The following is a 90,833-nucleotide window of genomic DNA, read 5'->3' on the forward strand; positions in this document are numbered from 1 at the left end:
GGCACACCGAGGTGCGCTCGCGGGTCCTGCTGCCGCTGCGCCTGACCCACACCTACTACCCGGGTGACCAGGCGACCCTGCCCCAGCCGCACGCCAACGGGTACCGGCAGTTCGTAGCGGGCGGGCCCATGGTCGACACCACAGTGTTCAATCCGACGGTGACGGCCTCGGCCGGCGGCCTGGTCAGCACCCCCAGCGACCTGGCCCGCTTCTGGCAGGCGGTCGGCCGCGGCGAGCTGCTGCGCCCCGCGCAACTGGGCGAACTGCGCGACACCGTGCTGGCCGACGGGTTCCAGGGGATCCGGGCGGGCATCCGTTACGGGCTCGGCATCATGTGGATACCCAACCGGTGCGGCGGCTCCTGGGCGCACGTCGGCTCCATGCCCGGGATGAGCACCCTCGCCGCGGTCAGCCCGGACGGGCGCCGATCGACTGTCCTGTACCTGGCCACCGAGCTGGCCGACCCGGGGCCGGCGGTGGCGGTCATCCAGCGGCAGATGACGCTGCTCGACGACCTGATCTGCGGCTGACCGTCCGCACGGGCGACAGCCGCATCTCGCCCGACTAAACTGCCGGCTCCAGTGAGTGGGTCGATGCCAGCGGGGGCGACGATGAACACCGACGACCGGATCGCACAAGCCAGAGCTGCCTGTCACCGGGCGGTGTTCGACGGCGATACCAGCGCGCTCGCTGACGCCGAACATGGCCTGGACGCTGTCGACGCCGACACGGCGATGGCGCGGGGGCTGATATTGCACGCACGGTTTCAGAGCGGGTCCAACGAGCCAGGCTCGTCGCCCGCGGAAGATCCCGCTCAACTGCCGTTGTTCGAGCGGGCGCTTGAGCTGTACCAGGCGCTGGGCGACACGCGTGGCGAGGCCGAGGCACTGTTCTGGATCGGTTGTCTGCACCAGTTCATTCGACGGGACAACGAGACGGCGGTTCCGTACCTGGAGCGCTCCTGCCGGCTCGCGGCCCAGGTCGGCGACAAACCGACCTGGGCCGAGGCCCTGCGGCACCTGGGTATCGTGGCGCACGCGGCTGGTCGGCTGGACGAGGCGCGCGACCTGCTGCAGGAGTCGTGCCAGCTGCGTCGGGAGATCGGGGCACCGGCCGGCGTGGCCTCCAACATGATCGGGCTGGCGTACATCGCGGCAGCCCAGGACCGCCGCGCGGACGCGCTCGCCACACTCGACGAGGCGTACGCCATCGCGAGCGCTCATGGTGCGAACGCCATAGTGGGCCACATCGAGCAGGCGAGAGCACGGATCTGACCGCACGCGCGGGGCACCCGCCCCGGCGGACGGCCGAGCCGGGGAGCCCAGCAGACGGCGCTGAGCAGCGGCGCGTCCACCGGCGCACGACGAATGTCGCCGGCAGGCCACCCGCGGTCCACCAGCAGCGGGCATACTGCGTCGCGTGTTGACCCGATTCGGCTACCTGGACGCGCCCGCGCCGCTGGCCTTCGCCCACCGCGGCGGTGCCGCCGAGGGAGATGAGAACACCACCGAGGCGTTCGCCCGCGCCGTCGGGCTCGGCTACCGGTACGTGGAGACCGACGTGCACGCCACCGCCGACGGCGTGCCGGTGATCTTCCACGACCCGACCCTGGCCCGGGTCACCGGCGAGGCGGGGCGCATCGCCGAGCTGAGCTGGGCCGACCTCGCCTCGGTACGCGTCGGCGGCGCGGCCGTCGTACCCCGGCTCGACGAGGTGCTGGACGCCTGGCCGCAGATTCGCTTCAACATCGACGTGAAGGCCGACGGCGGCGTCGAGCCGACGGTCGCCACAGTGACCCGGACCGGCGCCGCCGACCGGGTGCTGCTCGCCTCGTTCAGCGACGCCCGGCTGACCCGGCTGCGGGCGCTCACCGGCGGGCGGGTCGCCACCAGCCTCGGCATGCGCGGGGTCGCCCGGCTGCGGTTCGCCTCGCTGCACGGGCGGGCCCTGCGGCTGCCGCCGTCGGTGGTCGCCGCGCAGGTGCCACCGCGCTACGGGCGGGTGCCGGTGGTGGACCGCCGGTTCATCGACTACTGCCATCGGCTCGGCGTGCAGGTGCACGTCTGGACGATCGACGAACCCGCCCAGATGCACTACTTACTGGATCTCGGTGTGGATGGCATCATGACCGATCACGTCGGCGTGCTGCGCGACGTCTACCGCAGCCGCGGCCACTGGGCCGCCTGAGCGTCGAAGGACCCCGGATGGCCGAGACCGTGACCCCCACGGTGGACGACACCCCGCCCCCGGCGAGCACCCGCCGCGAGCGCCGAGGCTGGTACCTCTACGACTGGGCCAACTCCGCGTTCCAGACCACGGTGATCACCGTGTTCCTCGGTCCGTTCCTGACCACCGTCGCCGAGCTGGCCGCCGGCTGCGAGTTGGGCGCGGACACCTGCGACGGGTACGTGTACCCGCTGGGCATCAAGGTCGCCGCCGGGTCCTACTACCCGTACCTGATCTCACTGTCGGTGTTCCTCACCGTGTTCGTGCTGCCGGTCATCGGGGCGATCGCCGACCGGTCGGCGCACAAGAAGCGACTGCTCGGCGGGGCGGCGTTCACCGGCGCGGGCGCGACCATCGCGATGGCCTTCGTCACCGGCGACCGCTACCTGCTCGGCGGGGCGTTGTTCCTGGTCGCCAACATCTCGTTCGGCGCGGCGATCGTGGTCTACAACTCGTTCCTGCCGCAGCTCGGCGGCCCCGACGAACGCGACGGCATCTCCAGCCGCGGCTGGGCGTTGGGCTACCTCGGCGGCGGCCTGCTGCTGGCTATCAACCTGGTCGCGATCACCCTGCTCGACGAGGGCGACAACCCGCAACGCACCCTGGACCTGGCCCGCTGGTCGATCGTGTCCGCCGGGGTGTGGTGGGCGCTGTTCACGCTGGTGCCGCTGCGCTGGCTGCGCGAGCGCCCCAGCGCCGTTGCCCTGGCCGGTGGCGGCAACGTCGTCACCGACGGCTTCCGGCAACTCGGGCGCACCATCCGGGAGGTCAAGGCGTACCCGTTGACGTTGTTCTTCCTGCTCGCCTTCCTGGTCTACAACGACGGCATCCAGACCGCCATCACCCTGGCCAGCCAGTACGGCACCGAGGAGCTGCGGCTGGAGCAGAGCACCCTGATCATCACGATCCTGCTCGTGCAGTTCCTCGCCTTCGGCGGTGCGCTGAGCCTCGGCGCGCTGGCCAAGCGCATCGGCGCGCACAAGACCGTACTGCTCAGCCTGGTGCTCTGGACCGGTGTGATCATCGCCGCGTTCCGGTTGCCCGCCGAGGCGCCGGTGCCATTCATGATCCTCGGCGCGTGCATCGGCCTGGTCCTCGGCGGCAGCCAGGCGTTGAGCCGGTCGCTGTTCAGCCAGCTCATCCCGGCCGGCAAGGAAGGCGAGTACTACGGCTTCTACGAGATCAGCGACAAGGGCACCAGCTGGCTCGGCCCGCTCGCCTTCGGTCTGGTGTTCCAACTCACCGCCTCCTACCGGCTGGGCCTGGTCTCGATGCTGATCTTCTTCGTGGTCGGTTTCCTGCTCCTGGCGGCCGTGCCGATCCGCCGCGCCATCGTCGCCGCCGGTAACACCCCACCCCGGGTGCTCTGAGCACGCGTCCCGCGCGCGACAGATCAGCCTCGGCCGATCGGCTAGGCTGCCCGACCGTGACAGACGACGCCACCACCGCTCCGACCTGCCTGGCTCACCCGTTCCCCGGCCAACCGCACGCACCGGCCGGGTGCGCCGCCGCACGTGGGCTCGACGGGCGTCCGGTGCACGCCGCGGCGTTGAAGTTCTTCTGGGGGCCGATGGACTGCGGCAAGTCGACGATGGCGTTGCAGATGAACTACAACCACGCCCGGCAGGGCCGCCGCGGGCTGGTCACCACCCGCATCGACAGATCGTTGGGCCCGCAGGTCACCACCCGCATCGGCCTGGCCCACGAGGCCATCGAGGTCACCGACGACCTGGACCTGCGGGCCCTGGTGCGCGGCCGGTGGGCCGACGGGGTACGGGTGGACTACCTGATCTGCGACGAGGCGTGCTTCTACACCGTCGAGCACGTCGAGCAGATGGCCGAGCTGGTCGACAGCTACGACGTCGACGTGTTCGCGTTCGGCCTGGCCACCGACTTCCGGTCCTGCCTGTTCCCCGCCGCGCAACGCCTCTTCGAGTTGGCCGACGAGGTGGCCCGCATCCAGGTCGAGGTCCTCTGCTGGTGTGGGCGCGAGGGGCTGCTCAACGCCCGCGTCGTCGACGGGCGGGTGGTCCGCGAGGGCGCGCAGGTCGTCATCGGCGACACCGTCGACACCGCCGAGGTGCGCTACCAGGTGCTCTGCCGCCGGCACTACCGCAGCGGGGACCTCGGCCCCCGCGACTGAGCGGCCCGCCGCGCCGATCCGACGTGGTGGCCGGCCGCCCCCGCGCTGGAGACGGCCGGCCGTGGTACGGGTGGATCACCCCACACAGACCTGCTGCGCCCTGATGTTCCACGCCGTGGCGAACGCGACGATCTCCCGTCCGGTCGCCTCGGCGGTGTCCAGTGCCGGCTTGGGCACCAACGTCGCCACCGAGCCGGCCCCGGTGAGCCCGGTCAACACCGCGCCGACCCCTGCGGTCTGCGATCCGGCCGGGCAGGCCGGCGTCGTCACGGACTTCGGCGAGTTCGCGTTGAACACGCTCGTCGCCTCCGTCAACGCCATCGCCGGCAACGGGGTGGCGCAGAACGCCTGGGTCTGCAACGTGAAGTTGCCCGGAGCCCCGAACACGTACGCGGTGCTCGCCACCGAGCCGAGCGCCGAGGTGAACGCCAGCTCGTCGATCGCCACCGCGGCGTTGGCGTTGTCGATCCGGTACCCACCGCCGAAGGTCTTCTTGCCCGGCGGGCACACGGCGGTCACCGCCACCTTGTCCAGGGCGTTGTTCGCCGACGTGGTGGTGACCAGTTGCAGGCCGGACACCGCCCCGGCCGGGGCGCAGACCGCGAACGCGTCCACCGACCACGGCACGTTCGTGGCGTTGGCCTCCACCCCGAACACCGTCACCGTGCGCAGGGTCGCGTCGGCGTAGACCCGGGTCATCAGGACATCACCCTGACCGTCGTTGATCCGCCCGCCGGCGCCGACCACCTGGTCGACACCGTTGCACGAGATGGTCATCGTCTTGGCGTTCGTCGCGTCCAGAACGCTCGTCGCGGCGACCCGGTACAGGCCCACCGACGCCTGGGCCGGGGTCGCCGGTACGAGCAGCGTCGTGGCCGCCGCCATGCCGGTCAGCACTGCCAGACCAGCCAGTTTCCGCTTCATCGGATCTTCCCTCCGCACTGCCTCGTCGACTGTCGACGACGGCGTTGCGACCAGACTCCGCACCTCCGTCAGGAGGGCGTCAGCAGCGTGGGCGCGGACGGCGTACTGACGCCACGATGACGGGCGGCTGCGACAGTGCCGACGACGTCACCGCGGCGTCACCGGGCTCCGGAAGGGGCCCACGAACGGGAGGTCCCATCATGCGTATCCGAGCGGCGGCGCTGGCCGCCCTCCTGGTCAGCGGCACTCTGATCGGCGCTGGCGGTGGTACGGCGTACGCCAACCCGGACGTGAACCCGTGCGCCAGCACCAACGGCGACCCGATCATGGGCACCGAGGGCGACGACGTCATCTACGGCGGCGCCGGACCCGACGAGATCCACGGGCTCGGCGGCGACGACACCATCTACGGCGGCGGCGGTGTCGACACGATCTACGGCGGCGGCGGCAACGACATCCTGTTCGGTGAGGGCTGTGGTGACACCCTCGTCGGCGGGCCGAACGACGACGTGCTGGCCGGTCTCGACGGCAACGACCGTCTCAACGGGGCGCACGGCGATGACCTGCTGATCGGCAGGGCCGGCGTCATCATCTGGGGCGGTGCCACCAGCGGCGACATCTTCGACGGCGGGGGCGGGGAAGACACCTGCGCCGCGGACGACAACCCCGACGCCAGCGCGATCTTCTACTCGTACGTGGCCACCGACGCGGGCAACGAGAACCTCTACCCCTGCTGACCGGCCCTGGAGCGCAGCACGTCCGGGTGCGGGGGCGGTGCGTCGATGGCACGCATCGCCCCGACCCACCTGTCGAACGCCCGCCGGGCCTCCCCGTGCCGGCCGGCGCCGACAAGGGTCCCGACCAGCGCCCGGTGCGCCCACTCGTCGTAGGGGTCGGCGTCGAGCAACCGGACCAGGGTGGTCGCGGCCCGGTCGGAGTCACCGTCGCGCCGGTACTGCCGGGCCAGTTTCCGCAGCGCCCGCAACCACACCGAGCGGGCCTGTTCCCGCAACCCGTCGGCCCAGTCCTCGTAGGGCTCGTCGGTGAAGGCGTCCCCCCGGTAGGCGGCGTCCACGTCGGCGAGCACCGCGCGGGCCTGCGCCGGGTCACCCTCGCGGGCGAGCTGCTCGGCCCGGGGCACGTCGGCGAGGAGGTTCTCCGCGTCGACGACGACCCGCGTCAGGTCGAGGCGCACGCCGGTCAGGTCGGCGCGCACGTACCGGTCGACGGGCCACCGGCGGGGCGGATCGAGCACGGCACGCACGGCGGACAGCAGCACCGACAGGCGGTGCGCGGTGCGCCGCGGCTCGTCGTCGGGCCACAGCAGTTCGCACAGCTCGGCCCGTCCCACGGCACGGCCACGCCGGGCGACGAGGATCTTCAGCAGCGTGCGGGCCTGCCGCGACCGCCACGCCGACAGCGGGACCTCCCGCCCACCGACGATGACCTCGAACCGGCCGAGCACCCGCACCTCGACGATCCCACCGTCGACGGACAGCTCGGACAACTGTCGGCCGTCGACCGTCTCGACCCCGAGCGCCAGCAACCGGTTGGCGGCGGCCTGCGCCGCCGAGCGCTGCGCGCCGTCGGCGCCCGGAACCCGGCCCAGCAGGACGACTGTCTGCTCGGCGGCCGGTCCCGCGCCCGCCGCCCGCCAGATCGCGCCGGCCTCCAGCAGCGCCTCGCGACTCGCGGCCGGGTCGGCGGCGACCGCGGCGGTGAGTTCCAACGCCTCGGCCAACGCGTCGGCCTGCCGCCCGGTCCGGGCCGCCCGCACCGCTTCGGCCGCCCGTCGCCGGGCGACCTCCAGGTCACCTCCGGCGTACGCCACCCAGCCGGTCGCGGCCAGCGCGGAGGAACGCAGGAACGCCGGTGCCAGGCGATGTGCCTCGTCGGCGGCGGCTCGGGCGGCGCCGAGATCGGCGGCGGCGCCCACGCAACGCAGCCGGGCCAGGCCGGCCAGCGCCGGGATGCGTACCTGTAGGTCCCCCACGTCACGGGCCAGTTCGGCGGCCTCGGTGAAGGCCGCCAACGCCTCCTCGCGCCGCCCGAGACGGCGACTGACCTCGGCCAACCCGTACACCCCGGCGGCCGCCCGGTTCAGCCCCAAGCGTTGCGAGACCAGTTTGGACCGGGTGAAGTGCACTGTCGCCTCGTCGTAGCGGCCCAGCCGGACCAGCGCCTCACCGGCGTTGTGCAGGGCGGTCACCAGCACTCCCGGCGGGCCGGCGAGTTCCGCCGCGCGGACCGCCCGCACCGCGGTGGCCAGCGCCGACGGGTACCGGGCCTCCCGCAGTAGGCAGTGTGCCTGGTTGACCAGGACCCGCGCCTGCTGGACCAGGTCACCCGCGCGTTCCGCCGCTGCCAGCGCCTCGGCGAGGTGCTCGTCACGGCGGGTGCCGGACGAGGTCAGCGCGGCCGCGATGTGCGCCGCCGCCAACGGGGCGTCCTCGTTGAGCTGCTGCGCGGCGAGGAGCGCCCGGGCCCCGGTGGCGACCGCGTCGTCGACCCGGCCGAGCTGGGCGAGGGTGCTGGCGCGGCAGGCCAGCAGCAGGACGTCGTCGGGGCCGGGTGGGGTGAGCGTCGGTGCCGCGTCCACCCGGTCGAGCACCGCGAGGGCGCCGGCATAGTCGGCCCGCAGGTACGGCACCATCGCCGCCCGCCAGAGCAACCGGGCCGGCCAGCGACGGTCGCGGTCCGCCTGGGCCAGCAGCGGGGCGAAGACCCTCGATGCCCAGGTCACCGAGCCGGACATCCGCAACGCGTCGCCGAAGATCAGTTGGAGGTCGGGGTCCTGCGCGGCCTGCGGCAGCCCGCTGATCAGTTCGGTGACGTCCGGCGCCCCACCACCGGCGAGCATGTCCGCCCCGTGGCTGACGATCAGCTCCGCGCACCGGGTGGTGTCGTCCGCCGCACGCAGGGCTCGGGCGGCCGCCAGCGGGTACGCGTTGGTGAGATACCAGTCGGCGGCGGCGGACAGCCGCCGGCGGCCCGAGGCGTCCGGCCGACCGGCCTGCTGGGCCAGCACCGCCGCGAGCACGGGCACCAACTGCACTGTCGATGAGGTGGGGCCGGACCGTCGGCGGGGGTGGGCGAGCAGCAACCCGGTACGGGTCGCCCAGCGCAGCGCCTGCGCGGTGGCGTCGGCGGGCAGGTCGGGGTCGATGGCCACGCACAGGGGCGCGGTGATCGGGTCGAGGTGGTGGACGCGGCCGAGCAATTCCGCCACCGGCGGGGGCAGGTCGGCGAGGATCTCGTCGCGGGCGAAGTGCCCGCCGGCGGTGCCGGGCTCGGTCAGGGCCGCGAGCAGCTCCCGCCGGCCGACGCCCTGCCGGCCGAGGGCGTCGCCGGCGAGGTGCACCCACGCCGGCCAGCCGGCGGTCAGCTCGTACACCAGGTAGGCCAGGTCGCTGTCGGGCACCGCGTGTTCGTCGCGCAGGATCCGGGCAACCGCGTCCCGGCCGAGGGAGAGGGTTTCCGGCCCCCGGTGCACCACCGGCCCGGCACAGGCGCCGCGCACCGCGTCGGCGAGTGGTTGTCGAGCGGCCAGCGTCACCGCCGGCTGACCCGGCCACGCGCTCAACAGCCGTATCAGGGCCAGTTGGTCGTCCTCGGTGAGCGCGGACACCTCGTCCACGGCGACCCGGGCCAGCGGGTACGCGGCCGACGGGTTGGTGGGGTGCGACAGCGCGTCGATCAGGTCCGTCGCCAGGTGACAGGCGCTCGGACCGTCCCCGCCGATGGTTTCCAGGGCGGTGGTCTTGCCGTAACCGGCGGCGGCGACCAGCATCAGCCACCGCTGTGGGCGGGTCCGCCGCTCGGCTGTCATCGCGTCGCCTCCGCTCGTCCGAGCACCGCGGAAGGTCACCCGGAGGGCCGATGACCCACGCTAACCATGAGGCGGCCCACTCACGCTGGCGTTGTCCGGGAACCGACGCAGTGTCGTGGGACGGGTCAGGACGACCCGCGCGTGGCGCGCCGAGCCCGCAACCGGTCGGTCACGATCACGGCGACGGTCACCGCCAACGCCACCGTGGCGCACGCCGCGACGGGCACCTCCAGCGCCACACAGACCGGCATCAGCGCCAGCAGCACCACCACCGCCACGATCCGGCTGGTCGGTAGGATCCGCCACAACAGCGCCTTGTACGCGGCGTGGCCGGCCAGGAACAGCGCCGGACCACCGAGGGTGAACAGCGCGGCGACAGTGGTGGTCGGCGCGCCGGGCTCGCGCAGCAACCGCTCGTCGGCCGCCGAGGTGACGATCACGCCAGCGACGATCACCGGGTGCAGGTAGTTGAACGCCGCCCGACTCAACGCGCCGGTGCGCTCGCCGGCGCGGGCGATGACCTCCGTCGCGGCCGGCGCCGAGCGGGCGAAGTACACCCACCACAGCGCCACCGAGCCGGCGAACGCCAGCAGGAATGCCCCGGAGGTCACCAGGTCCACGTGCGAGGTGAGGGTGCTCCCGGTGACCAGGATCGACTCGCCCAACGCGATAAGGACGAACGCCGCGCACCGTTCGGCCAGGTGCCCACCCTCGACCATCCACCGTTCGGGGCGGCTGCGACCCCGCCCGGGCAGCGGGTAACCGATCGACAGGCCGACCACCTCGATCACGATCATCGCCGCCCACAACGCCTCCCGGGCAGCCCCGTCGGCCAGGCCGCCGAGCACCACCAGCACCGACGTCCCGGCGATCCAGGGCAGCGACTTCTGAAACCCGTCGACCAGCCACGGGTTGCCCCGCACCGCCCACAACCCGAAGATGGTGCGGCCTACCTGCACGATCACGTAGACCACAGCGAACAGCAGACCGGTCCGGCTGAACGCCTGCGGGATCGCCGCCGACAACCACAGGCTGCCCAGCGTCACCCCGATCAACATCACCCGTACCGGCCCCTGGTCGGGTTGCAGCCAGTTGGTCACCCAGGTGGTGTAGACCCAGACGAACCAGACGAGCGCCAGCAACAACGCGGTTCGCCCGGCGCCCTGCCAGTGCGGGTGGGCGATCAGGTAGTGCGACAACTGGGTGATGGTGAAGATGAAGACCAGGTCGAAGAAGAGTTCCGTCGACGTGGTCGGCTGCACCCCCTGACGGGGTCGCAGCAGCTGCGGACGCGCCGGGGTGACGACCGGTGGTTCAGAAGGGGTCACCGCACACCCGCCAGTCCCCGCCCTCACGGACCACCGGCAGCCGCCGTTCCTCGGTGTGCCCGCCGTCGCGGGTCACCTTCACCGTCACCGTGCCCTGCGGTCGTCCGCTGCGGGTGGCGACCGACACGTCGGTGATCTCGTAGTCGGTGACCATCGGCGGCGTGCGTACCCAACTGGTGAAGCCGATCGCGCTCCACCGGCTGCGCGCGTCCGCACAGAGCCGCTCGTACGCCTGGTCGCTGTCGCCCAGGGCCACCTCACTGAGGAAGTCGTCGGCGGTTTCCCGGATCGGGCCGGCGGCCTGCCGCACGGTCTGCAGGTTCCAGGCGGCCAACCCGGCCACGCCGACGCAGCACAGCGCCACACCGAACCCGGCGAACGCCAGCCCGGTGCGCATCGGGCGGCTGCGCCGGGCCGGTCGGCTCCACGGCTGGCCGGCACCCACGACTATCGACCGTAGAGAACGCGATCGCACTGAAGTGCGACAAGTCGGAAATCGGCGCGGCCGGGTCGGTGGGACTGCCCTGTTCGGACCGGCCACGCATCGTCTACCGTCGGCGCACACCCCCGAGCAGTGCCAGGAGTCGATCGATGAGCCGCTTCGTGCAGCCGGTGCCACCTCCCGTCGATCCGTACGCCGGCGACGGCCTGCTGCGCTCCTGGCTGGAGCGCCACCTGGGCCCGGGTGGGCACGCCGCCGCGAAGGGACGCCTGGCGGACCTGGCCGCCGACGTCACCGGGCCGCTGCGCGCGGCGCACGCCGACGCGGAGGCGCACCCGCCGACCCTGGTCCGCTACGACCCGTGGGGCGCGCGGATCGACCGGATCGACACCTCCGCCGGCTGGCAGGCGCAGCGCGCCGCCGCCGCCCGACACGCCGTGGTCGCGCTGCCCTACCTGACGGAGGCGCGCGGCACCTGGGGCGCCGCCGCGCGGGTCGTGCAACACGCCCTGCTGCACCTGTACGGTCCGGAGTCGGCGACCTTCTCCTGCCCGGTGGCGATGGCCGACGGGGCAGCGGCGCTGCTGAGCATGCCCGACGTGGACGTCGAGGTGCGCGCCGCGTGGCTGCCCCGGCTGATCTCCACGGACCCGGCCACCGCGATCACCAGCGGGCAGTGGATGACCGAGTCGCAGGGCGGCTCCGACCTGGGCCGCTCGAGCACGATCGGCCGGCCGGCGGCGGACGGGTCGTGGCGGCTGACCGGGGAGAAGTGGTTCTGCTCGGCCGCCGACGCGGCGATGGCGGTGGCGCTGGCCCGACCGGAGGGCGCCGGGCGCGGCAGTCGGGTGCTCGCACCGTTCCTGGTCCCCCGCTACGCGCTCGACTCGCCGTTGAGCATCGGCGGGGCGCCGGGCTCGCCCGCACCGGGTGTCACGGTGCACCGTCTCAAGGACAAGCTCGGCACCCGCGCGCTGCCCACCGCCGAGATCGGTCTGCACGACGCGTACGCGCTCCCGCTGGGTGACCCGGCGGTGCCCGGCCTGGTCCGGGCGATGACCCTGGTCGTGGTGACCCGGGTGCACAACGCCGCGGCGGCGGCCGGTGGGATGCGACGTGGGCTGGACTACGCCCGCGCGTACGCCGAGGTGCGGCACGTCGCCGGCGGGCCGCTGGTGTCCTCGCCGCTGCACCGGGCGACGCTGGGCACCCTCGCGGTCGACGCGGCGGGCGCGTTCGCCCTCGCCGGTCACGCGTTCGCCCTGCTGGGGCGGGTCGAGGTCGGTGCCGATCCGGCCGCCGCGGCGGAGCTGCGCATCGTGGCGCCGCTGGCGAAGCTGGCCACCGGCCGGCTCGCCGTCAGCTCCGCGAGCGAGTACGTGGAGAGTTTCGGTGGGGCCGGTTACGTGGAGGACACCGCCGTGCCCCGACTGCTGCGCGACGCGCAGGTGCTGCCGATCTGGGAGGGCACCACAAACGTGCTGGCCCTGGACGTGCTGCGCGCGTTGACCAGGGAGGACGCCGGGACGCCGGTGCTGGGCCGGCTCGCCGCCGCGGTGGACCTGGCCCGATCGCTCTCGCCGACGCTCGCCGACACCCTGGCCGCCGCCGCCACCCGGTTGAGCGACACCATCACCGCGGTGATCGCCGATCCGGACGCCGCTGCGGTGCAGGCCGGTGCCCGTGCCGTGGCGCTACGCCTGGCGTACGCGCTGACCACCGCGTTGCTCATCGAACACGCCGCGTGGGGTGACGAGCAGGCGGAACTGGCGGCCCGGTTGTGGGCGCGGCGCTGGCTGCGGCACGAGGAGATCGCCGAGGACGCCCACCTCCACCTGGAGTTGCTCTGCTGAGCGAGCGGGACGACGACGGCGGTCAACGGGTCGCCGCGTCACCCGGTGTCACCGCAGCGGCCCACGGGTGACGGCGGCGCGCATGGCCACCGGATCGCCGACCGGAACGAACTCCAACCACCAGGTCGCCCCGGCCGCCGCGAGCTGATCGAGGTACGCGCGTTCGGCGCGTTCGTCGGGTCGGCGTCGCCGGCCGCCGATCGCCACGTCGAACGGTTGGCCGTCGGCGCGGGTCGCCGGCAGGGCGCGCACCAACTCGTCGACCTCGTCGGGGGTGAAGTCGGACCACCCGTCGGTGTCGGTGAGTTTGTACGGCACGATGCCGTCGGCGCGGGCCGCGCGGCGACGCACCGCGCCGGCCTGGATGCTGCCGCCGACCCAGACCGGCACCCGGGGCGACTGCACCGGCGCAGGCCGTAGCGCCACCCCGTCGGCGCGGTAGTGGTGACCGTGGTGGTCGACCCGTTCGCCGCTGAGCAGCCCGGTCAGCAGGTCGAGACCCTCGTCGAGCATCGCGGCGCGCACCGACACCTCGGTCTGCTCGCCGAACGCGGCCAGCCCACGGTCAGCGGGGTCACCGACGCCGACCGCCACCGTGGCGCGGCCCGCGCTGAGGTGGTCGAGGGTGAGCACCTCCCGCGCCAGTTTCGCCGGCCGGCGTCGGGGCAGTGCGGTGACGGTGGTGCCCAGCCGCACCCGGTCGGTGCGGCAGGCGATAGCGGTGAGCACCAGCCAGGGGTCGTAGGTGAACGGCTCCTCGCCGGAGTAGTGGATCAGATAGTCCTCCAGGAACACGCCGTCCCACCCGGCGCGCTCGGCCAGCTCACCCAACTCCACCAGGACGGACGCCTCGATGGCGGCGCCACCGCAGGAGATCTCCAGGCCATATTTCATCGGTCGACAGTAGGGCGGGGGTGCGACACGTAGGTGCGCAGACATGTCGGACCCCGGCGGCATACTGCCGGCATGACAGCACCTGCCGACCTCGCCATGGTCAATCTGGACAGTTCCGATCCCGCCGGCCACGCCGCCTTCTACCACCAGGTGCTCGGCTGGGAGATCACCCACAGCCAACCCGAGTACGCGATGATCAATTCCGGTGGCGTTTCCATCGGTTTCGGTCTGGTCGAGGGCTACCAGCCGCCGGCCTGGCCCGATCCCGACGGCGACAAGCGCTACCACCTGGATCTGTATGTCGACGACCTCGCGACGGCGGAGGCCACGTTCGTCGCGGCGGGCGCGACCAAGCCGGATTTCCAGCCCGGCGGCGACAGGTGGGTGGTGCTTCTCGACCCGATCGGGCAACCGTTCTGCATCTGCCCCCGCCCCCAGAGCTGAGCAGGGGCTGGATCAGTTGCGGCGGCGGCCTCGGGCCGCCCACACCGCGTACGCCGGGTCGCGGTCGAGGTTGTGCCGGTCGCGGTCGTAGCGGCGGGTGGTGCGCGGATCGGCGTGGCCCATCGCGTCCTGCACGTCCTCCAGTGGCACGCCCTCGGAGCGGGCGGTGGTGGCGAAGGCGTGCCGCAGTGAGTGCGGTGACAGCTTCGCCCAGGCCGGGATGCCGGCGGCCCGGGCGAGCCGCCGGACCATCCGGAACACCGAGTGCCGGTCCAGTCGGGCGCCGCTGGCGGTGACCAGCAGCGGCCCGGTCAACTGCGCCACGGGCACGCCCGTGGCGGCGGCCCGCTGGGCCAGGTAGGCGTCCACTGCGTGCCCGCTGCCGGGGGTGAGGGCCCGGCGACGTTGCTTGCCGCCCTTGCCGACGAAGCGCACGCTGCGATGGCCACGTTCGGTGCCGAGGTCGGTCAGGTCCAGCGAGATCAGCTCGCCGACCCGCAGGCCCAGGTCGGCGAGGAGCGCGATCGCCGCCCGGTTGCGCAGGGCGGTCGGGCCGGTGTCCGCGTCGGCCGCGCCGAGCAGGGCGTCGACCTCCTCCGGGCTGAGCCCGAGGGTGGCGGAGTGGTCCCGGTCGACGCGGGGCCGGTCCGCGCCGGAGACCGGGTTGGCCGGCACCGCGCCCAGCTTCACCAAAAAGTCGTACCAACTGGACAGTGCGGAGAGCCGTCGCGCCACGGTGGCCGGGGTCAGCGGTCGGCCGCTGCGGGTGGCGACTGTGGACTCCAGCGCCCGGGCGTAGTCGTTGACGTGCAGGAACGTGGCCCGCAGCGGGTCGAGGTCGCGGCCGGCGCACCACCTGAGCCAGCCGGTGACGTCGCGCCGGTACGCGTCGCGGGTGTGCTCGGACAGCCGCCGGTTTCGCAGCCACGCCTCGGTGACCTCGACCGGTCCACTCGGCAGCGCGGGGGGCGCGGACGGGCGGGCCAGCACCGGAGCGTCGGAGAACACCATGTGAAAAAGGCTCTCAGCCCCGGGTGGGATCGGCGCGCAGGCGCGCCGATCCCACCCGACACCGTGATCATGCGTTGATCTGCCGCCGTCCTTCGCCGTTGGCGGTGATGGTCACACGGCGGGGCTTGGCGCGCTCGGCGACCGGGATGCGCAACGTCAGCACCCCGTGCTCGTACCCGGCTTCCAACTTGTCGGTGTCCAGGGTGTCACCCAGGAACAGCCGCCGGGTAAAGGTGCCCATCGGGCGTTCGGCGGCGACCAGCTCGACGCCGTCGCCGGTGGGTCGGCGACGCTCGGCACGGACGGTGAGCACGTTGCGCTCGACTGTGCAGTCGATGGTGTCCGGGTCGACGCCGGGCAGGTCGAACGCCGCGTAGAAGTGGTCGCCGTCGCGGTAGGCGTCCAGGTGCATCGTCGCCGGACGGGCTGCCGTACCGAAGAACTGCTCGGTGAGCCGGTCGATCTCACGGAACGGGTCGGTACGCATCAACATGGTCATGCCTCCTCGGTTCTCCTGGCCGAAGGTGATGAGTTGAGCCGGGGTGACTCAACTTCCTCTTCTTATTTAGCGCCTTCGGCGGCGTTCGTCAACTGCTTCTCGAACCAGTGCTCGGCGTAGCGGTCCGACGAGTACGGCGGGATCTCGACGTAGCCGTGCCGGGCGTACAGCGCGCGGGCCTCGACCAGGTCGTCGCGGGTGTCGAGCCGGATCCGGTCCTCCCCGGCGGTACGTGCCACCCGCTCGACGGCGGCCAGCAACGCGGCACCCCCTCCGACGGTCTTCGGCGTGGTCGTCGCCCCTCCTCCCGCGGGCCGTTCATTTCGCCGCGGTGGCCCATTCGGCCGCCACCGAGGGGCTGTAGTACCTGGTGAAACCGCAGCCCCACGCGATCGGGTCCGCGAGCGGCCCGCCACCCCAGCGGGGCATGCCGGACACGAGCAACCGGGTGCCGATCTGGTAGGCAGGGACATGCTCGGACGTGGCATCGCCCGTCCCGGGCCCCGCGGCGGGTGGCGACATGTCCACCATGGCGGTGCCCGCGGAGCCACCCCTGAACCAGGTGTGCACCTGGAAGGTCACCGATCGCAGGTCCTGGCGGGGATGCGTGCTGCGCTCGGTGCGTGCCGGTCCGATGCCGGTCACTGTGCCGTCGAAGGCGAAGGCCTGCTCGGCGAGGGTCTCCGGTGAATACGGCTTGACGCACTGCGCCGCGCCGAAGGTGAGCGGATCGCCCGGCGTGACCCCGGCCGGCAGATCGGCCGCCGGCGCCGAAGCGGCAGGTGCCAACGAGGCGGCGGCCGACGGCTGTGCCTGCGGCGTCGCGGCCGGCCGGTAGACGCCGTACCCGCCCGCTGCGGTGATCACCGCGGTCGTGGCCGCCGCCACCATCACGTTCCGGCGCCTGCGGTGGACCCTGCGCACCGCCGCGGCGGCCACGACCAGCTCGTCGGGGGCGTCGGCGGCGTCGGCGGCGAACAGCTCGCGCAGCTCGCGCTCGGTCGACTGGTTCATCGGGTCCCCCTCTGTACGCCGACGGCTGCGGGCCCGCGCAGGCTCGCCAGGGCACGCGAGGCGGTGGCCCGCACCGAGCTCACGCTGACCCCCATGGCCGCGGCGATCGCCGTGTCGTCCAGGTCGGCGTAGTACCGCAGGACGAGCACTGTGCGGGCGCGCGGGGCGAGCCTGCTCAACAGCACCCGCATCTGGTCCCGGGCGGCGACAGCGTCGGCCGGGTCGGCCACCGTGGCGCCGGCCTCCTGGCGCAGGTCGGCGGGCCGTTCCGTCGTCCAGCGCCGCCGACGCCAGCTCAGGTGCGCGTTCACCAGCATGCGGCGTACGTAAGCCTCGGGGTCTGCCGCCGCGCGCACCCGCTTCCAGTGCCGGTACGCATCGGCCAGCACGGTCTGGGCAAGATCCTCCGCCACCTGCCGGTCGCCGCTGAGGACGAACGCCAGGCGCACCAGCGAACGGCCGTACCCCGTCACGAAATCCTCGAACGACACGCCCGCTCCCGTCAGTGCTCCTCACTAGAGAGACGCATCGGCCGCCGCCCCGCGCTGCACACCCGCCCGTGTCGGCTCAAAGCCGGACTCCGCTGTCGGCAGTCGAAGCCAGTCGGCCTACGCGACGACGGCGGTGTCCGCGACGACTACCGGCGGGGTCGGGGCAGCAGGGCGATAAGCGCGGCCGCCACGGCCACGTGCGTGGCGCCGAGGACCAGCTTGGCGCCGCCGGTGGCCTCGACACCGAGCAGAGGGACGAAGGACAGCAGCGTCACCACGACGGCCAGCGAGACCCAGACCGGTCGGGCGACGCGTGCGGCGAACCGCTCCAGCAGGGCCAGGGTCGCCCAGCCGAGCAGTGCCGCCCCCAGGGAGACCATGACGATCGCGCCGGCCCCGATGACCGTGGCGGGCTGACCCGAGCTCTCCACAGTGAAGTCGACGCCGGCCAGCGCGCCGATCGCCCAGATGGCCAGGCTGGCCACGACGGCGACGCCGACGCCGAGGGCGCGGCGGCGCAGGTTCGAGGTGGTGGGGCTCGCGACGGTGGCAGCACTCATGACGGCTCCTCGTTCAGGGGAAACGAACGAGTACGACCGTAGCAGATAGTCTTGTTCGGAACTATCTTTCTCGGGATTAACAGCCGGAGCGGCTGCCCGGCGCGTACGGGGAGGTGTGGGCAAGGGGACCGCCGACGAGCGTCAGGAGTGCCCGCAGGAACGCCTCCCGGTCCGGCTCGGGCAGGGTCGCGAGCAGGTCGTCCTGGATCCGGCGGACCACCTGCTGTGCCTGCTGGATGACCTGCTCCCCCGCCGGTGTCACAACGATCAGCCGGGCCCGCCGATCCGTCGGCGCCGGGCGGCGCTCGGCCAGGCCGGCCCGCTCCAACTGGTCGAGCGTGACGACCATCGTGGTCTTGTCCACGCCGCACCGCTCGCCGATCTCCCGCTGGGTCAGCTCGCCGGTGCGCGCCTGCGCCAGCACGTAGTGCGCCCGCGGCGAGATGCCCAACTCGGCAAGCCCCGCGGCGTGCTCGGTCTGCAGCGCGTGACTCGCCCAGGAGAGCAGAAACAACAGGTCCGGTGGGCCGTCGGCGGGCGTGCAGGAGGTCATGCGCCGAGGCTAGCAAGATCCTCCGGGGATCAGAGCCGCTGGTAGATCCCGTGCTCGCGGGTGAGCAACAGCTCGTCGATCAGGTACCGGCGCAGCGTCGCGTGATCCGACCCGCCAGCGGCGCACCACGGCTTGAGCGCGTCGTCGACGGCGCGCTCCGGATAGCGGGTGCCTGGTTCGAACGAGCGCTCGGCGATGTGCGCGAGCAGGACGCGCCGCCGCTTCGGCTGCGCGGGCAGGCCCACCAGGACGTCACCGCGCAGGAAGGTCCGCAGCACCGGGTCGGCCGCCGGGTCGGCGTCGTCGACCGGGCGACTGTCGCGGGCGGTCGCCCGCAACGACGCCTCGTCGACAGTGAACGCGCCGTCCGCGCCGGTGACCAGGCCCGCGTCGGCGAGCCGGCGGACCCCGGTGAGCACCACCCGGGCCGGCAGGCCGGTGCGCTCGGCGACCTGCGCCGCGCCGGTCGCGCCGAGCACAATCGCCGCGAAGATCCGTCGTCGTCCGTCGTCGGCCAGGGCTCCGGCCAGTGCATGCGCAGTCATGCCGGTCACCCTCACATCAGCGGTACGCGGACCGCCAGGCGTTTTCCCTTCCGGTGCGGTGCGCGGAGCGCTCGGAACGAGATGAGCCGCAGCGTTCCGGCGTCGAGGGACCACTTTCCGTGCACCCGGGCCGTCCGCCAGGAAGGTGGGCCGTACCCGTGCTTGGCCGGGCATCACCCGCTTTCGGTCCTCGCCGCTGATGACCGGTCCGGTCGGCGTGGCCGAGCAGCGTGTGTGTCGCGGCCGTCGCCACCGACTGCCGAGCCGGACCTCGGCGGGAGCCGCGTTGCGTTCTGGAGCATCAGCCGATCGGATGACGAATGGCGATGATCGGCTATTTCCATGTGCGACAGACACCCTGCGACGCCTAGGAAGGGGGCATGACCAACGAGCGGACCGTTCCCCTGCTGCCGTGCGCGTCCATTGACGACATCGAAACCTTCTACGGAGTTCTCGGGTTCCGCACCACGTACAAGCAGCGCAAGCCCAACGCGTGTGTGGGGGTGCAACGCGAAGACCTGCATCTGCAGTTCTTCGAGATCGCCGGCTTTGACCCGGAGCAGTCCTACGGCTCCTGCCTCGTGATCACCGCCGACATCGAGGGACTGCATCGGGCATTCGCAGCCGGCATGCGCGCCGCGTACGGCAAGGTGCTGGTGTCCGGAACGCCGCGGATGACCCGGCCCAGGGCGCGGAAGAACGCGGACGGGTTGGGCGGGTTCAGCGTCATCGACCCGGGCGGCAACTGGGTCCGCGTCTTCCGGGACGCCGCCACCGCGCCCATGCCGGCCGCCGCGCCGGCCGGGCGGCTGGCCAAGGCCCTGGCGAATGCTGTCGTGCAGGCCGACTCCAGGGGAAGCGTCGGACAGGCCGTTCGGATCCTCGACAGCGCGTTGGCCCGCCCGCAGGCCGACGACGACCCGGTCGAGCAGGTAGAGGTCCTGGTCTACCGCGCCGAGCTCGCGATGGTGCTGCACGATCCGAAGACTGCCTCCGAGATGCTGGCCCGCGCCCACTCCGTCACGCTCACGCAAGACGAATCCGAAAGGGCCGCGCCCGCGTTCGACAACGCCGCCGAACTCGCAGCAGCACTGCGGTGACCCGCCGTACGAACGCCTCTCCTCTCGCGGCCGCGAACCCGTGCACGAGGCGTTGCTGTGGCTGGCCCACGGCCGGTGGCCACGCCGAGACGGCCGGTCGATGGTGACGTCCCCGGCAGGTTGTCAGGCTTCCAACCGCATGATCGCTGCCGCCGCTGTTTCCTGTACATCCGGGTAGTTACCGGTGGTGGCGCGTTCCCGGAGCCAGGTCAGGGTGTCCGGGTCGTCGGCCCAGCCAGCCGCGATCGCCTGCACCGCTGCCCGCCGCACGTTCGAGTTGTCATCGGTGGCGCGTTCCCGGAGCCAGGGCAGGGTGTCCGGGTCGTCGGCCCAGCCAGCCGCGATCGCCTGCACCGCCTCCCGCCGTACGTCCCAGTCATCGTCGGTGGTGGCGCATTCACTGAGCCAGGTCAGGACGTCTGGGTTGGCGGCCCAGCCGCCCGCGATCGCCCGCACCGCCGCCTGCCGCACGTTCGAGTTGTCATCAGTGGTGCGCTCGCGGAGCCAGGGCAGGGTGTCCGGGTCGTCGGCCCAGCCGGCCGCGATCGCCCGCACCGCAACCCGCCGCACCTCCCAGTTGCCGTCGGTGGTGGCGCGTTCGTGAAGCCAGGGCAGGACGGCCGGGTCGCCGGCCCAGCCGGTCCCAATCGCCTGCACCGCCATCGGGTGTGCGTAAAGGTTGTGCTTGGTCATGCTGTGTTCCCGGAGCCAGGCCAAGGTGTCCGGGTCGCCGGCCCAGCCGGCCGCGATCGCCTGCACCGCCGCGTCCCGCACGATGGAGTCTCCGTCGGTGGTGGCGCTTTCGCGGAGCAGGGGCAGGGTGTGCGGGTCGTCGGCCCAGCCGGCCGCGATCGCCTGCACCGCCGCCTGCCGCACGATGGAGTCTCCGTCGGTGGTGGCGCTTTCGCGGAGCAGGGGCAGGGTGTGCGGGTCGCCGGCCCAGCCGGCCGCGATCGCCTGCACCGCCGCCTGCCGCACGGCGGGGTCTCCGTCGGTGGCGGCGCGTTCCCGCAGCCAGGACAGGGTGTCCGGGTCGCCGGCCCAGCCGGCCGCGATCGCCTGCACCGCCACCCGCCGCACCCCCCAGTCATCGTCGGTGGTGGCGCGTTCTCGCAGCAGGGGCAGGGTGTGCGGGTCGTCGGCCCAGCCGGCCGCGATCGCCTGCACCGCCGCCCGCCGCACGATGAAGTCTCCGCCGGTGGCGGCGCGTTCCCGCAGCCAGGACAGGGTGTCCGGGTCGCCGGCCCAGCCGGCCGCGATCGCCTCCACCGCCACCCGCCGCACCTCCCAGTTGCCGTCGGCGGTGACGCGTTCCCGCAGCCATGGCAGGGTGTCTGGGTCGTCGGCCCAGCCGGCCGCGATCGCCCGCACGGCAGCCTGCTTCACCCCCCAGCCGCCGTCGACGACGGCACGGTGAAGGGCGGCAACATCGTGGCGGATGAGGGAGACCCTGAGGGTCGAGGCGATGTTCAGGTTGAGGCGCCATCCGGCCCGCTCGTACCAGCGCTGGTAGCGGGCAGCGGCAGGCCACGCCGGGCCGAAAGTGCTGGTCAGCTGTGGGGCCAGTCGTTCGATCGCGTCGGGCAGTGTCCGATCGTGGTGCTTCTCGCCGGCGGCTTCCTCCAGCAGGTTGATTACGGCTTTGGTCAGGGCGGATGCGTGCGGCGCCAGGGCGGCGGTCTTACGGATTTCGGTGGCGGCCTGCAACGCGAGCAGCAAATGCCGGGGCACGCTGGGTCGTAGCCGCCAGTGAGGGTCCGCGGTCAACAGCCGGGCGATGCCCTGCGCGGCGATGCGGTCGGGGATCATGCCGGTGAGCAGCAGTAGCACCTCGGTCCAGGCCGGGTCGGACCAGTGTTGGTCGTAGACGATCAGCACCTGATCGGGGGTGAGGTCGTAGTTGGCAAGGCGGTGGGTCAAGTCAGCGGCGGCCAGGTATTCCAGGAACGCCCGATGGACGAACCCGTACACCTCGGCACCGAAGCGGGCCAAGATGAAGTTGCGTTCCCGAAATTGGGCGAGCATCGCCCTCGCCGCGGGGACTGACCGCTCGGCGGGCAACCCGAAGCGCTCGTGCAGGTAGTCGCGGAACCAGTCGATCAGGCGGGGCCCGGGTACGTGGTTACCGGCCAACCCGGACGGGGCGTCCTGCATGCGCCGGGCCACCAGCTGTAGCAGCTCAAGCTTGTCCCGCGTATCGAGTAGGTCGACGCTGATCCGTTCGTCGCGCAGGTGCCTGTTGACGTCCCAGTGCTCGACCAGCACCGCGACCGCGTGCTCGTACACGCCGCGCCGGTCCCGCGGCAGTTCCTGGCGCCGGCCGATGATTGCCAGGATGGTCAGCAGCATCGGGTTGCCGGCCAACTCACCGATCGCAGTCGAGGCGGTGATCGCGGCCAGCAGCCGGTCCCGCAAGCGGGCCGCCGGGGCTGGCTCGTCTGGGTAGGTCCTGGTGTACCAGCCGGTGGCGAAGGCACGGATTTGGTCACCGTCGAGGTCTTGCAGCATCCAGTGACCGAACCCTGCCGCGTCCAGCGTCGCCCGCCGGTAGCCGATCACCCGGGAGGTGACCACGACCCGGACCTGGGGATAGCGGGCGGCGAACCCTTCGATCTGAGCTGTCACCTGCGCCCTCAGCCGGGGATCGAAAACCTCGTCCAACCCGTCGAAGATGATCAAAGCCGGGCCGCCGGTCTCCAGGTACGGCTCCAGTACCGAACGAGGCAGCCCCATGTCCTCGGTGCTGGACAGGTGATCGATCAGATCGAGAAACGACGCACCAGGCACGCCACGCCATTGCGGCTCGGCGTAGGTGCGTAATTCCACCAACAGCGGTAGACATCCCCGTAGTGTCACCGGCACCGATCTTCCCTGGCCCGCCCCACCGGACGAGGCGGCCAGATTGCCGGCACCGGTAGCCGACTCGTCGGCACCTGCCAGCGCCAGCAGCAGGTATCGAGCCAGGGTTGACTTGCCGGCTCCGGGGTCCCCGAGAAGGACCAACTTGCGGCCGGCGGGATCAGCGAGCACGTCCAGCACTGGTCGGCGGGGGCGGTCCTGGTAGGCGCGCACGGCGGCCGTCAGCATCTCCCGGTCGATCTGCTCGGGTAGTTGAGCGTCATCGCTCTGCCCGGACTCGGCAAGCCGCTGCCACACCTCCCGCGGCACCTCCACCGGTGGTGGGTCCGCACGCGCGTGTTGCGGCACGAATACCTGGTCCAGCAGCATTGCCGGATGCTCACCCTGATCGGTCAACGGCGTCAGGATTTCCAGATCCACTCGCCGGTACCGGTCCTGCAACCGCGCCAGGTATCGGTCACGTGCCGCCACGAACTGTGCTGACGGTCCCTTGCCTGTCTCGCTGTCGAACAGCACGCGCAACGGCCCGGATCTACTGCGATCGAACCTGCCTGCCCGGATCATCGCCTGATGCATGTCACGGCCGCCGTGGACGTGGTGATACGCCTCGCACGCCTGCACCACAGCGGAGATCGTCGTCCACCGTGGTTGCTGCGGCCGATGAGGCGGGCCGGTCAGCAACGCGTACACGGTTGAGCGGGCCGCCATCTTCTCGTCATGCTCGTTGACGGGCACGTAATCCATGAGCTTGTCGCCCGTAGCGCCGACGTCACCGACCAGGCGGTTGATCGCGTCACGCGTGAGAGGAATCGGATCACCCGCCGTCATAGCCACCACCGCCCGCTCGCCGGCCACCGCAAGTGTCCGAAGCGTATCCACAGCCGCCACAGGGCGTCCGGTATCCAGTTGCGGCCGCCGGACGGAACCGGACGCCCGCTGGCCGACGCTCATCGTATGAGCCTCTTCCACAGCACTCCACCGGCATCGACGACCACCCCGGAGGGCCGCCACGAGGACCGCAGCGTGGCACCCGAACGCCGTGGCCGCGGCACCCTTCGGGTCATCACCTACGGCATCCTCACCGGCGCGGCCACCGCCGCCGGTAAGGCCATCGTGGACGCGGTGATCTGGCTGATCCAGCACTGATGAGCCAGGCCGTTCACGCCGACGCGAAAGGGCCCCCGACCAGCGCCGGGAGCCCGCGTGCGAGGTGGTCGGTCAGCCGGCGTCGCGGGTCATCGCGACGAAGCCACGCCACGACTCCGGGCTGAAGGTCAACGTGCCGCCGTCGCGATCCTTCGTGTCACGCACGAGGACCACCCCGGGGAGATTGTCGGCGACCTCGACACAGTTGCCGCCGTTGCCGCCGCTCTTCGTGCTCTTACGCCACCGCGCACCGCTCATGTCCATGATGCTGCCGCTTCTCTCAGAAGGTCCAAGGAACGCCCCCGGGGCAGTGCCTCTCCGCGAATACGCTCCCACCGTCGTTCCAGGTTAACAAGCTCCGATGCCTGATCGAGGATCTGAGCCTGGGCCGGGCCGTCGACGTGCGCGACCCGCGACCCGTCCGGCATGTCGGCGATGGTGAACGGCCCGTCCAGGCCGGGATAGCTGGGCGCGTCCGCCGGAACGATGTGGAGTTGGACGCTGTCCGTCTCGGCGTGCCCGAGCAGGCGGACGAGTTGCGCCGCCATCAGGGCGCGGTCGTCGCCGACGCGTCGCCGGAGCACCGCCTCGTCCAGCACAGCGATCAGCAGTGGTCCACTGTCCCGGGTGAGGATCGCCTGCCGGCCGATTCGAGCCTCGGCGAACTCGTCTACCGCGTCCGGCCTCAGCACCCCACCCGCCAGGGTCGCCCGCGCGTACGCCTCGGTCTGCAACAACCCGGGCACCCAGGCCAGTTCGAACGATCGCAGCGTCACCGCCTCGCGTTCGATATCCACCCACGGCCGAAACCACACCGGTTCGCGTCGACGGACGACGTCCGGCCAAAGCGCATCGGTGTCCTTTGCCAGCAAATCCGCGACTGTCGAGCGGTGGCGACTCTGCGGAATGTGGCCCGGGTTTGCCCATCTCGCGACGGTCTTCGGGTGCACACCGATGCGACCTGCGAGGCTCTCGGCGGTGTGACCCGCCTCGGCGAGCGCCGCAACAAAGGCGTGGTTCATGCCGCCCCTCCCCTGGAACAAACCAACCGTCTGAAGGAGATTACACAACGCTGTGTGATTGTCCAGCGACCCACGGCAAGGTGCTCCTGTAGACAGCGCGGCCGGCAGGGACCCGAACCCGGCGGACGCGTTCGCAGCGGGGCCGCCCCGGACGGGGCGGCCCCTTCCAACGCCCAGCCCGGAGCGATGTCGATGCCAGCCGAGACAGCCGACCCAGCGAGACCGAAGCCACCGGAGCCGCGATGACCGGCACACTGCGGGCGGGGGACGTGGTCCTCCTGACCACCGCCGCCAGCGTCCAGTTCCGCAAACCGATAGTCGTCCGGGTCATCCACGAGCTACCTGACCGGCACACCTACGACGGATGGCTCTGGCTCGACGCCTACGAGCTGAACCCGAAGGGCGAGGCGATCGCCCGGCGCGAGCTGTTCGTCATGCGCGCGGGCGTGCAGATGCAGTCCCCGGCTCCCCGCCGGGCCACCGAGACCCACCGGCCCGTACCGATCCGGCGCACCGGCCCCGTGGGGGTCGTCTGATGCCCGAACGCCGGAAGCACTCCCCGCTGCGGCCCTCGTGGCGCTGCCCGGTCTGCGGCATCCTGTGGCCGTGCTCGGCCGCGAAGCTGCGCCTCCTCGGCGAGTACCGCGAGGACCGGCCGGGCCTGTTGGCACACCTGGCAGAGCTTCAGGAAGCAGCCGAAGCCGACCTCACCAGGCTCAACCGGGGCGTCGCGTCGCCCGATCTCACCCCGCGCTTCGTCGGCTGGGCCGAAGCCCGCTGAGCCACGCCGCCACGTCGGCGGTCTGGGACGACCCAGCCGCCCGGGCCTGACCGCAGCGGCCAGCCCCACGCGCGGTTCGCGGCAGATCTGGATACTCACTGGGCTTGAGCCGGGCCGGGTATTGCGCGGTCAGGTTCCTGGCCCGCGACTGTCTCATCCCCGGGCCTCGACGCGGAGCAGCCGGACGGCGTCGACGCGGGGCGCCGCACAAGTGCACTCGTACATATGTACGATGTGCGACTTTTGAGATCACCGCCTAGCCTGCGTGGGGTGACCGCCGCCGCGCCATTGGTCGTGGATTCGCGGCGGCGGTCTATTGCCCACTCCAGGTATTCGAGAAGGAGCAACGTGACAATTCTAGTAACCGGAGCGACCGGAAACGTGGGTCGCCAGGTGGTGGCCCAACTGGTCCTGGCCGGGCGACCGGTGCGGGCGATGACCCGCCAGCTGAGGACAGGCCAACTGCCGGACAGCGTCGAGGTGGTCCAGGGAGACTTCGAACGTCCCGAGACCTGGCGAGCGGCGCTGGACGGAGTGCAGTCGGTGTACCTGTTCCCCTTCGTGTGCGCCGCTACCGACCATGGGTTCGTCGATGAGGCGGTCAAGGCCGGCGTCACCCGGTTCGTCGTGCACTCCGCGGCGGCGGCGGGGTTCGCACCTGGAACCGGAGGCGATGGCGCGCTCGGGCGGCACCTGACCGAAGAGCGCGAAGCGCACCGCGGGCTGGAACTGCTGGTGGAGGCCTCCGGCGTTGAGTGGACCCATGTGCGGCCGGGCCTGTTGGCCGCCAACGCGCTGGGGTGGGCCGATCAGATCCGGACCGAACGGGTGGTGCGCGGGCCGTACGCTGCCGCTGGCTACCCGGTGGTCCATGAGGCCGACATCGCCGACGTGGCGGTCGCGGCACTGCTGACCGACGACCATGTCGGTGCCGCGCACACCGTCACCGGCCCGGCCAAGGTTTCGCAGACGGAGCAGGCCACCGCGATCGGTGCCGCCATCGGCACGCAGGTGCGGTTCGAGGAACTCGATCCCGCCGAGGCGCGCACGCAGTGGCTGCGCGACGGCTTGGACGAGGAGACCGCCGATTGGATGATCGCACTGCTTGCCGACGCGGTCGACGGGACGGGTGCGCTGCCACCGACGGACACCTATCTGCGAGTGACGGGACGGCCACCACGCCCGTTCGCCCAGTGGGCCAACGACCACGTCGCTGACTTCCGGCCGCAGGTGGCACGATGACGATCCTGGTAACGGGTGCCACCGGCATGGTGGGCCGACACGTCGTCGTCGAACTGGTGAAGACCGGCCAGCGGGTCCGTGCGCTGACGCGGACGCCGTCGGCGGCGGGCCTTCCGGACGGGGCAGAGGTCGCCGGTGGGGACCTGACTGACCCCCCGTCTCTGGAGCCGGCGCTGGACGGCGTCGAGAGCATGTACCTGTTCCCCGTCGGACGCGCGGCGCGTGCCGTTGTTGCTGCTGCGAAGCGGGCCGGCGTGCGGCGCATCGTCGTGCTGTCCGGGGCGCTGGCCGACACCGGCGCCAGCGAAGATGGGTACCTGGCGGTCGAGCGTGCGGTCGAGGCCTCCGGTCTGGAATGGACACACGTGCGGCCCGGGGAGTTCGCCGCGAACTGGCTGGACTGGGCCCCAGCTATCAAGGCGGACCGGGTGGTCCGCCGCCCATACGGGGCTGCGGTCACCCAACCCACCCATGAGGCGGACATCGCCGCGGTCGCCGCGACGGTGCTCGTCGAGGACGGCCACGCCGGCCGGACCTACACCTTCGCTGGCCCCGAGGCGCTCACCACCGTCGCGCAGGTCAACGCGATCGGCACGGCAATCGGTGACACAGTGCGGTTCGACGAACTCGATCCGGCCGAGGCCCGGGCCGAATGGATCAGCAACGGCTATCCCGAGACGTTCGTTGACTGGATCTTCAAGATGTGGGCGGAGTCCGCTCATGATCCCGCCCCGACGAACCAGCAGTGGGCAGACGTCGTCCCGCACCTGACCGGCCGACCGGCGCGGACATTCACGCAATGGGCCACCGACCACGCAGCCGACTTCCGATAGACCGTTCATCGTGGATGCGCCGACGGGCAGAAGGTCTCGGCGGACGTAGCGGCGCTGACGTGCCGCATCGCGGTAGCAGCGCGCCCCGTAGCCGTGCAGTGTCTCCGCGGCCAACGCCGTGAGGATCAGGAACGTGGGTTCGCGTAGCGGTGTCTCCACACCATCGATATATCGGGTGCGAAGGTATAACGGTGGCCTACTCTCCGGTTGGGCCTCCGGCGAGTTCGGCGACCACGTCGAGGTGACCGAGGTGGCGGGCGTACTCCTGCACCAGGTGGAACAGCACCCGCTCCAGCGACGCCGGGTCCGCGCCGTCCCAGCGCGGACCCGGGGCGCCGACCTCGGCCAGGTCGTGCGCCGTCACCACGGCGGTGGTGTGCGCACCCTGTGCCAGCAGTGCCGCCACCAGATCCGCACGCGTCTCGTCGGGGCCGACGTACCAGCGGTCGTCGCGGCGGTCGCCCCACGGCTGCGCGACGTCGCGGCCCTGGAAACCCCACTCGATCCACCGCCGTTCGACGTGGCGCAGGTGGGTGAGCAGCTCCAACGGCGTCCACCCGGACGGCAGTCGGCTGCGGCGCAGCTCCGACTCGGCAAGCGCCGACACCTTGGCCACCACGGACTCGCGGAAGTAGTCCAGGTACCGCAGGAACACCTCGGCGCGGCTGCCGGCCGGCGCGGTGGGCTCGGGAAAGGCAATCATGAGCCGGTCGGCAGGTCGCGGGCGCGCTGCCGCACACCCGCCGCGCCGTACGGGTAGTCACCCACCAGCGGGGCGCTCGCCTCGTCGAGCGACCGCATCTGCTCGGCGTCGAGAACCAGGTCCGCGGCGGTCAGGTTGTCGTCGAGCTGCTCGGTGGTACGCGCCCCGAGGATCACCGAGGTGACCGCCGGTCGGGCCGCCAGCCAGGCCAACGCCACCGCCGACATGGACACACCCCGGTCCCCGGCGACCTGGCGCACCGCGTCGAGCACCCGCCAGGTGCGCTCGTCGGCGTTGCGACCGGCGTACGCCTCGACGCCGCGCTGCGGGTTCTCGCCGAGCCGGGTCGCCCCGGTGGGCGCGCTGTCGCGCTGGTACTTGCCGGTGAGCCAGCCACCGCCGAGCGGCGACCACGGCAGGATGCCGATGCCCTCGTTCTCGCAGACCGGCACCAGCTCGAACTCGATCTCCCGGGCCAGCAGGTTGTACTGCGGTTGCAGGGTCACGATCGGGGTGAGGTTGAGGTGCTGGGTGAGCAGGGCCGCCTTCTGCAACTGCCAACCGGTGAAGTTGCTGACCCCCGCGTAGCGGATCTTGCCCGCGCGTACCGCGTCGTCGAAGAACCGCAGCGTCTCCGGCAGCGGGGTGAGCGGGTCCCAGGCGTGCGCCTGGTACAGGTCGACGGCCTCGACGCCGAGCCGGCGCAGGCTGGCGTCCAGGGCGCGGGTGAGGTGTACCCGGGACAGGCCGGCGTCGTTCGCACCCGGACCCATCGGGAACCGCCCCTTGGTGGCGATCACCAGTCGGTCCCGCACGTCGGGCCGGGACCGCAGCCAGCGCCCGACGATGTCCTCTGAGACACCGGCGGAGTAGACGTCGGCGGTGTCGATGAAGGTGCCGCCGGCCTCGACGAACCGGTCCAGTTGGGCGAAGCTGCCGGCCTCGTCGGTCTCCGCGCCGAAGGTCATCGTGCCGAGGCAGAGGGTCGACACCACAGTGCCGGTGGCGCCCAGAGTGCGATAGCGCATATCGTCCTTTCGGTCCGCGTCAACAAAGCTGATCTTCGCACCCGGTTGGGCCACCCGCACCCGGAGGCCGCCGGGCCCCCGCGCCGCAACCAGGCCGGTCATCATGAGCGGATGAGCGAGCCCGCGATCGACATCGACCGACCGCAGCAGCCAACCCAGCCGGCGCCGCCGGAACCGGGTTCGCCCACCCGCGGCCCGTGGCTGGTGGCCCTGACGACAAGCGTGATCCTGCTGCTGCTCGCCGGCCGCTACGGCTATCACCGCGACGAGTTGTACTTCCTGCTCGCCGGCCGGCACCTCGACTGGGGATACGTCGACCAGGGCCCGCTGGTCCCGGCGCTGGCCCGGCTGCTGGACACCATCGCGCCGGGCAACCTGGTGATTCTGCGGACCCCGTCGGCGTTGCTGGCCGGCGGCGCGGTGCTGCTCGTCGCCGCCATCGCCCGCGAGCTGGGCGCCGGTCGTGGCACGCAGACCTGCGCGGCGGTGCTGGCCGCGTCGTCCGGCATTGTGCTCTCCGGCGGGCACCTGCTCAGCACCACCACCGTCGACCTGCTGGTCTGGCTGGTCGCGGCGTGGTGTGCGGTACGGCTGCTGCGCACCGGCGACAGCCGCTGGGCGCTGGGCGTCGGGCTGGCGCTCGGCGTGGGCATGCTCAGCAAGCTGCTGCCCGCGCTGCTGGCGGTGGGCCTGCTCGCCGGGGTGCTCATCGCCGGGCCCCGTCGACTGTTGCGCGACCGCCTGGTGCTCGCCGCCGTCGGGATCGCCGTGCTGCTGGCCGCCCCGAACCTGATCTGGCAGGCGACGCACGGTTTTCCGCAGCTCGGCGTGGCCGCCTCCATCGCGGACGAGGACAGCTCCTACAGTGGCCGCCTCGACGCGTTCACCCTCCAGTTCGTCATCATCAGCCCGTACGCCGTACCCATCTGGATCGCGGGCCTCGTCGCGCTGCTGCGCCGACCGGCCTGGCAGGCCTACCGGGCGGTCGGCTGGGCCTGGTTGGTGGTGGTCGGCCTCGTGCTGATCGCCGGTGGCAAGGGTTACTACGATGCGCCGCTGTTGCTGGTGTTGACCGCCGCCGGTGCGGTGGTGACCGTCGGGTGGGCGTCGCGCGGGTCGGTCCGGTTGCGCCGCGGGCTGCTCGCGCTGGGCCTGCTGCCGTTCCTGTTGCCCAACATCGTGGTGCTGCTGCCGGTGCTGCCCGCCGAGCGGTTGCCCGGTTTCGTGGTCGACCTCAACTACGACGCGGGCGAGACGATCGGCTGGCCGGCGTTCGCCGACTCGGTCGCCACCGTCCATCGTGGGCTGCCGCCGGACGAGCGTTCCCGGGCGGTGATCCTGACCGACAACTACGGCGAGGCCGGCGCGCTGGCCCGCTACGGTCCGGCCCGCGCGCTGCCCCGGGCCTATTCGGGGCACAACGGCGCTGTCGACTTCGGCCAGCCGCCGGCCGGGGCGGACGTGGTCGTCGCGGTCGGCTGGGAGGGCCGCCACCAGCTCAACACCTGGTTCAACGAGTGCACGCTCGCGGGGCGGGTGGACCAGCGGGTCGCTGTGCACAACGACGAGAACGGCGGCCCGATCCACGTGTGCCGGGGGCTGCGGCGTCCGTGGGCGCAGATCTGGGACGCCGAGGTACGCCACACCGGGTGAGCAGGCTCAGCCGGCTCCGCTGGTGAGCCAGGCCTGGATGCCGACCAGGGCCTCGGGGCCGGAGTTGGCGTCGACGTCGCGGGCGAGGTCGGCGATGGTGACCGCGGCGAGCGCCTGCCGCCAGGCGTCCTCGGCCGCCCACATGGCTCGGGCGACAGGGCACGGTGTGGTGCAGGCGTCGGCTGGCGTCGCGAACGGGCCGCGCTGGCGGATCTCGGTGCAGACGAAGGTCGGCCCGGGACCGTCGACGGCCCGGACCACGTCGAGCAGGGTGATGCTCGCCGGGGCGCGGGTGAGGACGTAGCCGCCCGACTTGCCCTGCACGGAGTGGATCAGGCCGGCGCGGGCCAGGGCCTGGAGCTGCTTGGCGAGGTAGCTGCCGGAGACGTCGTGCAGCTCCGCCAGCTTGGCCGCCGGCACTGGCGTGTGGCTGGCCGTGAGGACCACGCAGCAGTGCAGCGCCCACTCCACCCCGCCGGACATCTTCATGACGTCACCCTAGTCACCCCGCTACTCGGACTCATTGTGTCCGAGTATAGTTCTCGGACAAGGGAAGTCCGAGTATCGACCGAGCGTCGGCAGTCGGACCACATCGTCACGGGAAGGTGCATGAGCATGAAGATCGCCGTACTGGGTGGGACCGGCCTCATCGGGTCGCAGGTCGTCACGATCCTCCAGGCCGCCGGGCACGAGGCGGTGCCGCTCTCGCCGTCCACCGGTGTGGACCTGCTCACCGGGCAGGGCCTCGCCGACGGGCTCACCGGTGCCGAGGTCGTCGTCAACCTGACCAACTCGCCGACCTTCGACGACGCCTCCCCCGCCTTCTTCCAGACGACCATGAACAACCTGCTCGCCGCCGCCAGCCAGGCGGGCGTCGGCCACGCCGTGGTGCTCTCCATCGTCGGCGTCGACCAGGTGCCCGACCTGGCCTACTACCGCGCCAAGGTCCTGCAGGAGGACATCCTCAAGGCCGGCCCGATTCCGTACTCGATCGTCCGCGCCACCCAGTTCTTCGAGTTCGTCGAGGCGATCCTGTCCTGGACGGCCGACGACACCACCGTCCGGCTGCCCCGCACGCCCGTGCAGCCGATGGCCGCGGCCGACGTGGCGCAGGCCGTCGCCGAGGTCAGCATGGGCGCGCCCCTGCGCGGCGTCCGCAACGTCGCCGGCCCCGACGTCTTCACCCTCGACGAGTTGGGGCGGATCACCCTCGCCGCCCGGGATGACAAGCGCACCGTCACCACCGACGACAGTGCCGGCATGTTCGCCGCCGCACCCGGCGCGGCCCTCATCGCCACCGACGACGCCCTCATCGCGCCCACCTCCTACCGGGAGTGGCTCGACCGCCAGGGCTGAGTCGGCAGCCGGGCCCGTACGCCGCAGTGGCAGCCGAGCGCCACGACGACGTGCGGGCGCGGTGCGGGGGTCAGGCCGGGGCTCGGGTGAGTTTGGCGGCCACGGCGTCGAGGACCCAGTCCAGGCCGGTCGCGAAGGATGCCTCGGCGTCCACCTCGGTGCCGTCGTGCACCGCCCTGGTCAGCGCCGGGAAGCGGCCCGTCGCCAACATCCTTGTCACGTGCGGACCGGAGGCGCGCTGCCAGTCGCGCTTGGACAGACCGGTGGCGCGCTCGGCCCGCAGGTTCGCGATCTCGCGCCTGATCGCGCCGGTGACGTAGGCGCTCACCGTCTCCACGGCACGCATGACGGTGTCGATGTCGGCGAGGCCGTCGAGGGCGGCGAGGTTGGCCTCGGCCACGGCGAGGCCGTTCGGGCCCAGCGTCGGGCGACCACCGAGCAGGTCGGCCAGCCATTCGTGACGCAGCGCGGCCTGCCTGGTGCGGTGGGCGAGGACGCTCAGCGCCGCCCGCCAGTCACCGGGTTGGTCCTCGGGCAGGATCTCGGCGTGGACCTCGTCCACCAGCAGGTCGAGCAACTCGTCCTTGGTGGCGATGTATCCGTACAGCCGCATCGGGCCGGCGTTCAGCCGGGCGGCGACCCTGCGCAGGGACACCGCCTCCAGTCCGCCCTCGTCGGCCAGCGCGATGGCGGCGGCGATGATCCGCTCCCGGTCGAGCGGCACGGGAGGGTTCGGCGGCTTCGGCCGGTCCCACACGGTCATGAGCACTCCCCTGCTGTTGCGATAAATTGTAAGGGCGCGATACGGTGTATCGCCATGAGACGACGTATTGCGGTGGTCGGGGCTGGCCCCGGTGGCCTCACCTTCGCCCGGGTCCTGCACCGCCACGGCTACCCCGTCGTCGTGCTCGAACGCGATCCCGCGCCCGACGCCCGCCCCCCGGGCGGCACGCTCGACCTGCACGAGGGGCTGGGCCAACTGGCGCTGGACAAGGCGGGTCTGCGAGCGGAGTTCCAGGCACTGTCCCGTCCCGAGGGGCAGGCCATGCGCATCCTGGACACCGCCGGGACGGTGCTGCGGGACTGGCGACCCGCTCCGGACGAGCAGGCCAATCCGGAGATCGACCGCGGGCAGCTCCGGGACCTGCTGCTCGGCCCTCTCGACGTGCGGTGGGGGCGAGAGGTGACGCAGGTGGCGCCGGGGGCCGGAGACGGCGCACGCGTACAATTCGCGGACGGGCGGCAGGAGACGTTCGACCTCGTGGTCGGCGCGGACGGCGCCTGGTCCCGGGTCCGCCCGGCGGTCTCGGCAGCGACGCCGCGCTACACCGGCGTCACCACGGTCGAGACCTCCCTCGACGACGTCGACACCCGCCACCCCGACCTCGCCCAGCTGATCGGTGACGGTTCGGTTGCCGTGTACGGGGTGAACCGATCCCTCGTCGCCCAGCGCAACAGCGGCGGTCACGTCAAGGTGTACGCCACGTTCCGCGCGCCGCTGGACTGGCACGCCGAACTGGACCTGACCGACGTCGAGGCCACGCGATCGGGCCTGCTGGCCATGTTCGACGGCTGGGCCGCTCCCATGCTCGACCTGCTCGGCCACGGCACCGCCTTCCTCCACCGCCCCTGCTACGTCCTGCCCGTATCCCACACCTGGGCGCACGTCCGCGGTGTGACGCTCCTGGGCGACGCCGCCCACCTGATGCCACCGTTGGGGGCCGGCGCGAACCTCGCGATGCTCGACGCTGCCGAGCTCGCCGAGTCCGTCGCGGCCGACCCGGAAGATCTGGACGAGGCGGTCCGCGCCTTCGAGGAACAGATGTGGGTACGGGCCGAACGGTGGGCGAAGATCACCACAGCCGGTCTGGAACGCCTGGTGAGCCCGGACCCCACCGAGGCCCTCACCCTCTTCGACGACGTCCAGCGATCCTGACCGCCAGCAGCGCAGCAAAGAGCTGCCGCTGCTGGCTAGAGTTCGCGTCGTGACCGACACCGGGGCCGAGGTTGACAGGCGTGTCGGCGAGGCGTGGGCACGGATCGAAGCTGGCCTCGGCCGCGTTCTGCCGTCGTCCCTGCGGCAGCTCAACGCCCCGGCCCCGGCACCCGCGATCGACGCGGTGGAAGCCGCCCTGGCCACCACCCTGCCGCCGGATTTCCGCGCCAGTCTCCGCATCCACAACGGGACCAACCCTGGCCCGACCCTGCCGTCCGCCGAGCCCAGCCCGGTGCCGCTTACCAACCTCTGCGGCACCGACGAGATCATCGAGCTGACCCGGATGTGGCACGACAGTCATGATCCGGAGCCGGAGTGGGACGATCCCCAGGTCTGGGCGCACCTCGTCGACACGAAGATGCTCTGCCTGAACGGGCCGGTGCGGCCGATCGTCGGTGCGCCGGGCACCGTTGTCGTGGGCGACCTGAACGGCGACGTGAAATGGCTGCTCGACGGTGATCCGGCACCGGGGGGCACGCCCGGGCAGGTGGTCCGGGTGGATGTCGAATGCTCCTCCTGGGATGTGCTGGCTCCATCCTGGACCGAGCTGCTGGTCCGCTACGCCGAGGACCTGACACTGTTCGCTGTCGACCCGGACAGCTCACCGCTGACGATCGACGCGTCCATGGGGCCTGCGTGCGAATGGGGCAGCACACCCTGGGTCGCCTGGGGAACGCGTCCGGCATGGCTGCGGGACGTCGCCTCGCGCAATCCGTACCTGTGATGCCCGCCGCCGCTCGCCACTGAGACCGGGGCGGTCAGTGCCGCGGGACCGGTGCTCGTCGTACCCGGGTCGGTCGTTGACAGAGGATCATTCCGTACTACATTTAACGCAACAGTTAAATGATGGGAGGCCTCGGTGTCCGGTAGCGATCAACTCAGCGCGGTGTTCGCGGCCCTCGCCGACCCGACTCGACGGGCGATCCTCGCCGAGTTGGCCGACCGCGACGCCACGGTCACCGAGCTCACCGCTCCCCTGCCCATCTCGATGCCGGCGGTGTCGCGGCACCTCAAGGCGCTTGAGCGCGCCGGGCTCATCTCCCGCACCCGATCGGGAAAGTTGCGGATGAGTCGCATCGAGGCCGCTCCGCTGCGCGACGCGGCCGAGTGGATAGAGCGCTACCGGCGGTTCTGGGACACGTCGCTCACCCGCCTCGACGCCCACCTCGCGGCGGTACAGGCCGCCGCTCGCCCAACGGACCGAACGGTCCACGGCCCGGTGATTCCCGACAGCGAATCACCGGGCAAGACCCACGACAAGGAGAATTGATGGACAGCGGCGATCCGCAAATCGTCATCTCACGCGTGGTGGACGCGCCACGGGAACTGGTCTACCGAGCTTTCACCGACCCCGACCACCTGGCGGCGTGGTGGGGGCCGATCGGCAACTCACTGCCCCGCGAGGAGATAGACTTCGACATCCGGCCCGGCGGCCACCAGCGGTGGACCGAACTCTTTCCGGCCCGGCCCGGCCTTCGAGTCGACGTCCACATCGACCTCACCGACGTCGCCGACGGCGAACTGCTCGACGGCGTCGTGCATGTCACCGGGCAGCTGCCGGACGGCCATCAGCCGCACGAGACACGAATGCGGGTCGAGTTCCACGACGAGGCCGATGGACGGACGCGACTCGAGATCCGTCAGTGGCTCCCCGAGCAGCTGGCCGCCCCCGCCAGCCAGGGTTGGAACGAGGCCTTCTCCAAACTGGACGCCACGCTGCGGAACGCCCACCCCGTCGCAGTTGACGTCGAGGTGTGACGCAATGGCCAAGCTGATCTACGTGACCAACGTGTCCCTCGATGGTTACATCGAGGACGAACACGGCAGATTCGACTGGACCCCACCCGACGACGAGTACCTCGCGTTCATGACCGACCTGCTCCGGCCCATGGGTACCTACCTCTACGGCCGGCGCCTGTACGAGTCGATGTCCCTCTGGGAAACCGACCCTGCCCTGGCCGGACAGTCGAAGCTCACGGCCGACTTCGCCGACGTCTGGCAGGCAGCGGACAAGGTCGTCTACTCCACCACCCTGCACGCGACCTCGACCGCCAAGACCCGGCTCGAAACGAGCTTCGACCCCGCCTCGGTACGCGCCATGAAAGCCTCGGCCACCAGTGACCTCACTATCGGCGGCGCACACCTCGCGGAGCAGGCCTTCCAGGCCGGAGTGATCGACGAGTGCCACCTGCTGATCCACCCCGTCCTCGTCGGCGGAGGCAAGCCCGGGCTGCCCAGCGGCACCCGAGCTGGGCTGGAGCTACTGAGCAACCGCCGACTCAGCAACGGCGTGATGTCCCTGCACTACCGCGTCCGCACCTGAGACGGTCGTCGGCGTCACTGACCCGCACGGATGTCGGTGACGCCGACGGGCTCTCCGGACGAGGCGGCGGTCAACAGCAGACCCACCGACCGACGTGGGTACGGTGACTCCGTGCTCTCGGCCGTGCGAGGACTGTCCCGCCACCACACCGAGGAATCGCTGCGCGCCTACCTGCTGCAACGCTCACACCGCACCGAGGACGGCTGCCTGATCGTCGAAGGTTACGGGCGGCGACGCGGGGTGCACCAGAAGGTCGCCGGTCGCGCGTGGGCGCACATCGCCGCGTACGTGGTGCTCGTCGGCGGATACGACCCCGCCCTGGACGTCGACCAGACCTGCGGTGCCGCCGACTGCATCGAGCCCACGCATCTGCGCCAGATCAGCCGGACCGAGGCCTGCCGCAGCCGAGCCCAGCCGGCCCAGTGCCGCAACGGCCACGACCGTGAGCTTGATCCGGCAACCGGTCGATACCGTCGGGTCTGTCGGATGTGCAACCGGGACGCGCAACGCCGGTGGCGTGAACGCGAGGCCGCCGAGGTGGCCCAGGCCCGCGCCGCGTACGGCCGCTCCTAGGTCGCCGCCCTCTGTGAACCCTGGGGCGGCTGGGCGGCGAGTTCGGTGAGAATCGGGTGCAGCCGATCGGCCAGCGCCGGGTCCGTACGAGTGAGTTCGTCGGCCAGGGCTGCCGCGGCGGCCACCAGCGCGCGGCGCACCTCGACCTCTTCCGTGGCACGGACCAGTGTCGTTTCCAGCGCTCCGGTGATGTCGGCGGGTAACAGGTGGGCGCCCTTGGCGTAGCTGCTGGGGTAACCCAGGCGCCGGCAGGCGAGCGCGATCGTCTGGGTGCGCATGGCGCTGATCCAGTGCTCCGCCTGCCAGTACCTGCCTCGTTCGATGCTGATCCGCGCGTGCAGCGCGTGGTGCCAGGCCAGGCCGACGATGTCGTCGTGGCCGCTGGGCGTGCCGGCCGGAGATGGTGTCGACTGCCCGAACACGAGTCGCCAACTCGGGCCCTGCGGCCCGAACGCGGCTTGCGGGCTGAACGCGAGGTCTACTTCCAGGCAGTGCGGGAGCAGGAAGACTCGGTAGATCGCCGCACCGGCCGTCAGGTCCCAGTGGTGGACCGCGGCGAACTCCTGATACATCACCTGCGTCCACCGACGCATGACGGTGTCGAGCGGGTCGCTGACCGCGAAGGCCAGATCGATGTCGGACCAGCGGTCCTCCTGGCCGGTGGCGTGTGAGCCGGTGATCGCGGCGGCGACGATGGCGGGATCCTGATTCGCCAGACGCAGCAGCCGCTCTCGGATCAGGTCGCGTTCCTCCACGGAGAACATGACGACAGATGATGCCGCAGCACCGTCGATCCGGCTCAGCCGCATCGACTCCTGCGACAGCGCTCCGCCCCCAGCAGCACGTCGTCCGGGCCCGCTCGCCGACGTGATCGCCACCCTTACACCAACCTGATTCGTTACTTACCATAACTGTCATTATGGTGCGCGCACGATATGCACCTTTTGTGATGGTGAATTAATGGATTATCATTACCGGTAAACCGTTAATGGGCGCAGAGCCCTGCCCATGGCTGCTTGTCGCTTCTCAGGTGACTGGCGCGTGCTTCGGCGTCGAGGGCCAGCCAGTGGCGAGATGTGTTGTGTGCGCCTTCAGCTCCGGGCGGCCAGGTCCCACACGACTGGCCCTACCCAGCGGAAGTGGCCGTGGGGGTCAAGGCGCCCCGCCGCTGGACTGCAGGTCTCGGGTACCGGCCTGCTCCGGGCCTTACTCTGTGAATCGTCCCGATGCGAGGGAGGCGCGAGGAGGACGCCGAGCAGCCGATTCGCTGGCGGCGAGGGACTCCTACGATTCAGCGCGCGCGGCGGTAGTGCACGGCGACCACCCCGTTGCGGAGCGGCTCTGCCGAGATCAGCTCGAGCTGACGCGTGGCGGGCAGCCCATCCTGGTACAGCGTCGGGCCGTGGCCGGCGATCCGGGGATGGACGAGCATCCGGTACTCGTCGATCAGGTCCAGCCTGTCGAGCTCGGTGGCGAGTTTGCCGCTTCCGACGCGGACCCCGACCGGGGTCGCGTCCTTGAGCTTCTGCACGCCCTCGCGCAGATCGCCGGCAATGTGGTGGTGGCTGTTGGTCCACGAGAAGTCGGTACGCGTCGAGGACACCACGTACTTGGGTTTGGCATCCAGCTTGACCGCCCACTCGCGGATGAGCGGCGGCACCTCCTGGTCGCCGCGGGCGACGGCCGGCCAGGAGCCCTCCATCATCTCGTAGGTGACCCGACCCCACAGCATCGCCCCGGACTCGTCCAGGAGACGGATGAAGAAGGCGTGCGTCTCATCGTCGGCGATCCCCCTCCTGGTGGTCCACACAACCCCAGGGTGAGGTTGATGCTGAAGGTGAGGAGGCCCATGTCCGGCGAGTCCAACGCCTCTCCTGGTCACGTCAGCGACCTCGCGGTGCGCGTCGCCGTCTCATGTGATGCATCGACCGCGACTTCCAAGAGCGGACGCCCTCTTTCGCCACCTGCCCGGCGAAGAGCGTCCGTGACCACTACTCGTTCGTGCTTCTCGATCTCACCGGCGGGCGCCGTCCGCTGCGCAACCCTGACGCGACGCGTCAGCGGAAGGCGTCGATGTTGCGAGCGACCCACGCGGTGAAAGGCCGTGGCGATCGGCCCAGAACCTGCGTCACGTCGGGGCTGATCCGCTGCTCCCGCTCGGTCGGCGCGCCGAGGATCGCCAGCGTCCCGTCGACCACCGGTGGTGGCATGAACCGCAGCATCTGTTCCCGGGCCTCGTCGGGCGCCTGCTCAACGAAGACGATCGGTTCGCCGAGTGCAGCGGCGAGATCCGCAGCGCGGTGGCGTGGCGTGCTCAGCACCGGACCGGTCAGCTCGTATGTACGGCCGTCGTGCGAGCCGTCACGCAGAACGGCGGCGGCCATCTCGGCGATGTCGTCCGGGTCGACCACGGGCAGGCCGACGTCGCCGAACGGCGCGGCCACTGTCCGGCCGGTCCGCACCGGTTCCGCCCAGGCTAAGGCGTTGGAGGCGAAGCCGCCGGGGCGCAGGATCGTCCAGCCGAGACCCGACCGGCGTACGAGGTCCTCGATGGCAGACAGCGGCGCGTGCGAGGCCGCCCCCGGCCGGGTGCCGACCGCTTGCGAGGATTGCAGCACGATGCGCTTCAGCCCCGCGGCTGTGACGACCCGCAGGATCTCGGGCATGTCGAGGTGCGCCCCGGCGCCCTCCACGAGCAGGAATATCGCTTCGGCGCCGGCTAGTGCCGGGAGCAGACTCTCCGGGCGTTCGAGATCCGCGTGGTGGTGGCGAACCCCCTCTGGCACCGCGACCGGGCGTCGTCCCCGGGACACCGCCGTCACTGCGGCACCCGAGGTCGTGAGGGTCGACAAAAGCGTACGGCCGACGTTCCCGGTGGCGCCTGTCACGACAAACATGGCTGTGTCTCCAGTTCAACCGCGTCGTTCGCGCGGCTGGAGGAGACGCTAGTAGCGTCCGTCTAGTAGGTACCTAGAGGATAGTAACGCTGTTGTGACGGAGGGCACATGGAACGGTCGGCGGACCCTGAGCTGGCGTGCCCTGTCGCGCCGGTTGTCGACATCGTGTTCAGTCGATGGACCACGCCCATCCTGTGGGCCCTTCACAAGTACGGCCGGCAGCGATTCGTAGAGCTGGAGCGCCGGCTGACCACCATCACACCGAAGGTGCTCACGCAGCGGCTGCGCCAACTTGAACGCGATGGGCTCATTGCCCGCACCTATTACGCCGAGATGCCGCCTCGGGTCGAATACGAGATCACCGAGCTGGGTGCCAGCCTCGGTCCCCTCTTCGCCCACCTGAGCACCTGGGCCGACGCCCGCCTCCCCGAGGTGGAACGGGCACGGCGTGTCTACGACGCCGGCCGATGAACCTCCAACCAGCCAGATCATTCTGATCGCGGGACAGGGCTCCACCGGCATCGGTCTCGACCGAGCGACGACCCGGCGCGCACGACCAAGTGCGCCGCGCACGCCGGGCGAGGTGATCGGACCGATGGCCTCAGTCGGTGGGCGTGCCGAACCAGCGCGACAGGTGGTCGTCCAGGTCCCGCTGGTCGTCACCAATCCAGGCGACGTGACCGTCGGGACGCATCAGCACCGCCGGTACGTCAAGGTCAGCGCTCGGGTCCGCGATCTCGTCAACCCGGTCTGACCAGCCGCCGACGGTCAGGCGTTCGGTGCGGTCCAGCAGCAGGCCGCGGCCGCGGTGCAGCAGGGCGTAGAGGTTGCCGTGCCGAAGCTGGACGTCCCGCAGGCGGCGGCCGAGCCGGTCGGGGCCGGGGCCGAAGTCGTAGCGGATACCGACCGCGGTGATCTTCTCGATCAGGTGGCGGTTCACCTCGTCGAAGTCCATCAGTTCGGTGAGCAGTCGGCGCACCGCCTGGGGGCCCGGCGCGGCGGACAGCAGTTCCGTCTGGGCGCGGGTGTTGTCCAGCACGTCCTCGGCGACCGGACGACGCTCACCCTGATAGGTGTCCAGCAGCGTCTCGGGCGCCCAGCCGCGCACCTGCGCGGCCAGTTTCCAACCGAGGTTGACCGCGTCCTGAATGCCGAGGTTGAGTCCCTGTCCTCCGATGGGTGGGTGGATGTGTGCGGCGTCGCCGGCCAGGAGCACCCGACCGACCCGGTAACGCTCGGCCAGCCGGGTCGCATCCCCGAAGCGGGACAACCAGCGTGGGGAGTGCACACCGAAATCGGTTCCCGCGATGGCGCGCAACTGTTGTTGGAAATCCGCAAGGGTGGGCGGCACCTGGCGGTCGCTGACTCCGGCGGCGGGGACCACGACGCTGTAGACGCCGTTGCCGAAGGGCCGGAGCCAGAAGGGACGGTGGGTCTGGCTGATCTCGGCGACCTTGGCGGCGATCTCCACCTGCGGGGCGCCCACCTCCATCTCGCCCATCAGCGTCTCGGTGCGGGCAGGCTCGCCGGGGAAGCCGACGCCGAGCAGCTTCCGCACGGTGCTGCGCCCGCCGTCGCAGCCGACGAGGTAGCGCGACCGCAGCCGTTCCCCGTCGGCCAGCTCGACGGTGACGCCCTCGTCGTCCTGCTCGATGCCGGCGACCGCGGCGCCGCGCCGGACCTGCGCGCCCAGGTCGATCGCATGCTCTTCGAGCACGTCGACGATGACTGGCTGCGGAATCCCCAACAGATAGGCGTACGCGGAATCCAGGCCCTTGGGCACCGGTTTGGCGATGGCGGCGAAGAAGCCGGCGGCCGGCCGCTGCCTGCCGTGCGGGAGGATGCGCTCCAGGAGTCCGCGCATCGCCATCAGCTCAAGACTGCGAATGTGCAGACCGACGATGCGTACGAACGACGCCGGTGTGGTTTCCCGCTCGAGTACGAGTACCCGCACATCGTGCAGCCGCAGTTCGGCGGCGAGCATGGCACCGGTCGGCCCGCACCCAGCGATGATCACGTCGAAGATGAGGGGGCCCCGCCCGGCGCTGTCGTTCGACGGCTGCTCGGGGGTGGATTGCAGAGAACGCACAGGTGTTGCCCTTCGAGAGTGCCTTGTTGGCGAGGCGCTCCCGGCGACACCTACGTCAGTCGCACGGCCATGACGGGAGGGGGAGCACCCACATCGGTCCAGCGTTCATGGGTCTCACCTCCTCGGGCGGTGTCACGGTCAACTGCAAGCTACAAGCCGGGCGTCAGCTCGTCCAGCGCTTTTGCCGGCGGTGCGGTGAGCGATCGGTGCACCCATTCGGTCATGAGCGCGCGTTCGGCGTCGGTGAGCCCCGGCAGGTCGGGCACCACGGTGGCGAAGGTGACCGCCACGGCGCTCACTGTCGTGTCGGGTGTCGCCGGGGTGCGCACGAGGATGCTGCTGAGCACGGCGTCGAACATGGCCTCCCCCAGGCCCGGGTCGCGTTGCTGCGGGGGCGTGCCCAGGAGGGCGAGCACGGTGCCGTTGCCGGCCGCGTGGATCATCATGAGTGCGCGCTGCTCGTCGACAGCCAACAGGCCGGCCGCGGCCAGTCGCCGTACGCGGGTGCGCAGCACCTCGAGGCCGGCAACCGTCGCCGGCGACGGCCCGCCCCGGCCGGCGATGAGCGCGTACAGCTCGGGGTTGGCCAGTCCGAACTCGAGGTGTGCCCGCCACCCGGACCGCAGGTCGGCCACCGGATCGCCCTCGGCGGCGTACGCCACGGCGGACTTGGCGGCGACGTAGGTGGCCATGACGTGCTCGGCGACGGCATCGATCAGGCCGTTCTTGTCACCGAAGAGGCGGTAGATGGTGGGTGCCTGCACGCCGGCGGCCTGGGCGACGGCTCGCGTCGTCACCGCGTTCGCGCCCTCCTCGCGCAGCAGCCGGCTCGCTGCCGCGACGATGCCGTGCCGTACCTCGTCCCGGGATGCCATGTCCTGCGCCGCAACCATGAACCGATGCTAACAGCACCTTGTTATCGCTGCGATAACGTTGCTAACGTAGGTGTGTTAACAACGCTAACAGGGAGTGGTAGTCATGTTCGTCATCACCGGTGCCACAGGTCAACTCGGCTCCCAGATCGTCGACCGGTTGCTCGAGCGGGTTCCCGCCGAGACCGTGGGTGTCAGCGTGCGCGACGTGACAAAGGCGGCCGGTCTGGCCGCCCGCGGTGTCCGGGTCCGCGCCGGAGACTTCACCGACCCGCGCACGCTGCAACACGCCTTCGAGGGTGCCGAAAAGGTCCTCGTCGTGTCCGCCGCCATCCGTGGCAGCGACGCGGCCGCCGCGAACCGCGCCGCCATCGACGCCGCCCACACCGTCGGGGCAAAACGTGTGCTCTACACCAGCCACCAGGCGGCGTCGAAGGACTCCCTCTTCCCCGCCCAGCTCACCCACGCCGAGACCGAGGAGCATCTGGTCGGCCTGGGTGTCCCCTTCACCGCGCTGCGCAACGGCTTCTACGCGAGCACGCTCAGCGTCTACATCGGTGCGGCCCTGGAGACGGGTGTGCTCGCGGCGCCAGCGGACGGTCCGGTCTCCTGGACCGCACACGCCGACCTCGCCGAGGCCGCGGCCATCGCCCTCGCCGACGACGGCGCGCTCGACGGGATCACCGCTCCGCTGACCGGGCCCGAACTGCTCGACCTCGAGGCGGTGGCCGGCATCCTCAGTGCCGTCACGGGTCGCACCATCAGGCGCGTCGTCGTGGATGACCAGCAGTGGCGGGCCACCACCATCGCTGGCGGCGTCCCCGCAGCAGCAGCCGACTTCACCCTCGGCATCTACCGCGCGGCTCGCCGTGGCGAGTTCGCCGTCACCGACCCGACCCTGGAGACCCTCATCGGTCACCGGCCGACGTCCGTCCGTTCGGTGCTCACTGCCATCGTCGCCCGCGCCTGAGGGACGCGAGCCGACCCGCCCGTCCCAGCGGATCAGGGCGGGTCGGCCGCGTCCTCCGTGCGGTCGGGTGGGCCGCCGGGCAGCGATTGCACCCACCTGACCGCGCGGCGGAGTGTGCACGCCGACGTGCCGTGGCTCAATCCGCGCTGGCGGGCCGGACGGTCGACGGTGGCATGTCGGCCGTGGCCAACGTTTGGAAGCACGGACGGAGCAGCTCGATGATCTGGTCGGGCGAGGCGTCCGCGAGTCGGCCGAGGCGAAGCAGGTACCGCTCGATGATCACACCGTGCACGATCGCGCTGAGCAGGCTGGCGCGCAGTTCGGCGTCCTCGGTGGGAATCGCGGTGGTGATCTGACTGAGCTGGGGTTCGGCGGCAGCTCGGTACCGCTCGGCGGCGTCGGTGTTGGTGAGCATCGAACGCAGCACCGCGAGTGAGGCGACCGGCTCGCCGTCCAGACGGCTGGCGAGCGAGGCGAGCAGGACGTCGACGATCTCTTCGCCGCCGCCGGACAACTCGGCGGCGGGCAGCTCGGCGGCCCGGGAGAACAGGTTGTCCTTGGTGCCGAAGTAGTGCATCACCAGGCCGGCGTCGACCCCGACCGTCCTGGCCACGGCGCGGATCGTGGTGCGCTCATAGCCGAGTTCGGCGAACAGCTGCCGGGCCGCCGCCAGGATGCTCTCTTCGGTCTGGCGTCGCTGCTCGGCTCGGGTCAACCGTGGGCTCGGTTGGGTCACCCGGTCATTCTACGGTTGTTGAACAGTGGAGCTGTTGCCGGCGAATCGGCCGCCATCCCTGGGCCTCGGGTTGCTAGAGATGTCTTTCTAAAGCATTCTCTAGGGTGTGACCGAAGAGGTGCCGCAACGTTCCATCAAGCTCACCGACCCACGCACCCTGCGGGCGTACGCGCACCCGCTGCGGATGCAACTGATCGGGCTGCTGCGCCGCGAGGGCCCGATGACCGCCACCCAGGCCGCCGCCCGGCTCGACGACAATGTGCCGAACTGTTCGTTCCACCTGCGCCAGCTCGCCAAGTACGGATTGGCCGAACGCGTTGCGGGGGCGGACGGTCGGGAACGGCCCTGGCGGGCCACCGCGCACGACACGTCCTGGGCCGACGACTCCGACGACCCGGCCATGAAGTCCGCGACGGACCAGCTCAACAGCGTGATGCTCGGCGTCTACACGCAATACGCGCAGGACTACCTCGCAGTCCGCGGCGACGAGCCCGTCGAATGGCGAACCGCCGCCGGCTTCGGCGACGCGCTGCTGCACGTCACCGCCAGTGAGCTGCGTGAGCTCACGGAGGAGGTCGACGCCCTGCTGGCCCGGTACGACGAACGGGTTGCCGACCCGGCGAGACGCCCGCCCGGGTGTCGCCCGGTGCAGTTCATCCAGATGGTGGTGCCGCGTGGACCCGTGCCCCCCGATGACCAGCCAGCGGAGACCGACAGTGACTGAACCCCTCGTTCTGGCCGACCCGGCACCGCCGCGCCGGCCGCGCATCCCACGGCTGCTGCAGCAGACCGCCTTCCGCCGCTACTGGTCCGCGCAGACCGTCTCGCTCTTCGGCGATCAGATCACCATGCTCGCCGTGCCGCTGCTTGCCGTGCTGGCGATCGGCGCCGGACCCGTCGAGATGGGCTACCTGACCGCTGCCTCGCTGCTGCCGAACCTGTTCTTCTCCCTGCCGGCCGGCGCCCTGGTGGACCGGTACCCGCGCCGACGACACGTAATGATCATCGCCGACCTTGGCCGGGCGGGCCTTCTGCTGGCCGTGCCGCTGCTGTGGTGGGCGGACGCACTGAACCTGCCGCTGCTCTGTGTCGTGGCCTTCCTGATCGGGATCCTCTCGATGTTCTTCGAGGTGGCGCACAGCAGCCTCTTCGCCGCCCTGGTCCGGCGGCCGGACTATGTGGACGCCAGTAGTCTGATCAACGGCAGCAGAGCCATGTCGTACGTGGCCGGCCCGAGCATCGGTGGCGTGCTCGTGCAGGTGCTCACCGCTCCGATCGCGCTTGTCGCCGACGTGCTCACCTACCTGGCGTCCGCTGTCTTCCTGGCCCGCACAAGGGTCACCGAGCATCCGGTACAGAGCGGCCCGGGCCTGGGCATGGCCGCCGGTGTGCGGTATGTGGCCCGGTCCGCGGTGCTACGGGCGATCCTGCTTGGCACCACCACGCTCAACCTGTTCAACTACATGTTCGCCGCGCTCTTCGTGCTGTACGTGACCACCGAGCTGGACGTCTCCCCCGGCATGCTGGGCCTCGTCGTCGGGACCGGCGCGTTCGGCGGACTGCTCGGCGCTGCGGTAAGCGGTCCGCTCAGTCGCCGGATCGGCATCGGCCCGGCGGTAATCCTCGGTCTCGTCGTCTTTCCGGCCCCACTGATCCTCGTGCCGCTGGCCGGGGGACCGCGGCCGCTGGTGCTCGCGCTGCTGATCACCGCCGAGTTCGTCTCCGCGCTGGGCGTCATGGTCCTCGACATCGCGGCCGGATCGGTGCAGACCGCTGCCACACCGGGGACGATGCTCGCCGTGGTGTCCGGTGTCAGACGCACTGTCAACTACGGCATCCGGCCGGTCGGCGCCCTGATCGGCGGAGCGCTCGGCGCCGCGATGGGGGTGCGCTCCGCCCTCTGGATCGCCAGCATCGGTGCCCTGCTCGGGGTGCTCTGGGTCGTCTTCTCCCCGCTGCGCAGCATGCGCAAGCTGCCCGAGGAGTGATGCGCCACCGTTGCCGAACGAATCCCGGGGGCGACGCTGGCCGAGGGCTGGCGGCGTTGCCGGGTTCGGGTCATTCAACGGTTGTTGACCGGCCCGCCTCGTTCGCTCTACGCTCGTTCAATCAACGCATGTTCAACGAATGCTGACCAGGAGGTCACGATGACAACCTCGTCCCGCGCAGTCGTCGAAGAGATCCTGCGGGCCGGCCGCGAGGCCGACATCGAGGCGTTCGTGGCGTTGATGGCGCCGGACGGGTACCTCGAGTGGCCGTACCACCCGCCGGGCGTGCCCGGCCGACTGCGGGGCCGTCCAGAGATTCGCCGTCATCTCACGCAGACAGCCGGCACCTTCATCAGGTTCGACGAATACCGCAACGTGGTGCTGCACGAGACCACCGACCCCGAGGTCGTCATCGTGGAGTACGAGGCGTACGGCAGCGTCGTCGCCACTGCCGGGCCGTTCGAGCAGCAGGTGATCGCGGTCATTCGCGTCCGCGACGGCCAGGTCCTGTCCTATCGCGACTACGTCAACCCGCTGCCCCTCGTCGAGGCGCTGGCCAGCATCACCACCGCCACAGCGCCGGGCTGACCCGGACAGATCCGCGCCGCACCGGGACCATCGCCCGGGTGCCCGCCGAGCCGGTGATTTGACCCTCGAGCGGGTCGAGGCCCGAGCATCTGCGCCATGGACGACCAACAGACAGCCGACCCAACAATGGCGCGCATCATCGAGGCGGTGCAGCTCGGCCAGTCCGGTCGGCCAGCCCGGGCCCGCGAGCTGCTCAGCGCGCTGTGGGACGAGATCGGCCCCGGCGGCGACCCGCTGCACCGCTGCACCCTCGCCCACTACCTCGCCGATCTGCAGGACACCACCGAGGCGGAGCTGGGCTGGGACGAGCGCGCCCTGGCCGCCGTGTCCGACCTGACCGACGAACGCGCCAGGCGATACCTGCCCTCGCTCCAGGTCCAGGCGTTCCTGCCGTCGCTGTTTCTCAACCTGGCCGACTGTCACCGTCGCCTGGGCCAGCCCGCCCAGGCTCGCGAGTACCTGGCCCGAGCCGGCGAGCAGGTGGCGCACCTGCCGGACGACCCGTACGGCGCGACGATCCGCGCGGCCGTTCGCGACTTCACCGCGGACGACCCGACCGACCTGCGGCGGTAATCGTTTCGCGGCGGACCGGCCAGTTCAGCATCGCCCGGGTCCATGCCGAGCACCCGCAGGCCGGCGCCGCTGATCGGCGACGTCGCGGCGAGCACCCGCAGGGTGGTGAACTAGCCGGCGCCGTTGGGGCCGAGCAGCCCGATTTTCCGCGTGGCGCCGGATCTCGATTGCGTCACCCGACCGGCACTGCGACAGTCGTCGGATGTCAACGGTGACCGGCGTCGAACTGCTCCAGGCAGCCGACGAGATGACCCGGGTGCTGCACCCGCACCGCGAGCGCGACTGGTCCGTGCCCGCCGGCCCACTGACCTGGAGCTGCTGGACCACCGCCGCGCACATCGCGCACGACCTGCTCGCCTACGCCGGCCAGGTCACCGGCCGCCCGGATGACGGCTACCTCCCGTACGACCTGCGGGTCTCCCCCGCCGCGAGCCCGGCGCAGACCCTCACCGTGGTGCGGGCCTGCGCCGGGCTGCTCGCCGCCGCCGTCGACGCCGCCGCACCGGACACCCGGGCCTGGCACTTCGGCCCCTGCGACCCGGTGGGCTTCGCCGCGATGGGAGTGGCCGAGACCCTGCTGCACACCCACGACATCACCGTCGGTCTCGGCGTGGCCTGGCAGCCGCCGCAGCGGTTGAGCGCGGCGGTGCTGCGGCGACTCTTCCCGGATGCCCCGGACGGTGCCGCACCCCAGGTCCTGCTGTGGCTGACCGGGCGCGGTGACCTGCCCGGCCGGGCCCGACGCACCTCGTGGCGGTGGCAGGCGGCGGTGGCGGAGGGCTAGCCGACGCTCAGCGAGTGCCGGTGACCGTCAAGCGGAAAGGGCGGCCGGGCCGGCAGCATTTCCTGGAACACGAAGCCACTCTTCTGCGCCACCCGGCAGGACGCCACATTGTCCACCTGGTGCAGCAGGTCGAGGCGCTCCAGCTCGGGGAACTCCTCGAACGCCCACCGGCTGAGCGCGGTGACCGCCCGCGGCGCGACACCACGCCCGCGTGCCCACGACGCCGTCCAGTACCCCACCTCGGGCATGGGCCAGTGCACGCTCACCCTCTTGAGCACCACGTTCGCCACCAGCCGTGGCTTGTCGGCGTCGTCCTGGAGGACCGCGAAGCTGTAGCGCCGACCGGCGTCCCAGTCCTGCCGGGTCCGCGCCAACCACTGTCGACCCTCGGCCGGGCTGGTCACCGGCAGCCGGGTCCACCGGCGCAACACCGGATCCCGGTACGCGTCAAGCAGGGCGTCCAGGTCGTCGTCCCGCCACTGGCGCAGGGCCAGGCCCGGCACCGACGGCGGACCGGACGCGCGCAGGTCGATACCCATCGGCACAGTCTGCCGGTGCCGGGCACCGCCGACCAGACCGGGTCAGCGCGACCGGCGGCGCCACGACAACCACCAGGCGCGGCGCGGCCGGCGTGGCGCGGCGACGCTCACCCGGTCGGTCGCCGGCGTCGCGAGGCTGGGCGCGGCGTGCTCGGCGCGCCAGCGGCGCACCACCTCGTCGGCGTTCACCGGACGCACCGCCACCCGGGGGCCGTCGGGGTTGCGCAGCCACGCCACGATCTGCGCGTTGAGCTGCCCCACGAAGTCGCGTACGGCCTGTTCGGTGGGCAGGTCGCGGACCTCGTCGGGGACCTGCTCGATGCGTCGGCGCAGTTGCAACGGGGTGGGCAGGAGCAGGTCGCTCGGCAACGCCTCACGCTCCAGGAAACTCTTGATCCACCACGACTCGTCGTACGGTGTGCCCTGGCCGGGGATCGGTTTGCCCATGCCGGGCAGGTCGTCGAACTCGCCGCGTTGCACGGCTCCCCGGATCTGCGCCTCCACCGCCGCTTCCCACGCCTCGGTCACCCTGCGGCACCTCCCCCGGCCACCGTAACGCGCCGCCTCCGCCGGCAGCACTTCGTACCAGGTCAGCACGCCCCCGGCGGTGACCATTCCCCGCGGCTGCCGGCGGAGGGGGTTTCCGCCCGGGTGACCGGATCCAGGGCCACCGTCTGCCAGGTGGCCCTGGGACGACGCGGTCACCCCGGCCTAGGGTCGCAGCGGGGCTGCCGAACGGGGGGAAAGCATCATGGTCAGCACGGGGGCGCTGGTGGGCATCGCGCTTGTGGCGTTGGGGATGGTGCTCACGCCCGGCCCGAACATGGTCTACCTGGTGTCCCGCTCGGTGTCGCAGGGCCGCCGGGCCGGGCTCATCTCGTTGCTGGGGGTCGCCGCCGGGTTCGCGGTGTACCTGGCGGCGGCGGTCCTCGGCCTGGCCACCGTCTTCGTGCTGGTGCCGACCCTGTACGCCGTGGTGAAGCTGGCCGGCGCCGGCTACCTGCTCTGGCTGGCCTGGCGGACGTTGCGTCCGGGCGGAGGGTCACCATTCGCCCCCACGCCGCTGCCACCGGACCCGTCCCGGCGGCTGTTCACCATGGGTCTGGTCACCAACCTGCTGAACCCGAAGATCGCGATCCTCTACGTGTCGCTGCTACCGCAGTTCATCGACCCGGCACGGGGGCACCTGGCGGTGCAGAGCCTGCTGCTGGGCCTGACCCAGGTCGCCGTCGCGTTGAGCGTGAACGGGCTGATCGTGCTCAGCGCCGGCACGTTGGCCGGGTTCTTCGCCCGTCGACCGGTGTGGCTGCGGGTGCAGCGGTGGGTGACCGGCACCGCCCTGGCCGCGTTGGCCCTGCGGATCGCCGCCGACCGGTCCCGCGCGGCCGTCGCCACGCCCTGACCGGCCGGGCGGTGCCCGCGCCGCTTCGACCGCGGCACCTCACCGTCCCCGGTGACGGCGGACCATTCCGGCGGCCAGCGGCGCGGCGTTCAGGTCACCGGCGGCGATCCGGGCGCTGAGGGTACGCCGCACCAGCCGGTCGGCCAGCGCCGGCGCGTGCCGACCGACAGCCAACTCCAGCCGACCGCGCGTCGTGGTCGCCACGTCACGCGGTGCCCGCCGGGCGGCGGCGGTCCGCAGGATCGCCGCGACCACCCCCTCGACGGGCTCGGGGCGGGACACCCCGCGCAGGGACAGGCCGGCCTCGGCGGTGCTGTGGTGGATGGGTGAGACGACCATGCTGGGGTAGACCACGCTCACCCCGACGTGCGTGCCCACCTCGTGGCGCAGCGCGTCGGCGTACGCCACCAGCGCCCGTTTGCTGACTCCGTACGCGGCGGCGAGCGGCAGCGGCAGCACCGCCATCCGACTGGCCACGAAGATGACCCGTCCGCGTGCGGTGAGCAGCTGTGGCATTGCCGCGGCGGTGGTCCGCCAGGCGGCGAGCAGGTTGACCTCCAACTGTCGGCGGACCACCTCGTCGGGGGGCAGTTCGGCGGGGGCGGGACCACCGACACCGGCGTTGTTGATCAGCAGGTCCAGCCCGCCGAGCCGGTCGAGCGCGGCGCGTACCGCCGGTGCCACGGCGTCCGGGTCGGTCAGGTCGCAGCCGAGCACCGGCAGGTCGCCGTCGGGGCGCGCGTGCAGGTCGAGCCCCACCACCTGGGCGCCGGCGGCGGTGAACGCCGCGCCGAGATGCCGGCCGAACGTTCCGCTCGCGCCGGTCAGCAGCACCCGACGGCCGGCCAGCCGACCCGTCACCGCCGCACCCCGCCCGAGGAGGCCGCACCGGAGCGGGCCCGGCGGGTTCCGGCGACCAACTCGCGGGCCATCTCGGCCAGGTAACCGTCGAAGTCCACCCGCATCGCCGGGCGGCGCTGACCCCACCGGGCGGTCGCGGCCCGCAACTCGGCCCGACACGCGGCCCGCTGCCGGTCGGGGTTCGGCAGCGCGTACCGGCCGGCGAGGTGCGCGGCGATCAGCTTGGCCTGCGCCTCCATCAGGGGAAACGCGGAACCGGTAGACTGCATCAGCCCCACGAAGGTCAGGCCCGGGGCGTCGGTGTGGAACACGTGCCGGTACAGCGGCAGGGTGTCCGCGCCGCCGCCGAGCAGCGCCGGGTCGAGGAACGGGATCTCCACCCGGTAGCCGGTGCACCAGATGATCAGGTCGACGCTGTCGCTGCGCCCGTCGGTGAACTCGACCCGGTCCCCGTCCAGTGCGGCGACGCCGGGCCGGGCCTCGACGTCGCCGTGGGTCAGCCGGGACAGCAGCCCGTCGGAGAGCGTCGGATGATCCTGCAGGAAGCCGTGCCGCGGTGCGGGCAGCCCGTAGCGGGTGGGGCTGCCGACTGTGGCGTTCAGCGTCGCCTGGCTGACGCGTTGGCGCAGTCGCCACGGCAGTCGGCGGGCCAGGGCCCCGTTCAGGGTGTCCGAGGGGCGGCCCAGCAGGTACTTCGGTACGACCCAGACGCCCCGGCGCAGCGAGAGCAGGGTGCGGGTGGCGGCGTACGAGGCGTCCACCGCGATGTCCATCGCGGAGTTGCCGCCGCCCACGACCAGGACCCGGCGGCCGGCCAACTGCTCCGGGCCCCGGTAGTCGTGGCTGTGCAGCTGCTCGGCCGTGCAGGTGCCCGGGTATGACGGTTCGGGCAGCCGGGGCACCCGGTTGTGCCCGTTGGCGACGACCACGGCGTCGACGGTGACGGTGACCGGCCCGTCCGGTCCGGTCGCGACCACCGTCCAGGTGCTGCCCGGGGCCTGGGTGACCCGCTCGACGGTGTGCCGCAGCCGGATGTCCCCGCCCAGCCCGAAGCGGTGGGCGTAGTCGGCGAGGTAGCCGGCGACCCGGCGGTGGTCGGGGTAGTCGGGCCAGTCGGTGGGCATCGGGTGGTCGGCGAACTGGGTGCGTCCCCGACTGGTGTTCAGGTGCAGCGTGCGGTACGCGGGCGAGTCGGGTGCCCCGTACACCCAGAGGCCACCGACCTGCTCGGCGGCCTCGAAGGCGACCGTCGGCACATCGGCGTCGCGCAGTGCCTTGACGGCGGCGAGCCCGGCCGCGCCGGCGCCGATCACCGCCACCCGAGGTGGTCCGCCCATTACCGCCCCCCATTTAATCCAACGTCGGATGGATAATCGTCGGGCGGCGGCGACGCGTCAAGGGGTCGACGACCCGTACAGGCCGTCGAGCAGGCGGTGCACGAACGCCCGGAACTCGCGCCGTTCCCGAGCGCCCGGCGCACCGGCGGCCAGGGCCACCACGTGCGCGTGGGTCGCCCACACCAGGCTGCGGACGGTGATGTGCGGCGTCGGCTCGGCCAGCGCCCCGGCCGTCGCGGCGGCGCCGAGCAACTCCGTGATCAGCCGGTACAACGGCTCGGCGTAGCGCGTGTCGAGCTCGGCGTGCCGCTGCGGTTCGAGCCAGCGGCGCAGCCACAGCGCGGTGGTCTCCGGGCGGTCCTCCAGGAAGTCGACGAAGACGTCGACGAGCTCGTGCAGGGCCCGCCGGGCCGCCTGCGGCCCCGCGTCGAGCGCCGCGCGGGCCTGCGCGGCGGCCTGGGTGAGCACCTCCTGCTCGGCGGCGAAGACCCGGGCGAAGCAGGCGTCGTAGAGCGCCGCCTTCGTACCCGTGTGGTGCGCGACAGTGGCGACGTCGACCCCGGCGGCGGCGGCGACCTCCCGCAACCCGACGGCGTCGAATCCCCGCTCGGCGAACAGCGTGGTCGCCGCGGTGAGCACCACCTCACGGGTCGGGCGGGTCTCGTCACGGCGGGGCCGACCGGGCCGGCGGCGAGGCATGGTCATGGCCGCCATTCTGCCCCTAGAATCCAGCCACCGTTGGATTACCGAGGGGATGCGGCGATGACCGGGCTCGACCGGCGGCCCCTGGCCGCCACCGACGCGACACTTGCCCGGGGCCCGCTGGCGGGCTTCGCGGCCGGCTCGCTCGGCATGGGTGTCTGGGTGACAGTGCCCGGCCTGCTGCTGCTGTACTTCCTCACCGACGTGCTGGCCGTCGGGCCGTGGCTGGCCGGCCTCGCCCTGCTGCTGCCGAAGATCGCCGACGTGCTGCTGCACCCCTGGGTGGGGCACCGCGCCGACGTCGAGCAGACCCGCCGCGGTGACCGGCGCCGCCTGCTGCTGCTCGGCTGTGCCCTGCCCGTCGCGTTCGCCGCGCTCTTCGCGGTGCCCGGCGGGTTGACCGGCGGGCCGGCGGCCGGCTGGGTGGCGGTGTGCTTCGTCGCCGGCAATCTGCTCTTCGCCGCCTACCAGGTGCCCTACCTGGCCACCCCGGCCGACCTGCGGATCGGTTACGACGAACGCACCCGGCTGATGGCGTTCCGGATGGTCGTGCTGACCCTGGGCATCCTGCTCTCCGGGTTGCTGGCCCCGCTGCTCACCGGCGGCGACGCCGCGACCCGGGGCGGCTACCAGCGGATGGGGATGATCCTCGCCGTCGGCATGCTGGCCGCCATGCTTGTCGGTGTCGCCGGCATCGCCCGGCTGCGCGGGCGGGCGGCGGACCCCACCCCGGCGGGGCACGGCGGGTGGCCGGCCCTGCGCACCGCGCTGCGCGACCGACAGTTCCGCTGGCTGGTGGCCGCATACCTGGCCATGTCCACCGCCACCCACCTGGTGCTCGCCGGGGTGCCCTACTACGCCGAGTACGAGCTGCGCTCCCCCGGCCTGACCACGGTGCTGGTGGCCGCGTTCGTCGCACCGGCGCTGCTGGTCACCCCGGCCTGGTTGGTGCTGGCCCGCCGTGTCGGCAAGCAACGGGCGCTGCTGGGCGCGCAGGGCGCGTTCGCGATCGGGTCGCTGGTGCTCGCTGTCGGTCGACCGGCCGGCCTGCCGGTGTTGATCGGCGCGGTGGCGGTGCTCGGGGTGGCGTTCGCCGGCATGCAACTGCTGCCCTTCTCGATGCTGCCCGACGTGATCCGCGCCGCCGCCACCGACCGCACCACCGAGACCACTGGTGCCGGCACCTACACCGGGGTGTGGACGGCAACCGAGGCCACCGGCGCGGCACTGGGCCCGTACGCGTACGCGCTGTGCCTGGCCGTCGGCGGTTTCGTGGCCTCGACGGCCGGTGAGTCACCGACGCAGCCCGACGCGGCGCTGGCGGCGGTCCGCTACGGCTTCGGGCTGCTGCCGGCGGTGGCGATGCTCGCGGCGCTGTTGCTGCAACGCCACTACACCCTGGACGCGCGCGCCCGCGCCGCGAGCTGACCCGCCGCGGTGCGGCGGGCGGCCACACCCGGCACTAGACTGCCACCTCGATGGACGCCCAGCCCACCACCGCCGAAACCCGCCCCTGCGCCCACTGTGGACAGCCGGTGCCGCAGCGTGTCGGCGCGGGCCGACCGTTTCGGTACTGCCGGGACAACGACGGCGCCTGCCAGCGGGCGTCCCGCAACAGCCGGATGCGCCACCGCAACGCCCCCGGCCTACCGGGGCAGGTGGCCCGCACCTGGGAGGCGGTGGACCGGCTCGACCAGATCGTCGAGACGCTCACCGAATCCCTGCACGCCGAGTTGTCCCCGGTGGGTGTGCAGCGCCAGATCGCCCAGGTCCGCGCGGAGGCCGCCACCGAGGTCGCGGCGGCGCAGACCGAACGCGACGAGGCCCGCGACGACGCCGAGACCGCCGCCGCCGACGCGGCGCGGGCCCGGGAGCAGGCCCGCGCGGCTTCCGCCGCCGCCGACGAGGCCCGCCAGCGCGCCGAGCAGGCGCACCAGCGGGCCACCGCGGCCGACGAGCGGGCGCGGAACGCCGAAGCCGCCCGCGACCAGGCACGCCACGACGTCAGTGCCGCCGAGGCGCTGCGCGTCCAGGCCGAACGTGACCGGGACCAGGCCCGCGCCGAGGTGCGCGACCTGCGCGCGCAACGCGACGCCGAGCGGCAGCGGGTGGCCGACCTGACCGGCGAACGCGACGCGGCCCGCGCCGACGCCGAGCGGGCCACCCGGGTGGCCGCCGACGCGACCGAACGGGCCGGGCGGTGGCAGGCCGAGGTGCAGGACGTCCGCCGCCAGATCGAGCAGGCCCGTGCCGACGCCGCCCGCGCCCGCGCCGAGGCCGCAGACGCCACTCGCGCCCGGGAGCAGGCCGACCGGGCCCGCGACCGCGCCCAGGTCGCCGCCCGTCAGGTCGACGAGGCCCGGCAGGAGGTCGCGCAGGTCGCGGCGCGGCTGCGGGCGGAGCTGGCCGCCGCCACCGCGGCGCGGGACACGCTCACCGCCGAGCTGAGCGCGGCCCGGCAGGCGGCGGCCACCGCCGAGAGCCAGGTCACCGCCCTGACGGTACGACTCGACGCCGCCGAAGGTGACCGGGACCTGGCCCAGCGGCGGGTGGCGCAACTCGGTGACCAGGTCAGCGACCTGGCGTTGGCGCTGGCCCGCCTCGGCCCGCCGCCGACGACCGGGTGACCTGAGTGGCGCAACTTTCACTGCCCGGGGGCGGTTAACCTTCCCGGTGGCAGCGGGTGGCGTCTCCGTTGCGACCCGCCCGGGGATCACCTGGCCGGGTGCGTGTCCCGGCCGGCTACCCTTGGTCGCGGCCCCACCCGTGGACGCCTCACGCCCTCGGGCGGGAATGGCTCGGCGGGAACGCGCCGTTACACCCAGAAGACCAGCACCACGAACGAGGGGAAGTCGATCATGGGCGAGCGTATGCTGCGCGGAAGCCGCCTTGGCGCGGTGAGCTACGAATCCGACCGCAACACGGAGCTCGCGCCGCGTCAGACCCGCGAGTACCTCTGCGCCAAGGGCCATCAGTTCGAGGTGCCGTTCGCCGTCGACGCCGAGGTCCCGATGACCTGGGAATGCAAGTTCGACGGCAGCGTCGCCCGACTCGTCGACGGCAACGAGCCGGAGCAGAAGAAGGCCAAGCCGCCGCGTACCCACTGGGACATGCTGCTGGAGCGGCGCTCGATCGCCGAGCTCGAGGACATCCTCGAGGAGCGCCTGCAGGAGGTTCGGACCCGCCGCGGCCGCGCCTGAGCCGCACGACACCAGCGCCCCCGGGGTCATCCCCGGGGGCGCCGTCTTGTCTGCGTGCGGTCTACTGGCGGCCGGGCTCGATGATCTCGCCCTCGATGGCCCGACCACCGTCGACCACCACCGGCGGCTGCGGCTGCGGGGTCGGTTGCGGCGCACCCTGGCGCACCCGCACCGTTCGGGGGCCGAACAGGTCACCGGCGACCATCGACGACACCCGCCGCTCGGTGGCCCGGCGCACTCCGGCGCGGGCCAGTCGCCGCACCGGCGGCACCAGCAGCAGCAACCCGATCAACCCGCTGACCAGACCGGGCGCCGCCAGCAACAGGGCACCACCCAAACCCACAAGGCCGTCGGTCACCTGCCCACCGGGCGGTTGCCCGGCAGACGCGGCGGCGCGGAACCCACGCCAGGCGCGCATCCCCTCCCGGCGCAGCAGCACCAACCCCAGCAGGGACGCCGCGAAGACCAGCAGCACGGCCAGCCCGAACCCCAGCGCCCGCCCGACCCCGACGAACACCGCCAGCTCCACCACCACCGCCAGCAACAGGGCCAACGGCACGAACTTCAGTCCTCGGCGCATCTCACCTCATCGCCATTCCCGCGACACCATTGACGTGTCCCGCTCAGCAAGCATGACACGAGCGCGCTCACGGCCACCGGGCCTGACCGGTGGCCGTGCCGTTCAGGCCACGGCGTACCGCCTGCCGCCGGTCCTGCACCCCCCAGGCGGTGATCCGCCACAGCGCCTCGGCCACGATCCGCGGGCTCATCTTGCTGTCCCCGCGTTCCCGTTCGGCGAAGGTGATCGGCACCTCCACGATCCGCACCCCCGCCCGGTGCGCCAGCCGGGACAACTCCACCTGGAACGAATACCCCTGCGACGTCACCGACGCCAGGTCGATGGCGTCCAACGCGCTGATCCGGTACACCCGGTAACCGCCCGTGGCGTCCGAAACGGGCATGCCCAGGGCGAGGCGCGCGTACAGGTTGCCGCCACGCGACAGCAGCAGCCGCCGCAGCGGCCAGTTGAGCACCTGCGCGCCGCTGGTCCACCGCGACCCGATCACCACGTCGGCGTCGCGGGCGGCCTCCAGCAGCGCCGGCAGGTCCTCCGGGGCGTGCGAGCCGTCGGCGTCCATCTCCACGACCGCCTGGTAGCCGCGCTCACGGGCCCAACCGAACCCGGCCAGATACGCCGCACCGAGACCCTCCTTGCCCTGGCGGTGCAGCACCTGCACGTGCGCGTCACCGTCGGCGAGGGCGTCGGCGATCGCGCCGGTGCCGTCGGGGCTGTTGTCGTCGGCGATGAGGATCCGTACCGCCGGGGCGGCGCGCCGGACCCGGCCGACGATCGTGGCGATGTTGTCGGCCTCGTTGTAGGTGGGGATCACCACAAGCACCCGGCCCACACCCGGCACCTCGTCCGGGCGTCGGATCGTATCGGTCGCCTGGATCATGGTTCCTCCGCTCCCGCCGGCGTACCGGCTGTTGCTACCCGGGCATGACCCGCTGCCGCCGACGCAGCACCGCCGCGCCGACCAGGGCCGCCACGGCCAGCGCGGCGAGCGTCACCTCCGGCCACCAGCCGAGGCGGGTGGCGAGGGTACGCCCGTCGTCGAGCCGCAACTGCCGCACCACGACCTCCCGGGTGTTGAACCCGGTGGCATCGCTTACCCGCCCGTCGGGGGCGACGAACCCGGACACGCCGACCGTGGACGCCATCAACGCCGGCCGACCGTGCTCGACGGCCCGCAGCCGCACCATGGCCAACTGCTGGAGGGCCTCGGCCTCGTTGAAGGTGGCGTTGTTGGTCTGCACCACAAGCAGTTGCGCGCCGCCGGTGACGGTGTCGCGGACCACCTCGTCGTAGGCGACCTCGAAACAGATCACGTCACCGAGCACGGCCGGGCCGGCGCGTACCACGCCCGGGGTGCTACCGGCCACGAAGTCGCTGCGGATCAGGTCGACCTGCTTGCTGACCCTGCGCGCGATGTCCCGCAACGGCACGTACTCGGCGAACGGCACGGGATGCCGTTTGGCGTAGAGCTGGTCCATGTCCGCGCCGGTGCCGGGCCGCCACAGCATGCCCGCGTTGCGGACCTGCCCGGGGCCGGGCCCGAGCAGCACCGCGCCGACCAGGATGGGCGCGCGGACCGTGTCGGCGGCCTGGGAGATCCGGGCCCCGGCGGTGGGGTTGCGCAGCGGGTCGATGTCGCTGGAGTTCTCCGGCCACACCACCAGGTCGGGTTGCCGCTCGGCGCCGGAGGCGACCCGCGCGGCCAACTTCAGGGTGGCGTCGACGTGGTTGTCCAACACCGCCTGCCGTTGGGCGTTGAAGTCCAGCCCGAGGCGCGGCACGTTGCCCTGCACGATCGCCACGGTGACTGTGGCGCCGGACCCGGCGGCGGCGACCGGCACGAACAGCCCCACGGCGCTCAGCGCGACGGCCAGGACGGCCGGTACGGCCACTGGCGCCCACCGCCGCCCGGCAGTGACCCCCAGCGGCCGGTCAACGCCCTGCGGGCCGTCAGCGTGTGAGGTGGCATCCGGCGGGGTGTCGGCGTGCCAGGTGGCGTCCTGGGGGGTGGAACGGGCGGCCCAGCCGCGCCAGGCGGCGGCGACCAGCAACCCGCCGGCCAGGGCCACCGCGAAGGTGACAAGCGGCGCGCCGCCGAGCGCGGCCAGGCGCAGCAGCGGAGAGTCGTCCTGGCTGAACGCCAACCGCCCCCACGGGAAACCGCCGAACGGGGTGCGGTCGCGCAGCGCCTCCTGCCCCACCCACAGCAGCCCGGTCAGCGTCGGCCACTCCCAGCGGCCACGGTCGGCCAGCGGGGACACCCAGGCGGTGGCGGCACCGAGCAGCGCCAGGTAGCCGGCCTGCAGCAGCGACAGCAGCACCCACGGCAGGTAACCGGTGTGCAGGTTCGTCCAGGCCAGCATCGGCGCGAACAGCGCCACCCCGGTGAGGAAACCCAGGCCCGCGCCGGCACGAACCCGTCGCCGGTGGGCGGCGGCGGCCAACAGCGCCACACCTACCGGCGCGAGCGGCCACACCCCGTAGGGCGGGAACGCCAGCAGCAGGGCCAGCCCGGCGATCACGGCCATGGGCGCGGCCACGCGCAGCGGCAGCGGCCGACCCGCCGCGACCGGCGCGCGCAGCACCGTGGGGACGTGACTCTCGTCCCGGTCCAGGGTCGTCACCGCAGCTTCACCTCGATCACGCGCCGAAGGCTACCCGGCCGCCACCCGCGCCCCGGCCCAGCTCCGCGATCTTGCCGTTTCTGCTGCGACACAAGGGGCGTTCCCGCCCAACTCGACCACAAAACTGCAAGATCGGCGAGTCGGTGGGGTGGGGGTCGACGTGAAAGTGAAATCGGGGCGCGGCTCGCGCCGCGCCCCGATGCTCCCAGGCCCTTCCCGGCCGGTGTGGCGAGGATGGGGCACGACGACCTTCGGACCGACCGGACGTGGACTGGCTGCCCCCGCCGGGCCGTTGTCTACTGGCCGTGCACCTCACCCTGCCCGTACACCGGTAACCGCGGCCGGTTCGCGCCGCCCCGCCGACCCCCGCCCGCTGGACCTGGCCGCCGCGACGATGACGCTGAAAAATGTCGCTCGGCCAGCGGACGAGAGGACGAAGCGAACAACAGCCGCTTCCCGTGGTAGGACTCAAAGACGGTACGTGCCGACCCCCGTCGGTTGTCAACCCACCCGGGCCTGTCGTGTGTTGCGCCACGGCGTGTCGGGTCGGCGAGTCTCAATGCGTGCGCAGATGGTGGCGCAGCAACGCCCCCGCCGCCGCCCGGTGCTCCTCGGCGAGCAACCCCCCGGCGGCGAGCACGTAGTCGGCGTCGACGACCGCGGCGGCGGCGCGGGGCAACGCCCACCCGCCGGCGTGGTCGGCCAGAACCGCCGCCAACACCTGCCCGGACGTGTCCGCCGGCGCGTGCCGCAGCACCCCACCGGAACCCACGAGCAGCCGCACGTCACGCAGGTCCCGCCCGGCCCGTTCCCCGGTGGCAGCGCCGCGGGCGTGCCGGCGCAACGCCACAGTCGCCGCGAGGGTGGCGATGCGGGCGTCCACGGCCCGCTCGGCGTCGTCGACCGCCAGGAACGCCGGGTCGGCGGCCCGCCGCGCCGCGGCGGCACCCAGCCCGGCGGCCTCGTCCGCGGTGAGCAGCCGCTCCTCGACAGCGGCCCGCAGCACCCCCGGGGCGCTCCACCGCATGCCCAGGTCACCCTCGACAGTGCGCGCCCGCCACAGGTTCCCGGCCACCTCCCGCGCCGGGCCGGTGGCCCGCTCATCGGGGGTGAGCACCGAGTACACGTCGGTGGTGGCACCCCCCACGTCGACAACGGCCAGGTCACCACCGAGGGTGCCGGCGAGCACCTCCACCCCGGTGAGCACCACGTCGGGGGTGGCCGCCCGGACCAGCCGCGCGAACCGGGTGCCCTTCGACAGCCGCTTACCACCGATGACGTGACGCAGGAACACCGCGCGGATCGCCGCCCGCGCCGCCGCCGGGGCCAGCACCCCGATGCGCGGCAGGACGTTCTGCGCGTCCGTCACCGGCACCCCGGCGGCCGCCAACAACCCGGTCAGCTCCGCGCGCACGTCACCGTTGCCGGCGTACACCACCGGCACCCGCCACCGGGCCCGGGCCAGCCGCGTCGCGTTGTGGGTGATCGTGTCGGCGTCACCGCCGTCGGTGCCACCGACGAGCAGGACCACGTCGGGTCGGGCCGCCCGCAACGCCGTCAGGTCCGCAGCGCCCAGCCGGCCGGCCGCCACGTGCACCACGTGCGCGCCGGCGGACAACCCGACCCGCCGCCCGGCCTGCGCGGTGACCAACGGCTCGTAGCCGATCACCGCCAGCCGCAGCCCACCGCCGGCCGACGAACACACGTACCACGGCAGGTCACGCACCCCCAGCCCGGCCGTGGCCGCCGCGACCGCGGCGTCCAGGCCGTGCAACACGTCGGTGCCTACAGTGGTCGGCGCGGCGGCCGCGCCGACAAGCACCCCGCCGGTCAGGTCCACCACCGCCGCCTTGGTGTACGTGGACCCGACGTCCGCGCACACCGCCAGCGTCACAGGCCCTCCTGTTCGCGACTGCGGGGCTCGCAACCCCGGCTCACTCCTCGCGACTCACGGTGCCTCAGGTGTTCGCGACTGCGGGGCTCGCAACCCCGGCTCACTCCTCGCGACTCACGCTGGCGGCGGGGACGACGACGGTGCCGGTCGCGGTGACCGCCACGATCGGCGGGTCCAGGACCTCCGCGGCGGACTCGGAGCGGTCCGGGCGGCCCCGGCACACCACCACGCAGGACAGCTCCAGGGTGCGGCTGCGGGCGCCGACCCGCGACACCTGCGCGGTCACCTCGATCACGTCACCGGCGTGGATGGGGGCGCTGAACCGCACGTCGGAGTATCCGGCGAACAGGCCCTCGTCACCGTCGGTACGGATGCACACCTCGGTCGCCACGTCCCCGAACAGCCCCAGGGCGTACGCCCCGTCGACGAGGTTGCCCGCGTAGTGGGCGTGCGAGTACGGCACATACCGCCGGTGCGTCACCGTCAACCCGAGCCGTTCGTCGCTCATGCCATCGCCTTCCGCTGTGTGATCAGGGCGTGCACGAGGTAGCTGGCCACCTCGCCGGGCGTGGTACCCCGACCGAAGATCCGGTCCACGCCCAACTCGTCGGTCATCGTCTCGTCGAAGCGGGGGCCGCCGACGATGAGCAGCGGCCGCTTACCGGCCGGCATGGCCTCCCGGAACGCGGCGGACATCTCCCGGGTGTTGTGCAGGTGCGCGTCGCGTTGCGTGACGACCTGCGACACGAGCACCGCGTCGGCCTTCTCCGCCCGGGCCGTCTCCACCAACTCAGGCACGCTCACCTGCGCCCCCATGTTGGTGACCTTCAACTCCCGGTAGTACTCCAGGCCCTTCTCCCCCGCGATGCCCTTGACGTTGAGGATCGCGTCGATGCCCACCGTGTGCGCGTCGGTGCCGATGCACGCACCGACCACCGACACCTTGCGCCGCAACCGCTGCTTGATCACCGCGTTGACGTCCTTCGCCGACAGCAACGCGAAGTCGCGCTCCACCACCTGCACCGCGTTCAGGTCGACCAGGTGGTTGACCCGCCCGTACACCACGAAGAACGTGAACCCGTCACCCATCGGCTTGGCGTGCACCACCATCGCCGGGTCCATGCCCATCTTGTTGGCCAACTGCACCGCCGCGCCCTCGGCCCGCTTGTCGTGCGACACCGGCAGCGTGAACGACACCTGCACCATCCCGTCACCGGTGGTGTCCCCGTACGGCCGCACGATCTGCTTGCTGCTCTGCGCGCTCACGCCGCGGCCTCCAGGATGTCGGTGGCCGGGTTGCAGTAGTCCGCCTCGTGTGCGGCAACCCCGGCCAGTCCCTTACCTCGGTCGGCGGGCCGCTTCATGATCCCGAACGTGCCCTCCGCGATGGCCGTGAGCAGCGTCTGTTCCCCGATGCGCGCCAACAGGTCCAGTGCCTCACCGAGGACCTGGTTGGCGCGGCGGCGGATGAACCCGTCCGGCGCCGGCACGAAGTCCTCGTGCAGCCCACCGGCGGCGCCCAGCACGTACCGCACGTTCTGCAACGCGATGTCCCGGTCGGACAACCACGGCGTCACCACCGCCTCGGTCATCATCCCCACCAGCAGGATGCCCTGACCGGTCAGCGCACCCGCCAGGTTGAAGAACCCGTCGAGCAGGTTGCCCCGGAACACGTCACCGGTCATGTGCTTGGTCGGCGGCATCCACTTCAGCGGCGCGTCGGGGAACAACTCCCGGGCCAACAGCGCGTGCGCCAACTCCAACCGGAACGACTCCGGCACCGCCGGGTTGATCTCGAACGCGTGCCCCAGGCCCAACTGCCAGTCCGCCAACCCCGCCTCGTGCGCGAAGAACTCGTTGAGCAACTGCGACACCGTCACCGTGTGCGCCTCGTCGACAGCGTCCGCGGTGGTCAGGTAGTTGTCCTCACCGGTGTTGATGATGATCCCGGCGCGGGCGTGCACCTGCCGGGAGAACCGCTGGTCGACGAACGTGCGCACCGGGTTGATGTCGCGGAACAGGATCCCGTACATCGAGTCGTTGAGCATCATGTCGAGCCGCTCCAGGCCGGCCAGGGTCGCCATCTCCGGCATGCACAACCCGGACGCGTAGTTGGTCAACCGCACGTAGCGGCCCACCTCCTTCGACGACTCGTCGAGCGCCGCGCGCATCAACCGGAAGTTCTCCTGCGTGGCGTACGTGCCGGCGAAACCCTCCCGGGTCGCGCCCTCGGGCACGTAGTCAAGCAACGACTGCCCGGTGGACCGGATCACCGCGATCACGTCCGCGCCCGCCCGCGCCGCCGCCTGCGCCTGCGGAATGTCCTCGTAGATGTCCCCCGTCGCCACGATCAGATAGATCCACGGCCGCTGCTTCGGGTCCCCGTGCCGCTTGATCAGCCGGTCCCGCTCAGCGCGCCGACGGTCGATGCGCCGAATCCCCGCGCCGACCGCCTTGCGCGCCGCCGACCGGGCCGCCGTCGCGGCCCGACCGGTGGGCTGGGTGAACCGCACCGACCCGGCCGCCGCCTTCTGCGCCAGCAACGTCACGTCGCTGACGCCCTCCCGGGCCAGGGCGTCGAAAACCGGCACCGCCACCCCGTGCCCCAGACCGACGTCAGCGGCCACGGCGTCGACAAGGCGGTTCACCCACGGAATACCGTCCGGGTCCGCACCGGTCACCCCGGCCAGCCGCAACACCGCCCGCTCCACCGACACCGTCGTGTGACTGCGCGCCAGGTCCACCACGGGCTGCCCGGCCCGGCGCGCCAACTCCCGTGCCCGCGCCACCAGCACCGGATCAAGATCAAGCTTGCCGGTCACGTCGCCGCCCCCGCCACACCACTCGTGCGCACATTCCGGCCACCGCTTCGCGTCGGCGTGAACGCCCCGCCACGGTGCCTGCCGGTTCGCTCGCTCTGCTCGCTCACGACGACCCTTCCTCGTAGATGACCTCACCGCGCAGCACCAGGCGCCGGCACGCCGGCAACGGCGTCGGGTCGTCCGGACCCCGCAGCTCCGGATCCTCGGCCAGCAGCACCGGCAGACCCCGATCCACCCCCGCCGGCGTCGACCACACCGCGAACGTCGCCGGCGCACCCAACGCCAGGACCCCCTCGACATCCAGGTGCACCGCCCGCCACCCACCACGGGTGTGCGCGGCGAACGCCGCCCGCACACTCATCCGCTGCGCCGGATTGTGATGCGCCACCGCCGCCCGCACCGACCCCCACGGGTCCAGCGGCGTCACCGGCGAATCCGACCCGAACGCCAACGCCACACCCACCGAGTGCATCGCACCCATCGGGTTCGACTCCAACGACCGGTCCAACCCCAACCGCGACTCGTACATCCGGCCCGCGCCACCCCACAACCTGTCGAACGCCGGCTGCATGCTCGCCACCACCCCGTACTCCACGAACCGCGCGATCAACCGCCTGTTCATGATCTCGGCGTGCTCGATGCGGTGCCGGGCCGCCCGCAACCGCTCCACACCCACTGTTGCGGCCGCCGCCGCGAACCCGTCCAGGACGGTGCCGATCGCCGCGTCACCGATCGCGTGGAACCCGCCCTGCATCCCGTGCGCCGCGCAGTCCAACAGGTGATCACGCACCTGCTCGGCCGTCAGATACCCGTGCCCACACCCGTCACCGTCGCCGTACGCCTGCGACAGGTGCGCCGTCCGCGACCCCAACGCCCCGTCGGCGAACAGGTCACCACCGGCACCCACCGCACCCAACTCCCGGGCCCGCGCCGCACCACCCAACTCACCCCAGTACCCGTACACCTCCGGCACACCCGCACCCGAGATGCCCAACAGGCCGGTGAAGTCCTCCTCGTCGGAGATCTCCGGCCCACCACACTCGTGCACCGCCGCGATCCCCAACGACGCCGCGTGCGACAGAGCCACCCGCTGCGCGGCGACCCGCTGCGCCCGACTCACCGACCCCTGCGCCGCCGCCCGCACCACGTGATGCGCGTCGCGCCGCAACCACCCCGACGCGTCGTACCCGGCCGCGTCGGCCGCCTGCGGGCACGCCGCCAACAACGCCGACGACACCAACGCCGAATGGATCGACGCCTGCGACAGGTACACCCGCCGCCCACCGGCAGCCCGATCCAACGCCGCCGCGTCCGGCAACGACGAATCCGACCAACCCGACTCGTCCCAACCGTGCCCCAGCACCACAGCGTCCGCCGGCAGACCCGCCGCGAACCCGGCCACCGCGTCCAACAACTGCGCCGCCGAGCGCACAGCGGACAACTCCAGCCCGGACAACGCCAACCCCGTGTCGGTGGCGTGCACGTGCGCGTCCACGAACGCCGGCGTCACCAACGCCCCGTCCAGATCCACCACCCGGTCCGCCGACGGCGCGTCACCGTCGGTCCCCAACCAGGTGATCCGCCCACCGGACACCAGCAGCGCGGTAGCGCTCGGATCGGCGGGACAATGCAGCACACCGCCGCGGTACAACGTCGAGGGGTTCGTCATGGCCTCAGTCTGCCGCGATCCGCGCCGCGAACAGCTGACGCACCCCCGGCTCGGCCCGCAGCAGGCCCAGCGCCAACTCCGCGTGCCCCGGCACATACCCGTTGCCCACCAGCATCGTCACGTCCGCGGCCAACCCCTCCGCGCCCAACGCCGCCGCGGCGAAGCTCGTCGCCATCGAGAAAAAGATCACCGTCCCGCCGTCCGCGGTGGCCAACACCGACCCGTGCTCACACCCCGGCACGTCCACGCAGACCACCGTGACGTCCGCCGGGGCACCCAGCGCCGTGGTCACCGCCGTGGACAACCCGACCGGGTCCCGCGCGTCGGCCAACGCCACCACCGACGCCAGGCCGGCCGCCGTCAGCGCGTCCCGCTCCGCCACCACCGGCACCACCCCGACGGTACGCGCGGCACCGGCCCGCCGCGCCGCGGCGAGCGACAACGACCCGCTCTTGCCCGCCCCGCCGATCACCGCGACCCGCACCGGCGTCGGGTCACCGGCCCGACCGCGTTCCTCGACATAACGCGACACCACCCGGGCGGTCAGCGCGGGCGCCCCACACACGTCCAGCACCGCCAGAGACAACTGGGGGTCCTCGTCGTCGGGCAGCACGGCGGCGATGGAACGCGCGAACAGGATCGCCCACCCGTCACACGGCACCTGCTCGCTGCGCCCGTCCCACCGCGCCAACCCGTCGGTGATCACCAGCGGCGTCAACGTCAACGACACAAGCGTGGCGACCCGCTCACCGGCCTTGAGCCCCAGCGGGGACCGCCGACCGGCCTCCTCGACAGTGCCGATCAACATCCCACCGGAGCCGGTCACCGGGTTCTGCATCTTGCCCCGCGTGGAAATGATCTCCAGCACCTCGGCGCGCACGGCATCTCCGTTCCCGCCGTGCTTCTCCGACAACTGCCGGAAACTCGCCGCGTCCAGGTTCAGCCGCTGCACCCGGATCCGCACCTCGTTCGGCGCGATCGCCGCCGACGTGTCCAGCCGCCAGGCCGCCTGCGGCAGCACCCCCGCCGGTTGCACGACGCGGTGCAGTCCCACCGGTGACGTCACGCCGACCTCCCCCTGTCCAGCCGCCCGAAGCCCCGGTCAAGGCTCGCGTAACGGGAAAACTTACGGCAGACTAGTTTCTGTACCGAATATTTTCCAGTAGCCTTCGGGCCTCGAAGATCAGCCGCAGCACGAGGAGGGGCCGTGACCCAGACCATCCCGCACCCCCGTCACGCCCCGGTCGCCACACCGACCGCCGGGCAGCCCTACGAATACCACCGCCGCCCCCTGGTCGAACCCGACTGGACCCGCTTCCCCGGCTGGCGCCACATCACCCGCGACCAGTGGGAATCCGCCCAGTGGCAACGCGTCAACTGCGTCAAGAACACCAAGCAGCTCCGCGCCGTCTTCGGCGACCTGATCGACGAGAGCTTCTACACCGACCTCGAGGCCGACCAGAAGGCCATGGCCACCATGTCCATGCTGGTGCCACCCCAAATGATCAACACGATGGTGCCGTTCGCGACCCCCACCACCGAGGCGCTGCTCGCCGACCCCATCCGCCGCTACATGATCCCGGTCGCCTCCGACCGACGCACCGACTGGCCCTCACACCCCTACGCCAGCCGCGACAGCCTCCACGAACACGACATGTGGGTCGCCGAAGGGCTCACCCACCGCTACCCCACCAAGGTCCTCGCCGAACTGCTCTCCACCTGCCCGCAATACTGCGGCCACTGCACCCGCATGGACCTCGTCGGCAACTCCACCCCCGCCGTCGACAAACTCAAACTCACCCTCAAGCCCGTCGACCGCTACGACGCCCACATCGCCTACCTCAAGGCCCACCCCGGCGTCCGCGACGTCGTCGTCTCCGGCGGCGACGTGGCCAACGTCCCCTGGCGCAACCTCGAGTCGTACCTCATGCGCCTGCTGGAACTGGAAACGGTCCGCGACATCCGCCTCGCCACCAAAGCCCTCATGGGCCTGCCCCAGCACTGGCTGCAACCCGACGTCGTCGAGGGCCTGGAGCGCGTCGCCCGCACCGCCGGCCGCCGCGGCGTCAACCTCGCCATCCACACCCACGTCAACCACGCCCAGTCGCTCACCCCACTGGTCGCCAAGGCCGCCCAGACCGCCCTCGACGTCGGCGTCCGCGACGTCCGCAACCAGGGCGTCCTCATGCGCGGCGTCAACGCCACCACCCCCGAACTGCTCGACCTCTGCTTCGCCCTGCAAGGCGAGGCCGGCATCCTGCCGTACTACTTCTACATGTGCGACATGATCCCCAACGCCGAACACTGGCGCGTCCCGGTCTGGCACGCCCAGCAACTCCAGCACGACATCATGGGCTACCTCCCCGGCTACGCCACCCCCCGCATCGTCTGCGACGTCCCCTTCGTCGGCAAGCGCTGGGTGCACATGCTCACCGACTACGACCGCGACCGCGGCATCTCCTACTGGACCAAGAACTACCGCACCTCCATCGAGTCCGCCGACCTGGAGGCGCTCAACAAGCGCTACGCCTACTACGACCCGATCGACACCCTGCCCGCCGACGGCCAACAGTGGTGGGCCGACCACCGCGACGACTGACCCACCGACGACGACACCCCCGGCGAAGGTCGCCCGGGGTGTCGTCGTCTTCCGTCACCGGCAGCTCAAACCCTCGACGTACCCCGCCCGCAACGTCCCGGCCGCCACCTCGTCGGCGTACTCCCAGAACACCTCCGGCCAGTCACCCGCCTTGTCCATCTCCCGCAACACCCGCCACCCGTGACTGCCCCGCAGCGCCTCGACGGCCCGGCGCACCCCGGCCTCATCCCCGACCGCCCGCGCCCGCTGCCACTCCGCGATCCACCCACACCCCACCCGGGACGTCACCCCCACACCGAACTGGTACGAGTCGCTCAACCCGATCTCCTCCAACGCGGCGACATCGAACCCCGGCGGCAGCGGCACATCGGCGAGCACCTTCCCCGCCCGCTCCCGCACCGGCATCACCATCTCCGCCGGAAGCACCGCCAACCACGTCCGCGCATCCACCCGAACGACGTCCGCGAGCACCCGGTCCAGGTCCTTACGCGACCAGCCCTCGGAGGTCTTCATCTCCACGACCAGGTTGTCGCGGGGACGCACCAGCACAGTGAAATCACCGCTGAGGCTCTGGAACGCATCAGCCGGCCAACCGTCCACCCGCACCGACTTCCCCGGCCCCTCATCGCGCTGATTGGCATACCGGTCCGCGTACACGTACGCCGGATACCAGTTCATCTCCAGTTCCCGCCCACCCCGGCGGAACCTGACCACGCCATAGTCCTTGGAGAACTCGGACAGGGCCGTCACCGTCCAACCGGCCTGGTCGATCAGCAACCGCGGGCTCCTCTCCGCCGCCTCCATCACCAACGGCGAAAAGACGGCCCCGGCTCCCGCAGCCGCGCTGGCGAGCGGCGAGACCCCGTCGTCCTCAGCCTGCCCCCGCAACAGCATGGACGCCGGCACGATGCTCAGGAGCACGGCCGCCGCCGTCAGGACACCCGCGAAGCGACGCACCCACACCCGCCGCCGCGGCATCCCGACGGTACGCCGGACCAACGACTCGGACATGATGTCCTCCAGTAGGGCCTGCTTCACCCCGCCGAAGTCCCCCATCACCCCGAGCCCACCCGGATCGGCATCCCGAACCAGCTGGTCGACCCGCTCCCCTGTGGTCATCAGTCCTCCTTGCGGGTGGAAGTGGTCAGCACGTCGAGTACATGTCCGGGCGGCCCCGGGTCGTCACCGACCAACCCCCGCAACCGCGCCCGCGCCCGCGACAACCGGGTCCGCACCGCCGCCGGAGACACCCCCAGCACCGCCGCCACCTCATGCGGCTGCAACCCCTCCCAGACGGTCAGCATCAGCACCTCCCGGTCCACCTCCGGCAGACCCGCCAACGCCGCCCGGACGGCAAGCCGCTCCGGCACCGCACTGCCCGGATCGGGCACCGACGCGGCGATCTGCTGACGCAACCGCTCACCCAGGCGCTGCCGCCGGACACCACCACGGTGATGATTCGCCAGCACCCGCCGGGCCACCCCGTACAACCACAGCCGAGCCTCACCGACGACCGGCATGTCCTGCCGACGACGCCACGCCACCAGGAAGGTCTCCGCGACCACGTCGGCCGCGTCCTCCGGATGCGCGACGCGCCGCAACGCGTACGCCAGCAACGACTCGAAATCCTCGGTGTAGGCCCGCCGGAAGCGGTCCTCGTCCTGCCCTGTCCCGGAGCTCACATCCACTCCATGTCCGGCGGGACCCCAACCGTGACACCCCACGCACGGCACTCCCCCAGGAGAATCACCAACCCGCGAATACCGTGCACCGCCGACAGCTAGCGTCCACGACCATGGGACACCCGAGGCCAGAGCCAGAGAAGGGCACCGCCGACGGGATCACGCTCGACGAGGTTTTCTTCGACGTCGTGTTCGTGCTCACCGTCACTCAACTCGCCGGCACCCTCGAAACCCACCTCGACTGGGCTGGATTCGGAAGCAGCGCCCTGATCTTCGGACTGCTCTGGTACCTCTACACCGGCTACGCCTGGCTCAACAACCATCTCCCACCCCGACAGAGCACCACCAGGCTGCTGCTCTTCGCCGGCATGGCCGGCTTCCTGCTCACCGCCGTAGCCCTACCCGACGCCCTCACCGACACCGGCGTTCTCTTCGCGGTCGGCTATCTCGTCGTCGTCGCCGTACACCTCATCCTGTTCCTGCACTCCGACGCCCGCAGCGGCGCACTCCGACTCGCTCCCTACAACATCGGCGCCGCGCTCCTCGTCCTGGCCGCCGCCGCATTCACCGGCCCCGCCGTGCCCACCCTCTGGGCCACCGCCGTCTTCACCCAGGCCGTCCTTCCCTACCTGCTCCCCCGCCTCTCCTGGACCGGCGCTCCCGCAGCCTTCCACCTGCGCCCGGCGCACTTCGTCGAGCGACACGGCCTGCTCGTCATCGTCGCCCTCGGCGAATCCGTCGTCGCCATCGGCATGGGCGTACCCAGCGAACAGCTCACCGCCGGAAAAGCCGCCGTGATCGTGCTCGCCCTCGCCCTACCCGTCGCCCTCTGGTGGACCTACTTCACCGACATGCGACCCGCCGAAGCGGCCCTCGCCGCCGCCGCACCAGCCATCCGCACCCGGACGGCGGCCAGCGCCTACGTCCTTCCCCACTTCCTGTTGCTGCTCGGGGTCATCGCCACCGTCAGCGGCCTGCACGCCACCGTCGCCCATCCCGACGAGCCGGCCACCCCTGGTGCCGCCCTCGCCCTCAGTGGTGGCGTCGCGCTCTTCCTCATCGGCATCACCGCCACCCGCCGCGCCCTGCGCCTGCCCATCCCCCTCAGCCGACTCACCGCCGCGCTCGCGGCGCTCGCAGCCGTCGCCATCGGCCTCGCCGTAGCCGCACCCGCCCAACTCGGCGCCGTCACCGGCGTCGTGGTGCTGATGCTGGTGACCGACACCCCGCGCGCCTCACGCCGCGTCGGCCACGAGCGCAGCGCACCGGTCCAACCGCGATGAGCGTGACGCCGCTCGGTCTTCCGCCCGAGAACGCGTACCGGTCACCCTCCGCCCAGCACCTCGGACAACGGCGCCGGCGTCAACCCCCGCGCGCGTAGCCCGGCCAGGATGTGCGGCAACGCCTCATCGGTCATCGCGGCGTTCGCCTCGGTCACATGCATGATCACCACCGACCCGGGTCGTGCGTGGTCCACCACCGCCCGCACCAGCGGCTTCCACGCTGTCGCGAACGGATCGCCGCTGACCACGTCCCCGTCCACGACCGTCACGCCGAGCGGAGCCAGCGCGTCCAACGCCGCCGCGTCGTGACAGAGCCCCGGGAAACGGAAGTACCGGGTCTGCCGGCCCCCGTACGGTGCGATCACCTCGAACGTCTTCGCCACGTCGCCGCGCAACTCGGTCACCGGCTTCGAGGGCAGGTCGTAGCAGTCAGCGGTGAACGCCGCGTGCCCGTACGTGTGGTTGGCCAGCTCGAAGCGCGGGTTGCCGGCGATCCGCCGGGTCACGTCCGGATACCGCTGCACCCACTTGCCGGTCAGGAAGAACGTCGCCGGCACCCGCTCCCGCTCCAGCAGGTCGAGAATGCGCAGGTTCGCGTACGACTTCACCCGCCCGGCCCGCAGATTGGCCAACATCCCGTCGGTCATGTCCGCGTCGAACGTCAACGCGACCTTGTCACCGGTCCGCGGCCCGTGGTCGACCACCCGGGCCCGAGACCCCACCCGCGTCGCCCCGGGGGGTGTCTGACCCGTCGGCTTCGGCACCGTAGGACCCGTCGGCGCCGGGCCGGCCGGCTGTGGAGCTGTCGGCCGCACACCGCCGCGCGACGCGGTGGCGCTGGCTGACGGCACGGCCGGAGCGGTGGACGAGCCGACGAAGACCGGTTTGTCCGACGGCGGCACCCGAGATGCCGCGCACGCGCCGCTGCCGACAAGGGCAAGAGCAACAAGTACGCCACCCAGCGGGCGCACCCACGATCGGATCACGACGCGATCATCGCAGACGTGAAGGACGCTCACTGCCCCCCGGGACCCGGGCCACCGCCCTTGATCGACTCGGGTTCCCGAATACCGTGCCGTCCGAGTTACCCGGACACCCCGACATCAACGAAACCGAGTCGATCAGCCGCCGGGCAGCCGCCCAGGTCAGCCGGGCGGGTGGGTCAGGCGTTGCCGGCGCGGGGCGCGTACATGATGACCACGACGCCGAGCAGGCAGAGCACCGCACCTGTCACGTCCCACCGGTCCGGACGGAAACCGTCGACCACCATCGCCCAACCCAACGAACCCGCCACGAACACCCCGCCGTACGCGGCCAGGATCCGGCCGAAGTGCGCGTCCGGCTGGAACGTGGCAACGAATCCGTAACACCCCAACGCCAGCACGCCGGCAGCGATCCACAGCAGCCCGCGCTGTTCCCGCCAGCCCTGCCAAACCAGCCAGGCACCGCCGATCTCAGCCGCCGCAGCCAGCGCAAACAACACCAGGGAACGAAGCACGATCACCCGGCGACCTTAGCCGCAGCACATCACTGGTCCCCGGGCGCACCGCCGCCCAGGGACCAGTGGACCCACTCAGGTCACTTGGTGAACGAATCCTTCATGTTCCGACCGGCGTCCTTCACGTTCTGACCGGCCTGCTTGGCGCGCGCGTCGCTCTCCTGGCTGGCGCCCTCGCCACGCATCCGCTCGTTGTCGGTCATGTCGCCGACACGCTCACGCGCGGCACCGGCCAGCTGCTCGACCTTGTTCTTGGCCTTCTCGGTGAAGCTCATCGCGCCTCCTCGGTCTGGCGGTTGTCCTGGCTCGCTTGCCCGGTCTCCCGGTGCCGAAACCGGTGGTGTCGGCTGGCACACCCGCTAAGACATCCTAGGAAGATAGGTTGAGGGAGCGTCGCCTGGTGCGGACGATCCCGATGGTTAACTGGCCCTATGGGAGAGCTCCTGCTGATCCGGCACGGCGAGACCACCTGGAGCGCCAGCCTCCGGCACACCTCGTACACCGACCTCGAGCTGACCCCCGACGGCGAGCGACAGGCCCGCACCCTCGCCGCGTTCCTCGCCGGCCGGCGATTCGCGACGGTGCTGGCCAGCCCCCGCTCCCGGGCGCTGCGCACCGCGCAGCTCGCCGGCCTCACCGTCGACGCCGTCGACGAGGACCTCAGCGAGTGGAACTACGGCGAGTACGAGGGCCGGACCACGGTCGACATCCACGCCGACCACCCGCACTGGAACATCTGGACCGACGGCTGCCCCGGCGGGGAGTCACCCGCACAGGTCGGCGAACGGCTCGACCGGGTGCTGGCACGGGTCACCCCACTGCTCGACCGGGGCACCGTCGCGCTGGTGGGCCACGCGCACAGCCTGCGCGTGCTCGGTGCGCGCTGGATCGGCCTACCGCCGTCCGCCGGCGGACGACTGCGGCTGGACACCGCCACCGTCAGCGCGCTCGGTCACGAGCACGGCCGGCAGGTCATCCTGCGGTGGAACCAGCCGGCTCCTCCGGCGCCCGGGACCGCGACCGACTCGGTGCCGCGGCACTGATCTTCGGAGGCCGGTTCTCGTACGGGGTGGACAGCACGACCGTCGTCCGGGTTGTCACGTTCGCCGAGGTACGGATCTCCTGCAACACCCGCTCCAGGTCGGTGGGGCTGGCCACCCGCACCAACAACATGTAGAAGTCCTCCCCCGCCACCGAGTAGCAGGAGTCGATCTCCGGCAGGTGCGCCAGCCGCTCCGGCGCGTCGTCCGGCTGCGACGGATCGAACGGGCGGATCGCCACGAACGCGGTGAGTGGCAGGTCCAGCGCCTCGAACGACACCCGGGCGGCGTACCCCTTGATCACACCGCGTTGCTCCAGCCGGCGCACCCGCTGGTGCACCGCGGACACCGACAACCCCACCTTCTCGGCCAGGTCGGTGTACGACAGTCGGCCGTCGGCGGTCAGCGCGGCGACGATAGCGCGGTCGATCTCCTCCACGGCGTGCAACCTACCGGGAAAACCGCCAGACGGCGACGAGGTACCCGAAGGGGGGGGGGGGGGGGGGGGGCCCCCCCCCCCCCCCCCCCGGCACCACCGCTCGGCCTGCTCAGCCCTTCGCCAGCGCCCGGGAGATCACCATTCGCTGGATCTGGTTGGTGCCCTCCACGATCTGCAACACCTTGGCCTCGCGCATGTACCGCTCCACCGGATGATCGGCCACGTAGCCGGCCCCGCCGAGCACCTGCACCGCGTCGGTGGTCACCCGCATCGCCACGTCGGTGGCGAAGAGCTTCGCCTTGGCCGCCTCGATCGCGTACGGGCGGCCGGCGTCGCGCAGCCGGGCCGCGGCGAGGGTCAACGCGCGGGCGGCGGAGATCTGGGTGGCCGCGTCCGCGAGGATGAAGCCGAGCCCCTGGAAGTCGATGATGGACCGGCCGAACTGCTGCCGCTCCCGGGCGTAGGAGACCGCGTAGTCCAGGGCCGCCTGGGCCAGCCCGACCGCGCAGGCCGCGATGCCCAGGCGACCGGAGTCCAGTGCCGACATGGCGATACCGAAGCCGGCGCCCTCGGCACCGATCAGCCGGTCCACCGGCACCCGCGCCTCGTCGAAGGCGATCTGCGCCACCGGCGAGGCACGCAGCCCCATCGTCCGCTCGGCCGCCTGCGGGTTGATGCCGACAGTGCCCGCATCGGCGAGCAGGCAGGAGATCCCCTTCGGTCCGGGCCCTCCGGTGCGGCAGAAGATGTTGTAGAAGTCGGCGGTCCCCGCGTGGGTGATCCACGCCTTGGTGCCGGACACCGAGTACGCGTCCCCGTCCCGTACCGCCCGGGTGCTCAGCGCCGCCGCGTCCGAGCCACCCTGCGGCTCGGAGAGGCAGTACGCGCCGAGCAGTTCGCCGCCGATCATGTCCGGCAGCAGCTTGCGCTGATCGTCGCTGCCGAACGCGAACACCGGGTAACAGGACAGGGTGTGCACGCTCACCGCCTCGGCGACCGCGAGCCAGCGGCTGGCCAGGATCTCCAGCACCTGTAGGTACACCTCGTACGGCTGGGCCGCGCCGCCGTACTCCTCGGGGTAGGGCAGGCCCAGCAGGCCGGCGCGACCGAGGGTACGCAGCACCTCGCGGGGGAACTCGGCGCGCTCCTCGAAGACGGCGGCCTTCGGCGCGAGCTCACGGTCGGCGAGCTCGGTGGCGAGATCCAGCAGGTCGTGGGCCTCGTCGGTGGGGAGGATCCGGTCGACAGTCATAGCGCGATGAGCTCCGTGGGGGTGGTGTTGAGCCGTTGCACGCCGTCTGTGGTGCAGACGACGATGTCCTCGATACGGGCGCCGTGCCGGCCCGCCAGGTAGACGCCCGGCTCGATGGAGAACGCCATCCCGGCCTCCAGCGGGCGGTCGTTGCCGGCCACCAGGTAGGGCTCCTCGTGACCGTCGAGGCCGATGCCGTGGCCGGTGCGGTGCAGGAACGCCGCGCCGTAGCCGGCGGCGGCGATCAGATCGCGGGCTGCGGCGTCGGCCGCCGCCCCGGTGACCCCGGGCCGCACCGCGGCTACCGCGGCGCGCTGGGCGTCGTGCAGCACCGCGTAGTAGTCCAGGAAGTCCGCCGGCGCCGGCCCACCCACCACATAGGTGCGGGTGCAGTCCGAGCGGTATCCCGAGGGCATCGTGCCGCCGATGTCGACCACCACGGGCTCACCGACGCCGATCGGCCGGTCCGAGGTCAAGTGGTGCGGGCTGGCGCCGTTCGGTCCGGCCGCCACGATGACGAAGTCGACCCGGACGTGTCCGGCGGCCCGGATCGCCGCGGCGACGTCGGTGCCGACCTCGGCCTCGGTGCGCCCCGGTCGCAGCCACTGCCCCATCCGCAGGTGCACCTCGTCGATCGCCGCGCCGGCCTCGGCGAGCGCCGCCACCTCCGCCGGGGATTTGCGTACCCGCAGCTCGCCCAACACCTTGCCGGCGAGGCGTTGCGCGGCGCCGGGCAGGGCGGCGCGCAACGCGAGGACCTGCTCGGCCCACATCCGGTCGGCCAGCCCCACCGCCGCCGGCGGGCCGTCGAGGGCGGCGACGACGAGGGGGTACGGGTCGGTGCCGTCGGCGTGGTCGACGATGCGGACGCCGGTGGACGGTGCCGCCTCCGCCGCCGGGCGTTCCAACCTGGGCACGATCAGGGTCGGCTCGCCCTCGGCGGGCAGCACCAGGCAGGTCAGCCGTTCCCCCGCGTGAGCGTCGTATCCGGTCAGGTACCGCAGGTCGGAACCGGGGGTGAGCAGCAGGGCATCCAGCCCGGCAGCGGCGGTGGCGCGCTGCGCGGCGATCAGCCGATCCGGCGGGTACAGCTCGTCGAGTCCCACACCATCAGCTTAACGGTCGTTTGGGTAAACCCCCATATTGGTGCCGGTGCCTGGTAAATCCACAGATGTTGATTGACGCGGACAGTTAACACTCTTTAAGATTTGGCTGCCTCGAGGCCCACCCGTTCCTGCGTCCCGCACCGCCCGCCCGCGACAACCCGCGTGGGCGGGTGTCGTCCCCCGCCACGGGAAGGCCCCCGATGTCCTCACCCCTGCGCCGCGCCCTCGCCGCCGGCCTCCTCGCGCTGGCCACCGCCGGCGCCACCCTCACCGTCACCGCCACCGCCGCACAGGCCGTGGTGCTGCCGAACAACTTCAAGAGTGTCGGCTACCTGCCCTCCTGGGCCGGCGACATCAACACCATCCAGTACAACAAACTCACCCACATCAACTACGCCTTCGTCCTGCCGAACAGCAACGGCAGCCTCCAGGGCGTGGATGGCGGCCGGCTCTCCTCGCTGGTCTCGCGGGCACACGCCAGCAACGTGAAGGTCTCCATCGCGGTCGGCGGCTGGAACGACGGCAACGACTCGGCCTTCGAGGCACTCGCCGGCAACTCCACCAGCCGCACCAGCTTCGTCAACAACCTGGTCAACCTCGTCAACCAGTACAACCTCGACGGCGTCGACATGGACTGGGAATATCCCGACCCGGGCGCCTCGGCCAACAACTACACGGCGCTGATGACGCAGCTCGGCAGCGCCATGCACAGTCGCGGCAAGCTGCTCACCGCCGCCGTGGTCTCCGAGGGCTACTCCGTCGACGGCATCCAGCCGGCCGTGTTCAACCAGGTCGACTGGCTCAACATCATGGCGTACGACGGCGGCAGCCCGCACGCCAACTACGACTGGTCGATCAACAGCATCAACCTGTGGAAGGCGCGCGGCCTGCCGGCCAGCAAGGCGGTACTCGGCATCCCGTTCTACAGCCGGCCGGTCTACTACAACTACTCGTACCTCGTCGGCCTGGACCCGGCCAACGCCAACCGGGACTGCGCCACCATCGGCGGGTCGCAGCAGTGCTGGAACGGCATCCCGACGGTCAAGCGCAAGACGCAGTGGGCGTTGGCCAACGCCGGCGGCGTGATGAACTGGGAGCTGAGCCAGGACACCAGCGGCTCCACCTCACTGCTCAGCGCCATGTACGACACCATCATGGGCGGCACCACCCCGCCGCCGACCGGGCGGACCGGCCGGATCACCGGCATCGGCGGCAAGTGCGTCGACGTGGCGGCGGCCAGCACCGCCAACGGCGCGGCCATCCAGCTCTACGGCTGCAACGGCACCGCCGCGCAGACCTGGACGGTCGCCGGTGACAGCACGCTGCGCGCCCTCGGCAAGTGCGCCGACATCGCCAGCGGGTCCACCGCCAACGGCGCGAAGGTCCAGCTCTGGGAGTGCAACGGCAGCGGCGCGCAGGTGTGGCAGGCGCAGTCCAACGGCACGTTGCGCAACCCGCAGTCGAACAAGTGCCTGGACGCCACGGACAACAGCTCCGCCGACGGCACCCGGCTGCAGATCTGGGACTGCTTCGCCGGGGCCAACCAGCGCTGGACGCTGCCCGCCTGAGCGAACGGCCCGCGCGGTCCCCGGTCGACGTCCAGCGTCAGCCGGGGACCTGCGCGTGCTGGCGGGCCACTGTGCTCACCGTCCTGCACGCCTCCGCGCCGGGCGGCGGTGACGGCACCCCCTGGGGATCACCTGGCGCGCGAGGACGCCATCCGCAGCGCGGTCTCGGCGTCCGGCGGACCGAGCACGATCCAGGAACCGTCGGCGAAGAGCAGGGCGAGACGCCCGATGGTGCCACCGGGCAGCGCGTCGAGGCGAACCAACGACTCCACGCCCACCTGCCAGGCCACCTCAAGTGGCACGTCGCGGCCCGCCGCGCCCGGCCCGTCCCAGGCCGCCCGCACCTGCCGGGCCGCCGCCGACAGGCGGTCGCGGAGGCCACCGCCGGCGGGCGGCGGCGCGCTGGCCGGTCGGGTGCTCTGTCGGCGGAGCACCAGCACCCGCCGATCCGTCAGGGCCAGCACCTGGGCGATCCTGGGCTCGGGGAGCAGCTCGTCCAGCCCGACCCCGACCGAACCCGGCGGACCGCCGAGCACCCCGTTGCGGGCCGCCTGGTACCACTGGACCCCCGGCCCGGTGGAGGCGGTCACCCCGGCGGCGTCCCAGGCCAGCCCCTCGGCCACCCGCAGCGGGTTCAACTCGGCACGCAGCACCTCGCCCGCCGTACGGCGGCCCGGGACGCGGGTGAACCAGCACGCCTCCCGCAGGGCCTCACCCGGGGCCAACACGGCCGCCACCTGACCGAGCAGCTCCGCCCGGCGTGCTGCCTGCTCGTCCATCGACCCTCCCCGTGTCACGGCACCCGGTCGGCTGCCGGGTCCGTCCAGGAGCTCACCGTACGCCGCCAGCGGCTGCCGTCACCGTCGTCACCGCGGCGCTGATCCTCGTACTCGTCCGCCGAGGAGTTGATGACCATGTCACCGACCGACTCCAACCCCTCGCCGACGATCGACCCGTCCAACGGAGTGGCGAGCTTGATGCCCACCTTGAGCCAGTGCTTCGGGCCGTACAGCTTGTTGATGGTCCAGGCGGCGATCTTCCCGACGGTGCCCATCGCCTTGAGGGCCTCCATCATGGCCTTGTACGCCTCCAGTGCCCGGTGCAGCTGCGCCATGATCCGGGTGGCCCGGCTGACCGCGACACCGGTCTCGGCCGCCGAGGCGACAGCGGCGGCCGCCTCGGACGCACCGGCGGTGATGATCGCCAGTGCCTGGGCGGCCAGCCAGGTGATCACCAGCCACTCGACCAGCTCCCGGATGATGGTCCGGATGATCTCCTCGCAGTCGCGCAGGTCCATGGCGGTGTCGCCGAGGCTGTCAGCGGTCCGGGCCATCTCCCCGGCCGCCGTCTCCAGCCCCTGCACCAGCGCGGTGATCCGCCGGGCGTACGCGTCGGCGGCCTGACCGGTCCACTCCGGACGCAGCGCCTCCAGGCCCTGCCGCTCCTGCTCGGCGACCTGCCGCAGCTGGGTGGCGGCGGTGCGCCACGCACCCGCGTGCGCGTCGAGCTGGTCGGGATCGCCGACGCACAGCTCCAGTAGCTGCAGCAGCGGCCAGACGAACGGATAGAGCAGCGTGTCCAGTCCGGTGTTGAGCGCCTCGGAAGCGGGGCTGGTGACCTGGTTCCAGGTGTCCCGGGCCTGCTGGTAGCCCTTGGCGACGTCGACGGCGTCCGGCTGGGTCACGATCCCTCCTGGTACTGGCTGGCCAGGTGGTCGGCGTTGCCCGAGTCGGTGTGCTCGTACGCCTCGGCGTTGCCGCGCAACCCGTCGGCCAGGTCGTGCAGGTGCTCGACGAGCGCCTGCAGGGAGGTCACCTCGTCGGCCACCCAGCCGCGGTAACCCGCATCGAGGCCGGCCATCTGCCCGATCACACCGAAGAGGTTGCCCTGGGCGGTGGCCGACTCGACCGCACGGGCGGTCGACTCGGCCGCCCCGGCTGCGGCCTCCTGACCAGTGGCCGCCGCGCGCAGCGCCGCCGGCTGGACGGTGAAACCCTCGCCGCTCACCGGGGCCGGCCGAACTGCTCGTCGGCGGAGTCGAGCCGCTCCTCGGCCTCCCGGAACCGGCCCTGGTCGAGCGCCCGGTCGACCATCGACCGCACGTCGACCGCGCCGCCGGTGGCCGGGCCGACCAGCTCCTGGACCGCCTCGGCCTGCCGCCGCCCGGCCTCGGCCGCGGCCTTCCGCTGGGTCGCCACGATGCGCTCGGCCAACTCCTCCGGCCCCAACCGCAACGCGGTGGCGCTCAGCGTGAGCCGGACCGGCATCCCTCCGGGTGCCACCACCGCGACGACGCCCTCCGGGGAACGCGCCTCGCCGTACAGCCGCTCGGGCTCGTCGCCGAGCTCGGCCAGCCCCGCGAACCGCTCACGGGTATCCGCCACCAGGCGACCGAACCAGGCCCTGGTCTCGTCGCTCACACTCACCGTCGCCCCCCGTCCGAGTCGTACGAGCGACGAGCGTACCGATGCCGGCCCAACCTGGCTGCCCCGGCGCGACGGGGCAGCCAGGTCGACCACCGGCACAGTGGTTTTCCGGTTCGAACGGTGGGCGGGGCCATAGCCTGGATCCGGGGATGCCGCGCGGGCGTCCCGGCCGGGAGGATCGGGTGGGGACGACAGAGCAGGACCGGGCGGCGGTCCGCCGGCGGCGGCAACTGTGGGCGGGGGTGCTCGCCCTGGTCGGCCTGGTCCTGCTGGTCGTCGGCGTCACCGTGGCCGACGGCGTAGCGGCCTGGGTCGAGGTGCTTGTCGCGATCGTGCTGCTGGTGACCAGCTACGTCGTGCAACACCTGGCCCGGCGGGCGACCGTCTACCAGCACGACGAGCCGCGCTGACCCCACCGACGGCCGGGCGTACCCCGGATCGTCGCAGGCCTGTGCCAGGCTGTCCGGCGTGGCACAACGACCCCCGATCCTGCTGATCGACGCAGCCAGCCTCTACTTCCGGGCCTACTTCGGCATCCCGGAGTCCGCCGCCCGCACCGCGGACGGCACCCCGGTCAACGCGGTGCGCGGCTTCCTCGACATGCTCGCCACCCTGATCCGCGGGCGCGGCGCCGACCGGATGGTCTGCGCACTCGACTACGACTGGCGGCCGGCGTGGCGGGTCGACCTGTTGCCGTCGTACAAGGCGCACCGGGTCGCCCCGCAGGGCGGCGAGATCGTCCCGGACACCCTCTCCCCGCAGGTGCCGATGATCCTGGAGGTGCTTGCCGCGGTGGGCATCACCGCGGTCGGCGCGACCGGCTACGAGGCCGACGACGTGCTCGGCACCCTCTCGGTCACCCAGCCGGGCCCGGTCGAGGTGGTCTCCGGCGACCGGGACCTGTTCCAGCTCATCGACGACTCCCGGCCGGTCCGGCTGCTCTACGTGGGGCGCGGCGTCGCCAAGCTCGACGACTGCGACGACGCCGCGGTGCGGGCCCGCTACGGGGTGCCGGCCGACCGGTATGCCGACTTCGCCGCGCTACGCGGCGACCCCAGCGACGGGCTGCCCGGCGTGGCGGGCGTCGGCGAGAAGACCGCCGCCCGGCTCATCGAACGCTACGGCGACATCGCCGGCATCCTGGCCGCGCTCGACGACTCCGACTCGTCCTTCGCACCAGGCCTGCGCGCCAAGTTGGCCGCCGCCCGCGACTACCTGGCCGTCGCGCCCACGGTGGTCCGTGTCGCACTCGACGTGCCGCTGCCCGAGCTGCCCACCGCGCTCCCCACCGCGCCTGCCGATCCGGACCTGCTGGTCGAGCTGGCCGGCCGATGGAACCTGGCCGGCTCCACCCGCCGCCTGGTGGACGCCCTCGCCGCCCGCGCCGACGCCTGACCGCCGCGCCGACCCGCCCCGCCGACGCCTGAGGGCCGAGGCCGCCCCGCCGCCCCGCCGCGCCGACGCCTGACGGCCAGCGCGGCTGGGTTCGGCCGGCGGTGGCGCGCCGGTCGGCCTCAGGCGCGCAGCCTCGTCGCGAGGTCGCCGATCGCCCCCATCGCGTAGCGCTGCAGGCCCGGGCCGAAGGTGATGCGGGTCGCGCCCAGCCGACCCAGCTCGGCCACGGATTCGCGGTCCGCGCCGGCGGCCATGTTGAGCGGCCCCGCGATGCCCGCACGCAGCACCGGCAGCACCTCCAGCGGCGCCAGGATCGGGTAGACGCAGTCCGCTCCGGCCGCCACGTACCGGCGGGCGCGGTCCACCGCGTCGGCCGGGTCACCCGTCCCGACCAGGAACGTGTCGACGCGCGCGTTGATGACGAGCGCGTCCCCCGCCTCCGCCCGCACCTCGGCCAGCCAGTCCGCGTGCCGCTGCGGGTCCTTGAGGGTGGCGTGCCCCTCCGAGTCCTCCAGGTTGCAGCCGACGACGCCGGCCTCCAGCAGCCGCGCGACCAACTCGGCGGGGGCGAGACCGTAACCGCCCTCGACGTCGGCGGACACCGGAACGGAGACGGCCCGGACGATCCGTGCCACTGCCGCGAACATCTCGTCCGGCGGCGTCGCGCCATCTTCGTAACCGAGCGACGCGGCGATCCCGGCACTCGGGGTCGCGAGCGCCGGGAAACCGGCGTCGGCGAACACCCGGGCGCTGGCCGCGTCCCAGGGCCCGGGTAGGACGAGTGGGTCGCCCGCGGCGCGGTCGTGGTGCAGGGCGCGGAACGCGGTGGCTGTCATCGTTGGGGTCTCCCGACGGTACGTGAAGGCGGAGGTCAGGCGGCGTACCCGCCGGTGGAGTCAAGCACGACGCGCCTGCACCGGCTCGCCGCGGCGACGTCGGGACAGGGCGGGGGCCGACCCGCCTACTTGATCTTGCGGGTGGACCGGACCACGATGCTCTCGTACTCCGGGTGCTTGACCAGCCAGTCGGCGAGGAACGGACAGATCGGCACGACGGTCCGCTTCCTGGCCCGCGCGTCGTCCATCACCGCGCGCGCCAGCGTCGACCCGACGCCCCGGCCCTCGAACGCCGGATCGACCTCGGTGTGGGTGTAGGCGATGATCGATCCGGTCAGCTGGTAGGTGACGAAACCGGCGACGACACCCGCCTCGTCGTGCGCCTCGAACCGCTCCCGCTCTGGCGCGTCTGTCACGGTGAACTCCACCCGACCATCCAACCACCCGCCCCGGCCACGCTGGCCGCGAGGCCAGCGGGCCCGCGCCGTTGGCGCATTCTCTCGGCGGTAACGGGAACCCAACGCCGCCGCGCCCGTGGGAGGAGAGACGCCACCATGACGAATCCAGCTACCGACGGCGGCTTCGCCGTCGTGGAGATGTTCACGTCCCAGGGCTGCAACAGCTGCCCACCCGCTGAGGAGTTGCTCAGCGAACTCGAGCACGACGCGCGGGTTCGGGGGCAGAACGTCTTCGCCCTCGGGTTCCACGTCGACTACTGGGACAACCTGGGGTGGCCCGACCAGTTCGCCGACCCGGCGTACACGGCGCGGCAGGAGGCGTACGCCCGCGCGTTCGGCACCGGGGGTCTGTACACCCCGCAGATGGTCGTCAACGGCACAGTGGAGTTCGTCGGCTCCGACCGTCGGCGAGCGGCCGGCGCGATCATGTCCGCCATGTCGGCGAGCGCCACCGCGCCACTCACGCTGTCCAGGGCCGACGCGGATGGCCACCGGGTGCGGCTCGACTACCGGATCGAACACCCGCCGGCGGGGGCCGTGCTGAACGTGGCGATCGTCGAGCGGGGCCTGGACAGTGAGATCGCCCGGGGCGAGAACGCCGGACGGACGCTTCGGCAGGACAACGTCGTACGCGCCTACGCGTCGGTGGGCCTGGACGCCGAGCGGGGCCAGGTGCAGCTGGTGACACCGCCCGATCTCGATCCGCGCAACGCCGCGGTGGTCGGTTACGTCCAGCAGGACGGCAACCGGGCGATCGTGGGCGCCACCGCCATCGAGCTGACCACGGCGTAATCTCGGCGGATGCGGTCGGGGTGCGGTGCGGGGGGTTCTGGTGGCTGACGCCGATGACGTACGCCGGCTGGCGCTGGCCCTGCCGCACACGGTGGAGATCCCCAGTGACGGTTTCGACTTCCGGGTGGCCGACAAGGGCTTCGTCTGGTCCTACCCGGAACGCGTCAGCGGAAGGCCCCGGGTGATCCGACTCGACATCGCCGTGCTGTTCGTCGGCGACGAGGCCGAGAAACAGGCGCTCCTGCTCGGCGAGCCCGATCTCTTCTTCACCACGCCCGGTTACGACGGGCTGCCCCTGGTGCTGGTGCGGCTGGCGGCCGTCGACCTCGATCGGCTCAGTGAACTCGTGACCGACGCGTGGCGGATGCGCGCACCCGAGGCGCTGCTGGGCGACCTGGACGACTGTGGTGCGCCGGTCGTCGCGACGGACGTCGGCGCCGGCACTTAGCGACATCAGCACGCAACGGGTTCGACACATTGACGGGGATCTCGGTACTCCACTACCGTTGCCGTGAGAGCGCTCTCTCGCCTGACCTTCTCCCCCAATTCAGACGCAACGCGTCGGGCCCGGCACCGGCCGCACCCCGGCGCGCGATGGAGGCACCATGACACCTCCCGTCCCCCACCGCCGCTGGGCCCTGGCCGCCGCGACCGCGCTGGCCCTGGTCGTCGGCGGTCTCGCGATCCCCGTCACCCGCGCGGCCGAGGCCGCACCGGTCGGCGCGGGCAGCTACACCACAGCTCCGGTCGGCCCGCTGCCCAGTGGCTGCGGCGCGATGTCCAGCAACCCCCGACAGTTCGCCACCGCCAACGCGCCCGCCGGACCGATACCCACGAACGACTGGTGGTCCTCCCTGCTGTGGAAGCGCACCGACTGCTCCTTCAGCGAACCGCTGCACGCCCACCCGATCTCGTACGACACCTTCACCGACGGCCTGGGTTTCTCCGGCAACTCCACCCCCGCCATCAGCGGCACCGCGACCGGCGTCGGTGAGTACCACTACCCCTACGTGCAGGACATCCGGGTCGGCCTGGCCGGGCTCAGCGCACCACAGGTCAAGGTGGACGGCTGGACCGACTGGACGGTCAGCCCACACTGGAGTGACGGCACCCGCACCATGCGCGCCACCATCGGTCACGGGCTGCCCTTCGCGTACTTCCAGACCACCGGCGCGGACGCGGTGATCGGCACCGCCGGCACCCCCGACGTGTGGTCCGCCAACGGTGCCACCATCGGCTTCCGGGTCAACGGTCACGACTACGTCGGGTACGCGCCGAGCGGCGCCACCTGGACCGTGGCCGGCAGCCGGATCTCGTCCACCCTCGCCGGCCGGGGTTACTTCTCGGTCGCCCTGCTGCCGCCGACGTCAAGCGCGACGGAGCGCGCCGAACTGGCCGCTACCTACGGCCGGTACGCGCACGCCCACGTGACCGGCACCCAGGTGTCGTACGCGTACAACCCGGCGACAAGCGGCCTGAGCACCACGTACGCGTTCACCACGACGGCCCGGGAGGGCTCCGCCACGCAGACAGTGGTCAGCCTCTATCCGCACCAGTGGAAGTCGCTGAGCGGGTCCACCGCCATCACCCCGACGTACCCGTCGGCGCGCGGCCGGATGAAGGTGCTCACCGGCGTCAACCAGTTCCGTACCGCGATGAAGTTCCAGGGCGTGCTGCCGGAGTTGCCGCCTGTCGGCGACGGCACCGGAAGCGATCTGGCCACCCTCACCAGCCAGCTGGCGGCCGTCCGGGCCAACCCGATGGACCAGCGCGGCAACGACACCTACTGGACCGGCAAGGGGCTCGGCCGGGCCGCCCGCATCGCCGAGATCGCCGACCTGGTCAACGACACCACCACCCGCGACAGCGCGCTCAACGCCATCCGCAGCACGCTCACCGACTGGTTCACCGCGTCCAGCGGCAAGACCAGCCGGGTCTTCTACTACGACAACAACTGGGGCACCCTGATCGGCTACCCGGCGTCGTACGGCTCCGACCAGGAACTCAACGACCACCACTTCCACTACGGCTACTTCATCGCCGCCGCCGCGACGCTTGCCAAGTTCGACCCGACGTGGGCCACCGCCAGCCGCTACGGCGGGATGGTGGACCTGCTGATCCGCGACGCCAACAACTACCAGCGCGGCGACACCCGGTTCCCCTACCTGCGGGACTTCGACATCTACGCCGGCCACGACTGGGCGTCCGGGCACGGCTCGTTCGGCTCCGGCAACAACCAGGAGTCCTCGTCCGAGGGGATGAACTTCGCCAACGCCCTGATCCAGTGGGGGCAGGTCACCGGGAACGCCGCCGTCCGTGACGCCGGTGTCTTCCTCTACACCACGCAGGCCGCCGCCATCCAGGAATACTGGTTCGACGCCAGCAACCAGAACTTCCCGGACGCGTTCGGGCACTCCACGGTCGGCATGGTCTGGGGCGACGGCGGCGCGTACGCCACCTGGTTCAGCGCCGAGCCGGAGATGATCCAGGGCATCAACCTGCTGCCGGTCACCGGTGGACACCTCTACCTGGGCAACAACCCGGCGTACGTGCGGACGAACTACGCCGAACTGGTCCGCAACAACGGCGGGCAACCGACGGTGTGGCAGGACATTCTGTGGCAGTTCCAGGCCCTCGGCGACCCCGATGCGGCGCTGGCGAACCTGCGCGCGAACCCGGGCTACACCCCGGAGGAGGGCGAGAGTCGGGCGCACACCTTCCACTGGATCCGCAACCTCGCGGCGCTGGGCACCGTCGACACCACGGTCACCGGCAACCACCCGCTGTCGGCGGTGTTCTCGCGTAACGGGGCGCGCACCTACGTGGCCGCGAACCCGACCGCCGCGCCGATCACCGTGACGTTCTCCAACGGCACCAGCCTCACCGTGGCGGCGGGCCGGACGGCGACCACCGGGGCGTACACCTTCAGTGGTGGCAACGCGTCCGGCGGCGTACCGCCGAGCTCGACGCCGACCACCGCCCCACCCACCACCGCCCCACCGACCACGGCGCCGCCGACCACAGCGCCGCCCACGACCACGCCGCCGCCCACGACCGGCAGTCCCACCCGTTACCTGCTACCCGGGGGTGGGTTGGGCAGCGCCGGTGGTGCGGCCACGACGACTGTCGCGGCGGCCAACGGAAACCACGACGGTACGCCCACCAACCCGCAGGTCTTCACGGCTACCGGCCTGAACCTCGCCTACTCCGGCGGGCAGAGCACGTTCGACCTGTTCGTGGATGCCGGGACGGCGGTCGGCAACGGTGTGCAGGTGCGGATCTCCTACGACCTCACCGGAGATGGCAGTTGGGAACGGGTGGAGACGATGCGCTACTTCGCCACCGACCCGGTGCCCGGTTACGAGCACTACACCCAGAGCGCCGGCCTGGCCTCGGCCACCGGCACCTTGGGTGCGCTGCGCAACGGCACGGTCCGGGTGGAGGTCTGGTCGGCGATCGGCAACAACCCCAGCACGCTGGGAGTGGGCAACCAGTCGGTGCTGCGGCTGCCGTACTCCTGATCGGCTGGTGAGTCGCGGCCGGCCGGTGTGCGGGACCAGGTTTCGGTCCCGCACACCGGCCGGTGTGCACGGGTCAGTCAGGCATCCTCGGTCAGGAGGCGGTGCAGGTGGGCGTCAGCCCAGCCCCACTGCCGGTGCCCTGGAAGCCGAACTCGGCGACCTGGCCGGCGCCGAGCCGGCCGTTGTAGTCGACGTTGGTGAACCGGACAGTGCCGGTGGAGCCGCTTGCCGTCGCACTCCAGGTGTTGGTGACGCTGGCACCACTGGGCAACGTCATGCTGACGTTCCACCCGTTCGTGCCGGCGGAGCCGGCGGTGACCTTCACGTTGGCCACGAAACCGCCGGTCCACGAGTTCAGCGACACCGACGCCGTGCAACCGTCCGGGCCCGGCGGGGGCGTCGTGGGCGGCGGGGTGGTCGGCGGCGGCGTGGTGGGCGCCGGGCTCGTGTCCGGCGTGGTGGTCGTCGTGGGCGACGGGGTGATGCCCGGGCCGGCGTTGAGGGCGTTCAGGACGCTCGTGTACGCGGCCTTCTTGTTGCCGCTGCAGTCGAAGAGCAGGGCGTTGTCCGACCCACGCCACGAGTCGCAGTCACGTACGCCCCACACTGTGATGCCGGTGCAGCGCGAGACGTTCATGCACGCGCGGGTGACCGAGCCGAAGATGTTGGCCTGGTTGCCGCCGGTCATCACGTCCAGCTCGGTGATCTGCACGTCCACGCCGAGGTCGGCGAAACGCTGCAGATTGGCCTGGTAGTCCGACGCCAGCGTGGTGCCCAGGTGCGACTGGAAACCCACGCAGTCGATCGGCACACCACGGGACTTGAAGTCCCGCACCATGTTGTAGATCCCCGTCGACTTCGCGTTGATCCCGTCGGTGTTGTAGTCGTTGTAACACAACTTCGCACCCGGATCCGCCGCCCGCGCGGCCCGGAACGCCGCCTCGATCCAGTCGTTGCCGGTGCGCTGCAGGTTCGAGTCACGCCGCCCACCGCTGCCACCGTCGGCGAACGCCTCGTTCACCACGTCCCACGCGTAGATCTTGCCCCGGAAGTGGGTAGCGACCTGCGTGACGTGGTTGATCGCCGCGTTGCGCAACGTGGTACCGGACATGCCCTGCGCCCAGCCCGGCTGCTGCTGGTGCCACAACAGCGCGTGGCCCCGCACGCTCATGCCGTTGGCCTGCGCGTGACTGACCAGCCGGTCACCACCGCTGTAGTTGAACCGGCCCTGCTGCTGCTCGGTCGCGTCCCACTTCATCTCGTTCTCGGCCACGACACTGTTGAACTCGCGGTTCAGGACCGTCGCATACGTGTTGTCGGAGAGCTTGTTCGTCGCGACGGCCGCACCGAAGTAGCGGCCCTTCTCGGCAGCCGACGCCCTCAGGGTGGTGCCGGCACTGGCCGTGGAGGTGAGCGTCATCGTCATTCCGGCGGCGAGTGCGCCGGTGGCTGCGACGGTCACCGCCAATCGCAGGACTCTCTTGTGATTCATGCGAATTCCTTGTCTGTGGTGGTTCGGTGATGGAGATGCAGCGCCCGAATCTGCTCCTGCGGAGTCGGTGACATCAGCACCGGCGAGATCGACGCCGAGGCCAGTCCAGCCGCGGGGTCGGCTCGCAGCGGCGCGACAGTGACTGACGAAGACCTGTCGCCAGCACGGCACCGGTGGTGGGAGACCCCGACACGACGTCCGGCATGCCCTGGGCGGACGTCGCGCTCCGAGGTGCGGCCGGCAGGCTCGCCCGGTGAACCACAGGTGCGGCCGCCCTCAAACATCGACTGTGAGCGATAACATGCCGTTCGTCAAGTCGTAACGAATCGCGCCGAGGGCCTGTCGCTTCGGTCGTACCGTCCGGGTGCGGCGCTGCCGGAGCCGTGCTCGGACGGCTCCGGCAGCACCCGTCACTGGAACGAGGCGTCGTCGACGAGCAGGCTGTCGGTGCCGGCAGCCGTCTCGACGTAGAAGGTCGCGTTGGACAGCGTGCCGCTCCACGAGACGGTCGTCGTGCCGGTGAGCAGGGTCCAGCCGTTGACGTTCACCCCCACGGCCGGGGTGAGCTGGAGGTAGCTCGTCGTGCCGTTCACTGTCATCGAGAGGGTCGCCTTCGCCGAGGGCGTGCCGCTCTGCGCCCGTACCCAGACGTTCGTGGTGTAGCTCTTGCCGTTCGTGAGCTTCGAGGTCACGTCCTGACCGGGGCCGTTCCACGCCGCGGTCCGGCCGGTGATCGACAACGACCCGCTGCCGCCGTGCGCGACGGCGGTGTTGCGGGAGAGCGTGCCGCTGCCGTGCACACCCCAACCCGTCGTGCCGTTCTCCACGTCACCGTTGGTGAGCACGGAGCCGCTGCCGCCGGTGCCGCTGAACTGCCACCAGTTGATGTTGAACAGGGTGCCGGTGCCGCCGGCGAAGCGGAGATACAGGTCATGGGTGCCGGTGGCGCCG

Annotated in this window: 97 protein-coding genes and 2 pseudogenes (1 of these 99 cut by a window edge); 42 read left to right on the top strand and 57 right to left on the bottom strand. The window is 71.7% G+C overall.

The window, feature by feature from the left end:
- The 5 genes from AB0B85_RS09850 to AB0B85_RS09870 all read left to right on the top strand — a co-directional run.
- Positions 1–530, top strand: the end of a protein-coding gene (locus AB0B85_RS09850) for a serine hydrolase domain-containing protein (protein ID WP_357405496.1). It extends 673 nt beyond the left edge of the window; 530 of the gene's 1,203 nt are visible here — the last part of the coding sequence; its start codon lies off the left edge, out of view; the stop codon is at positions 528–530.
- Positions 531–611: 81 nt separating this feature from the next.
- Entirely contained in the window at positions 612–1,274 is a 663-nt protein-coding gene (locus AB0B85_RS09855; RefSeq protein WP_357405498.1) for a tetratricopeptide repeat protein, read from the top strand.
- A 145-nt stretch (positions 1,275–1,419) separates the two neighbouring features.
- Positions 1,420–2,187, top strand: coding sequence for a glycerophosphodiester phosphodiesterase (locus AB0B85_RS09860; RefSeq protein WP_357405500.1), 768 nt, complete (start codon positions 1,420–1,422; stop codon positions 2,185–2,187).
- Between the two features lie 17 nt (positions 2,188–2,204).
- Positions 2,205–3,596, top strand: a complete 1,392-nt coding sequence (locus tag AB0B85_RS09865; protein WP_357405502.1) for an MFS transporter — start codon at positions 2,205–2,207, stop codon at positions 3,594–3,596.
- Positions 3,597–3,760: 164 nt separating this feature from the next.
- Entirely contained in the window at positions 3,761–4,369 is a 609-nt protein-coding gene (locus AB0B85_RS09870; protein WP_238647311.1) for a thymidine kinase, read from the top strand.
- Between the two features lie 75 nt (positions 4,370–4,444).
- Here AB0B85_RS09870 and AB0B85_RS09875 read toward each other — a convergent pair whose 3' ends face one another.
- Positions 4,445–5,293: a hypothetical protein gene (locus tag AB0B85_RS09875; protein WP_357405504.1), complete on the bottom strand. Its 849-nt coding sequence runs from the start codon at positions 5,291–5,293 to the stop codon at positions 4,445–4,447.
- 200 nt (positions 5,294–5,493) lie between these two features.
- Here AB0B85_RS09875 and AB0B85_RS09880 point away from each other — a divergent pair, with 200 nt between their 5' ends.
- Complete coding sequence (locus AB0B85_RS09880; RefSeq protein WP_357405506.1) at positions 5,494–6,030, top strand: hypothetical protein; 537 nt, start codon at positions 5,494–5,496, stop codon at positions 6,028–6,030.
- Here AB0B85_RS09880 and AB0B85_RS09885 read toward each other — a convergent pair.
- The 3 genes from AB0B85_RS09885 to AB0B85_RS09895 form a co-directional block, all read right to left on the bottom strand.
- Positions 6,018–9,122, bottom strand: a complete 3,105-nt coding sequence (locus AB0B85_RS09885) for a BTAD domain-containing putative transcriptional regulator (protein WP_357405508.1) — start codon at positions 9,120–9,122, stop codon at positions 6,018–6,020. The two genes, AB0B85_RS09880 and AB0B85_RS09885, sit on opposite strands and share 13 nt — an antisense overlap.
- Positions 9,123–9,247: 125 nt before the next feature.
- Positions 9,248–10,450 carry a low temperature requirement protein A gene (locus AB0B85_RS09890; RefSeq protein WP_357405510.1) on the bottom strand — a complete coding sequence of 401 codons (1,203 nt, stop codon included), beginning with the start codon at positions 10,448–10,450 and terminating at the stop codon, positions 9,248–9,250.
- Positions 10,437–10,895 (bottom strand): hypothetical protein, encoded by a 459-nt coding sequence (locus AB0B85_RS09895; protein ID WP_357405512.1) that lies wholly within the window; start codon positions 10,893–10,895, stop codon positions 10,437–10,439. Before AB0B85_RS09895 ends, AB0B85_RS09890 begins: the two co-directional genes overlap by 14 nt.
- A 146-nt stretch (positions 10,896–11,041) precedes the next feature.
- On the opposite strand from AB0B85_RS09895, the gene AB0B85_RS09900 reads away from it, so the two are divergent.
- Complete coding sequence (locus tag AB0B85_RS09900) at positions 11,042–12,745, top strand: acyl-CoA dehydrogenase family protein (RefSeq protein WP_357405514.1); 1,704 nt, start codon at positions 11,042–11,044, stop codon at positions 12,743–12,745.
- 48 nt (positions 12,746–12,793) lie between these two features.
- On the opposite strand, the gene AB0B85_RS09905 is transcribed toward AB0B85_RS09900, so the two are convergent.
- Positions 12,794–13,639, bottom strand: coding sequence for an LLM class flavin-dependent oxidoreductase (locus AB0B85_RS09905; protein ID WP_357405516.1), 846 nt, complete (start codon positions 13,637–13,639; stop codon positions 12,794–12,796).
- A 72-nt stretch (positions 13,640–13,711) separates the two neighbouring features.
- Here AB0B85_RS09905 and AB0B85_RS09910 point away from each other — a divergent pair, with 72 nt between their 5' ends.
- The gene (locus AB0B85_RS09910; RefSeq protein WP_357405518.1) at positions 13,712–14,083 is read left to right on the top strand and encodes a VOC family protein; all 372 of its coding nucleotides are present in this window, start codon (positions 13,712–13,714) and stop codon (positions 14,081–14,083) included.
- 12 nt (positions 14,084–14,095) lie between these two features.
- On the opposite strand, the gene AB0B85_RS09915 is transcribed toward AB0B85_RS09910, so the two are convergent.
- The 8 genes from AB0B85_RS09915 to AB0B85_RS09950 form a co-directional block, all read right to left on the bottom strand.
- Positions 14,096–15,094: a tyrosine-type recombinase/integrase gene (locus AB0B85_RS09915; RefSeq protein WP_357405520.1), complete on the bottom strand. Its 999-nt coding sequence runs from the start codon at positions 15,092–15,094 to the stop codon at positions 14,096–14,098.
- Positions 15,095–15,161: 67 nt separating this feature from the next.
- Positions 15,162–15,587, bottom strand: coding sequence for an Hsp20/alpha crystallin family protein (locus AB0B85_RS09920; protein ID WP_357405676.1), 426 nt, complete (start codon positions 15,585–15,587; stop codon positions 15,162–15,164).
- A 68-nt stretch (positions 15,588–15,655) separates the two neighbouring features.
- The gene (locus tag AB0B85_RS09925) at positions 15,656–16,009 is read right to left on the bottom strand and encodes a GNAT family N-acetyltransferase (RefSeq protein WP_357405522.1); all 354 of its coding nucleotides are present in this window, start codon (positions 16,007–16,009) and stop codon (positions 15,656–15,658) included.
- The gene (locus tag AB0B85_RS09930; protein ID WP_357405524.1) at positions 15,912–16,607 is read right to left on the bottom strand and encodes a hypothetical protein; all 696 of its coding nucleotides are present in this window, start codon (positions 16,605–16,607) and stop codon (positions 15,912–15,914) included. Before AB0B85_RS09930 ends, AB0B85_RS09925 begins: the two co-directional genes overlap by 98 nt.
- Positions 16,604–17,098 (bottom strand): sigma-70 family RNA polymerase sigma factor, encoded by a 495-nt coding sequence (locus AB0B85_RS09935; protein ID WP_357405526.1) that lies wholly within the window; start codon positions 17,096–17,098, stop codon positions 16,604–16,606. Before AB0B85_RS09935 ends, AB0B85_RS09930 begins: the two co-directional genes overlap by 4 nt.
- Positions 17,099–17,244: 146 nt before the next feature.
- On the bottom strand, positions 17,245–17,658 hold the full coding sequence (locus AB0B85_RS09940; protein WP_357405528.1) for a DUF6069 family protein: 414 nt from the start codon (positions 17,656–17,658) through the stop codon (positions 17,245–17,247).
- A gap of 76 nt (positions 17,659–17,734) precedes the next feature.
- A complete protein-coding gene (locus AB0B85_RS09945) occupies positions 17,735–18,211 on the bottom strand; it encodes a MarR family winged helix-turn-helix transcriptional regulator (protein ID WP_357405530.1) in 477 nt (158 codons plus the stop codon).
- Positions 18,212–18,240: 29 nt separating this feature from the next.
- Complete coding sequence (locus AB0B85_RS09950; protein ID WP_357405532.1) at positions 18,241–18,756, bottom strand: DUF2087 domain-containing protein; 516 nt, start codon at positions 18,754–18,756, stop codon at positions 18,241–18,243.
- A 380-nt stretch (positions 18,757–19,136) separates the two neighbouring features.
- Between AB0B85_RS09950 and AB0B85_RS09955 the strand changes: the two genes are divergently transcribed.
- Positions 19,137–19,856, top strand: coding sequence for a VOC family protein (locus AB0B85_RS09955; RefSeq protein WP_357405534.1), 720 nt, complete (start codon positions 19,137–19,139; stop codon positions 19,854–19,856).
- Positions 19,857–19,979: 123 nt separating this feature from the next.
- Here AB0B85_RS09955 and AB0B85_RS09960 read toward each other — a convergent pair whose 3' ends face one another.
- Positions 19,980–23,459: a HEAT repeat domain-containing protein gene (locus tag AB0B85_RS09960; protein WP_357405536.1), complete on the bottom strand. Its 3,480-nt coding sequence runs from the start codon at positions 23,457–23,459 to the stop codon at positions 19,980–19,982.
- Positions 23,460–23,669: 210 nt separating this feature from the next.
- Between AB0B85_RS09960 and AB0B85_RS09965 the strand changes: the two genes are divergently transcribed.
- Positions 23,670–23,861: a hypothetical protein gene (locus AB0B85_RS09965; RefSeq protein WP_357405538.1), complete on the top strand. Its 192-nt coding sequence runs from the start codon at positions 23,670–23,672 to the stop codon at positions 23,859–23,861.
- Positions 23,862–23,933: 72 nt separating this feature from the next.
- On the opposite strand, the gene AB0B85_RS09970 is transcribed toward AB0B85_RS09965, so the two are convergent.
- Both AB0B85_RS09970 and AB0B85_RS09975 read right to left on the bottom strand, forming a co-directional pair.
- Positions 23,934–24,125, bottom strand: coding sequence for a DUF397 domain-containing protein (locus AB0B85_RS09970; RefSeq protein ID WP_357405540.1), 192 nt, complete (start codon positions 24,123–24,125; stop codon positions 23,934–23,936).
- Positions 24,116–24,883 (bottom strand): DUF5753 domain-containing protein, encoded by a 768-nt coding sequence (locus AB0B85_RS09975; RefSeq protein WP_357405542.1) that lies wholly within the window; start codon positions 24,881–24,883, stop codon positions 24,116–24,118. The genes AB0B85_RS09970 and AB0B85_RS09975 overlap by 10 nt, the downstream gene beginning before the upstream one ends.
- Before the next feature lie 242 nt (positions 24,884–25,125).
- Between AB0B85_RS09975 and AB0B85_RS09980 the strand changes: the two genes are divergently transcribed.
- The 4 genes from AB0B85_RS09980 to AB0B85_RS09995 all read left to right on the top strand — a co-directional run bounded on the left by AB0B85_RS09980 (position 25,126) and on the right by AB0B85_RS09995 (position 27,739).
- On the top strand, positions 25,126–25,419 hold the full coding sequence (locus AB0B85_RS09980) for a hypothetical protein (protein WP_357405544.1): 294 nt from the start codon (positions 25,126–25,128) through the stop codon (positions 25,417–25,419).
- Entirely contained in the window at positions 25,419–25,664 is a 246-nt protein-coding gene (locus AB0B85_RS09985; protein ID WP_357405546.1) for a flavin reductase, read from the top strand. Before AB0B85_RS09980 ends, AB0B85_RS09985 begins: the two co-directional genes overlap by 1 nt.
- 348 nt (positions 25,665–26,012) lie before the next feature.
- Positions 26,013–26,906 (top strand): NAD(P)H-binding protein, encoded by an 894-nt coding sequence (locus AB0B85_RS09990; protein WP_357405678.1) that lies wholly within the window; start codon positions 26,013–26,015, stop codon positions 26,904–26,906.
- The gene (locus AB0B85_RS09995) at positions 26,903–27,739 is read left to right on the top strand and encodes an NAD(P)H-binding protein (protein ID WP_357405547.1); all 837 of its coding nucleotides are present in this window, start codon (positions 26,903–26,905) and stop codon (positions 27,737–27,739) included. Before AB0B85_RS09990 ends, AB0B85_RS09995 begins: the two co-directional genes overlap by 4 nt.
- 84 nt (positions 27,740–27,823) lie before the next feature.
- Here AB0B85_RS09995 and AB0B85_RS10000 read toward each other — a convergent pair.
- From AB0B85_RS10000 to AB0B85_RS10010, 3 genes and pseudogenes are all read right to left on the bottom strand, one after another.
- Positions 27,824–27,898: pseudogene (locus tag AB0B85_RS10000) on the bottom strand (PadR family transcriptional regulator); the annotation flags it as partial.
- A gap of 37 nt (positions 27,899–27,935) precedes the next feature.
- Positions 27,936–28,442: a DUF664 domain-containing protein gene (locus AB0B85_RS10005; RefSeq protein ID WP_357405549.1), complete on the bottom strand. Its 507-nt coding sequence runs from the start codon at positions 28,440–28,442 to the stop codon at positions 27,936–27,938.
- Entirely contained in the window at positions 28,439–29,470 is a 1,032-nt protein-coding gene (locus AB0B85_RS10010) for an aldo/keto reductase (protein WP_357405551.1), read from the bottom strand. Before AB0B85_RS10010 ends, AB0B85_RS10005 begins: the two co-directional genes overlap by 4 nt.
- Before the next feature lie 111 nt (positions 29,471–29,581).
- On the opposite strand from AB0B85_RS10010, the gene AB0B85_RS10015 reads away from it, so the two are divergent.
- A complete protein-coding gene (locus AB0B85_RS10015) occupies positions 29,582–31,123 on the top strand; it encodes a glycosyltransferase family 39 protein (protein WP_357405553.1) in 1,542 nt (513 codons plus the stop codon).
- Positions 31,124–31,129: 6 nt separating this feature from the next.
- Here AB0B85_RS10015 and AB0B85_RS10020 read toward each other — a convergent pair whose 3' ends face one another.
- Complete coding sequence (locus tag AB0B85_RS10020; protein ID WP_357405555.1) at positions 31,130–31,612, bottom strand: Rrf2 family transcriptional regulator; 483 nt, start codon at positions 31,610–31,612, stop codon at positions 31,130–31,132.
- Positions 31,613–31,738: 126 nt separating this feature from the next.
- On the opposite strand from AB0B85_RS10020, the gene AB0B85_RS10025 reads away from it, so the two are divergent.
- Positions 31,739–32,479 carry an NAD(P)H-binding protein gene (locus AB0B85_RS10025; RefSeq protein ID WP_357405557.1) on the top strand — a complete coding sequence of 247 codons (741 nt, stop codon included), beginning with the start codon at positions 31,739–31,741 and terminating at the stop codon, positions 32,477–32,479.
- 70 nt (positions 32,480–32,549) lie between these two features.
- Here AB0B85_RS10025 and AB0B85_RS10030 read toward each other — a convergent pair whose 3' ends face one another.
- Complete coding sequence (locus AB0B85_RS10030; RefSeq protein WP_357405558.1) at positions 32,550–33,242, bottom strand: TetR/AcrR family transcriptional regulator C-terminal domain-containing protein; 693 nt, start codon at positions 33,240–33,242, stop codon at positions 32,550–32,552.
- Between the two features lie 54 nt (positions 33,243–33,296).
- Here AB0B85_RS10030 and AB0B85_RS10035 point away from each other — a divergent pair, with 54 nt between their 5' ends.
- The 6 genes from AB0B85_RS10035 to AB0B85_RS10060 all read left to right on the top strand — a co-directional run bounded on the left by AB0B85_RS10035 (position 33,297) and on the right by AB0B85_RS10060 (position 37,371).
- Positions 33,297–34,415, top strand: a complete 1,119-nt coding sequence (locus AB0B85_RS10035; protein ID WP_357405560.1) for an NAD(P)/FAD-dependent oxidoreductase — start codon at positions 33,297–33,299, stop codon at positions 34,413–34,415.
- A 49-nt stretch (positions 34,416–34,464) separates the two neighbouring features.
- Entirely contained in the window at positions 34,465–35,199 is a 735-nt protein-coding gene (locus AB0B85_RS10040) for an SMI1/KNR4 family protein (protein ID WP_357405562.1), read from the top strand.
- Positions 35,200–35,334: 135 nt separating this feature from the next.
- Positions 35,335–35,745, top strand: a complete 411-nt coding sequence (locus tag AB0B85_RS10045; protein WP_357405564.1) for a metalloregulator ArsR/SmtB family transcription factor — start codon at positions 35,335–35,337, stop codon at positions 35,743–35,745.
- Complete coding sequence (locus AB0B85_RS10050) at positions 35,745–36,233, top strand: SRPBCC domain-containing protein (protein ID WP_357405566.1); 489 nt, start codon at positions 35,745–35,747, stop codon at positions 36,231–36,233. Before AB0B85_RS10045 ends, AB0B85_RS10050 begins: the two co-directional genes overlap by 1 nt.
- A gap of 4 nt (positions 36,234–36,237) precedes the next feature.
- The gene (locus AB0B85_RS10055) at positions 36,238–36,798 is read left to right on the top strand and encodes a dihydrofolate reductase family protein (protein WP_357405568.1); all 561 of its coding nucleotides are present in this window, start codon (positions 36,238–36,240) and stop codon (positions 36,796–36,798) included.
- Between the two features lie 111 nt (positions 36,799–36,909).
- Complete coding sequence (locus AB0B85_RS10060) at positions 36,910–37,371, top strand: HNH endonuclease (RefSeq protein WP_357405570.1); 462 nt, start codon at positions 36,910–36,912, stop codon at positions 37,369–37,371.
- On the opposite strand, the gene AB0B85_RS10065 is transcribed toward AB0B85_RS10060, so the two are convergent.
- The 3 genes and pseudogenes from AB0B85_RS10065 to AB0B85_RS10075 all read right to left on the bottom strand — a co-directional run bounded on the left by AB0B85_RS10065 (position 37,368) and on the right by AB0B85_RS10075 (position 40,268).
- On the bottom strand, positions 37,368–38,135 hold the full coding sequence (locus tag AB0B85_RS10065; protein WP_357405572.1) for a nucleotidyltransferase domain-containing protein: 768 nt from the start codon (positions 38,133–38,135) through the stop codon (positions 37,368–37,370). The genes AB0B85_RS10060 and AB0B85_RS10065 overlap by 4 nt on opposite strands.
- 527 nt (positions 38,136–38,662) lie before the next feature.
- Positions 38,663–39,222: pseudogene (locus AB0B85_RS10070) on the bottom strand (dihydrofolate reductase family protein).
- Between the two features lie 206 nt (positions 39,223–39,428).
- Complete coding sequence (locus AB0B85_RS10075) at positions 39,429–40,268, bottom strand: NAD(P)H-binding protein (protein WP_357405574.1); 840 nt, start codon at positions 40,266–40,268, stop codon at positions 39,429–39,431.
- A 108-nt stretch (positions 40,269–40,376) separates the two neighbouring features.
- On the opposite strand from AB0B85_RS10075, the gene AB0B85_RS10080 reads away from it, so the two are divergent.
- On the top strand, positions 40,377–40,739 hold the full coding sequence (locus AB0B85_RS10080; RefSeq protein WP_357405576.1) for a helix-turn-helix domain-containing protein: 363 nt from the start codon (positions 40,377–40,379) through the stop codon (positions 40,737–40,739).
- A 130-nt stretch (positions 40,740–40,869) separates the two neighbouring features.
- On the opposite strand, the gene rox is transcribed toward AB0B85_RS10080, so the two are convergent.
- Together rox and AB0B85_RS10090 are read right to left on the bottom strand one after the other, a co-directional pair.
- Positions 40,870–42,294, bottom strand: a complete 1,425-nt coding sequence (rox, locus tag AB0B85_RS10085; RefSeq protein WP_357405680.1) for a rifampin monooxygenase — start codon at positions 42,292–42,294, stop codon at positions 40,870–40,872.
- 212 nt (positions 42,295–42,506) lie between these two features.
- Positions 42,507–43,250 carry a TetR/AcrR family transcriptional regulator gene (locus AB0B85_RS10090; protein ID WP_357405579.1) on the bottom strand — a complete coding sequence of 248 codons (744 nt, stop codon included), beginning with the start codon at positions 43,248–43,250 and terminating at the stop codon, positions 42,507–42,509.
- Positions 43,251–43,335: 85 nt separating this feature from the next.
- On the opposite strand from AB0B85_RS10090, the gene AB0B85_RS10095 reads away from it, so the two are divergent.
- Positions 43,336–44,199, top strand: a complete 864-nt coding sequence (locus AB0B85_RS10095) for an NmrA family NAD(P)-binding protein (RefSeq protein ID WP_357405581.1) — start codon at positions 43,336–43,338, stop codon at positions 44,197–44,199.
- Positions 44,200–44,335: 136 nt separating this feature from the next.
- Here the strand turns inward: AB0B85_RS10095 and AB0B85_RS10100 are convergent, their stop codons facing one another.
- Positions 44,336–44,935, bottom strand: coding sequence for a TetR family transcriptional regulator (locus AB0B85_RS10100; protein WP_357405583.1), 600 nt, complete (start codon positions 44,933–44,935; stop codon positions 44,336–44,338).
- A 106-nt stretch (positions 44,936–45,041) separates the two neighbouring features.
- Between AB0B85_RS10100 and AB0B85_RS10105 the strand changes: the two genes are divergently transcribed.
- The 5 genes from AB0B85_RS10105 to AB0B85_RS10125 all read left to right on the top strand — a co-directional run bounded on the left by AB0B85_RS10105 (position 45,042) and on the right by AB0B85_RS10125 (position 48,868).
- The gene (locus AB0B85_RS10105) at positions 45,042–45,659 is read left to right on the top strand and encodes a helix-turn-helix domain-containing protein (protein WP_357405585.1); all 618 of its coding nucleotides are present in this window, start codon (positions 45,042–45,044) and stop codon (positions 45,657–45,659) included.
- Positions 45,652–46,923, top strand: coding sequence for an MFS transporter (locus AB0B85_RS10110; protein ID WP_357405587.1), 1,272 nt, complete (start codon positions 45,652–45,654; stop codon positions 46,921–46,923). Before AB0B85_RS10105 ends, AB0B85_RS10110 begins: the two co-directional genes overlap by 8 nt.
- Before the next feature lie 84 nt (positions 46,924–47,007).
- Entirely contained in the window at positions 47,008–47,511 is a 504-nt protein-coding gene (locus tag AB0B85_RS10115; RefSeq protein ID WP_357405589.1) for a nuclear transport factor 2 family protein, read from the top strand.
- A 96-nt stretch (positions 47,512–47,607) separates the two neighbouring features.
- Positions 47,608–48,084 carry a hypothetical protein gene (locus AB0B85_RS10120; protein WP_357405591.1) on the top strand — a complete coding sequence of 159 codons (477 nt, stop codon included), beginning with the start codon at positions 47,608–47,610 and terminating at the stop codon, positions 48,082–48,084.
- 202 nt (positions 48,085–48,286) lie between these two features.
- Complete coding sequence (locus AB0B85_RS10125) at positions 48,287–48,868, top strand: maleylpyruvate isomerase N-terminal domain-containing protein (protein WP_357405593.1); 582 nt, start codon at positions 48,287–48,289, stop codon at positions 48,866–48,868.
- Here the strand turns inward: AB0B85_RS10125 and AB0B85_RS10130 are convergent.
- Positions 48,865–49,407: a GNAT family N-acetyltransferase gene (locus tag AB0B85_RS10130; protein ID WP_357405595.1), complete on the bottom strand. Its 543-nt coding sequence runs from the start codon at positions 49,405–49,407 to the stop codon at positions 48,865–48,867. The genes AB0B85_RS10125 and AB0B85_RS10130 overlap by 4 nt on opposite strands.
- Positions 49,408–49,449: 42 nt before the next feature.
- Entirely contained in the window at positions 49,450–49,935 is a 486-nt protein-coding gene (locus AB0B85_RS10135) for a DUF1992 domain-containing protein (protein ID WP_357405597.1), read from the bottom strand.
- Positions 49,936–50,158: 223 nt separating this feature from the next.
- Between AB0B85_RS10135 and AB0B85_RS10140 the strand changes: the two genes are divergently transcribed.
- On the top strand, positions 50,159–50,809 hold the full coding sequence (locus tag AB0B85_RS10140) for a LysE family translocator (protein WP_357405599.1): 651 nt from the start codon (positions 50,159–50,161) through the stop codon (positions 50,807–50,809).
- 39 nt (positions 50,810–50,848) lie between these two features.
- On the opposite strand, the gene AB0B85_RS10145 is transcribed toward AB0B85_RS10140, so the two are convergent.
- From AB0B85_RS10145 to AB0B85_RS10155, 3 genes are read right to left on the bottom strand one after another with little or no spacing between them, the layout of a single operon-like run.
- Positions 50,849–51,670 carry an SDR family NAD(P)-dependent oxidoreductase gene (locus AB0B85_RS10145; protein WP_357405601.1) on the bottom strand — a complete coding sequence of 274 codons (822 nt, stop codon included), beginning with the start codon at positions 51,668–51,670 and terminating at the stop codon, positions 50,849–50,851.
- The gene (locus AB0B85_RS10150) at positions 51,667–53,007 is read right to left on the bottom strand and encodes an NAD(P)-binding domain-containing protein (protein WP_357405604.1); all 1,341 of its coding nucleotides are present in this window, start codon (positions 53,005–53,007) and stop codon (positions 51,667–51,669) included. Before AB0B85_RS10150 ends, AB0B85_RS10145 begins: the two co-directional genes overlap by 4 nt.
- A gap of 57 nt (positions 53,008–53,064) precedes the next feature.
- Positions 53,065–53,712 (bottom strand): TetR/AcrR family transcriptional regulator, encoded by a 648-nt coding sequence (locus AB0B85_RS10155; RefSeq protein WP_357405605.1) that lies wholly within the window; start codon positions 53,710–53,712, stop codon positions 53,065–53,067.
- 57 nt (positions 53,713–53,769) lie between these two features.
- Between AB0B85_RS10155 and AB0B85_RS10160 the strand changes: the two genes are divergently transcribed.
- The 3 genes from AB0B85_RS10160 (at position 53,770) to AB0B85_RS10170 (ending at position 56,909) form a co-directional block, all read left to right on the top strand.
- Entirely contained in the window at positions 53,770–55,137 is a 1,368-nt protein-coding gene (locus AB0B85_RS10160; protein ID WP_357405607.1) for an MFS transporter, read from the top strand.
- 50 nt (positions 55,138–55,187) lie between these two features.
- On the top strand, positions 55,188–56,336 hold the full coding sequence (locus AB0B85_RS10165) for a hypothetical protein (RefSeq protein ID WP_357405609.1): 1,149 nt from the start codon (positions 55,188–55,190) through the stop codon (positions 56,334–56,336).
- A gap of 231 nt (positions 56,337–56,567) precedes the next feature.
- Positions 56,568–56,909, top strand: a complete 342-nt coding sequence (locus tag AB0B85_RS10170) for an RNA polymerase-binding protein RbpA (protein ID WP_030489777.1) — start codon at positions 56,568–56,570, stop codon at positions 56,907–56,909.
- Between the two features lie 61 nt (positions 56,910–56,970).
- Here AB0B85_RS10170 and AB0B85_RS10175 read toward each other — a convergent pair whose 3' ends face one another.
- The 9 genes from AB0B85_RS10175 to AB0B85_RS10215 all read right to left on the bottom strand — a co-directional run bounded on the left by AB0B85_RS10175 (position 56,971) and on the right by AB0B85_RS10215 (position 67,549).
- Positions 56,971–57,489, bottom strand: coding sequence for an FxsA family protein (locus tag AB0B85_RS10175; protein ID WP_357405611.1), 519 nt, complete (start codon positions 57,487–57,489; stop codon positions 56,971–56,973).
- A 67-nt stretch (positions 57,490–57,556) separates the two neighbouring features.
- Positions 57,557–58,366 (bottom strand): polyprenol monophosphomannose synthase, encoded by an 810-nt coding sequence (locus AB0B85_RS10180; protein WP_357405613.1) that lies wholly within the window; start codon positions 58,364–58,366, stop codon positions 57,557–57,559.
- Positions 58,367–58,400: 34 nt separating this feature from the next.
- Complete coding sequence (gene lnt / locus AB0B85_RS10185; RefSeq protein WP_357405682.1) at positions 58,401–60,071, bottom strand: apolipoprotein N-acyltransferase; 1,671 nt, start codon at positions 60,069–60,071, stop codon at positions 58,401–58,403.
- A 595-nt stretch (positions 60,072–60,666) separates the two neighbouring features.
- The gene (locus tag AB0B85_RS10190; protein ID WP_357405615.1) at positions 60,667–62,004 is read right to left on the bottom strand and encodes a glutamate mutase L; all 1,338 of its coding nucleotides are present in this window, start codon (positions 62,002–62,004) and stop codon (positions 60,667–60,669) included.
- Between the two features lie 100 nt (positions 62,005–62,104).
- Entirely contained in the window at positions 62,105–62,512 is a 408-nt protein-coding gene (locus tag AB0B85_RS10195) for a hotdog domain-containing protein (RefSeq protein ID WP_357405618.1), read from the bottom strand.
- Positions 62,509–63,270, bottom strand: a complete 762-nt coding sequence (locus AB0B85_RS10200; protein ID WP_357405620.1) for an OAM dimerization domain-containing protein — start codon at positions 63,268–63,270, stop codon at positions 62,509–62,511. The genes AB0B85_RS10195 and AB0B85_RS10200 overlap by 4 nt, the downstream gene beginning before the upstream one ends.
- The gene (locus AB0B85_RS10205) at positions 63,267–64,826 is read right to left on the bottom strand and encodes a lysine 5,6-aminomutase subunit alpha (RefSeq protein WP_357405622.1); all 1,560 of its coding nucleotides are present in this window, start codon (positions 64,824–64,826) and stop codon (positions 63,267–63,269) included. Before AB0B85_RS10205 ends, AB0B85_RS10200 begins: the two co-directional genes overlap by 4 nt.
- 103 nt (positions 64,827–64,929) lie before the next feature.
- Positions 64,930–66,495, bottom strand: coding sequence for an amidohydrolase (locus AB0B85_RS10210; RefSeq protein ID WP_357405624.1), 1,566 nt, complete (start codon positions 66,493–66,495; stop codon positions 64,930–64,932).
- A 4-nt stretch (positions 66,496–66,499) separates the two neighbouring features.
- Complete coding sequence (locus AB0B85_RS10215) at positions 66,500–67,549, bottom strand: zinc-binding alcohol dehydrogenase (protein ID WP_357405684.1); 1,050 nt, start codon at positions 67,547–67,549, stop codon at positions 66,500–66,502.
- Between the two features lie 153 nt (positions 67,550–67,702).
- On the opposite strand from AB0B85_RS10215, the gene AB0B85_RS10220 reads away from it, so the two are divergent.
- Positions 67,703–69,094, top strand: coding sequence for a lysine 2,3-aminomutase (locus tag AB0B85_RS10220; protein ID WP_357405626.1), 1,392 nt, complete (start codon positions 67,703–67,705; stop codon positions 69,092–69,094).
- Between the two features lie 54 nt (positions 69,095–69,148).
- Here AB0B85_RS10220 and AB0B85_RS10225 read toward each other — a convergent pair whose 3' ends face one another.
- On the bottom strand, positions 69,149–70,213 hold the full coding sequence (locus AB0B85_RS10225; RefSeq protein ID WP_357405628.1) for a hypothetical protein: 1,065 nt from the start codon (positions 70,211–70,213) through the stop codon (positions 69,149–69,151).
- Entirely contained in the window at positions 70,213–70,776 is a 564-nt protein-coding gene (locus AB0B85_RS10230) for an RNA polymerase sigma factor (RefSeq protein ID WP_357405630.1), read from the bottom strand. The genes AB0B85_RS10225 and AB0B85_RS10230 overlap by 1 nt, the downstream gene beginning before the upstream one ends.
- A 113-nt stretch (positions 70,777–70,889) precedes the next feature.
- Between AB0B85_RS10230 and AB0B85_RS10235 the strand changes: the two genes are divergently transcribed.
- Positions 70,890–72,059: a low temperature requirement protein A gene (locus AB0B85_RS10235; protein WP_357405632.1), complete on the top strand. Its 1,170-nt coding sequence runs from the start codon at positions 70,890–70,892 to the stop codon at positions 72,057–72,059.
- A gap of 41 nt (positions 72,060–72,100) precedes the next feature.
- On the opposite strand, the gene AB0B85_RS10240 is transcribed toward AB0B85_RS10235, so the two are convergent.
- The 3 genes from AB0B85_RS10240 to AB0B85_RS10250 all read right to left on the bottom strand — a co-directional run bounded on the left by AB0B85_RS10240 (position 72,101) and on the right by AB0B85_RS10250 (position 73,832).
- Complete coding sequence (locus tag AB0B85_RS10240; protein ID WP_357405634.1) at positions 72,101–72,781, bottom strand: polysaccharide deacetylase family protein; 681 nt, start codon at positions 72,779–72,781, stop codon at positions 72,101–72,103.
- Positions 72,782–73,221: 440 nt separating this feature from the next.
- Positions 73,222–73,563 carry a YnfA family protein gene (locus AB0B85_RS10245; protein ID WP_357405636.1) on the bottom strand — a complete coding sequence of 114 codons (342 nt, stop codon included), beginning with the start codon at positions 73,561–73,563 and terminating at the stop codon, positions 73,222–73,224.
- A gap of 74 nt (positions 73,564–73,637) precedes the next feature.
- Positions 73,638–73,832, bottom strand: coding sequence for a CsbD family protein (locus tag AB0B85_RS10250; RefSeq protein ID WP_357405638.1), 195 nt, complete (start codon positions 73,830–73,832; stop codon positions 73,638–73,640).
- Positions 73,833–73,988: 156 nt separating this feature from the next.
- Here AB0B85_RS10250 and AB0B85_RS10255 point away from each other — a divergent pair, with 156 nt between their 5' ends.
- A complete protein-coding gene (locus AB0B85_RS10255) occupies positions 73,989–74,600 on the top strand; it encodes a histidine phosphatase family protein (protein WP_357405640.1) in 612 nt (203 codons plus the stop codon).
- Here AB0B85_RS10255 and AB0B85_RS10260 read toward each other — a convergent pair.
- The 3 genes from AB0B85_RS10260 to AB0B85_RS10270 all read right to left on the bottom strand — a co-directional run bounded on the left by AB0B85_RS10260 (position 74,530) and on the right by AB0B85_RS10270 (position 77,394).
- The gene (locus AB0B85_RS10260; protein ID WP_357101411.1) at positions 74,530–75,036 is read right to left on the bottom strand and encodes an Lrp/AsnC family transcriptional regulator; all 507 of its coding nucleotides are present in this window, start codon (positions 75,034–75,036) and stop codon (positions 74,530–74,532) included. The two genes, AB0B85_RS10255 and AB0B85_RS10260, sit on opposite strands and share 71 nt — an antisense overlap.
- 109 nt (positions 75,037–75,145) lie before the next feature.
- On the bottom strand, positions 75,146–76,288 hold the full coding sequence (locus tag AB0B85_RS10265; protein ID WP_357405643.1) for an acyl-CoA dehydrogenase family protein: 1,143 nt from the start codon (positions 76,286–76,288) through the stop codon (positions 75,146–75,148).
- The gene (locus AB0B85_RS10270) at positions 76,285–77,394 is read right to left on the bottom strand and encodes a Xaa-Pro peptidase family protein (RefSeq protein ID WP_357405645.1); all 1,110 of its coding nucleotides are present in this window, start codon (positions 77,392–77,394) and stop codon (positions 76,285–76,287) included. Before AB0B85_RS10270 ends, AB0B85_RS10265 begins: the two co-directional genes overlap by 4 nt.
- 200 nt (positions 77,395–77,594) lie before the next feature.
- On the opposite strand from AB0B85_RS10270, the gene AB0B85_RS10275 reads away from it, so the two are divergent.
- The gene (locus AB0B85_RS10275; RefSeq protein WP_357405648.1) at positions 77,595–78,962 is read left to right on the top strand and encodes a glycosyl hydrolase family 18 protein; all 1,368 of its coding nucleotides are present in this window, start codon (positions 77,595–77,597) and stop codon (positions 78,960–78,962) included.
- Positions 78,963–79,090: 128 nt separating this feature from the next.
- Here AB0B85_RS10275 and AB0B85_RS10280 read toward each other — a convergent pair whose 3' ends face one another.
- From AB0B85_RS10280 to AB0B85_RS10295, 4 genes are read right to left on the bottom strand one after another with little or no spacing between them, the layout of a single operon-like run.
- On the bottom strand, positions 79,091–79,741 hold the full coding sequence (locus AB0B85_RS10280; RefSeq protein WP_357405650.1) for a hypothetical protein: 651 nt from the start codon (positions 79,739–79,741) through the stop codon (positions 79,091–79,093).
- Between the two features lie 14 nt (positions 79,742–79,755).
- Positions 79,756–80,646, bottom strand: a complete 891-nt coding sequence (locus AB0B85_RS10285) for a WXG100 family type VII secretion target (RefSeq protein ID WP_357405652.1) — start codon at positions 80,644–80,646, stop codon at positions 79,756–79,758.
- Entirely contained in the window at positions 80,643–80,969 is a 327-nt protein-coding gene (locus AB0B85_RS10290; protein ID WP_357405654.1) for a type VII secretion target, read from the bottom strand. Before AB0B85_RS10290 ends, AB0B85_RS10285 begins: the two co-directional genes overlap by 4 nt.
- The gene (locus tag AB0B85_RS10295) at positions 80,966–81,388 is read right to left on the bottom strand and encodes a hypothetical protein (RefSeq protein ID WP_357405656.1); all 423 of its coding nucleotides are present in this window, start codon (positions 81,386–81,388) and stop codon (positions 80,966–80,968) included. Before AB0B85_RS10295 ends, AB0B85_RS10290 begins: the two co-directional genes overlap by 4 nt.
- 182 nt (positions 81,389–81,570) lie before the next feature.
- On the opposite strand from AB0B85_RS10295, the gene AB0B85_RS10300 reads away from it, so the two are divergent.
- The gene (locus tag AB0B85_RS10300; protein ID WP_357405658.1) at positions 81,571–81,798 is read left to right on the top strand and encodes a hypothetical protein; all 228 of its coding nucleotides are present in this window, start codon (positions 81,571–81,573) and stop codon (positions 81,796–81,798) included.
- A gap of 58 nt (positions 81,799–81,856) precedes the next feature.
- Positions 81,857–82,783, top strand: a complete 927-nt coding sequence (locus AB0B85_RS10305) for a 5'-3' exonuclease (protein WP_357405659.1) — start codon at positions 81,857–81,859, stop codon at positions 82,781–82,783.
- A 119-nt stretch (positions 82,784–82,902) separates the two neighbouring features.
- Here the strand turns inward: AB0B85_RS10305 and AB0B85_RS10310 are convergent, their stop codons facing one another.
- Both AB0B85_RS10310 and AB0B85_RS10315 read right to left on the bottom strand, forming a co-directional pair.
- Complete coding sequence (locus AB0B85_RS10310) at positions 82,903–83,619, bottom strand: isocitrate lyase/phosphoenolpyruvate mutase family protein (RefSeq protein WP_357405660.1); 717 nt, start codon at positions 83,617–83,619, stop codon at positions 82,903–82,905.
- Between the two features lie 125 nt (positions 83,620–83,744).
- Positions 83,745–84,035 carry a GNAT family N-acetyltransferase gene (locus AB0B85_RS10315; RefSeq protein WP_357405662.1) on the bottom strand — a complete coding sequence of 97 codons (291 nt, stop codon included), beginning with the start codon at positions 84,033–84,035 and terminating at the stop codon, positions 83,745–83,747.
- A gap of 138 nt (positions 84,036–84,173) precedes the next feature.
- Here AB0B85_RS10315 and AB0B85_RS10320 point away from each other — a divergent pair, with 138 nt between their 5' ends.
- From AB0B85_RS10320 to AB0B85_RS10330, 3 genes are all read left to right on the top strand, one after another.
- Positions 84,174–84,869, top strand: coding sequence for a DUF1223 domain-containing protein (locus AB0B85_RS10320; protein ID WP_357405664.1), 696 nt, complete (start codon positions 84,174–84,176; stop codon positions 84,867–84,869).
- Between the two features lie 40 nt (positions 84,870–84,909).
- Positions 84,910–85,317: a hypothetical protein gene (locus AB0B85_RS10325; protein ID WP_357405666.1), complete on the top strand. Its 408-nt coding sequence runs from the start codon at positions 84,910–84,912 to the stop codon at positions 85,315–85,317.
- Between the two features lie 157 nt (positions 85,318–85,474).
- Entirely contained in the window at positions 85,475–88,390 is a 2,916-nt protein-coding gene (locus AB0B85_RS10330; protein WP_357405668.1) for a glycosyl hydrolase, read from the top strand.
- A 91-nt stretch (positions 88,391–88,481) separates the two neighbouring features.
- Here the strand turns inward: AB0B85_RS10330 and AB0B85_RS10335 are convergent, their stop codons facing one another.
- Complete coding sequence (locus AB0B85_RS10335) at positions 88,482–89,816, bottom strand: endo-1,4-beta-xylanase (RefSeq protein ID WP_357405686.1); 1,335 nt, start codon at positions 89,814–89,816, stop codon at positions 88,482–88,484.
- A gap of 476 nt (positions 89,817–90,292) precedes the next feature.
- Positions 90,293–90,833: carbohydrate binding domain-containing protein (locus tag AB0B85_RS10340; RefSeq protein ID WP_357405670.1), on the bottom strand; the 541-nt coding region annotated here is incomplete at its 5' end.

It is taken from the genome of Micromonospora sp. NPDC049044, from assembly GCF_040649215.1.
Taxonomy (GTDB): Bacteria; Actinomycetota; Actinomycetes; order Mycobacteriales; family Micromonosporaceae; genus Micromonospora.

Excerpts from the sequence above, each read along its gene's own strand:
- AB0B85_RS09855 (WP_357405498.1), top strand. The coding sequence starts at position 612 with ATGAACACCGACGACCGGATCGCACAAGCCAGAGCTGCCTGTCACCGG.
- AB0B85_RS09865 (WP_357405502.1), top strand. The coding sequence starts at position 2,205 with ATGGCCGAGACCGTGACCCCCACGGTGGACGACACCCCGCCCCCGGCG.
- AB0B85_RS09875 (WP_357405504.1), bottom strand. The coding sequence starts at position 5,293 with ATGAAGCGGAAACTGGCTGGTCTGGCAGTGCTGACCGGCATGGCGGCG.
- AB0B85_RS09880 (WP_357405506.1), top strand. The coding sequence starts at position 5,494 with ATGCGTATCCGAGCGGCGGCGCTGGCCGCCCTCCTGGTCAGCGGCACT.
- AB0B85_RS09885 (WP_357405508.1), bottom strand. The coding sequence starts at position 9,122 with ATGACAGCCGAGCGGCGGACCCGCCCACAGCGGTGGCTGATGCTGGTC.
- AB0B85_RS09900 (WP_357405514.1), top strand. The coding sequence starts at position 11,042 with ATGAGCCGCTTCGTGCAGCCGGTGCCACCTCCCGTCGATCCGTACGCC.
- AB0B85_RS09905 (WP_357405516.1), bottom strand. The coding sequence starts at position 13,639 with ATGAAATATGGCCTGGAGATCTCCTGCGGTGGCGCCGCCATCGAGGCG.
- AB0B85_RS09910 (WP_357405518.1), top strand. The coding sequence starts at position 13,712 with ATGACAGCACCTGCCGACCTCGCCATGGTCAATCTGGACAGTTCCGAT.
- AB0B85_RS09915 (WP_357405520.1), bottom strand. The coding sequence starts at position 15,094 with ATGGTGTTCTCCGACGCTCCGGTGCTGGCCCGCCCGTCCGCGCCCCCC.
- AB0B85_RS09920 (WP_357405676.1), bottom strand. The coding sequence starts at position 15,587 with ATGTTGATGCGTACCGACCCGTTCCGTGAGATCGACCGGCTCACCGAG.
- AB0B85_RS09930 (WP_357405524.1), bottom strand. The coding sequence starts at position 16,607 with ATGAACCAGTCGACCGAGCGCGAGCTGCGCGAGCTGTTCGCCGCCGAC.
- AB0B85_RS09940 (WP_357405528.1), bottom strand. The coding sequence starts at position 17,658 with ATGAGTGCTGCCACCGTCGCGAGCCCCACCACCTCGAACCTGCGCCGC.
- AB0B85_RS09945 (WP_357405530.1), bottom strand. The coding sequence starts at position 18,211 with ATGACCTCCTGCACGCCCGCCGACGGCCCACCGGACCTGTTGTTTCTG.
- AB0B85_RS09950 (WP_357405532.1), bottom strand. The coding sequence starts at position 18,756 with ATGACTGCGCATGCACTGGCCGGAGCCCTGGCCGACGACGGACGACGA.
- AB0B85_RS09955 (WP_357405534.1), top strand. The coding sequence starts at position 19,137 with ATGACCAACGAGCGGACCGTTCCCCTGCTGCCGTGCGCGTCCATTGAC.
- AB0B85_RS09960 (WP_357405536.1), bottom strand. The coding sequence starts at position 23,459 with ATGGATTACGTGCCCGTCAACGAGCATGACGAGAAGATGGCGGCCCGC.
- AB0B85_RS09965 (WP_357405538.1), top strand. The coding sequence starts at position 23,670 with ATGAGCCTCTTCCACAGCACTCCACCGGCATCGACGACCACCCCGGAG.
- AB0B85_RS09970 (WP_357405540.1), bottom strand. The coding sequence starts at position 24,125 with ATGGACATGAGCGGTGCGCGGTGGCGTAAGAGCACGAAGAGCGGCGGC.
- AB0B85_RS09975 (WP_357405542.1), bottom strand. The coding sequence starts at position 24,883 with ATGAACCACGCCTTTGTTGCGGCGCTCGCCGAGGCGGGTCACACCGCC.
- AB0B85_RS09980 (WP_357405544.1), top strand. The coding sequence starts at position 25,126 with ATGACCGGCACACTGCGGGCGGGGGACGTGGTCCTCCTGACCACCGCC.
- AB0B85_RS09985 (WP_357405546.1), top strand. The coding sequence starts at position 25,419 with ATGCCCGAACGCCGGAAGCACTCCCCGCTGCGGCCCTCGTGGCGCTGC.
- AB0B85_RS09995 (WP_357405547.1), top strand. The coding sequence starts at position 26,903 with ATGACGATCCTGGTAACGGGTGCCACCGGCATGGTGGGCCGACACGTC.
- AB0B85_RS10005 (WP_357405549.1), bottom strand. The coding sequence starts at position 28,442 with ATGATTGCCTTTCCCGAGCCCACCGCGCCGGCCGGCAGCCGCGCCGAG.
- AB0B85_RS10010 (WP_357405551.1), bottom strand. The coding sequence starts at position 29,470 with ATGCGCTATCGCACTCTGGGCGCCACCGGCACTGTGGTGTCGACCCTC.
- AB0B85_RS10015 (WP_357405553.1), top strand. The coding sequence starts at position 29,582 with ATGAGCGAGCCCGCGATCGACATCGACCGACCGCAGCAGCCAACCCAG.
- AB0B85_RS10020 (WP_357405555.1), bottom strand. The coding sequence starts at position 31,612 with ATGAAGATGTCCGGCGGGGTGGAGTGGGCGCTGCACTGCTGCGTGGTC.
- AB0B85_RS10025 (WP_357405557.1), top strand. The coding sequence starts at position 31,739 with ATGAAGATCGCCGTACTGGGTGGGACCGGCCTCATCGGGTCGCAGGTC.
- AB0B85_RS10030 (WP_357405558.1), bottom strand. The coding sequence starts at position 33,242 with ATGACCGTGTGGGACCGGCCGAAGCCGCCGAACCCTCCCGTGCCGCTC.
- AB0B85_RS10035 (WP_357405560.1), top strand. The coding sequence starts at position 33,297 with ATGAGACGACGTATTGCGGTGGTCGGGGCTGGCCCCGGTGGCCTCACC.
- AB0B85_RS10050 (WP_357405566.1), top strand. The coding sequence starts at position 35,745 with ATGGACAGCGGCGATCCGCAAATCGTCATCTCACGCGTGGTGGACGCG.
- AB0B85_RS10055 (WP_357405568.1), top strand. The coding sequence starts at position 36,238 with ATGGCCAAGCTGATCTACGTGACCAACGTGTCCCTCGATGGTTACATC.
- AB0B85_RS10065 (WP_357405572.1), bottom strand. The coding sequence starts at position 38,135 with ATGTTCTCCGTGGAGGAACGCGACCTGATCCGAGAGCGGCTGCTGCGT.
- AB0B85_RS10075 (WP_357405574.1), bottom strand. The coding sequence starts at position 40,268 with ATGTTTGTCGTGACAGGCGCCACCGGGAACGTCGGCCGTACGCTTTTG.
- AB0B85_RS10080 (WP_357405576.1), top strand. The coding sequence starts at position 40,377 with ATGGAACGGTCGGCGGACCCTGAGCTGGCGTGCCCTGTCGCGCCGGTT.
- AB0B85_RS10090 (WP_357405579.1), bottom strand. The coding sequence starts at position 43,250 with ATGGTTGCGGCGCAGGACATGGCATCCCGGGACGAGGTACGGCACGGC.
- AB0B85_RS10095 (WP_357405581.1), top strand. The coding sequence starts at position 43,336 with ATGTTCGTCATCACCGGTGCCACAGGTCAACTCGGCTCCCAGATCGTC.
- AB0B85_RS10120 (WP_357405591.1), top strand. The coding sequence starts at position 47,608 with ATGGACGACCAACAGACAGCCGACCCAACAATGGCGCGCATCATCGAG.
- AB0B85_RS10125 (WP_357405593.1), top strand. The coding sequence starts at position 48,287 with ATGTCAACGGTGACCGGCGTCGAACTGCTCCAGGCAGCCGACGAGATG.
- AB0B85_RS10130 (WP_357405595.1), bottom strand. The coding sequence starts at position 49,407 with ATGGGTATCGACCTGCGCGCGTCCGGTCCGCCGTCGGTGCCGGGCCTG.
- AB0B85_RS10140 (WP_357405599.1), top strand. The coding sequence starts at position 50,159 with ATGGTCAGCACGGGGGCGCTGGTGGGCATCGCGCTTGTGGCGTTGGGG.
- AB0B85_RS10150 (WP_357405604.1), bottom strand. The coding sequence starts at position 53,007 with ATGGGCGGACCACCTCGGGTGGCGGTGATCGGCGCCGGCGCGGCCGGG.
- AB0B85_RS10155 (WP_357405605.1), bottom strand. The coding sequence starts at position 53,712 with ATGACCATGCCTCGCCGCCGGCCCGGTCGGCCCCGCCGTGACGAGACC.
- AB0B85_RS10160 (WP_357405607.1), top strand. The coding sequence starts at position 53,770 with ATGACCGGGCTCGACCGGCGGCCCCTGGCCGCCACCGACGCGACACTT.
- AB0B85_RS10165 (WP_357405609.1), top strand. The coding sequence starts at position 55,188 with ATGGACGCCCAGCCCACCACCGCCGAAACCCGCCCCTGCGCCCACTGT.
- AB0B85_RS10170 (WP_030489777.1), top strand. The coding sequence starts at position 56,568 with ATGGGCGAGCGTATGCTGCGCGGAAGCCGCCTTGGCGCGGTGAGCTAC.
- AB0B85_RS10175 (WP_357405611.1), bottom strand. The coding sequence starts at position 57,489 with ATGCGCCGAGGACTGAAGTTCGTGCCGTTGGCCCTGTTGCTGGCGGTG.
- AB0B85_RS10180 (WP_357405613.1), bottom strand. The coding sequence starts at position 58,366 with ATGATCCAGGCGACCGATACGATCCGACGCCCGGACGAGGTGCCGGGT.
- AB0B85_RS10195 (WP_357405618.1), bottom strand. The coding sequence starts at position 62,512 with ATGAGCGACGAACGGCTCGGGTTGACGGTGACGCACCGGCGGTATGTG.
- AB0B85_RS10210 (WP_357405624.1), bottom strand. The coding sequence starts at position 66,495 with ATGACGAACCCCTCGACGTTGTACCGCGGCGGTGTGCTGCATTGTCCC.
- AB0B85_RS10225 (WP_357405628.1), bottom strand. The coding sequence starts at position 70,213 with ATGACCACAGGGGAGCGGGTCGACCAGCTGGTTCGGGATGCCGATCCG.
- AB0B85_RS10235 (WP_357405632.1), top strand. The coding sequence starts at position 70,890 with ATGGGACACCCGAGGCCAGAGCCAGAGAAGGGCACCGCCGACGGGATC.
- AB0B85_RS10250 (WP_357405638.1), bottom strand. The coding sequence starts at position 73,832 with ATGAGCTTCACCGAGAAGGCCAAGAACAAGGTCGAGCAGCTGGCCGGT.
- AB0B85_RS10255 (WP_357405640.1), top strand. The coding sequence starts at position 73,989 with ATGGGAGAGCTCCTGCTGATCCGGCACGGCGAGACCACCTGGAGCGCC.
- AB0B85_RS10265 (WP_357405643.1), bottom strand. The coding sequence starts at position 76,288 with ATGACTGTCGACCGGATCCTCCCCACCGACGAGGCCCACGACCTGCTG.
- AB0B85_RS10275 (WP_357405648.1), top strand. The coding sequence starts at position 77,595 with ATGTCCTCACCCCTGCGCCGCGCCCTCGCCGCCGGCCTCCTCGCGCTG.
- AB0B85_RS10280 (WP_357405650.1), bottom strand. The coding sequence starts at position 79,741 with ATGGACGAGCAGGCAGCACGCCGGGCGGAGCTGCTCGGTCAGGTGGCG.
- AB0B85_RS10310 (WP_357405660.1), bottom strand. The coding sequence starts at position 83,619 with ATGACAGCCACCGCGTTCCGCGCCCTGCACCACGACCGCGCCGCGGGC.
- AB0B85_RS10320 (WP_357405664.1), top strand. The coding sequence starts at position 84,174 with ATGACGAATCCAGCTACCGACGGCGGCTTCGCCGTCGTGGAGATGTTC.
- AB0B85_RS10330 (WP_357405668.1), top strand. The coding sequence starts at position 85,475 with ATGACACCTCCCGTCCCCCACCGCCGCTGGGCCCTGGCCGCCGCGACC.
- AB0B85_RS10335 (WP_357405686.1), bottom strand. The coding sequence starts at position 89,816 with ATGACGATGACGCTCACCTCCACGGCCAGTGCCGGCACCACCCTGAGG.